The organism is Aurantiacibacter gilvus, assembly GCF_038289935.1.
Taxonomy (GTDB): domain Bacteria; phylum Pseudomonadota; class Alphaproteobacteria; order Sphingomonadales; family Sphingomonadaceae; genus Alteraurantiacibacter; species Alteraurantiacibacter gilvus.
Window position 1 is genome coordinate 838,620 of the sequence record NZ_JBBYHV010000001.1, and the last position, 111,284, is coordinate 949,903.

Annotated in this window: 111 protein-coding genes, 4 tRNA genes and 1 other RNA gene (2 of these 116 cut by a window edge); 64 read left to right on the forward strand and 52 right to left on the reverse strand. The window is 64.3% G+C overall.

Annotated features, from left to right (window positions below; translation table 11 throughout):
- Positions 1-466: the start of a glycosyltransferase family 2 protein gene (locus AAEO60_RS04125; RefSeq protein WP_341672376.1), read on the reverse strand. Its footprint begins 548 nt before the window's first position; 466 of the gene's 1,014 nt are visible here — the first part of the coding sequence; it begins with the start codon at positions 464-466; the stop codon falls past the left edge of the window.
- Positions 467-625: 159 nt separating this feature from the next.
- On the opposite strand from AAEO60_RS04125, the gene AAEO60_RS04130 reads away from it, so the two are divergent.
- Positions 626-1,534, forward strand: coding sequence for a DMT family transporter (locus tag AAEO60_RS04130; protein ID WP_341672377.1), 909 nt, complete (start codon positions 626-628; stop codon positions 1,532-1,534).
- Here the strand turns inward: AAEO60_RS04130 and AAEO60_RS04135 are convergent.
- Positions 1,500-2,972: an ArnT family glycosyltransferase gene (locus AAEO60_RS04135; RefSeq protein WP_341672378.1), complete on the reverse strand. Its 1,473-nt coding sequence runs from the start codon at positions 2,970-2,972 to the stop codon at positions 1,500-1,502. The genes AAEO60_RS04130 and AAEO60_RS04135 overlap by 35 nt on opposite strands.
- 39 nt (positions 2,973-3,011) lie before the next feature.
- Here AAEO60_RS04135 and AAEO60_RS04140 point away from each other — a divergent pair, with 39 nt between their 5' ends.
- On the forward strand, positions 3,012-3,293 hold the full coding sequence (locus tag AAEO60_RS04140) for an HNH endonuclease (RefSeq protein ID WP_341672379.1): 282 nt from the start codon (positions 3,012-3,014) through the stop codon (positions 3,291-3,293).
- Here AAEO60_RS04140 and AAEO60_RS04145 read toward each other — a convergent pair.
- The 7 genes from AAEO60_RS04145 to AAEO60_RS04175 form a co-directional block, all read right to left on the reverse strand.
- On the reverse strand, positions 3,290-3,475 hold the full coding sequence (locus AAEO60_RS04145; RefSeq protein WP_341672380.1) for a hypothetical protein: 186 nt from the start codon (positions 3,473-3,475) through the stop codon (positions 3,290-3,292). The two genes, AAEO60_RS04140 and AAEO60_RS04145, sit on opposite strands and share 4 nt — an antisense overlap.
- Before the next feature lie 18 nt (positions 3,476-3,493).
- On the reverse strand, positions 3,494-3,751 hold the full coding sequence (locus AAEO60_RS04150) for an ATP synthase F1 subunit epsilon (RefSeq protein WP_341672381.1): 258 nt from the start codon (positions 3,749-3,751) through the stop codon (positions 3,494-3,496).
- A 5-nt stretch (positions 3,752-3,756) separates the two neighbouring features.
- On the reverse strand, positions 3,757-5,214 hold the full coding sequence (gene atpD, locus AAEO60_RS04155) for a F0F1 ATP synthase subunit beta (protein WP_341672382.1): 1,458 nt from the start codon (positions 5,212-5,214) through the stop codon (positions 3,757-3,759).
- A 24-nt stretch (positions 5,215-5,238) separates the two neighbouring features.
- A complete protein-coding gene (locus AAEO60_RS04160; RefSeq protein ID WP_341672383.1) occupies positions 5,239-6,108 on the reverse strand; it encodes a F0F1 ATP synthase subunit gamma in 870 nt (289 codons plus the stop codon).
- A 29-nt stretch (positions 6,109-6,137) separates the two neighbouring features.
- Positions 6,138-7,667 (reverse strand): F0F1 ATP synthase subunit alpha, encoded by a 1,530-nt coding sequence (gene atpA / locus AAEO60_RS04165; protein ID WP_341672384.1) that lies wholly within the window; start codon positions 7,665-7,667, stop codon positions 6,138-6,140.
- Positions 7,668-7,696: 29 nt separating this feature from the next.
- Positions 7,697-8,254 (reverse strand): F0F1 ATP synthase subunit delta, encoded by a 558-nt coding sequence (locus AAEO60_RS04170; RefSeq protein WP_341672385.1) that lies wholly within the window; start codon positions 8,252-8,254, stop codon positions 7,697-7,699.
- Positions 8,255-8,415: 161 nt separating this feature from the next.
- Positions 8,416-9,996, reverse strand: coding sequence for a S1 family peptidase (locus tag AAEO60_RS04175; protein WP_341672386.1), 1,581 nt, complete (start codon positions 9,994-9,996; stop codon positions 8,416-8,418).
- Between the two features lie 80 nt (positions 9,997-10,076).
- Between AAEO60_RS04175 and AAEO60_RS04180 the strand changes: the two genes are divergently transcribed.
- Positions 10,077-11,108, forward strand: coding sequence for a bifunctional transcriptional activator/DNA repair enzyme AdaA (locus AAEO60_RS04180; protein ID WP_341672387.1), 1,032 nt, complete (start codon positions 10,077-10,079; stop codon positions 11,106-11,108).
- Between the two features lie 50 nt (positions 11,109-11,158).
- Entirely contained in the window at positions 11,159-12,088 is a 930-nt protein-coding gene (locus AAEO60_RS04185; RefSeq protein WP_341672388.1) for a CPBP family intramembrane glutamic endopeptidase, read from the forward strand.
- On the opposite strand, the gene AAEO60_RS04190 is transcribed toward AAEO60_RS04185, so the two are convergent.
- The 3 genes from AAEO60_RS04190 to AAEO60_RS04200 form a co-directional block, all read right to left on the reverse strand.
- The gene (locus AAEO60_RS04190; protein WP_341672389.1) at positions 12,082-13,677 is read right to left on the reverse strand and encodes a cryptochrome/photolyase family protein; all 1,596 of its coding nucleotides are present in this window, start codon (positions 13,675-13,677) and stop codon (positions 12,082-12,084) included. The genes AAEO60_RS04185 and AAEO60_RS04190 overlap by 7 nt on opposite strands.
- 75 nt (positions 13,678-13,752) lie before the next feature.
- Positions 13,753-15,384 carry a tetratricopeptide repeat protein gene (locus AAEO60_RS04195; RefSeq protein WP_341672390.1) on the reverse strand — a complete coding sequence of 544 codons (1,632 nt, stop codon included), beginning with the start codon at positions 15,382-15,384 and terminating at the stop codon, positions 13,753-13,755.
- A gap of 129 nt (positions 15,385-15,513) precedes the next feature.
- Complete coding sequence (locus AAEO60_RS04200) at positions 15,514-17,685, reverse strand: primosomal protein N' (protein ID WP_341672391.1); 2,172 nt, start codon at positions 17,683-17,685, stop codon at positions 15,514-15,516.
- 53 nt (positions 17,686-17,738) lie between these two features.
- Here AAEO60_RS04200 and AAEO60_RS04205 point away from each other — a divergent pair, with 53 nt between their 5' ends.
- The 9 genes from AAEO60_RS04205 to AAEO60_RS04245 all read left to right on the forward strand — a co-directional run bounded on the left by AAEO60_RS04205 (position 17,739) and on the right by AAEO60_RS04245 (position 28,290).
- Positions 17,739-18,434, forward strand: a complete 696-nt coding sequence (locus AAEO60_RS04205; RefSeq protein WP_341672392.1) for a DUF4197 domain-containing protein — start codon at positions 17,739-17,741, stop codon at positions 18,432-18,434.
- Between the two features lie 42 nt (positions 18,435-18,476).
- Positions 18,477-20,297 carry a cobaltochelatase subunit CobT gene (cobT, locus tag AAEO60_RS04210; RefSeq protein WP_341672393.1) on the forward strand — a complete coding sequence of 607 codons (1,821 nt, stop codon included), beginning with the start codon at positions 18,477-18,479 and terminating at the stop codon, positions 20,295-20,297.
- The gene (locus AAEO60_RS04215; RefSeq protein ID WP_341672394.1) at positions 20,297-20,644 is read left to right on the forward strand and encodes a hypothetical protein; all 348 of its coding nucleotides are present in this window, start codon (positions 20,297-20,299) and stop codon (positions 20,642-20,644) included. Before cobT ends, AAEO60_RS04215 begins: the two co-directional genes overlap by 1 nt.
- Positions 20,641-21,144, forward strand: a complete 504-nt coding sequence (locus AAEO60_RS04220) for a DUF2939 domain-containing protein (protein ID WP_341672395.1) — start codon at positions 20,641-20,643, stop codon at positions 21,142-21,144. Before AAEO60_RS04215 ends, AAEO60_RS04220 begins: the two co-directional genes overlap by 4 nt.
- Before the next feature lie 65 nt (positions 21,145-21,209).
- Entirely contained in the window at positions 21,210-22,367 is a 1,158-nt protein-coding gene (locus AAEO60_RS04225) for a serine hydrolase domain-containing protein (RefSeq protein WP_341672396.1), read from the forward strand.
- 219 nt (positions 22,368-22,586) lie between these two features.
- On the forward strand, positions 22,587-24,071 hold the full coding sequence (cysS, locus tag AAEO60_RS04230; RefSeq protein WP_341672397.1) for a cysteine--tRNA ligase: 1,485 nt from the start codon (positions 22,587-22,589) through the stop codon (positions 24,069-24,071).
- Positions 24,059-25,006 (forward strand): D-2-hydroxyacid dehydrogenase, encoded by a 948-nt coding sequence (locus tag AAEO60_RS04235; RefSeq protein ID WP_341672398.1) that lies wholly within the window; start codon positions 24,059-24,061, stop codon positions 25,004-25,006. Before cysS ends, AAEO60_RS04235 begins: the two co-directional genes overlap by 13 nt.
- A gap of 131 nt (positions 25,007-25,137) precedes the next feature.
- On the forward strand, positions 25,138-26,793 hold the full coding sequence (locus AAEO60_RS04240; RefSeq protein WP_341672399.1) for an acetolactate synthase large subunit: 1,656 nt from the start codon (positions 25,138-25,140) through the stop codon (positions 26,791-26,793).
- A 120-nt stretch (positions 26,794-26,913) separates the two neighbouring features.
- The gene (locus tag AAEO60_RS04245; protein WP_341672400.1) at positions 26,914-28,290 is read left to right on the forward strand and encodes an aldehyde dehydrogenase family protein; all 1,377 of its coding nucleotides are present in this window, start codon (positions 26,914-26,916) and stop codon (positions 28,288-28,290) included.
- Positions 28,291-28,308: 18 nt separating this feature from the next.
- Here AAEO60_RS04245 and AAEO60_RS04250 read toward each other — a convergent pair whose 3' ends face one another.
- A complete protein-coding gene (locus AAEO60_RS04250) occupies positions 28,309-28,620 on the reverse strand; it encodes a hypothetical protein (RefSeq protein WP_341672401.1) in 312 nt (103 codons plus the stop codon).
- Positions 28,621-28,654: 34 nt separating this feature from the next.
- Entirely contained in the window at positions 28,655-28,843 is a 189-nt protein-coding gene (locus tag AAEO60_RS04255) for a hypothetical protein (RefSeq protein WP_341672402.1), read from the reverse strand.
- Between the two features lie 141 nt (positions 28,844-28,984).
- On the opposite strand from AAEO60_RS04255, the gene AAEO60_RS04260 reads away from it, so the two are divergent.
- Positions 28,985-29,617 (forward strand): LexA family transcriptional regulator, encoded by a 633-nt coding sequence (locus AAEO60_RS04260; RefSeq protein ID WP_341673541.1) that lies wholly within the window; start codon positions 28,985-28,987, stop codon positions 29,615-29,617.
- Here AAEO60_RS04260 and AAEO60_RS04265 read toward each other — a convergent pair.
- Positions 29,614-30,072 carry a GNAT family N-acetyltransferase gene (locus tag AAEO60_RS04265; protein WP_341672403.1) on the reverse strand — a complete coding sequence of 153 codons (459 nt, stop codon included), beginning with the start codon at positions 30,070-30,072 and terminating at the stop codon, positions 29,614-29,616. The two genes, AAEO60_RS04260 and AAEO60_RS04265, sit on opposite strands and share 4 nt — an antisense overlap.
- A gap of 41 nt (positions 30,073-30,113) precedes the next feature.
- On the opposite strand from AAEO60_RS04265, the gene AAEO60_RS04270 reads away from it, so the two are divergent.
- A complete protein-coding gene (locus AAEO60_RS04270; RefSeq protein WP_341672404.1) occupies positions 30,114-30,791 on the forward strand; it encodes an MBL fold metallo-hydrolase in 678 nt (225 codons plus the stop codon).
- Here AAEO60_RS04270 and AAEO60_RS04275 read toward each other — a convergent pair.
- Positions 30,788-31,183, reverse strand: coding sequence for an MAPEG family protein (locus tag AAEO60_RS04275; protein WP_341672405.1), 396 nt, complete (start codon positions 31,181-31,183; stop codon positions 30,788-30,790). The two genes, AAEO60_RS04270 and AAEO60_RS04275, sit on opposite strands and share 4 nt — an antisense overlap.
- A gap of 196 nt (positions 31,184-31,379) precedes the next feature.
- Here AAEO60_RS04275 and rpmF point away from each other — a divergent pair, with 196 nt between their 5' ends.
- From rpmF to AAEO60_RS04300, 5 genes are all read left to right on the forward strand, one after another.
- Entirely contained in the window at positions 31,380-31,562 is a 183-nt protein-coding gene (gene rpmF, locus AAEO60_RS04280) for a 50S ribosomal protein L32 (protein WP_341672406.1), read from the forward strand.
- A 30-nt stretch (positions 31,563-31,592) separates the two neighbouring features.
- Positions 31,593-32,675 carry a phosphate acyltransferase PlsX gene (plsX, locus tag AAEO60_RS04285; RefSeq protein WP_341672407.1) on the forward strand — a complete coding sequence of 361 codons (1,083 nt, stop codon included), beginning with the start codon at positions 31,593-31,595 and terminating at the stop codon, positions 32,673-32,675.
- Complete coding sequence (locus AAEO60_RS04290; RefSeq protein WP_341672408.1) at positions 32,672-33,637, forward strand: beta-ketoacyl-ACP synthase III; 966 nt, start codon at positions 32,672-32,674, stop codon at positions 33,635-33,637. Before plsX ends, AAEO60_RS04290 begins: the two co-directional genes overlap by 4 nt.
- A gap of 104 nt (positions 33,638-33,741) precedes the next feature.
- A complete protein-coding gene (locus AAEO60_RS04295; protein ID WP_341673542.1) occupies positions 33,742-34,038 on the forward strand; it encodes an integration host factor subunit alpha in 297 nt (98 codons plus the stop codon).
- On the forward strand, positions 34,038-34,451 hold the full coding sequence (locus AAEO60_RS04300; protein WP_341672409.1) for a MerR family transcriptional regulator: 414 nt from the start codon (positions 34,038-34,040) through the stop codon (positions 34,449-34,451). The genes AAEO60_RS04295 and AAEO60_RS04300 overlap by 1 nt, the downstream gene beginning before the upstream one ends.
- Positions 34,452-34,472: 21 nt before the next feature.
- Here AAEO60_RS04300 and AAEO60_RS04305 read toward each other — a convergent pair whose 3' ends face one another.
- Complete coding sequence (locus AAEO60_RS04305) at positions 34,473-35,006, reverse strand: SixA phosphatase family protein (RefSeq protein WP_341672410.1); 534 nt, start codon at positions 35,004-35,006, stop codon at positions 34,473-34,475.
- Positions 35,003-37,750 carry an ATP-dependent DNA helicase gene (locus tag AAEO60_RS04310; protein ID WP_341672411.1) on the reverse strand — a complete coding sequence of 916 codons (2,748 nt, stop codon included), beginning with the start codon at positions 37,748-37,750 and terminating at the stop codon, positions 35,003-35,005. Before AAEO60_RS04310 ends, AAEO60_RS04305 begins: the two co-directional genes overlap by 4 nt.
- A 122-nt stretch (positions 37,751-37,872) precedes the next feature.
- Here AAEO60_RS04310 and AAEO60_RS04315 point away from each other — a divergent pair, with 122 nt between their 5' ends.
- Entirely contained in the window at positions 37,873-38,286 is a 414-nt protein-coding gene (locus AAEO60_RS04315) for a nuclear transport factor 2 family protein (RefSeq protein WP_341672412.1), read from the forward strand.
- Between the two features lie 168 nt (positions 38,287-38,454).
- On the forward strand, positions 38,455-39,540 hold the full coding sequence (locus tag AAEO60_RS04320; RefSeq protein ID WP_341672413.1) for a hypothetical protein: 1,086 nt from the start codon (positions 38,455-38,457) through the stop codon (positions 39,538-39,540).
- Positions 39,541-39,603: 63 nt separating this feature from the next.
- Here AAEO60_RS04320 and AAEO60_RS04325 read toward each other — a convergent pair whose 3' ends face one another.
- The 4 genes from AAEO60_RS04325 to AAEO60_RS04340 form a co-directional block, all read right to left on the reverse strand.
- Positions 39,604-41,118, reverse strand: coding sequence for a tannase/feruloyl esterase family alpha/beta hydrolase (locus AAEO60_RS04325; RefSeq protein ID WP_341672414.1), 1,515 nt, complete (start codon positions 41,116-41,118; stop codon positions 39,604-39,606).
- 14 nt (positions 41,119-41,132) lie between these two features.
- On the reverse strand, positions 41,133-41,627 hold the full coding sequence (locus AAEO60_RS04330; protein WP_341672415.1) for a hypothetical protein: 495 nt from the start codon (positions 41,625-41,627) through the stop codon (positions 41,133-41,135).
- Entirely contained in the window at positions 41,624-43,351 is a 1,728-nt protein-coding gene (locus AAEO60_RS04335; RefSeq protein ID WP_341672416.1) for a MoaF N-terminal domain-containing protein, read from the reverse strand. Before AAEO60_RS04335 ends, AAEO60_RS04330 begins: the two co-directional genes overlap by 4 nt.
- A 73-nt stretch (positions 43,352-43,424) precedes the next feature.
- Positions 43,425-44,300: a mechanosensitive ion channel family protein gene (locus AAEO60_RS04340; protein WP_341672417.1), complete on the reverse strand. Its 876-nt coding sequence runs from the start codon at positions 44,298-44,300 to the stop codon at positions 43,425-43,427.
- 106 nt (positions 44,301-44,406) lie between these two features.
- Between AAEO60_RS04340 and AAEO60_RS04345 the strand changes: the two genes are divergently transcribed.
- Positions 44,407-46,035, forward strand: coding sequence for a lysine--tRNA ligase (locus AAEO60_RS04345; RefSeq protein ID WP_341672418.1), 1,629 nt, complete (start codon positions 44,407-44,409; stop codon positions 46,033-46,035).
- 4 nt (positions 46,036-46,039) lie between these two features.
- Here AAEO60_RS04345 and AAEO60_RS04350 read toward each other — a convergent pair whose 3' ends face one another.
- Entirely contained in the window at positions 46,040-46,723 is a 684-nt protein-coding gene (locus tag AAEO60_RS04350) for a prolyl hydroxylase family protein (RefSeq protein ID WP_341672419.1), read from the reverse strand.
- A gap of 67 nt (positions 46,724-46,790) precedes the next feature.
- On the opposite strand from AAEO60_RS04350, the gene AAEO60_RS04355 reads away from it, so the two are divergent.
- Positions 46,791-47,351 (forward strand): cytochrome b, encoded by a 561-nt coding sequence (locus AAEO60_RS04355; RefSeq protein ID WP_341672420.1) that lies wholly within the window; start codon positions 46,791-46,793, stop codon positions 47,349-47,351.
- Positions 47,352-47,438: 87 nt separating this feature from the next.
- Here the strand turns inward: AAEO60_RS04355 and AAEO60_RS04360 are convergent, their stop codons facing one another.
- Positions 47,439-48,473, reverse strand: a complete 1,035-nt coding sequence (locus tag AAEO60_RS04360) for an RcnB family protein (protein WP_341672421.1) — start codon at positions 48,471-48,473, stop codon at positions 47,439-47,441.
- A 233-nt stretch (positions 48,474-48,706) separates the two neighbouring features.
- Between AAEO60_RS04360 and mddA the strand changes: the two genes are divergently transcribed.
- Entirely contained in the window at positions 48,707-49,441 is a 735-nt protein-coding gene (gene mddA / locus AAEO60_RS04365; protein ID WP_341672422.1) for a methanethiol S-methyltransferase, read from the forward strand.
- A 217-nt stretch (positions 49,442-49,658) separates the two neighbouring features.
- Here the strand turns inward: mddA and AAEO60_RS04370 are convergent, their stop codons facing one another.
- Positions 49,659-50,036 carry a SpoIIAA family protein gene (locus AAEO60_RS04370; protein WP_341672423.1) on the reverse strand — a complete coding sequence of 126 codons (378 nt, stop codon included), beginning with the start codon at positions 50,034-50,036 and terminating at the stop codon, positions 49,659-49,661.
- A gap of 168 nt (positions 50,037-50,204) precedes the next feature.
- Here AAEO60_RS04370 and AAEO60_RS04375 point away from each other — a divergent pair, with 168 nt between their 5' ends.
- Entirely contained in the window at positions 50,205-50,711 is a 507-nt protein-coding gene (locus AAEO60_RS04375; protein WP_341672424.1) for a hypothetical protein, read from the forward strand.
- A 5-nt stretch (positions 50,712-50,716) separates the two neighbouring features.
- Here AAEO60_RS04375 and AAEO60_RS04380 read toward each other — a convergent pair whose 3' ends face one another.
- The 4 genes from AAEO60_RS04380 to AAEO60_RS04395 form a co-directional block, all read right to left on the reverse strand.
- The gene (locus tag AAEO60_RS04380) at positions 50,717-51,295 is read right to left on the reverse strand and encodes a protein-methionine-sulfoxide reductase heme-binding subunit MsrQ (RefSeq protein WP_341672425.1); all 579 of its coding nucleotides are present in this window, start codon (positions 51,293-51,295) and stop codon (positions 50,717-50,719) included.
- Between the two features lie 64 nt (positions 51,296-51,359).
- Complete coding sequence (locus tag AAEO60_RS04385) at positions 51,360-51,716, reverse strand: response regulator (RefSeq protein ID WP_341672426.1); 357 nt, start codon at positions 51,714-51,716, stop codon at positions 51,360-51,362.
- 9 nt (positions 51,717-51,725) lie between these two features.
- Complete coding sequence (locus tag AAEO60_RS04390) at positions 51,726-52,805, reverse strand: PAS domain-containing protein (RefSeq protein WP_341672427.1); 1,080 nt, start codon at positions 52,803-52,805, stop codon at positions 51,726-51,728.
- Between the two features lie 19 nt (positions 52,806-52,824).
- Positions 52,825-52,947: a hypothetical protein gene (locus AAEO60_RS04395; RefSeq protein WP_341672428.1), complete on the reverse strand. Its 123-nt coding sequence runs from the start codon at positions 52,945-52,947 to the stop codon at positions 52,825-52,827.
- A gap of 109 nt (positions 52,948-53,056) precedes the next feature.
- On the opposite strand from AAEO60_RS04395, the gene AAEO60_RS04400 reads away from it, so the two are divergent.
- Entirely contained in the window at positions 53,057-53,680 is a 624-nt protein-coding gene (locus AAEO60_RS04400) for a class I SAM-dependent DNA methyltransferase (RefSeq protein WP_341672429.1), read from the forward strand.
- A gap of 22 nt (positions 53,681-53,702) precedes the next feature.
- On the opposite strand, the gene AAEO60_RS04405 is transcribed toward AAEO60_RS04400, so the two are convergent.
- Positions 53,703-53,969 (reverse strand): acylphosphatase, encoded by a 267-nt coding sequence (locus tag AAEO60_RS04405; protein ID WP_341672430.1) that lies wholly within the window; start codon positions 53,967-53,969, stop codon positions 53,703-53,705.
- Between the two features lie 40 nt (positions 53,970-54,009).
- A complete protein-coding gene (locus AAEO60_RS04410; protein ID WP_341672431.1) occupies positions 54,010-54,447 on the reverse strand; it encodes an FKBP-type peptidyl-prolyl cis-trans isomerase in 438 nt (145 codons plus the stop codon).
- A gap of 248 nt (positions 54,448-54,695) precedes the next feature.
- On the opposite strand from AAEO60_RS04410, the gene AAEO60_RS04415 reads away from it, so the two are divergent.
- Entirely contained in the window at positions 54,696-55,487 is a 792-nt protein-coding gene (locus AAEO60_RS04415; RefSeq protein ID WP_341672432.1) for a DUF2971 domain-containing protein, read from the forward strand.
- Here the strand turns inward: AAEO60_RS04415 and ettA are convergent.
- On the reverse strand, positions 55,480-57,153 hold the full coding sequence (ettA, locus tag AAEO60_RS04420) for an energy-dependent translational throttle protein EttA (protein ID WP_341672433.1): 1,674 nt from the start codon (positions 57,151-57,153) through the stop codon (positions 55,480-55,482). The genes AAEO60_RS04415 and ettA overlap by 8 nt on opposite strands.
- Positions 57,154-57,268: 115 nt before the next feature.
- On the opposite strand from ettA, the gene AAEO60_RS04425 reads away from it, so the two are divergent.
- The 5 genes from AAEO60_RS04425 (at position 57,269) to AAEO60_RS04445 (ending at position 60,702) form a co-directional block, all read left to right on the forward strand.
- Entirely contained in the window at positions 57,269-57,646 is a 378-nt protein-coding gene (locus tag AAEO60_RS04425; protein ID WP_341672434.1) for a thiol-disulfide oxidoreductase DCC family protein, read from the forward strand.
- Between the two features lie 59 nt (positions 57,647-57,705).
- Complete coding sequence (locus AAEO60_RS04430; protein ID WP_341672435.1) at positions 57,706-59,100, forward strand: M20/M25/M40 family metallo-hydrolase; 1,395 nt, start codon at positions 57,706-57,708, stop codon at positions 59,098-59,100.
- Positions 59,101-59,159: 59 nt separating this feature from the next.
- Positions 59,160-59,236 (forward strand) — tRNA-Ile (locus AAEO60_RS04435).
- A 248-nt stretch (positions 59,237-59,484) separates the two neighbouring features.
- Positions 59,485-59,561 (forward strand) — tRNA-Pro (locus AAEO60_RS04440).
- Positions 59,562-59,622: 61 nt separating this feature from the next.
- Positions 59,623-60,702 carry a hypothetical protein gene (locus AAEO60_RS04445; protein ID WP_341672436.1) on the forward strand — a complete coding sequence of 360 codons (1,080 nt, stop codon included), beginning with the start codon at positions 59,623-59,625 and terminating at the stop codon, positions 60,700-60,702.
- Positions 60,703-60,705: 3 nt separating this feature from the next.
- Here AAEO60_RS04445 and AAEO60_RS04450 read toward each other — a convergent pair whose 3' ends face one another.
- Positions 60,706-61,704, reverse strand: coding sequence for a polysaccharide deacetylase family protein (locus AAEO60_RS04450; RefSeq protein ID WP_341672437.1), 999 nt, complete (start codon positions 61,702-61,704; stop codon positions 60,706-60,708).
- Between the two features lie 19 nt (positions 61,705-61,723).
- Positions 61,724-63,496: a sensor histidine kinase gene (locus tag AAEO60_RS04455; RefSeq protein ID WP_341672438.1), complete on the reverse strand. Its 1,773-nt coding sequence runs from the start codon at positions 63,494-63,496 to the stop codon at positions 61,724-61,726.
- A gap of 205 nt (positions 63,497-63,701) precedes the next feature.
- Here AAEO60_RS04455 and AAEO60_RS04460 point away from each other — a divergent pair, with 205 nt between their 5' ends.
- Both AAEO60_RS04460 and AAEO60_RS04465 read left to right on the forward strand, forming a co-directional pair.
- Positions 63,702-64,166 (forward strand): Lrp/AsnC family transcriptional regulator, encoded by a 465-nt coding sequence (locus AAEO60_RS04460; protein WP_341672439.1) that lies wholly within the window; start codon positions 63,702-63,704, stop codon positions 64,164-64,166.
- Between the two features lie 4 nt (positions 64,167-64,170).
- On the forward strand, positions 64,171-64,599 hold the full coding sequence (locus AAEO60_RS04465) for a GFA family protein (RefSeq protein WP_341672440.1): 429 nt from the start codon (positions 64,171-64,173) through the stop codon (positions 64,597-64,599).
- Here the strand turns inward: AAEO60_RS04465 and AAEO60_RS04470 are convergent.
- The 4 genes from AAEO60_RS04470 to aroQ all read right to left on the reverse strand — a co-directional run bounded on the left by AAEO60_RS04470 (position 64,596) and on the right by aroQ (position 67,991).
- Entirely contained in the window at positions 64,596-65,606 is a 1,011-nt protein-coding gene (locus AAEO60_RS04470) for a calcium/sodium antiporter (protein ID WP_341672441.1), read from the reverse strand. The two genes, AAEO60_RS04465 and AAEO60_RS04470, sit on opposite strands and share 4 nt — an antisense overlap.
- On the reverse strand, positions 65,606-66,970 hold the full coding sequence (gene accC / locus AAEO60_RS04475; RefSeq protein ID WP_341672442.1) for an acetyl-CoA carboxylase biotin carboxylase subunit: 1,365 nt from the start codon (positions 66,968-66,970) through the stop codon (positions 65,606-65,608). Before accC ends, AAEO60_RS04470 begins: the two co-directional genes overlap by 1 nt.
- A 3-nt stretch (positions 66,971-66,973) precedes the next feature.
- A complete protein-coding gene (accB, locus tag AAEO60_RS04480; RefSeq protein ID WP_341672443.1) occupies positions 66,974-67,477 on the reverse strand; it encodes an acetyl-CoA carboxylase biotin carboxyl carrier protein in 504 nt (167 codons plus the stop codon).
- A 79-nt stretch (positions 67,478-67,556) separates the two neighbouring features.
- Positions 67,557-67,991, reverse strand: coding sequence for a type II 3-dehydroquinate dehydratase (gene aroQ / locus AAEO60_RS04485; RefSeq protein WP_341672444.1), 435 nt, complete (start codon positions 67,989-67,991; stop codon positions 67,557-67,559).
- A 161-nt stretch (positions 67,992-68,152) separates the two neighbouring features.
- On the opposite strand from aroQ, the gene AAEO60_RS04490 reads away from it, so the two are divergent.
- Complete coding sequence (locus AAEO60_RS04490; RefSeq protein ID WP_341672445.1) at positions 68,153-68,671, forward strand: hypothetical protein; 519 nt, start codon at positions 68,153-68,155, stop codon at positions 68,669-68,671.
- Between the two features lie 42 nt (positions 68,672-68,713).
- Here AAEO60_RS04490 and AAEO60_RS04495 read toward each other — a convergent pair whose 3' ends face one another.
- Positions 68,714-69,127, reverse strand: coding sequence for a holin family protein (locus AAEO60_RS04495; RefSeq protein ID WP_341672446.1), 414 nt, complete (start codon positions 69,125-69,127; stop codon positions 68,714-68,716).
- 123 nt (positions 69,128-69,250) lie between these two features.
- On the opposite strand from AAEO60_RS04495, the gene AAEO60_RS04500 reads away from it, so the two are divergent.
- The 6 genes from AAEO60_RS04500 to AAEO60_RS04525 all read left to right on the forward strand — a co-directional run bounded on the left by AAEO60_RS04500 (position 69,251) and on the right by AAEO60_RS04525 (position 74,598).
- The gene (locus AAEO60_RS04500; RefSeq protein ID WP_341672447.1) at positions 69,251-70,555 is read left to right on the forward strand and encodes a cytochrome b/b6 domain-containing protein; all 1,305 of its coding nucleotides are present in this window, start codon (positions 69,251-69,253) and stop codon (positions 70,553-70,555) included.
- A 141-nt stretch (positions 70,556-70,696) separates the two neighbouring features.
- Positions 70,697-71,986 (forward strand): O-acetylhomoserine aminocarboxypropyltransferase, encoded by a 1,290-nt coding sequence (locus AAEO60_RS04505; protein ID WP_341672448.1) that lies wholly within the window; start codon positions 70,697-70,699, stop codon positions 71,984-71,986.
- Between the two features lie 149 nt (positions 71,987-72,135).
- Positions 72,136-73,035 (forward strand): hypothetical protein, encoded by a 900-nt coding sequence (locus AAEO60_RS04510; RefSeq protein WP_341672449.1) that lies wholly within the window; start codon positions 72,136-72,138, stop codon positions 73,033-73,035.
- Positions 73,032-73,436, forward strand: coding sequence for a DUF6152 family protein (locus AAEO60_RS04515; protein WP_341672450.1), 405 nt, complete (start codon positions 73,032-73,034; stop codon positions 73,434-73,436). The genes AAEO60_RS04510 and AAEO60_RS04515 overlap by 4 nt, the downstream gene beginning before the upstream one ends.
- A gap of 11 nt (positions 73,437-73,447) precedes the next feature.
- Entirely contained in the window at positions 73,448-73,822 is a 375-nt protein-coding gene (locus tag AAEO60_RS04520; protein ID WP_341672451.1) for a DUF6152 family protein, read from the forward strand.
- Positions 73,819-74,598, forward strand: coding sequence for a hypothetical protein (locus AAEO60_RS04525; protein WP_341672452.1), 780 nt, complete (start codon positions 73,819-73,821; stop codon positions 74,596-74,598). Before AAEO60_RS04520 ends, AAEO60_RS04525 begins: the two co-directional genes overlap by 4 nt.
- A 30-nt stretch (positions 74,599-74,628) precedes the next feature.
- On the opposite strand, the gene AAEO60_RS04530 is transcribed toward AAEO60_RS04525, so the two are convergent.
- Positions 74,629-74,705: transfer RNA gene (locus AAEO60_RS04530), tRNA-Pro, on the reverse strand.
- Between the two features lie 199 nt (positions 74,706-74,904).
- Here AAEO60_RS04530 and yajC point away from each other — a divergent pair.
- From yajC to secF, 3 genes are read left to right on the forward strand one after another with little or no spacing between them, the layout of a single operon-like run.
- Entirely contained in the window at positions 74,905-75,222 is a 318-nt protein-coding gene (yajC, locus tag AAEO60_RS04535; protein ID WP_341672453.1) for a preprotein translocase subunit YajC, read from the forward strand.
- Positions 75,223-75,245: 23 nt separating this feature from the next.
- Complete coding sequence (gene secD / locus AAEO60_RS04540; RefSeq protein ID WP_341672454.1) at positions 75,246-76,847, forward strand: protein translocase subunit SecD; 1,602 nt, start codon at positions 75,246-75,248, stop codon at positions 76,845-76,847.
- Positions 76,848-76,862: 15 nt separating this feature from the next.
- Positions 76,863-77,840, forward strand: coding sequence for a protein translocase subunit SecF (gene secF, locus AAEO60_RS04545; RefSeq protein ID WP_341672455.1), 978 nt, complete (start codon positions 76,863-76,865; stop codon positions 77,838-77,840).
- Here the strand turns inward: secF and AAEO60_RS04550 are convergent.
- Both AAEO60_RS04550 and AAEO60_RS04555 read right to left on the reverse strand, forming a co-directional pair.
- Positions 77,837-79,015, reverse strand: a complete 1,179-nt coding sequence (locus tag AAEO60_RS04550) for a glycosyltransferase (protein WP_341672456.1) — start codon at positions 79,013-79,015, stop codon at positions 77,837-77,839. The genes secF and AAEO60_RS04550 overlap by 4 nt on opposite strands.
- Before the next feature lie 14 nt (positions 79,016-79,029).
- Positions 79,030-79,602: a helix-turn-helix domain-containing protein gene (locus tag AAEO60_RS04555; RefSeq protein ID WP_341672457.1), complete on the reverse strand. Its 573-nt coding sequence runs from the start codon at positions 79,600-79,602 to the stop codon at positions 79,030-79,032.
- A gap of 99 nt (positions 79,603-79,701) precedes the next feature.
- Between AAEO60_RS04555 and AAEO60_RS04560 the strand changes: the two genes are divergently transcribed.
- Positions 79,702-80,178 carry a DUF6456 domain-containing protein gene (locus AAEO60_RS04560; RefSeq protein ID WP_341672458.1) on the forward strand — a complete coding sequence of 159 codons (477 nt, stop codon included), beginning with the start codon at positions 79,702-79,704 and terminating at the stop codon, positions 80,176-80,178.
- A 6-nt stretch (positions 80,179-80,184) separates the two neighbouring features.
- Here AAEO60_RS04560 and AAEO60_RS04565 read toward each other — a convergent pair whose 3' ends face one another.
- Positions 80,185-81,948 carry a hypothetical protein gene (locus AAEO60_RS04565; protein WP_341672459.1) on the reverse strand — a complete coding sequence of 588 codons (1,764 nt, stop codon included), beginning with the start codon at positions 81,946-81,948 and terminating at the stop codon, positions 80,185-80,187.
- A 79-nt stretch (positions 81,949-82,027) separates the two neighbouring features.
- Positions 82,028-83,842 (reverse strand): ABC-F family ATP-binding cassette domain-containing protein, encoded by a 1,815-nt coding sequence (locus AAEO60_RS04570; protein ID WP_341672460.1) that lies wholly within the window; start codon positions 83,840-83,842, stop codon positions 82,028-82,030.
- Positions 83,843-83,977: 135 nt separating this feature from the next.
- On the opposite strand from AAEO60_RS04570, the gene AAEO60_RS04575 reads away from it, so the two are divergent.
- The 5 genes from AAEO60_RS04575 to AAEO60_RS04595 all read left to right on the forward strand — a co-directional run bounded on the left by AAEO60_RS04575 (position 83,978) and on the right by AAEO60_RS04595 (position 87,985).
- The gene (locus AAEO60_RS04575; RefSeq protein ID WP_341672461.1) at positions 83,978-84,691 is read left to right on the forward strand and encodes an SIMPL domain-containing protein; all 714 of its coding nucleotides are present in this window, start codon (positions 83,978-83,980) and stop codon (positions 84,689-84,691) included.
- Between the two features lie 142 nt (positions 84,692-84,833).
- The gene (locus AAEO60_RS04580) at positions 84,834-85,088 is read left to right on the forward strand and encodes a hypothetical protein (protein WP_341672462.1); all 255 of its coding nucleotides are present in this window, start codon (positions 84,834-84,836) and stop codon (positions 85,086-85,088) included.
- A gap of 99 nt (positions 85,089-85,187) precedes the next feature.
- The gene (locus AAEO60_RS04585) at positions 85,188-85,865 is read left to right on the forward strand and encodes a response regulator transcription factor (RefSeq protein WP_341672463.1); all 678 of its coding nucleotides are present in this window, start codon (positions 85,188-85,190) and stop codon (positions 85,863-85,865) included.
- Between the two features lie 133 nt (positions 85,866-85,998).
- Complete coding sequence (locus AAEO60_RS04590) at positions 85,999-87,309, forward strand: sensor histidine kinase (RefSeq protein ID WP_341673543.1); 1,311 nt, start codon at positions 85,999-86,001, stop codon at positions 87,307-87,309.
- 91 nt (positions 87,310-87,400) lie between these two features.
- Positions 87,401-87,985 (forward strand): hypothetical protein, encoded by a 585-nt coding sequence (locus AAEO60_RS04595; protein ID WP_341672464.1) that lies wholly within the window; start codon positions 87,401-87,403, stop codon positions 87,983-87,985.
- A 9-nt stretch (positions 87,986-87,994) separates the two neighbouring features.
- Here AAEO60_RS04595 and AAEO60_RS04600 read toward each other — a convergent pair whose 3' ends face one another.
- On the reverse strand, positions 87,995-88,288 hold the full coding sequence (locus tag AAEO60_RS04600) for a chorismate mutase (protein WP_341672465.1): 294 nt from the start codon (positions 88,286-88,288) through the stop codon (positions 87,995-87,997).
- A 65-nt stretch (positions 88,289-88,353) separates the two neighbouring features.
- Between AAEO60_RS04600 and AAEO60_RS04605 the strand changes: the two genes are divergently transcribed.
- The 3 genes from AAEO60_RS04605 to AAEO60_RS04615 are packed head-to-tail and all read left to right on the forward strand — an operon-like array spanning position 88,354 to position 92,113.
- Complete coding sequence (locus tag AAEO60_RS04605; RefSeq protein ID WP_341672466.1) at positions 88,354-89,376, forward strand: polyprenyl synthetase family protein; 1,023 nt, start codon at positions 88,354-88,356, stop codon at positions 89,374-89,376.
- Positions 89,376-91,820, forward strand: a complete 2,445-nt coding sequence (gene hrpB, locus AAEO60_RS04610; protein ID WP_423970135.1) for an ATP-dependent helicase HrpB — start codon at positions 89,376-89,378, stop codon at positions 91,818-91,820. The genes AAEO60_RS04605 and hrpB overlap by 1 nt, the downstream gene beginning before the upstream one ends.
- A gap of 14 nt (positions 91,821-91,834) precedes the next feature.
- The gene (locus AAEO60_RS04615; protein ID WP_341672468.1) at positions 91,835-92,113 is read left to right on the forward strand and encodes an ETC complex I subunit; all 279 of its coding nucleotides are present in this window, start codon (positions 91,835-91,837) and stop codon (positions 92,111-92,113) included.
- Positions 92,114-92,164: 51 nt separating this feature from the next.
- On the opposite strand, the gene AAEO60_RS04620 is transcribed toward AAEO60_RS04615, so the two are convergent.
- Positions 92,165-92,392, reverse strand: a complete 228-nt coding sequence (locus AAEO60_RS04620; RefSeq protein WP_341672469.1) for a hypothetical protein — start codon at positions 92,390-92,392, stop codon at positions 92,165-92,167.
- 117 nt (positions 92,393-92,509) lie between these two features.
- Here AAEO60_RS04620 and ffs point away from each other — a divergent pair.
- The 6 genes from ffs (at position 92,510) to AAEO60_RS04650 (ending at position 99,001) form a co-directional block, all read left to right on the forward strand.
- An RNA gene (gene ffs / locus AAEO60_RS04625) (signal recognition particle sRNA small type) lies at positions 92,510-92,604 on the forward strand.
- 51 nt (positions 92,605-92,655) lie between these two features.
- Complete coding sequence (locus tag AAEO60_RS04630) at positions 92,656-94,473, forward strand: DNA polymerase III subunit gamma/tau (protein WP_341672470.1); 1,818 nt, start codon at positions 92,656-92,658, stop codon at positions 94,471-94,473.
- Between the two features lie 17 nt (positions 94,474-94,490).
- The gene (locus AAEO60_RS04635) at positions 94,491-94,832 is read left to right on the forward strand and encodes a YbaB/EbfC family nucleoid-associated protein (RefSeq protein ID WP_341672471.1); all 342 of its coding nucleotides are present in this window, start codon (positions 94,491-94,493) and stop codon (positions 94,830-94,832) included.
- Positions 94,833-94,863: 31 nt separating this feature from the next.
- Positions 94,864-95,799: a TonB family protein gene (locus AAEO60_RS04640; protein WP_341672472.1), complete on the forward strand. Its 936-nt coding sequence runs from the start codon at positions 94,864-94,866 to the stop codon at positions 95,797-95,799.
- A 268-nt stretch (positions 95,800-96,067) separates the two neighbouring features.
- Positions 96,068-98,482, forward strand: coding sequence for an endopeptidase La (gene lon, locus AAEO60_RS04645; protein WP_341672473.1), 2,415 nt, complete (start codon positions 96,068-96,070; stop codon positions 98,480-98,482).
- 246 nt (positions 98,483-98,728) lie between these two features.
- Positions 98,729-99,001, forward strand: a complete 273-nt coding sequence (locus tag AAEO60_RS04650) for an HU family DNA-binding protein (RefSeq protein WP_341672474.1) — start codon at positions 98,729-98,731, stop codon at positions 98,999-99,001.
- A gap of 100 nt (positions 99,002-99,101) precedes the next feature.
- Here AAEO60_RS04650 and AAEO60_RS04655 read toward each other — a convergent pair whose 3' ends face one another.
- The gene (locus AAEO60_RS04655) at positions 99,102-99,899 is read right to left on the reverse strand and encodes a TrmH family RNA methyltransferase (RefSeq protein WP_341672475.1); all 798 of its coding nucleotides are present in this window, start codon (positions 99,897-99,899) and stop codon (positions 99,102-99,104) included.
- Positions 99,900-100,051: 152 nt separating this feature from the next.
- Here AAEO60_RS04655 and AAEO60_RS04660 point away from each other — a divergent pair.
- Positions 100,052-100,137, forward strand: a tRNA-Tyr gene (locus AAEO60_RS04660).
- Positions 100,138-100,163: 26 nt separating this feature from the next.
- On the opposite strand, the gene AAEO60_RS04665 is transcribed toward AAEO60_RS04660, so the two are convergent.
- Complete coding sequence (locus AAEO60_RS04665) at positions 100,164-100,850, reverse strand: sigma-54-dependent transcriptional regulator (RefSeq protein WP_341672476.1); 687 nt, start codon at positions 100,848-100,850, stop codon at positions 100,164-100,166.
- Positions 100,851-100,997: 147 nt separating this feature from the next.
- Here AAEO60_RS04665 and AAEO60_RS04670 point away from each other — a divergent pair, with 147 nt between their 5' ends.
- From AAEO60_RS04670 to AAEO60_RS04680, 3 genes are all read left to right on the forward strand, one after another.
- The gene (locus AAEO60_RS04670; protein ID WP_341672477.1) at positions 100,998-101,123 is read left to right on the forward strand and encodes a hypothetical protein; all 126 of its coding nucleotides are present in this window, start codon (positions 100,998-101,000) and stop codon (positions 101,121-101,123) included.
- 65 nt (positions 101,124-101,188) lie between these two features.
- Positions 101,189-102,025: a S1/P1 nuclease gene (locus AAEO60_RS04675; RefSeq protein ID WP_341672478.1), complete on the forward strand. Its 837-nt coding sequence runs from the start codon at positions 101,189-101,191 to the stop codon at positions 102,023-102,025.
- Between the two features lie 95 nt (positions 102,026-102,120).
- Entirely contained in the window at positions 102,121-103,566 is a 1,446-nt protein-coding gene (locus tag AAEO60_RS04680) for an AMP nucleosidase (protein WP_341672479.1), read from the forward strand.
- A 3-nt stretch (positions 103,567-103,569) separates the two neighbouring features.
- Here the strand turns inward: AAEO60_RS04680 and AAEO60_RS04685 are convergent, their stop codons facing one another.
- From AAEO60_RS04685 to AAEO60_RS04700, 4 genes are all read right to left on the reverse strand, one after another.
- On the reverse strand, positions 103,570-105,261 hold the full coding sequence (locus AAEO60_RS04685; protein ID WP_341672480.1) for a bifunctional metallophosphatase/5'-nucleotidase: 1,692 nt from the start codon (positions 105,259-105,261) through the stop codon (positions 103,570-103,572).
- 88 nt (positions 105,262-105,349) lie between these two features.
- Entirely contained in the window at positions 105,350-108,883 is a 3,534-nt protein-coding gene (locus AAEO60_RS04690) for a TonB-dependent receptor (protein ID WP_341672481.1), read from the reverse strand.
- Positions 108,884-109,127: 244 nt separating this feature from the next.
- Entirely contained in the window at positions 109,128-110,042 is a 915-nt protein-coding gene (locus AAEO60_RS04695; protein ID WP_341672482.1) for an isopenicillin N synthase family dioxygenase, read from the reverse strand.
- Positions 110,043-110,052: 10 nt separating this feature from the next.
- On the reverse strand, positions 110,053-111,284 hold the 3' portion of the coding sequence (locus tag AAEO60_RS04700; protein ID WP_341672483.1) for a NupC/NupG family nucleoside CNT transporter. It continues 85 nt past the right edge of the window; the window shows 1,232 of its 1,317 coding nt (coding positions 86-1,317); the start codon falls outside the window, past its right edge — the gene reads right to left on this strand; the stop codon is at positions 110,053-110,055.

Below are 111,284 nucleotides of genomic sequence, written 5' to 3' on the forward strand. Positions count from 1 at the left end.
TGACGGCATCGGAGACATGGGTGCCGGCAAGGCGTTGCACCAGGCTGCTGCCCACGCGCTGCAATAGCCGCTTGAGCGGAGAGAAGTGTGCGTGGTCACCCACGCCGCGGTCGCCGATCACGATGTCGGCCTGACCGTTGACGATCGGCTGCACCAGCGCGGCAATGTCCGCACCTTCGTACTGCCCGTCGCCATCGGTGTTGACCACGATGTCTGCGCCCTCGGCCAGCGCGCGGTCGATGCCCGAGCGGAAGGCGGCGGCGAGGCCGCGGTTGCGACGGTGGGTGACCACGTGGTGCACGCCCCACTGGCGCGCAACCTGCGCGGTGCCGTCACTGCTGCCGTCATCGATCACGAGGAATTCGACCACGTCCACGCCTTCGACACGGCGCGGCAGTGCGGCCAGCGTCGCGGGCAGGGTCTCGGCCTCGTTCAGGCAGGGAATCTGGATAATCAGTTTCGTCATTTTGCCCCCGGGAGGCGCCCAGCGCGGGCACCGGCATAGGGCTTTGTTAAGCATGACCGTTTAACGCGAGGTAAACTTCGCAGCGTTGCCGCACAGGAATTCGTTGCCCGCAGTGCCAGTGCCCCTTAAGGCGCGCATTCCGTCGGGGGAGTGCGCACAATGCAACAATCGGATCGGGCAGGGCTGCTCTTCGCGCTCGCCGGATTCTGCACGCTCTCGCTGGGCGACGCGATCATCAAGGGCATGGCGGGCGAATGGCCTGCACCGGCCATGGCGGCGACGCGTTACATGGTCGGCACCGCGGTGCTGGCCGTGCTGATGGTGCGGCAAGGCGGGATGGCCTCGCTGGCATTGCCGAGGGACGGCCTGCAATGGCTGCGCGGGATTGCGATCAGTACCTCGGCGATATGCATGTTCCTTGCAGTATGGCTCATGCCCCTGGCCGAAGCGACGGCCATTGGCTTCACCCAGCCGATCATCACCGCCGTGCTGGCAATGATCTTCCTCGGCGAGCGGGCGCGACTGACCACCTGGCTGGCAACCGTGGTTGCCTTTGCCGGAGTGTTCATCGTCCTGCGCCCGACCTTCGATACGGCAGGATGGGGCGTGCTCCTGCCGCTGATGGCTGCAACCGGCATGGCCACTGTCATCATCCTCAACCGCAAGGTCCACGGCCGCGCCAGCGTGCTGGCCATGCAGTACTGGATGAGCGTGACGGCGATGGTCTTCCTGTTGGGAGTGACCGCTGCCGGGCATGTGAGCGGCGTCGAGCAGTTCGCAATGCACTGGCCCCACTGGTCGATCGTAGCGCGCTGCGCCTTTATCGGCTGTTCGGCGACGCTGGCGCAGTACCTGATCTACATGGGTACGGCGAAGGCGGGCGCGGGCACCGTGGCTCCGATGACCTATGGCCAGCTGCTGATGGCCGTGGCGCTGGGCGCGATATTCTTCGGCGATTTCCCCGATGCCGTGGCGCTGCTGGGCGCGGCGATCATCATTGGGGCGGGGCTGTTCCTGTGGTGGACCGCGCGGGTCAGGAAGCAGGCGGTTCCCGCACCCAGGCCGTGACATTGCGGCCGTGCATTTCCACCGTGACTGCTTCTGAATAGTTGGCATCAAGTACCTGGAATACCAGCTCCGAAGCGACCGGATTGCGGACCGTCATGCCTTCGTCAGCGGTCACGATCGCTCCCGGTATGGTCGCAAGCACGCGGTTGACCTCACCCACCTGCTCGGTGCCCAAGGCGCCGGTTTCCAGCGCGTTGTTGAGGTGGTCGGGGTAGACGAACTGCGTGGGCACGCAGCTATCCGTCAGGCGGTAGAGCGCGGTCGGTCCGTCCCAGATCCACAGGCAGGTCTCGCCGCCCACATGCGGGGCGATTGCATCGACCAGAGCCTGCGTAGCGGCGCGTTCGTCCTGCGACTGGGCATAGCGGGCGGGAAGATTGAGCAGTGCCAGCATTACCGCTGCCAATGCCACGCCGATCCATGCCTTGGCCGGTCCGCGGCTGTCGAACAAGGGTGCTGCCAGCAGCACGACCGGAGCGGCCATGGCGGCGTAGTAGTAGAGATAGACCGTGCCGGGCAGCAGTACCGTAAGGAGGGTCGCCAGCGCCCATCCGGCGAAGAAGGCCCAGACGCCGAAGCGTTCGGGCCGCGCCATACGGAAGGCAGCGTAGAGCCCGCCAGCAGCCAGCACGGCGACCGGGGCCACGCCGACCCAGTGGCTGGGTGCCCATCGGCCCTGCGGGGCGGCAGCACGTTCGAAGAAGGACAGGAAGTTGGCGAACCAGAAGGCGTCGAAATGACCGATAGCGGCATAGAAGGCCGCCACCAGCAATGTCGGCAGCAGGCCGAGCGCGGCAAAGCCCGCGGCGATTCCTGCCAGTTGCGGCAAGGTGCGGCCTCGCCTCCATTCCACCCACAGTGCCCAGCCGCCGAAAAAGGCGCACTGCATGATGACGGTGTACTTCACCTGCAAGGCGAGACCGCCCAGCAGCATGGCCCACATGGCGCGGCGCGTGAAATCGGGATGCTTCGGATCGACCAGCAGTAGTGCCATGCCCAGCATCAGCGGGGTGAAGAAGACCTCGCTCTGGCCCGAGTAGCTGGCATAGGCCGCCAGCAGCATGGCCATCAGTGCAGCGGCAATGGCTGCGGCCACGCGGTCCACCAGCAGGCGGGCGAGGCGGAATGTCTGCCAGGCGCTGACCATGGTCACTGCGGTCGCCACCAGCTGGTAGGCGAGGGCGGAGGGCCCGAACAGCGCGTGGATCGCGCCGAAAATGGCAAACAGGCCGAAGGGCTTGCGGTCCCACCAGTTGACGAAGGGCAGTTCGCCATACTGCATGCGCCAGCCGATGAAGGAATAGAGCTGCTCGTCGAAATCGGCGACAGGGTTGCCGAACCAGATCGCCCGCGTCGCCAGCACCACCAGCGCGACAAGTGCCAGCCACGGCAGGTCGCCGCGCCAGTCTGTCTTCGCCGGTGCTTCTGTCGCAGTCATATCTGGTCCGCCTTGGCGCAACATGGTTAAGATGCACTTATGAGCGAGGCGAATGGTGACACCTGCTGGCTATGCCAAAGGCCGCTCGGCAGGCGCGTGCAGCAGCACCACACGGTGCCCAGGGCGAAGAAGGGGCGCGACACCGTGCCCGTCCACCCGATCTGTCACCGCACGATCCACGCGCATTTCACCAATGCCCAGCTGGTGCGGCTGGACGGTGCGCGCGACCCGGTCGCCAGTCATGAAGAGGTCGCCAGGTTCCTTGCCTGGATCGCCGACAAGCCGCCCGATTTCCATGCCCCGACGCGGCGCAAGCGTTAGTTCGCCACGGGTTGGCGCGGGAGGCTGCGCATGCCCTTGGTGCGACTGGTCAGGTGATAGTTGCGGCAAAGCTCGCAGCGGTAGGGGCGCAAGGTGACGCGCGCCCGCAAGGCCGCGGCAATTGCCTCGGCCTCGGAGCCGTAACGCCGTTTTCGGTGACAGATGGCAGGGCGGGTCTTCACCGCGTCCCGCCGGCCGGGTCAGTCCTCGACATGCTCCGCCAGCACGGTGAGGCCGTTTTCGCCCACCTCGGCAAAGCCGCCGCGCACTTCGATGCTCTCGGGCGCAGCGCCTTCGGTCTTCCAGACCTGCACCGCGCCGTCGCGGATGGTCGACATGAAGGGCGCGTGGCCCTCCAGCACGCCGAACTCGCCTTCCGCGCCCGGGACGACCACCATGTGGACGTCCTCGGAGCGGACCAGCTTGCTCGGCGTGACCAGTTCGAAGTGGAGTGCCATGGCTCTTAGGCTTCCTCGGCCATCTTCTGGGCCTTGGCCACGGCTTCGTCGATGCCGCCGACCATGTAGAAGGCCGCTTCGGGAAGGTGGTCGTACTCGCCTTCGACAACCGCCTTGAACGAGGCGACGGTGTCTTCCAGCTGCACGAACTTGCCGGGGATGTTGGTGAACACCTCGGCCACGTGGAACGGCTGCGACAGGAAGCGCTGGATCTTGCGGGCGCGGGCCACGGTCAGCTTATCTTCTTCCGACAGCTCGTCCATGCCGAGAATGGCGATGATGTCCTGCAGGCTCTTGTACTTCTGCAGCGTTTCCTGGACCTTACGTGCGGTTTCGTAGTGCTCCTGGCCGACAACGCGCGGTTCGAGAACGCGGCTGGTCGAGTCCAGCGGGTCCACCGCCGGGTAGATGCCGAGTTCCGAAATGGCGCGGTTCAGCGTGGTCGTTGCGTCAAGGTGGGCAAACGAGGTTGCCGGTGCCGGGTCGGTAAGGTCGTCCGCGGGAACGTAGATGGCCTGCACCGAGGTGATCGAGCCCTTGGTGGTCGAGGTAATGCGTTCCTGCAGGTTACCCATGTCGGTCGACAGCGTCGGCTGGTAGCCCACGGCCGAAGGAATACGGCCGAGCAGCGCCGACACTTCCGAACCCGCCTGGGTGAAGCGGAAGATGTTGTCGACGAAGAACAGCACGTCCTGGCCTTCCTCGTCGCGGAAGTATTCGGCCATGGTCAGGCCCGACAGGGCGACGCGGGCACGCGCGCCCGGGGGTTCGTTCATCTGGCCGAACACCAGCGCAACCTTGGAGCCTTCCGAAGTGGCAACGCCGTTCTCGTCCTTCTGGATGACGCCAGCGTCGAGGAATTCGTGGTAGAGGTCGTTGCCCTCGCGGGTACGTTCACCCACGCCGGCGAACACCGACACGCCGCCATGGCCCTTGGCGATGTTGTTGATCAGCTCCTGGATCAGCACGGTCTTGCCCACGCCGGCGCCGCCGAACAGGCCGATCTTGCCGCCCTTGGCGTAAGGTGCCAGCAGGTCGATGACCTTGATGCCGGTGACAAGGATGTCGGCTTCGGTCGACTGGTCGACGAATGCCGGTGCCTCGGCGTGGATCGGCATGGTCTTGTCGGCGCCGATGGGGCCGAGCTCGTCGATCGGTTCACCGATCACGTTCATGATGCGGCCCAGCGTCTTGGGGCCGACCGGAACGGAAATCTGGGCGCCGGTGTTGATGACTTCCTGGCCGCGGACGAGGCCGTCGGTGCCGTCCATGGCGATGGTGCGCACGGTGTTTTCACCAAGGTGCTGCGCCACTTCGAGGACGAGCGTGTTGTCGCCGTTCTTGGTCTCCAGCGCGGAGAGAATGGCGGGCAGTTCACCGGGGAACTGCACGTCGACGACGGCGCCGATGACCTGGCTGATGGTGCCGTTGGTGGTCTGGTTGAGAGCGGGGGCGGTGGCCATTTTCGTTTCCTTGCCTGGTGTCTCTTACAGCGCTTCCGCGCCAGCAATGATTTCAATGAGTTCGGTGGTGATCGCGGCCTGGCGGCTGCGGTTGTACTGGATGGTCAGCTTGTCGATCAGGTCGCCGGCGTTACGCGTGGCGTTGTCCATCGCGGTCATCGAGGCGCCCTGTTCGCTGGCTTCGCGCTCGAGCAGCGAACCGAACAGCTGCGTCTTGACGTAGCGCGGCAGCAGCTCGGCGAGGATCGCTTCCTCGTCGGGCTCGTATTCCACGGCGGCTTCCGAAGCCTCGACATTGTCCGGCGTCGGGACCGGCAGCAGCTGTACCGTGGTCGGATCCTGCGCGAGGGCAGACTTGAATACCGGGTAGACGAGGTGGGCAATGTCGAATTCACCAGCCTCGAACCGCGACACCAGATCCTCGGCAATCGAATCGGCTTCATCGAAGCTGGGATTGCGCATGTCCGAGGTATCGTAGTGGTGGGCGATCTGGCTGGCGTAGTCGCGCTTGATCGGGGCACGGCCCTTCTTGCCGATAAGGTAGAAGGTAACGTCCTTGCCCTCGGCGATCAGCTTGCGGGCCTGCAGCTTGGCCTCTTTCACCACGTTGGCGTTGAGACCGCCGCACAGGCCCTTGTCGGTGTTGACCACCACCAGCAGGTGCCGTTGGTCGTTGCCCGTACCGCGCAGCAGCAGGGGGGCGCTGTCACCGCTCACCTTGCCGGCGAGCGATCCCATGACCGTCGCGAGACGCGAGGCATAGGGGCGCGCGGCCTCGGCAGCGGCCTGCGCCTTGCGCAGCTTCGCCGCGGCGACCATCTGCTTCGCCTTGGTGATCTTCTGCGTCGACTTGACCGATTTGATACGGTCCTTGAGTTCCTTGAGGCTGGCCATTTCGGCTCCCTGTTAGGCTCGGTCCCGGATCAGGCGAACTGCTTTGCGAAAGTATCGAGCGCGGCGACAACCGATGCCTTGGTGTCGTCTTCGAACTTGCCGGTGTCGCGAATGGTCGTGAGCACGTCAGCATGTTCGTTGCGCATGAAGCTGAGCATGGCGGCTTCGTATTCGGTCACGCGGTCCACCGCGACAGCGTCGAGGTAGCCGTTGGTACCCGCGAAGATCGACACGACCTGCTCTTCCACCGGCATCGGCGAGAACTGCGGCTGCTTGAGCAGCTCGGTCAGGCGCGCGCCGCGGTTGAGCAGCTTCTGGGTCGAAGCGTCGAGGTCCGAACCGAACTGCGCGAAGGCAGCCATTTCACGGTACTGGGCCAGCTCCAGCTTGATCGAACCGGCGACCTTCTTCATCGCCTTCGTCTGGGCGGCGCCGCCCACACGCGACACCGACAGGCCGACGTTGATGGCCGGGCGGATGCCCTGGAAGAACAGGTCGGTTTCGAGGAAGATCTGGCCGTCGGTGATCGAGATCACGTTGGTCGGAATATAGGCCGAGACGTCGCCGGCCTGGGTTTCGATGATCGGCAGCGCGGTCAGCGAACCGCCGCCGTTTTCGTCGTTCATCTTGGCGGCGCGTTCCAGCAGGCGGCTGTGCAGGTAGAACACGTCACCCGGATAGGCTTCGCGGCCCGGGGGACGACGCAGCAGCAGCGACATCTGGCGGTAAGCCACGGCCTGCTTGGAGAGGTCGTCGTAAACGATCACGGCGTGCATGCCGTTGTCGCGGAAGAATTCGCCCATGGCCGCGCCGGTGTAGGGGGCCAGGTACTGCAGCGGAGCAGGCTCCGAAGCGGTTGCGGCAACCACGATGGTATATTCCATCGCGCCGTTTTCTTCGAGCTGCTTCACGATCTGCGCGACGGTGGAGCGCTTCTGGCCCACGGCGACGTAGATGCAGTAGAGCTTCTTCTTCTCGTCGTCGCCGGCGTTCACACCCTTCTGGTTGATGAAGGTGTCGATCGCGACGGCGCTCTTGCCGGTCTGGCGGTCACCGATGATCAGCTCGCGCTGGCCGCGGCCGACGGGGACGAGGGCGTCAATGGCCTTGAGGCCCGACTGCACCGGCTCGTTCACCGACTGGCGCGGGATGATGCCCGGAGCCTTCGATTCCACGCGCGCCTGCTTCACGTCAGTGATCGGGCCCTTGCCGTCGATCGGGTTGCCCAGCGCGTCGACCACGCGACCCAGCAGGCCCTTGCCGACCGGCACGTCCACGATGGTGCCGGTACGCTTGACGACGTCGCCTTCCTTGATCTCGGCGTCGGAGCCGAAGATCACGACACCGACGTTGTCGGCTTCGAGGTTCAGCGCCATGCCCTGCACGCCGTTGGCGAAGGCGACCATTTCACCGGCCTGGACCTTGTCGAGGCCGTGGATGCGGGCGATGCCGTCACCCACCGACAGCACGGAGCCGACTTCGCTGACTTCGGCTTCGGTGCCGAAATTGGCGATCTGGTCCTTGATGACCTTGGAGATTTCTGCGGCGCGGATGTCCATTGCAATCAGCCTTCTTCAGATATGGCTGCTCAGGCGCTCTTCATGGCCTGGGCGAGGGAGTTGAGACGGGTACGGATCGAGCTGTCGATGCGCTGCGATCCGATGGTGACGACAAGCCCGCCCAGCAGGTCGGGGTCGACACGCGATTTGAGTTTCACCGTGCGGCCTTCGCGGGCGCGCAGCTTGGTTTCGAGATCGGCGAGCTGCGTGTCGGAAAGGGCATGCGCGCTGGCGACTTCGGCTTGGACTTCACCGCGCTGGGCAGCAGCGATGGTGGCGAAGGCGCGGATCATGCCCGGCAGCTTTGACACGCGGCGGTTTTCCGCCAGCACGCCGAGGAATTTCTTGGTCAGGTCGGACAGCCCAAGGTGATCGCCAATACCGGCCATCACGGCAGCGAGCTGGCCGCGGCTGATTTCCGGGTTGGTGATGAGGGCGGAAAGGTCTTTCGATTCGCGCAGGGCGGCGTCCAACTTGTCGAGATCGCTCTCGACAGCGGTGACGGTGCCTGCCTCGCTGGCGAGGTCGAAAAGGGCACTGGCATAACGGCCTGCCAGGCTTGCCTGAATACCGGCGGAAAGCTCCACGCGCGAAGGTCCTCTTGGGTCCGAGTAACGGAAAATGTGACAACCTGTATAAGGCGTGCGGAATCGCACCCCCGTAAGGCTGGCGCGCGCCTAGCATCGGCCCTGTCAGGATGCAACCCGAGTCGGGCAGGGGCCGGGGAAGCAGCACGACTGTGGCTTTTTTATTCGCCCGCGCTTCCTTCGATATCTCGCTGCGAACAGCGATAGACGAGGCGTTCGTTCGGGCTGTCGGGCAGGGCATTGGTGATGGCGCTCTGGTTGTTGCCCAGCTCGCGCGCGGCTGCCTCGCCGCTGCCACAGGCCGGGGCCTGGTAACTGCCGCGTGTGGTGCGCGCATCGCGCAGGTCATCGAGATCGAGCAGGTAACGTTCCATCACCAGTTCTCCCGCTTCGGGATCGAACTGGTTGATCGTCACCGCCGCTTCGTTGGCGGGGACCAGGACGCGGGTCCATTCACCCTGGTCGAGGCCGTACTGGGTGCGCCCGTTGACGCAGCCATCGCTGTTCCACGAGATGTCGATGTCGGTTTCCGGCGCGCCGATCACGCGGCTGCGGCTGGTGTCGAGCACACAGGTGAACTCGCCGCCATTGGTCGGGGTTGCATCCGGTGTCGGGATCATGCCGGTGGGGCCGTCGGCGGGCGCATCTTCGCGCAAGGCCTCCTCCACGCGTTCCTCGATCTCGGCAAAGCCGGGGCGGGTCATCCAGGCCGCCAGCGCACCGACCAGCGCCAGCCCGGCGACCGAACCGGCAATCGAGCGCAGCCGCATGTCATTCTTCAGGTGGCCGAAGGCCGCCACACCGCCTGCGCCGAGCGAGACCAGCAGTAACAGGAAGGTCAGCCCCATGGCGTTGGCGCGTTCGTCCATGACTTCATAGGTTATGGTGCGGCGTGCTTCGGCGGTCTGCAGGGCCAGCGCCTCTGCCTCGTTGTCGGCTCGCTCGCGTTCCACTTCGGCGCGCATTTCCTGCCGCGCCAGCTCCTCGGCATCGAGATCGGCCAGGCTGCGGCAGGGCAGGGCATTGAGACGCGGCGTCACGTCATTGGCGCGCAGGAAGGGCAGCAGCTCGCGGGTGGAGACGGCGAAGAAGAACTCGGCGTCCGAGCCCGCGCTCTCGGTGCCGAAGGAATTCACGCCCAGCACGCGGCCGCAATCGTCGAGCAGCGGCCCGCCCGAATTGCCCGCGGCGATGGGGGCGGTGTGCAGGATGGTATCGAATTCGCGGCTGGGGCGGCGACCGGAAAGGAAGCCGGTGGCGGTAACGGGTGGCTGGGCGCGGAAGATATCGGCCTGGGCAAGGCCCTGTGCGCGGTCGACGTTCATGGGATAGCCCACGGCGGTCACGCTGCCACTGGTGATCGGGTTACCGGCAATTGTAAGCGGCGGCAGGCCGAGCGGTTCGGTCAGTTCGATCAGGGCAAGGTCGTTGCGCGGGCTGATCGACACCAGCCGGGCATATACCGCTTCGCGGCCCTGGGCAGGCACCACGCCGATCGACAGCCGGTCATCCTCGATCGCTTCCTGCACCACGTGGGCATTGGTAATGATACGTTCCCCTCCGACGGCAAAGCCGGTGCCGTGGGAAATCGGGAAGATCTCGTCCCCGTCGCGCCCGATAATGATGACGCGCACCACCCCGCGTGCGGCAGCCTCGATATCGGCGGAGTCCGCTTGTGCAGGCGGAGGCGCGACCACGAGGGTCACAAGGAGCATGGCGAAGATGATGAAAATGCGACGCATATGGCTGCTTCTCTATATTACCTTGCATTGACCGCAAGCTTCGGGACGCGCAGCTTGGCCGGGCGCGCTAGGTGGATGCCATGGAAAAGACACAGCTCAATGACGACGATCGCTGGCAGATCGCGCTGGCTAAGGACCGGCGGTTCGACGGCGTCTTTGTAACCGGCGTGCATTCGACCGGTATCTATTGTCGCCCCAGCTGCCCTGCGCGTGCCCCCAAGCGCGAGAACGTGAAGTTCTACGCCGGGCCTGCGGCTGCCGAGGCCGCTGGCCTGCGCGCCTGCAAGCGCTGCGCGCCGGACCAGCAGAGCCGCGAGGAGGCGGCCGTCCTGCGGGTGATCGAGATATTGCGCGATGCGGAGAGACCGGTTTCGCTGGAGGCTCTCGGGACTGCCACCGACTATTCGCCGACGCACCTGCAACGCGTGTTCACCCGTGCCGTGGGCCTGTCGCCGGCCGCCTATGCCCGCGCCCTGCGCCGCGAACGGGCGAGTGACGCGCTGGCCAGCGAGGCGCGGGTGACCGATGCCATCTACGAGGCGGGCTATTCTGCCCCGTCGCGGTTTTACGAGGACATGAAGGAGAAGGGTATGTCGCCCTCCGACTGGCGCGACGGCGGGGCCGGGCGCACGATCAACTGGGCCGCGGTGGAAACCACGCTGGGCCCGATGCTGGTGGCCGCGACCGACAGAGGAGTGTGCTGCCTTTCCTTTGGCGAAGGCGAAGAGGAATTGCGCGCGCGCTTCCCCAAGGCTGAACTGGCCGAAGGCGGCGAGGCTTTCCGCGACCTCCTCGATCAGGTCGTGGCGGCGGTGGAGCAGCCCGGCACCGGGCGCGACATCCCGCTCGACGTGAAGGGCACGGCCTTCCAGCAGCGCGTTTGGGAAGAGCTGCGCCGCATCCCGCCGGGCGAGACATGTTCCTATGGCGAACTTGCCGCACGGCTTGGCAAGCCGGGCGCCAGCCGCGCGGTGGGCGGGGCCAACGGGGCGAACAAGATAGCCGTGCTGATCCCCTGCCACCGTGTGATCGCGGCCGACGGATCGCTGGGCGGCTATGCCTATGGCCTGACAATCAAGGAGGAACTGCTCCGCCGCGAAAACAAGGCCTGACGCTTGCCATGCTTCCTGCCGCCGCTAGACAGGCGCAAGGGAGGAAGGCGATGGACGATTCAGGCCCCGTTGAAGCACCTGCCCCAGTTGCCGCACCAACAGAGCGCCCGCTGTGGCTCAAGGTATGGCAATTCCCGCTGGTCGCCATGGTGGTGGCGGTCGCGCTGGTCATAGGGGCCGTATGGCTGACCGGGCAGGTCACCGAAAACCTGATCCAGCCGAATGTGCCCGATCCTCTTGGCCTGATCCTGGCGGTGGGCTTGCTCGTTGCCTTGCTGCTGCTGGTCTACAAGTTGGCGATCCGGCGGCTGGGCACGACCAGGCATGACGACTTGCCGCTGGACGGCAGGGCGCTGCGCGATGTGGCACTGGGCGTGCTTGGCGGTGCTGCCCTGATCAGCACCTGCGTGGGGCTGGCTGCGCTCGCCGGGGTCTACCGGATCGAGAGCGTCGGAGGCTTTTCCGACTGGGCGCGGATAATCTTCATCACCGGCGTCTATGCGGGCTTCTTCGAGGAACTGCTCATGCGCGGCATCCTGCTGCGCTGGGTCGAGGAAGTGGCGGGCAGCTGGATCGCGCTGGCGATCAGTGCGCTGGTGTTCGGCTTCCTTCATTCGACCAACGACAACGCCACCTTCTTCTCCTCGCTCGCCATCGCCATTGAAGCGGGGATCCTGCTGGGCGGGGCCTACATGTTCACCCGCTCGCTGTGGCTCGCCGTGGGACTGCATGCGGGCTGGAACGTGGTGCAGGCCGTTTGGGACGTGCCCGTATCGGGCTACGACCTCGACGGGGCCGTGAATGCCACGCTGGAAGGGCCGAGCCTGCTGGCAGGCGGAGGTTTCGGGCTGGAGGCGACCATCTTCGCGCTGGTCGTGGCGACGAGCGCGGGCGTGTGGATGCTGTGGCGCACGGTCAAGCTGGGGCGGATCGTTCCGCCGATGTGGCGCCGCAAGGGGGCTGCCATCACCGTCTACTGATCGCGGGCCCAGCCTTTCGCGGCGGGTTCCAGCTGGTCGAGAAAGGCCTCGGCGCTGTCGAGGTATTCGCGGCGCTTGTCTTCGCCCATGCGGTCCCAGGTCGCGTAGATGCGTCCGATACGGTGGTTGCCCTCCAGCCGGTCGCGGTGGCGGTGCATGAAGTGCCAGTAGAGCGGGTTGAAGGGGCAGGCGTCCGCGCCGGTCTTCTCGCTGACCTTGTAGCGGCAATCGCGGCAGTAATTGCTCATCTTGTTGATGTAGTTGCCGCTCGCCGCATAGGGCTTCGAGGCCAGCCGCCCGCCGTCGGCATAGAGCACCATGGCCGCGACATTGGGCAATTCCACCCAGTCATAGGCATCGGCGTAGACCACCAGAAACCAGTCCTCCACCTCTTGCGGCCTGATCCCGGCGAGCAAGGCGAAGTTGCCCAGTACCATCAGCCGCTGGATATGGTGAGCATGGGCGTTCTCACGGGTGGAGCGGATAGCGTCGGCGAGGCAGCGCATGTCGGTTTCGCCGGTCCAGTAGAACTCGGGTAGCGGGCGGTCCGCTTCCAGCTCGTTGGCCTCGGCCAGCCCCGGCATTTCGTGCCAGTAGAACCCGCGCACATATTCGCGCCAGCCGACGATCTGGCGGATGAAGCCCTCGACGCTGTTCAGCGGGGCCTTGCCCTCGCGGTAGGCCGCCTCGGCGCGCCGGCACAGGTCGAGCGGATCGAGCAGGCCGAGATTGAGGCTGGTCGACAGCAGCGAGTGGAACAGGTCGTCCTGCCCGTGGACCATGGCGTCCTGGTAAGGACCGAAATCGCAGAGCCGGTCAGCGAAGAAGGCATCTGCCGCTGCTTCTGCCTGCTCGCGGGTAACGGGCCAGCGGAAGCCGTCGATACTGCCGAAGTGATCTGCGAAGCGATCCTCTACCAGCGCGATCACCTCCCGCGTGATTGCATCGGGCTCGAACTTGGGTGGCGCTGGTGCTTCGAGGCCATCCTTGGGGGGCTTGCGGTTCTCGCTGTCGTAGTTCCACTCGCCGCCTGCGGGCTTGTCGCCCTTTCCGTCCTTGGCCATCAAGAGACCGGTCTTGCGGCGCATTTCGCGGTAGAAATATTCCATTCGCAAGGCATCGCGCCCCTCGGCCCAGTCGCGGAACTCGGCCTTGCTGGCCACGAAGCGATCGTCGGGCAGGATATCCACCGTGCAGGCGAACTTGTCGGGCCATTCCTCCAGTGCCTGCTGCACGCGCCATTCGCTTGCTTCTACCACATGCACCGCGCGCGGGTCGTGGCGCTCCACGGCGCGGGCGACTTCGCCGGTAAAGCTGCCCGCATTGTCCGCGTCGTCGAGCCCGACATAGTCGACCCTCCAGCCCGCATCGCGCAATTCGGCAGCGAAGTGGCGCATGGCGGAGAAGACCAGCACGATCTTCTGCTTGTGGTGGCGGACGTAAGTGGCTTCGTCCCAGACCTCCATCATCAGTACGACGGTGTCGTCCTTCGCGCGGCCGCGCAGCGAAGCAAGGTCGCGCGTCAGCTGGTCGCCCAAGATCGGGACCAGGACCGGCCCGTCAGTGTCGGATGTTTTCTCGGAAGCCATGCCCTGCCAACGCTAACGCAGGACGGCGGTGCCGGAACACGGACGAAAGCCCGTGAACCGGCAATCACCTGAGACCTAGTCGACTTCGCAGCCGTATTCTTCGATTTCGGCTTCGACTTCGTCGTTGCGGGCTTCGCGCGCTTCTTCGTCAAGATATTCGCCAGGGTGGTCCGGGCGGACTTCATCGAGCAGGGGCTCTTCGTTGCCGGCGAGGTACTCGTCGAACTTCTTGCGCAGCATGCAGGCATAGCCGCCGTTGCCGGTCAGGTAGCTAGCCCCCACGATACGTGCTTCGTCGGGCCTTCCCTCGGTCAACAACATGTGCACCAACGCCTGCCGCACCGTGCTGTCGAACGGGGCATAGGCGAACGAGGCTTCCAGGGCCTGCTTGGCCGTTACCGGCACTTCGTCACCTTCGTATTCCGGGTCGAACAGGTAAGTGAGGTAGTATCCGTACAGCGGGTAGGCGTGATCGTTTTCCATGCGGTTCGCAGCGGCGAAACGGCGGCGCGCTTCGATGATCTGCGAGGGATCTTCGTAAGTGCGGCGCAGGGCCACATCGGCGAAGTAGATCGCTGCCTCGGTCGATTCCGGGTCGATTTCCAGAACCCGAGAGGCAAGGCTTTCCGCCTCGGCATAGTTGCGCGCATCGAACTCGGCCTCGGTGGCAGCCAGCAGCACGGCCTCGCTCTGCGGGTATTCCGCCACCAAGCTGCGCGCCTCGCTGACCAGGCGTTGCGCTTCGTCCTCGTCGACACCGCGATTGGAGCGGATCATGAGGTTCATGCGGGCAGCTTCGTCGTCCGCCAGCCGGTGGATTTCGACAGCCGGATCGGCATCCACCGCATAGGGGACGCGCAGCAAGCGCGCGCGGCCCTGGCGGAATTCTTCCAGTTCATCGCGCAACACGTCGAGATCGCCGAAAGCACGCCGGGCAGCTTCCATGGGCGAGGCGCCTTGGCCGATTGCGACCATGTATTCGGTCATCTGGCCGCGACGCTCAGGGTTCAGGTTGAGGTGGCTCGCGATCAGCCAGCCGTGGGCATAGGTGTAGCCGGTATCCTCGCGCGTGCGCCGAGCCGGCGGGTCAAAGGTCCGCTCAAGGTCGATCGGCAGGGTCGCCAGCGAGAAGCTGCGTGCCGTAGGCATTTCGCCGATGACGAAGTAATCGTCTTCAAACTCGAGCGTTGCGAACAGCTCTGCAAAGCCTTCGCTATACCACAGCGGGTACGGCGCATCGGCATGCTGGAACATGAAATAGTGAACGTACTCGTGGAACAGGATTCCGCGCGGATCGAGCTGCAGGTCCTCATCAAGGGCCTCGCGCACACTGCGGCCCCGGCGCCGGTTTTGCCGAACCGGTACGAAGGCCACCGAACCGTTTGCCCGGCCAATGAAGAAACCGCCAATACCGGTGTTGCGCCGACCGGCAGCGAGCGCCGACATGTCTCTCGTTTCGCCAAAGCGGAACACGGTAACCTTGGCCGAAGCCGGCAGGCTGCCGTCATCCGCGCTGATGCCGGTGAACAGGCGCAGTACCTCGTCCAGCCGCTCCAGGTCCTGTGCGAACTCGCGCGTCGCGCTTTCATCGTCTTCGGCATAGACGATGAAGTGCTCGGTTTCGGCGCGGAACCAGTCCGCAGCCTGGGCCGCGGGCGCCACGGCCAGGGTAATCAGGGCTGCCAGGGCAACAAAAAAGCGAGTCATCGACAAATCTCCAGTCCTGATCAAAGGCCTATTGTGGTTCGCCGATGATTTCAATTGTCACGATCCCGCAAATGGGCAGGAGCGAGCCATTGGCTCGCCGCCTGTTGCATTCCTGCCGCGCGCTGCGTGTCAGACGAAACTGTAGGGGTCGATATCCACGCCCACACGTACGCCGGGCGGGTGGTCGATCTTGTCGAGCCAGTCGCGGATCACAGCTTGCAGGCTCGCACTGCGACGCGCGACCAGCAGCAGGCGGTAACGGTATCGCCCGCGTAGCAGGGCCAGCGGTGCGGGCGCGGGTCCGAGCACTTGCACGTCGTCCAGTCGAGGCCGGGTGTCGCCCAGTCTTTGGGCGGCCTCTCGTGCCTCCTTCTCGTCCTCGCTGGAAATGATGATTGCCGCCCAGCGCCCGAACGGCGGGGCGCCGGCATAGCGGCGGGCTTCGGTTTCGGCTTCGTAGAACGCATCGCGGTCGCCTGCCTCGAGCGCGGCGATGACGGGCGCTTCCGGATGGCGCGTCTGGATCAGCACTTCGCCCGGTTTCTCGCCGCGACCGGCGCGCCCGGCCACCTGCGCCACCTGCTGGTAGGTGCGCTCGGCGGCGCGCAGATCTCCGCCTTCGAGGCCGAGGTCGGCATCGATCACGCCCACCAGCGTCAGTTCGGGGAAGTGGAAGCCCTTGGTCACCAGCTGGGTGCCGACGATCACGTCGATCAGCTTGTTCTCGACCGCCGCGACGAACTGGGCAGCGGCTTCGGGGGTGCGCAGGGTGTCGGACGTGGCCACGGCCACGCGCGCCTCGGGCAGGATCTCGCGCACCTCGTCGGCAATGCGTTCGACGCCGGGGCCGCAGGCGACGAGACAGTCGGGCTCGCCACATTCGGGGCACTTCTCGGGCGGTTGGGTCTCGTGCCCGCAATGGTGGCAGGCGAGGCGGCGGCTGAGGCGGTGTTCGACCAGCCAGGCGCTGCAATTGGGGCACTTGAAGCGGTATCCGCAGTGGCGGCACAGGGTCAGCGGGGCATAGCCGCGACGGTTGAGGAACAGCAGCGACTGCTCGCCCTTTTCCAGCCGGTCCTGCAATGCGGCGCGCAAGGGCGGGGCGATCCAGGCGCCGGAACCGGGCTTTTCCTCGGTGAGATCGACCAGCTTGATATCGGGTAATTCCGCCCCGCCGAAACGGCTGGGGAGGACGAGCTTCTCGTAAGTGCCGCTGTCGGCCATGTGCAGGCTTTCCAGCGCCGGGGTGGCGCTGGCGAGCACGGCGGGAATCCCCTCGAACCGGGCGCGCATCACGGCGATATCGCGGGCGTTGTAGCGCACGCCGTCTTCCTGCTTGAAGCTGATCTCGTGCGCCTCGTCGACCACGATGAGGCCGAGATTGCGGTAAGGCAGGAACAGCGCCGAGCGCGCGCCGACCACCACTTGTGCCTCCCCGCTGGCAATGGCGCGCCAGGCCCGCCGCCGTTCGGTCGCCTTCATCGAACTGTGCCAGGTGACGGGGGCAGCGCCGAAGCGGCCCTCGAACCGGGTGAGGAAAGCCTCGGTCAGGGCGATTTCGGGCAGCAGCACGAGCACCTGCCGGTCGGCGGCAAGGGCGGCGGCCACGGCTTCGAAATAGGTCTCCGTCTTGCCCGACCCGGTGACCCCGTCGAGCAGGATCGGGGCGAATTTCCGCTCCTCCACCGCTGCCACCAGCCGGTCCGCCACTTCGCGCTGGTCGGCGGAAAGTTGGGGCTGGTCGAAGTCGGCGCGGGCACGGGTGTAGGGGCGGTCGATATCGACCTCCACCGGCTCCATTGCACCCTGGTTCACGAGGCCGCGCAGCACGCCTTCGGAGACGCCCGCGATCCCCGCCAGCTCGCGGATCGTCGCCTGCTCGCCTTCCAGCGCCTCGATGGCGGCTTGCCGCTGCGGGGTCATGCGTTCGGGCATGCCCCCGGTCAGCCGGTATTCGGTCATGGTGGCGGGGCCGCGCAGCGCGCCGCCGCTGGAGATCACCATGCGCGCCACGCTGGCCATGGGGGCGATGTAATAGTCGGAGGTCCACTCGATCAGTCGCCGCAACTCCGCCTGCAAGGGCGGCACGTCGAGCACGTCCAGCAGCGGGCGCAACTTGGAATCGGGCACTTCCGTGCCCGGCAGGCGTTCACTCTCCCAGACGATGCCCGTGACCTGCCTCGGGCCGAGCGGTGCCACCACCACCGATCCGTAGTCCACCGCCATGCCTTCAGGCACGCGGTAGTCGAGCGGACCGAGCGCGGTGTTCATCACGAGGAGGCGGACGCGTTTTGCGGGCATTGCCAGCCATATGGGCAGGGCCTAACCCTGTCTGCAAGCAGAGGAGTCTGATTATGACCGAATTGCCGCTTTCCCGTGCCAGCCGCCGTAGGTTTCTCGCCGGGAGCGCGGCCAGCGCTACCCTGCTGGTGCTGCCGGGGTGCGAGACGCTGGGCGGCTACAGCCTCACCGATGCGATCCGCCGGCTCCTCTTCCTTTCCAGCGAGCGGGCCTTTGCGCGGCTGGTCGCGCCGGGCGGCTATTGGGACGATGCCGTGGGCCAGATCGGGCTGGAAAACCTGCTGGGCGCGCGCGGCAACGTGGTCGCCTCGATCCTCACCTCCAGTCTGTTCAAGAACCGGCTGGAAGATGCCTTTGCCGATGTGGCCATCGAAGGCGCCGAACGCGCCGCGCCCATCGTGGCGGACGCGGTGCGGGTGATCGGCATCGAGAATGCCGTGGCGCTGGTGAACGGCGGGCCGACCGCCGCCACCGCCTTCCTGCGGCAGGACCTGGGCACGACCTTGGTCGAAGCCATGGTGCCCGAACTGGGCCAGGCCATGCGCGTGGCCAGCGAACCGCTGGTGGGCGAACTGCTGGCGGGCCTGACGGGCATCGACGTGGCGGGCGTGGCACGAAATGTCTCCACCAGTGTCGACAATGCCATCTGGACCGAGATGGGCGTCGAGGAAGCCGCCATTCGCGCCAACCCCCAGGCGACCAATGACCCGCTGCTGATCGGCGTCTTTGGCGCAGGATCGCTGCTTTAGCCCCTTGCACTGGACGCGGCAGGCTTTAGGCGAGGCCAGCACATGTCCGACGAATCCCCCCTCGACCGTTTCAAGACCGCGCTGACCGGCACGGCGCGTGCCATTGCGCGCGACCGCGAGGTCGAGATCAACTGGACGGCGGACACGCCCAACCAGCAAGGCAAGCTCGCCCGCGTCCCCATGCCGGGGCGCGACATTCCGGTCGAGGCGGCGCAGGAAGCGCGCGGCTTTGCCGACAGTTTCGCCTTGCGCCTGCGCCACCACAACGATTCCCTGCACAGCAAGATGCGGCCCGAGGATGCCGACGCGCGGGCTTGCTACGATACCATCGAGCGGGTGCGCTACGAGGCCATCGGCGAAAACGAATTCGCCGGGATGCGCAGCAACCTTGCTGCCATGCAGGACCGGCGGCTGGCCGCCGACCCTATCTCCCGCGCCGAGACTGCCGAAGAAGTGCCGCTGCACACCGCGCTGGGCCTGCTGCTGCGCGAACAGCTGACGGGGCAGAAGGTGCCGCTCGCCGCGCGCGAGGGCGTGGAGCTGGTGCGCGAATATATCGAGAGCCGCACCGGCGACGATTTCGAGCGGCTGGGCGACCTGCTGCACGACCAGAAGGCCTTCCAGACCATGGGCCTCGACATGCTGCGCCACCTCGACATGGTCCCCGCCATGCCGGAGGACGCCGAGGGCTTCGAAGAGGAAGAAGGCGACGACAAGGGCGAGGAAGAAACGCCCGAGGATGCCGACGACGACAGTGCCAACCAGTCCGACCAGCCGGAAACCCGCGCCGAAGGTGCCGAGGGCGAGGAAGGCGAGGGCGACCAGAGCGATCAGGCGCCGGGCGAGGATGAACTGGTCGAAGGCGATCCAGGAGAAGACGGCGAGGAAATGCAGCTGCCGCAGCGGCGCAACGCGCCGTGGCAGGACATTCCTTCCACCTTTGATTACAAGGCCTTCACGGATTCTTTTGACGAAGTGGTCGAAGCCACCGACCTGTGCGATTACGAGGAACTCGACCGGCTGCGCGCCTACCTCGACAGCCAGCTGGCGGGCCTCGCGGGCGTGGTGACGCGGCTCGCCAACCGGCTCCAGCGCCGCCTGATGGCGCAGCAGAACCGCTCGTGGGACTTCGACCAGGAAGAGGGCCTGCTCGACGCAGCCCGGCTGGCCCGCGTGGTGGTCAGCCCCGGCCACTCGCTCAGCTACAAGCAGGAGCAGGAGCAGGACTTCAAGGACACCGTCGTCACCCTGCTGATCGACAATTCCGGCTCCATGCGCGGGCGGCCGATCTCCATCGCCGCGATCAGTGCAGACATCCTTGCCCGCACGCTCGAACGTTGCGGCGTGAAGGTGGAGATTCTCGGCTTCACCACCCGCGCCTGGAAGGGCGGGCAGAGCCGCGAGAAGTGGCTCGCCGATGGCCGTCCCGAGAACCCCGGCCGCCTCAACGACCTGCGCCACATCATCTACAAGAAGGCCGACGAACCCATGCGCCGCGCGCGCCGTTCACTGGGCCTGATGATGCGCGAAGGCCTGCTGAAGGAAAATATCGACGGCGAGGCGCTGCTCTGGGCGCACGAACGCCTGCTGGCCCGTCCCGAGGACCGCCGCATCCTGATGGTGATTTCCGACGGCGCGCCGGTGGACGACAGCACCCTCAGCGTGAACTCGGCAGGCTACCTCGAGGCGCACCTGCGCAAGGTGATCGAGTGGATCGAGAAGGTCTCACCCGTCCAGCTGGTCGCCATCGGTATCGGCCACGACGTGACGCGCTATTACAGCAAGGCCGTGACGATCATGGACGTCGAACAGCTCGGCGGCACGATCATCGAGCAGCTGGCGGACCTGTTCGAGATCGAGTGATGGAGACTGTCACTCTCTGGCGACCAACCGGTCCTGAGGAACTCAAGCTGGTTGAGGATTCGGGCTGGACAGCATGGCCCCCGCGATTGCCTGAGCAGCCGATTTTTTATCCGGTCACCAACGAAGAATATGCGGTAAAGATCGCGCGCGACTGGAACGTGCCGAGCAGTGGCTCAGGTTACGTGACACAGTTTAAGGTTCGAAAGGACTTCCTCGACCAGTACGAACGCCAGTTGGCAGGCGGGAAGGCGCATGAGGAATACTGGATTCCTGCCGAGGACCTAGACGCCTTCAATGCTGCTATTGTTGGCAAGATTGAGGTCGTTAGGACGTTTCCTGAAACATGAAAAAGCTCCCCCTCCTCCTTGCCATCCTCTTCCTCACCGCCATCGGCTGGTATTTCGTCTCGCCGTGGCTCGCGATGAAGGGTGTCGCCGATGCCGCCATGGACGGCGACACTGCGACGCTGGAAGAGCGGATCGACTTCGATGCCATGCGTGCGTCAGCTCGCGAGCAGCTTTCCGATGCCGTGGCCGCGGAGCAGGGCCGCGGCGGCTTGCTCGATGTCGTCGGCGGCGTGGTGGCGGAGCGGGTAGGGCGCGAGGCTATCGACCGCGCGATTACGCCCACCGGCGTGGCCAATATCGTGCGCTACGGCGCGCCCGTCGTCCCGCTGGTGCCCGAACGCTATCGCAGCCAGGAGATCAGCTGGGACGTCCAGCGCGAAGGGCTGAACAGCTTCCGCGCCTTCGGCACCTACGAGGATGGCACGCCGGGGCCGAACCTGACCTTCAGCCGCGACGGGCTGGGCTGGACCATGACCGTGTTCGAACTGCCCCAATTCTGACGGGTTGACCCGCTTGATGCCTACTGTATTATAACACCAATACGGTCGGTTTCAGGAGTGAATTCATGCCTTGTCGTCACCTCTCGGTCGCGCTGGCGGCCGGACTTCTTGCCGCCTGTGTGCATGGCCAGGCCGGCTCGTCAGGGCCAGTGGCCGAGGCCGGCCCGGCAACGGATGTCGAGGCCATGCAGTTGCGACAGGTGCTGGATGCAGATGCAGAGGCCATTCTGGCCCGCCACAACGTGCCCAGCCTTGCCGTCGCCTACCTTTCCAGCGGTGAAGTGCAGTGGACGGCCAACTATGGCGAAATGGCACCCGGCGTGCCCGCGCGGGCCGACACCCTCTATAACGTCGCATCGGTCACCAAGGCCGTCGTTGCCGAGAGCCTGATGCGACTTGCCGTGGCCGGGGAGATCGATCTCGATGCCGCCATGGCTGCCGATTTTGTTGATCCCGACCTTGCCGACGATCCGCGTGTCCGCGCACTCACACCCGCACTGGCGCTTACGCATCGCACCGGCTTTGCCGAGAACTGGCGCAGCGACATGCCGGATGGGCAGCTTGCGATCAGCACCGCACCGGGAACGCAAACACACTATTCGGGCGAGAATTTCGACTACCTCGTCCATTTTGCCGAGGCCCGCCTGGCGCAGCCGTTCGGTGAGATTGCCACGCGCACGGTGTTTGACCCTGCCGGAATGCGCGACAGCTGGTTCACGCCGTCGCCGCAATGGGAAGATCGCGTGGCACTGGTGCGTCGCCCTGACGGAACGCTCGACCTTCCCGGCCGCAGCGCCGCGCCGAGCGGTGCCAACAACCTGCACACCACCATTGGCGACATGGCACTGTTCCTGCGGTCTGCCATGCATGGCCAGGGGCTTGACGCGGCAATGCTCGCGCGCCGACAGACGATCGTGGATGACCAGGTGGAGCAGGCCTGCCCGCCGGGGATCATTCCCGAGGATCTTTGTCCGCAGCACACCGGCCACGGTCTCGGCTGGATGGTCTATGACAGCGGCGACAACCTTTTCCTGCTCCACAATGGCAAGAACCGGGGTGAACGTGCGATCATCCTGTTCGAGCCGGACCGCCGGTATGGCGTTGCAGTCCTGACCACCGGTGCCAACGGGCGCGGTGTGATCAGCGAAGTGCTGCAATTGCTGGTGCCCGATGAACGCCTGAACGCGTTGGTAGCGGCAGAGGCCCGTTTCGACCGGCATTGAGGCCGCAATCCTGCCGGGCGCCTTTCCTACAGCCAGCCGCTTCTCGCATGGCTTGCGGCATGTGCATCCCGCCGCCACAAACCGCAGGAATCCGCGCCTTTGCGCCCCATTTCACGCCCCCGGTTTTTTTGTTCCAGGACACTGTCACACCAGTAACACCTTGCCCCTTGCCGGTGGGGTGTTGCCCGCCGCGCCGTGCCGCACTAAGCCGCGCGGCATATGACCAGCCTGAAGCTCTTCAACTCGCTCACGCGCAAGCTCGAACCCTTCGAACCCGTCCATCCGGGCGAGGCGCGCGTCTATACCTGCGGGCCGACGGTCTACAACTACCCGCACGTGGGCAACATGCGCGCCTACGTCTTCGCCGACGTGCTGGGCCGCGTGCTGAGCTGGAAGGGCTACAAGCTCACCCATGTCATCAACATCACCGACGTGGGGCACCTGACCGACGATGCCGACGCGGGCGAGGACAAGATGGAGAAGATGGCTGCCGAACGCGCGCAGTCGATCTGGGACATCGCCAGGCACTATACCGAGGCCTACTGGGCCGACGTGAAGGCGCTCAACATCCGCCAGCCGGCGCACTGGTCGGTCGCCACCGACTACATCGAAGACATGCTGGAGTTCGCGAAGAGCATCGCGGACAAGCACTGCTACGAGCTGGAATCGGGCCTCTACTTCGACGTCTCGACGGTGGAGGACTACGGGCGGCTGGCCCGTGCCGTCACCGAGGAAGGCGAGGGCCGGATCGATGCCGTCGAGGGCAAGCGCAATGCCGCCGACTTCGCCATCTGGCGCAAGACGCCCCCCGGCGAGAAGCGGCAGATGGAATGGGATTCGCCCTGGGGCCGCGGCGCGCCCGGCTGGCACCTCGAATGCTCGGTCATGGGCGGCAAGCTGCTGGGCTTCCCCTTCGACATCCACACCGGCGGGATCGACCACCGCGAGATCCACCACCCCAACGAGATCGCGCAGAACCAGGCCTTCTGCGGCTGCGGCGGTTTGAGCGATGCTGCGAACAGCGGCGCGCGCATGTGGATGCACAACAACTTCCTCGTCGAACGCTCTGGCAAGATGAGCAAATCGTCGGGCGAGTTCCTCCGCCTGCAACTGCTGATCGACAAGGGTTATGCGCCGCTCGCCTATCGCCTGATGTGCCTGCAGGCGCACTATCGCAGCGAGCTGGAGTTCAGCTGGGAAGGTCTCGGCGCGGCGTTGACGCGGCTCAAGCGCATGGTGCTGGCGGTCGAGACCCTGCGCGCGCGGCTCGACGCGCTGCCGGAGACACCGCAAGGCGGTTGGACGCTGGACGAGGCACGCGTCGATGCGGGCGGCACGCTGATGCAGTTTGTGCAGCGGTTTGACGAGGCCGTGTCCGATGACCTCAATACCCCGCAGGCGCTGACCGTGCTGGAAGAGGTGTTGGCGCTGAAGAAGGTCGATCCGGCACACAAGGCGGTGGTCGTCGCGGCGATGGATTCGGTGCTGGGCCTTGGCCTGATGGACCTGTCGCGCGAGGACCTGCGCATTCGTCCCAAGGAAGCCGCCACCACCGAGGCGGAGATCGAAGAAGCGCTCGCCCGCCGCAAGGATGCCCGTGCTGCCAAAGACTTCGCCACCAGCGATGCCCTGCGCGACGAACTCGCCGCGGCAGGCGTCGAGGTGATGGACGGCGATCCGCTCGGCTGGGAGTGGAAGCTATAGTTCGCGCGCTTCTTCCGATCTGGGCGAAGCCCGGCCTCGAAGGCCGCCTGCCCGAATGGCTCGATGTCGACTGGTGGGAAAGCGTCGAGCAGTTGCTCGAGCTTGCTCCCACCGCGCAGATCGGCTGGTTCGACATGCATGCCAAGCCGCCCGCGCTGGAGGCCATCGCCAAAGCGCAGAAGCTCGAATGGCTGTGCAGCGGCTATGCCGGGGTCGACTGGATGCCGCTGGACGACCTTGCCGCGCGCGGAGTCTCTCTGACCTGCGGCGCGGGTCTCGCGGCCAACCAGGTCGCGGAATTCGCGGTCATGGCCATGCTGGCGCAGCGGCGCGGCTACCGCGAGATCGTCCGTGCGCAGGACCGGCACGAGTGGCTGCAGGTCCCGCCGACCACGGTTGAGATGACCGGCACCCGCGCCTTGGTCCTCGGTTTCGGCGCTATCGGGCAGACCATGGCGCGCATGCTTGCAGGCTTTGGCGTAGAGTGTGTGCCCGTGCGCAGCCGTGCGGGGGAGGGCGTGCTCGGCCCTGATGAATGGCGCGCACAGCTAGGTGACTTCGACTGGGTGGTTCTGACGCTGCCTTCCACGCCGGAGACCAACGACATGTTCGGCGCGGACGAACTGGCCGCGATGAAGACCGATGCCGTGCTGGTAAACTATGGCCGCGCCGAAGTGGTCGACCAGGACGCGCTGGTGACCGCGCTGGAGGGCAAGGCCATCGGCGGTGCGATCCTCGACGTGACGCTTCCCGAACCGCTGCCGCCGGAGCACAAGCTGTGGACCTTGGAAAACGCGCACATCACCATGCACTTGTGCGGCATTCCTAACGACGCCAGCCGCCAGCGCGCAATCGACCGCTTCCTCGCCAACTGCGAACGCTTCCGCGCCGGCCAGGCGCTGGAAGCGCAGGTCGATCTCGCGCGCGGCTATTAAGTCGCAATATTAGCCACTGACAGGCCCAGAAAGGTCTGTTACGCCTGTGCCGTTCTGACGGTCTACCGGGGGGTCGGCTGTCGCACGAGAGGCGGGCGCATGGCCCGCCGCAGCAGGGGGGATTTGCTACCGTGTCCGATACCAAGAAAGCGTCCGATCTTTTCATCGAGTGCCTGGAAGAAGAAGGCGTCGAGTACATCTTCGGCGTGCCGGGCGAGGAAAACCTCGATTTCCTCGAAAGCCTGTCCAGTTCAAAGAAGATCAAGCTGATCCTCACCCGCCACGAACAGGGCGCGGGCTTCATGGCGGCGACCTATGGCCGCCACACCGGCAAGACCGGCGTCTGCGTTGCCACGCTTGGACCGGGGGCAACCAACTTCGTGACCGCCGGCGCCTATGCCCAGCTGGGCGGCATGCCGATGATGATGATCACCGGCCAGAAGCCGATCAAGAAGTCCAAGCAGGGCCGTTTCCAGATTCTCGACGTCGTCGACATGATGGGCCCGATCACCAAGTTCGCCCACCAGCTTGCCGCGGGGGACAACATTCCCAGCCGGATTCGCGAGGCCTTCCGCCTTGCCGAGGAGGAAAAGCCGGGTGCGGTGCACCTTGAATTCCCCGAAGACATTGCCGAAGAGCAGACCGACAGCCGTCCGATTCCGCGGTCTATTGCCCGCCGTCCCTCGGCCGAGCCCAAGGCCGTGCGCATGGCGGTCAACGCGCTCGAATCCGCCAAGTGTCCGGTGCTGGTGATCGGTGCCGGTGCCAATCGCAAGATGACCGGTCGCATGCTGCACCAGTTCATCGAGAAGACCGGCATCCCCTTCGTCACCACCCAGATGGGCAAGGGCGTGATTGACGAGCGGCATCCGCTGTTCCTCGGCTGCGCTGCACTGTCGGCAGGCGACTTCGTCCACCGCGCGATCGAGGATTCGGATTGCATCGTGAACATCGGTCACGACGTGATTGAAAAGCCGCCGTTCTTCATGAAGCCGAACGGCCCGACGGTGATCCACGTATCCACCAAGACGGCAGAGGTTGACCCGGTCTACTTCCCGCAGATCGAGGTGATCGGCGACATCGCCAATGCCATCTGGCAGATCAAGGAAGACGTGGTGCCGCAAGGCAAGTGGAACTTCGACCACATGCTGGCCTACCGCACTGCCGAGGTGGAGCACACCACCCCGCTGTCGCAGGACAACCGCTTCCCGATCTTCCCGCCGCACCTGGTGCAGGCAACCCGCGACGCGATGCCGGAGGACGGCATCATCTGCCTCGACAACGGCGTCTACAAGATCTGGTTTGCGCGCAACTATACCGCTTACCTGCCCAACACCGTGCTGCTCGACAACGCACTCGCCACCATGGGTGCAGGTCTGCCCAGCGCCATGATGAGCGCCATGCTCTATCCCGGGCGCAAGGTGATGGCGATCTGCGGTGACGGCGGGTTCATGATGAACAGCCAGGAGATGGAAACCGCCGTCCGCCTGGGCCTCAACATGACCGTCCTGATCCTGCGCGACGATGCCTATGGCATGATCCGCTGGAAGCAGGCGAACATGGGCTTCAAGGACTGGGGCCTGACCTACGGCAACCCGGACTTCGTCAAGTACGCCGAAAGCTACGGGGCCAATGGTCACCGCGTCGAGAGCGCCGATCACCTCAAGGAAGTGCTCGACCACTGCCTGTCGACCGATGGTGTCCACCTGATCGATTGTCCTGTCGACTACTCCGAGAACGACCAGATCCTGAACCACGACATCAAGGAACTGTCGAAGAAGTTGTGATCTGCTCGTCCCCCTCCCGCAGGCGGGAGGGGCCAGGGTGGGCGCGTCAGCGTGATGTGCCCACCGCACAAGGCCAACCCCCGACCCCTCCCGCATGCGAGAGGGGAGTGAGGAAGAACCATGCACGAAGTCGTCAATCCGTTCGATCTGCAGCCGATCGGCAGCGTACCAACCGCCGATTGGGAGACCGTCGACGGCTATCTCGCCAAGGCCTACGCGCTGTACCGGGATCGTTCGCAGTGGAAGAAGCCGCACGAACGCGCCGCTATCCTCCACCGCGCGATGGAGATCATGAAGGAACGGCGTGACCATCTCGCCTTCCAGGTCGCCAACGAAGGCGGCAAGCCGCTGGTCGACGCGCGGGTCGAAGTCGACCGGGCGATCAATGGCATGGAACTGTGCATCCACGAAATCGGTGCGCTCAAGGGGACGGAAATCCCCATGGGGCTGACCGCCGCGGGTGATGGCCGCACGGCGTGGACCACGCGCGAGCCGATTGGCGTGGTGGTGGCGGTGTCCGCCTTCAACCACCCGCTCAATCTCATCGTCCACCAGGTGGCACCCGCCGTGGCAACCGGCTGTCCGGTGCTGGTGAAACCTGCCAGCGATACGCCGTTGTCGTGCTTCGAATTCATCTCGATCCTGCACGAGGCTGGCCTCGAAGAGGATTGGGCGAGGGCTGTCGCGCCGCCGCGCGACGCTTCGGAGAAGATGGTGACCGATCCGCGCGTCGCCTTCTTCAGCTTCATCGGTTCGGCGGGCGTGGGCTGGGGCCTGCGATCCAAGCTGGCACCGGGCGCGCGCTGTGCGCTGGAGCACGGCGGGGTCGCTCCGGTAATCGTCGATGCCACCGCCGATCTCGACAAGGCGGTGCCGAGCCTGACCAAGGGCGGCTTCTACCATTCGGGGCAGGTTTGCGTTTCGGTGCAGCGGGTGTTTGCGCACAGCTCCATCGTCGATGACCTCGCCGCCGGAATGACCGAGGCTGCCAAGGCGCTCAAGGTGGGCAATGCGATCCACGAAGATACCGAATGCGGCCCCCTGATCCGCCCCAAGGAGGTCGACCGCGTGGCCGAATGGATCGAGGAGGCCCGCAGCGGCGGGGCGCAGATCCTGTGCGGCGGCGAAAAGCTCTCCGACACGACCTATGCCCCCACCGTGCTGCTCAACCCGGCACCCGATGCGACGATCTCGCGCAACGAGGTGTTCGGTCCGGCAGTGTGCATCTATTCATACGACGATGTCGACGCGGCCATCGCGCAGGCCAATTCGCTGGACGTCGCCTTCCAGGCGGCGGTCTTCACCAACGACCTGGGCGGGGCGATGCACGCCTATCGCAATCTCGATGCTTCGGCGGTGATGGTGAACGACCACACCGCCTTCCGCACCGACTGGATGCCCTTCGCGGGCCTCAAGACCTCGGGTCACGGCGTGGGCGGCATTCCCTACACCATGCACGAGATGACCATCGAGAAGATGATCGTCATCAAGGCCTAGTTTGCTGGCTGGAGGAGCCTAGCTCTCCTCCAGCAGCAGGATTTCGCAGGTCACCGTCAGTTTCGGCGGGGCTGCCACGCTTTCAACCTCGACCACCGCCGCGTCGGCCACCAACTGGCCGCGGATGGTGAATTCGTGCTCGGGCAGGAAGACGATGAAGCACTCGCCCGCCTCGACTGCTTCGGCGCCTTCGAACGCCAGTTCCACCCGATGACGCGATCCGGCGAAGGTGATGCTGGCCCAGCTCTTCTCCTCGTGGCGCACGATACGCGCCGGGCCATCGGCAAGGGCAAGCTGGGCATCTGCCAGCAGTTCGCGCGGGCCGCGCATGGTGCGCCTTTTTGCGGGAGGGGAGACGACCGGATCAGTATGCACCGGTCGTCTCCCGGTATTCGTTCATGAAATGTTCCACACGTCTTTCCGTTGCGGGGCGCGGCATGCGGCCGTTGCGCAGGTCGAGCACGAATCGCGGATCGCTGGCGGCGAGGCGGCCGAACTTTGTGGGCGGCATGCGCGTGTGGCGCAGGAATACTTCGATCTTGCGGATGAGCATGGTGCGAACCTCTATCCTGTTTCCGTTCCTTCCGAGGCACTTGGGCGACTCGATGGCCCAGATGTTGCCGCCCAAATCCTACTTGTCTAGGAAAAATACCTTGTGTAGGAAGCATTTCGCAATCGCAGTAGGAAGGGCGTGATGGACCCGCGAGAAAGACTGGGCGAACTGGCCAAGGGGAAGGGCGTCAGCCTAGCTGCGTTGTCGCGCATGCTGAATCGTAATCCTACATATCTTCAACAGTATATTACCAAGGGCAGCCCGAAGAAGCTGGAGGAGGGGGACCGCCGCGTGCTGGCGCAGTTCCTCGGTGTGGATGAGCACGAGCTGGGTGGCCCCAAGGAAAAATCCTATGCGTCAAGAGCGGATCGTGACTGGGTCGAAGTGCCACGTCTCGACGTTGATGCGGCGGCAGGTCCAGGTGCGGCTGGCGCAGGCGAAGAGGTGTTCGACGCCTTCCGCTTTTCGCGCCGCTGGCTGGCCGAACAGGGACTCGATGGCGCGCAATTGTCCGCCATCCGCGTGGTCGGCGACTCGATGGAGCCGCTGCTGCGCGAAGGCGACGAAGTCCTTGTCGACCGCCGCGACGCGCCTTTCCGTGACGGCGTTCACGTGGTGCGGCTGGACGAGATGCTGCTGGTGAAGCGCGTGGCGAGCAAGGGCGGCGGACGCTTTTCGCTGCTCAGCCAGAACCTCGCCTACCCGCCTATCGATGTCCAGGCGGACGACTTCGCGGTGATAGGCCGCGTGGTTTGGAAGAGTGGGCGGGTCTAGAGCCGCAGCTTGAACCCAGCGTGGCTCGCCACGAATCCGAGCCGTTCGTAGAACCGGTGCGCCGCCTCGCGCCGCGTATCGCTGGTTAGCTGGACGACGCCGCAGCCCTTCGCCTCGCACCGCGCGATCGCCCAGCGCATCATCGCTTCGCCCACCCCCTTGCCGCGTAGCTCGGGCATCACCCGTACGCTCTCGATCTGACCGCGCCAGGCGCCCTTGCGCGAGACGCCAGGCAGGTAGCTGAGCTGGAAACTCGCCACGAGGGCGCCGTCCAGGTCGACGATCCACAGCTCGTGGTTCGGGTCGGCGGCGATGGCGCGCATGGCCTCTAGCTGCTGCGCGGCATTGTCAGGCTGCACCGGATCGCGCGCCGCCGCCACCTCGTCAGAGGCGATCAGCGCGTCGAGGAAGGGCAAGTCGGCCTCCACGGCCTCGCGGTAGGTCAGGGCGTGCATGAGGCCGCTCTACGCTTGCAACGCGCGCCCGTCACCGCCAGATGGCAAACATCATGCAAGAAGCCCCGATCCGCGCTGCCATCATCCCCGTCACCGCTTTCCAGCAGAACTGTTCGCTGGTCTGGTGCAGCAAGACCATGCGCGGCGTGCTGGTCGATCCGGGAGGAGACCTCGACAAACTCAAGGCGGCGGTGGCGCAGGCGGGAGTGACGCTGGAGAAGATCCTGCTGACCCACGGCCATGCCGATCATTGCGGGCAGGCGGGTATGCTGGCCAAGGAACTGGGCCTGCCGATCGAAGGTCCGCATGAGGACGACATCTTCTGGATCAGCCGCCTCGAAGACGATGGTCCGCGCTTCCAGATGCAGTGCGAAGTTTTCACGCCCGACCGTTGGCTGAAGGACGGCGACACCGTCACCTTCGGCGAGGTCGAGATGGAAGTGATCCATTGTCCGGGCCATACGCCCGGCCACGTGGTGTTCTTCCACCGCCCGACCAATTTCGCCTTCGTCGGGGACGTGCTGTTCCAGGGCTCCATCGGGCGCACCGATTTCCCCATGGGCAACCACCAGGACCTGCTCGATGCGATCACCCAGAAGCTCTGGCCACTGGGCGACGGGGTGACATTCGTGCCCGGCCACGGCGCCACCAGCACCTTTGGCCAGGAACGGCAGACCAACCCTTACGTCAGTGACGCCGCGATCGCGCGCGGTCGTTAGACGACCTGGAACACCACCAGCACGACCCAGACGATCCAGATCGCATAGGGCACCAGCGTCGTCAGCATGCCGACCATGCGCGGCATGCTCGGCTTGTCAGCCTGCATCCCGATGGCGTGCAGCACGCGCCCGACGAGGAAAACCGTAGCTGTCAGGGCCAGCAGCCAGCCGACCTGATCGTTCATGTCGAGCACCAGGATCAGCAGCAGGGCGATCGGCGTATATTCGACGAAGTTGGCATGGGCCCGCATATGGCGATGCAGGGCGGTGTCGCCGCCGTCACCGTGCATTACCTTGGCCTTGCCGCGCGCGGTTCCGCAGCGCCACGACAGCCAGATGTTGATGAGTGCGGCAATGGCTATGCTCAGCATGCCGATATGGTGGTCGATCATCGAATGGTTCCTCCCGTGTCCCGTCATTGAGCTATAGCGGACCACGCATGCTTGCAACTGCGGGAAAAGTAGGTATAGCGCGCGCCTTCGCCGCATCCTTGGATGGCCTTTCCGGCGCGCTTGCGCAGCGGATGGGCTTGCCCTAGGGCGGCACCCGAACAAGACATATTGATGATTTCAAGGAACAGGTGCCGAGATGGCTGTCCCTAAAAGAAAAGTTTCGCCGCATCGCCGGGGCAATCGCCGGTCGCATGATTCGCTGAAGGTCGAAGCATTCCACGAATGCTCGAACTGCGGCGAACTGAAGCGTCCGCACAACCTCTGCACTGCTTGCGGCCATTACAATGGCCGCCAGGTCGTTGAGCCCAAGGGCCTCTAAGACCCTTAACGGAACCAGGAGCGTACGCCCATGAGTCTGCCCCGTATCGCGGTTGATGCGATGGGCGGAGATCATGGCGCGCGCGTTATGGTCGAAGGCGCCGCTTTGGCGCGCCGCCGCCATGACAAGTTCAAGTTCCTGCTGGTGGGTGACGAGACGGCAATCAAGGCCGCTCTCGACGATCACCCGGGCATGCGGGAAGCGAGCGAAATCCTGCATTGTGACGATGTCGTGGCGGGCGATGAGAAGCCCAGCCGCGCCATTCGCCGTGCCAAGACCACGAGCATGGGCCTCGCCATCCAGGCGGTGAAGGACGGCAACGCCGGCGCCGCGGTAAGCGCGGGCAATACCGGCGCGCTGATGGCCATGGGCAAGATCGCCCTGCGCACCATGCCCGGCATCGACCGTCCCGCTCTCGCCGGGCTGATGCCCACGCTGGAAGAGCACGACGTCATCATGCTCGACCTTGGCGCCAATACCGAGGCAGATGCCCGCAACCTTGTGCAATATGCCATCATGGGCGCGGCCTATGCGCGTATTGCGCTGGGTGTAGAGCAACCGCGTGTGCGGCTGCTCAACATCGGCACCGAAGACATCAAGGGCACCGATGCCCTGCGCGATGCTGCCGCTGCCTTGCAGGCCGCCAGCAGCCTCGACATGAGATTCGACGGCTTCATCGAAAGCGACAAGATCAACCGCGGTCAAACGCACGTCGTGGTGACTGACGGTTTCTCCGGAAATATCGCTCTGAAAGCGATCGAAGGCACCGCGCGGTTCGTGACCGACCTGCTGAAAACGGCCTTCACCTCCTCGCTGCGCTCCAAGTTCGGTTTCCTTGTCTCGCGCCCGGCGACCGAACTGCTCAAGCACCACCTCGACCCCAACAACCACAATGGCGGCGTCTTCCTTGGCCTCAACGGCGTGCTCGTGAAGTCGCATGGCAGCGCCAATGCCCAGGGTGTCGCCAACGCTGTTGCCGTTACCGCCCGACTGCTGGAGGCAGACATTACCCGTCGTATCACTGCGGACCTTGCCGAACTGGGCGAAGATGCCCTGCGTGACCGTGCAAACGGCAATGGCAATTCGACTGACGGGACGGCGGCTGCAAAGTGATCCGTTCAGTTATTAGAGGAACGGGTTCTGCCCTGCCGAAGGACTGCGTCAGCAACGACGAACTGGCCGCTCGAGTCGATACCAGTGACGAATGGATCCGCGAGCGTACGGGCATTACCCAGCGCTATATCGCGGGCGAGGGCGAGACGACCGGTACACTGGCCACTGCAGCCGCCCGGGCCGCGCTGGACGATGCCGGGCTGACGATCGCCGATATCGACCTGATTGTGCTGGCAACTGCCACGCCCGACAATACCTTTCCCGCTACGGCCACACAGGTGCAGAGCCGCCTTGGCGGCGCAGGGTTCCCCGCCTTTGACGTGGCGGCAGTATGCTCCGGCTTCCTCTACGCCCTCACCACCGCCGACGCGATGCTGCGGACCGGCATGGCCAAGCGGGCGATCGTGATTGGCGCAGAAACCTTCAGCCGCATCCTCGACTGGGAAGATCGCACCACCTGCGTACTGTTCGGTGACGGTGCGGGTGCCATGGTGATCGAAGCGCAGGACGTGACCGAAGACGGCCCCGGTATCATCGCCAGCCGCCTGCATGCCGAAGGCGAGCATTGCGAAATGCTCTATGTCGACGGCGGTCCCTCGACCACGGGTACCGTGGGCCATGTGCGCATGAAGGGCCGTGAAGTTTTCCGCCATGCCGTGGTCAACCTGGCCGGCGTACTGGGTGAAGTCCTGGCCGAGGCCGGCTGCGAGGCCAGCGATATCGACTGGGTCGTGCCGCACCAGGCCAACCTGCGGATCCTCGATGCCACTGCGCGCAAACTGGGCCTGCCGATGGAGCGGGTTGTGGTGACGGTGGACCAGCATGCCAACACGTCGGCGGCCTCGGTTCCGCTTGCCTTCGACGTGGCGAAAAAGGACGGACGCATTCAGCCGGGTGACCTGGTGATGCTTGAAGCCATGGGCGGCGGCTTCACCTGGGGCGCCAGCCTGCTTCGGGTATAGGATTTTTCCCCCGTAATTTGTCCGATGCCTTGCTATCCAGCGCTATTTCCTACATGAATGCCTCAGGGTCGCTGAGTGAATAGGAGATGGAGCGCATGAGTGTAATGCGATCCGTTGGCACGCTAACGCGGGCCGATCTGGCGGAAACAATAAATCATAAAATGGGATTTTCCCGCGCCGAGAGCCTTGAGCTGGTGGAAGCTATTCTGGGCAAGATGGGCAATGCCCTAGAGAATGGCGAAAACGTCAAGATTTCCGGTTTCGGAAGTTTCGTCCTGCGCGACAAGAACGAGCGCATTGGCCGCAATCCCAAAACCGGTGTCGAAGTGCCGATTACCCCACGCAGGGTGATGACCTTCCGGGCCAGCCAAAAGCTGAAAGACCGGATCGCCGATAGCTGATGAGCGAGACCTCGCCTGGCGGTGCGCGTTTCAACGACGGCAAGGCACCCGATGCCATGCGCACCATTGGCGAGGTTTCAGCTGCGTTCGATATCAAGCCGCACGTCCTGCGATATTGGGAACAGCAGTTCCCGATGTTGCAGCCACTCAAGCGCAGTGGTGGACGGCGGCTTTATCGCGCGGCGGACATTGCGCTGGTCGAGCAGATCGACCGGCTGGTGAACCGCGAAGGCTATACGCTCAAGGGAGCGTGCAAGGCGATCAAGGAAGGGGTGGGGCAATCGGTCGCTGCCACTTCGGCCGCGTCGGCACCAGTCGCCGCCCCCGGGCAGTCAGGTGATGCCGTGTCGGCAGAGGCCTTGCAGCAGCTGCGCGGGATCCGTGATCGGCTGGCAGCTGCGCTCGACAGCTGATTTCCTGGCTGTAACAGGCAGTTAGCCGACCCGGACCGGTCCAAGCTCGGGGTCGAGATCGCGCGGGCGGGCGAAATGCACCAGCTTGCCGCAGCCTTCGGCAAGGTCCGCCCAGTGGGCGATGTCCAATTCCAGCACGGCGAAAGCCGCAGTCGGGAATTTCTGCATCACGGCGTTGAACAGGTCGTTCTCGTTCGGGGGCGCGACCAGGTCCAGCGCGAGTTCCTGCAATCCGGGATTGTGGCCCATCAGCAGGACCGCGTCGGCCTCGTCATCGCACGAGTTCAGCAGGCGGATAAGCGTGGTTGCATCCGCGAGGTATGCCGTCTCCTCGAACCGCGCGGGAAGGTCGAGGCCGCTGGCTTCCAGCGTGCGCTTCACCCGCTCGGCGGGGCTGGCGAGCACCATGTCCCACTTGCCGCCCTGTTGCAGGATGTGCTCCCCCATCAGCGCCGCGCCCCTGCGTCCGCGCGCATTCAGCCCGCGATCGAAATCGCGCAGGCTCATGTCGTCCCAGTCGGACTTGGCATGACGCAGGAGGCCAAGGCGCTTCAATCGATGACGTCCTCATTGCTGGTGGAGGATTCGCAGGAAACACCGGCAGCCACACGTTGTAAAGCTTCGTCCAGTGTCAGCCGGGTGACGTTCACGCCTTGAGGAAAGGCGCTGAGCAATCGCGAGGGGAAGGCGGAGGACAGGACAATGAAGTGGCCGGAGTCCGTGCCGGAGCGGATCAGCCGACCGAAGGCCTGTGCCAATCTGCCGCGAATGATCTGGTCATCATAGGCGCTGCCGCCGTTCGCCGCACGGCGGGCGCGGTGGAGGATAGAGGGCTTGGGCCAAGGCACCTGTTCCAGCACAACGCAGCGCAGCGAGTCACCCGGAACGTCGACACCGTCGCGCAAGGCGTCGGTGCCCAGCAGACTGGCGCGCGGATCATCGCGAAAGATATCCACCAGCGTGCCGGTGTCGATCGGGTCCACGTGTTGCGCGTAGAGTGGCAACCCTTCGCGGGCGAGACGGTCGGCAATGCGACCGTGCACGGCGCGCAGGCGGCGAATGGCAGTGAACAGCCCGAGCACGCCGCCGCCGCTGGCCTCGATAATGCGGGCATAAGCTCCGGCGAGGCCGGCCAGATCGCCCTTCTTCACGTCGGTGACGATCAGCACTTCGGCACGCGCGGCATAGTCGAAGGGGCTGGCAGCGTCGGCCAGTCTTGGCTGGACCTCGATGTGTTCGGCACCGGAACGGGCAATGGCGTTGGGCCAGTCGGGCCCGTCCGCGTTGCGGCCGGTCAGTGTGGCGCTGGTCAGCATGACGCCGTGCGAGGGCGCGAGGACGACGCGGGCGAATGGCTTCATGGGATCGAGGAAGTGCCGGTGCAGGCCGATATCGAATTCGCGGGTGTCATTGCGGTCGACCGCCAGCCAATCGACGAACTCGGGATCTCCCGGACCGCCGAGACGCAGCAGCAGGGCTTCCCAAGCCGCCAGCGTGTCGATCCGCCATGTCAGCGAGAAGCGAGCACCTTCGATCCGTGCACGGCCTTGGGCGTCAAGCCAGTCGGGGGCTTCCTCCAACATGGCTTCTAGCCGTAAACCAAGCTTTATCAGCGGCTTGCGGATTGCCTCAAGAGCGGCAGCAGCGGCTTGTGCGCGTTCGACGAAGTCGCCCTCGAGACCGGCAGCCTCGGTTTCGATCCCGTAGCCGGCGTCCACCGCACCGCTCTCGTCGCGGGCATAGGTGGCGGCGCGGACTGCCGCGAGCACGGCTTCTATTTCGCCTGAAGGTTCGCCGTCTGCCAGCCGTTGCAACCAGCCTTCGCCAGGCAGGGCCTGCGCGGCCTCGCAAGCGGCTTCGATGGCTTCGCCACCGGCCTCGTCATAGCTGGCGACGTCTGCCAGTCGTGCCGCCAATCCGCGGCGGCGTCCCTTGGACCCGCGCTCCGGCCCGAGGATCCAGCGCTTGAGTTCGATCACCTCCTGACCTGTCAGCGCCGCAGAAAAGGTGCTGTCGGCGGCATCGAAGACGTGGTGGCCCTCGTCGAAGATAACGCGGGTGGGGCGCTGGGCATGGTCGCGTCCGCGCGCGGCATTGACCATCACCAGTGCGTGGTTGGCGATCACGAGATCTGCCTGTGCCGACTCGCGCGCCGAGCGTTCGATGAAGCACTTCCGGTAATGCGGGCAGCCGGCATAGACGCATTCGCCGCGCTGGTCGGTCAGCGAGCGGATCGCGCGGCTGCGGAACAGCGTGCCCAGCCAGCCGGGCAAGTCGCCGCCGATCATGTCGCCGTCTTGCGAATAGGCGGCCCAACGCGCGACCAATTGCGCCAGCACCGCTGCGCGCCCACCGAAACCGCCTTGCAGCGCGTCCTCGAGGTTGAGCAGGCAGAGGTAGTTTTCCCGCCCCTTGCGCACGACCACGGGTCGCGAGCCATCGGCGCGCCGCTCGGGCCATGCACGCGTCGCCTCGCCGCGTAACTGGCGTTGCAGGTTCTTGGTATAGGTGGAGACCCAGACTGTGCCGCCCGATTGCTCCGACCACAGCGATGCCGGGGCGAGGTAGCCCAATGTCTTGCCGATCCCGGTGCCAGCCTGCGCCAGCAGGACATGCGGTTTCTCGCGCCGCTCGCGCGGGGCGAAGATGCTGCCCACTTCCCGCGAATAGGCGCGTTGGCCCTCGCGTCGCTCGGCATCCGCACCGGTTAGGTTTTCCAGCTGGTTCAGGATCGCCGCATCTCCCAGCGTCACTTGCGCGGGCTGGGGGCGTTCGGGGTTCTCCTCCCACTCGGGCAGGCGCGAGAACAGCCACTTCTCCGCCTTCTGCGGCTGGCGGACATGCGGCTCGAGCACCGGCGCCCACGGCCAGCGCAGTCGGCCGAGCGCATGCAGCACGCTCCATGCGCCTTCGCGCTCGGCCCAGTCATCGCTCTCGCAATGTGCCAGCAGCACGGCGGCGGCCCGCTGCAACAGCCGCGGCACCTGCGCGCCGTCTTCGGGCTCGGGCAGGCCGAGCGCGTGGGCGAGGCCCTTGGGCGTGGGGACGCAGAAACGGGCCGGGTGGATGAAAGCGAACAGCTCGAGCAGGTCGAGGCCCGACAGGTCCGGATAACCGAGCCGCGTCGCCACCAGTGGGGCGTTGAGGATCAGGTGCGGCGTGTCTGCCGCTGCCATGACGGCCTCGCCCTTGGAAACCCCGCGCGTGACTCCTTCCGCGCTGCCAATCCAGCTGCCCGCGTGGCTGGCGTGAAGTGCGGGCAGGGCCAGGGCAGGTCTTGGGGTATCCGGGGCAGACATTACCGCGGCAGTAACCCTGATGAGAACGAAATGTAAACGATAGCGCGTGGGGCAGCGTTAACTCCTCCACGATAAGCCTGAGCGGTAGTCTTATGGACTCGAGACGATTGGGGAGATTGACCATGAACCGCTGGGCTTTCACATCCGCCACTTGCGTCGCACTCGCTGCCACCGCTGCCGTTCCGGTTGGTGCGCAGGACGCACGCGATGTCATAAACGAGCACAATGCCGCCTATAGTGCAGGCGATTTCGAAACCTTTATCAATACCTTCGCGGAAGACGCGGTGGTGGTTGTCGAAGGCTACGAATATCGCGGGCGCGAGCAGATCGCGCAAAGCTATGCCCCCAATTTCGGCCCCGGCGCCCCGCGCGCCAGCGTCGAACGTCTGGGCCGCGCTTCGGGTGGCGGCGTCGTGCAGCGCGAGAGCTACGTCTACGAAGATGGCACCGAAGTGTGCTGCACGGTTACCGCGATCTACGTCGAGGACGGGCAAATCACCCGCATCCTGGTCGATACGAACGGCCTCGGCGGCTGACTCTCAAGGGGCGGTTTCCGGGCTGACGACGGATCATTTCATCGCGTTTTGCATTCGGGCCGCCTCGCTTTGCCAGACTGAAAAACACGTTAATACAAAGAGATAGCATACTGCCTGAATATCCGTTCAGGAAACAAGGCAGGAATGTGGCGGGTTGTATTGCTCGCTATGACAAATACGCTCCCCAGACTTCGCTCCGCCGGTTCCGCGATTGCCGTGGCCCTGGCATTGGCTTCCACCCCGGTGTTGGCGCAGGAGGCTCCACCTGCCCCTGAACCTGCGCCGCAGGTCAACGCGCAGCCTGCACCCACGGTGCAGCCGGACCCGGTGCTGATCAATCCGGTCCTGCCGCCAGCTCCGCCAACGACGACCACCGCGCCACCGGTTGTCGAGCCGGTGATCGAAACTGCACCGGTGCCGCAAATGCGCAGCAACCCGGTGGTCCAGACTGTGCCTGAACCTGCTCCGGTTGAAGAGACGGCTGACCTGGCTCCTGCTGAACAGGTGACCGCACCGCCTGAAGCTGCCCCTGCACCGCGCGCTGCGCCTGCGGCTACCGCTGACACCACCGATGCCGACGCTGATGCCGCGCCTGGCGCACCTGCAACTGCATCTGTTGACGAGACTGTCGCCCCTGCCGCAGGCTATGAAGAATCGTCTGCCAGCGGTGAACCGGCTATCGCACCGGTCGACCCGCAAAGCGAGACTTCCTACGAACTTGCATGGCTCTTCAGCGCCCTGGCCGTAGCTGGCCTTGCGCTGCTGGCCCTGATGTTCTTCCGCATTCGTCGCAGTCCTCCGCCGCCTGCACGGATCAAGCCCTACAAGCCGTCGCCGACCGAGCAGAAGGCTCCGCTGGCACCGAAGACCACCGCTGCAGACGACGGTTTCGTCACGACGCGCATTCGTGGCGAAGAGCCCGCACAGGTTACACCCATCGGCCACAAGCCGGTGCCGGCCCAGGCCCACGCCCACGCGCGTCCTGAAGGTCTCGCCGCGGCTGGCGCTTCGGTCGCCCTCCCGCGCAGCAAGCCGAAGACGGTCGAGGAACGCTCGGCGCTGATTGACCGCCTTGCTGCTGCCAAGCCTGACCGTGCCAACCCGTTCACGTCGCCCAAGGCGCGTCGTCGCCGGGCTCGCCTGATCGTCCAGTCGCTGGATCGTGAATTCCGGAACGGCTCGCGGATCGACCTCAGCCAGTATCCGGCCAACTGGCCGCACCTGGCGCGTCGCACGGACTCGGTCGTCGCCTAGGAAAGCCGGGCTTCTCCCGCGAAGGGGCGGTGTCTGCGGACGCCGCCCCTTTTGCTTGCGCGATCAGGTGCGCGGCACGCAGGTCCAGTTGTCGGGATCGTTGGCGTCGCCTTCACCGTCAAAGCGCGCCACCGAAGGCCATGCACAGTGGGGACGGGTGAGCGATCCGTCGGCCTTTCCGCCGATCAGGCGGTCGGGTGCCGAACCGCTGTCCATCCAGCCTTCCATTGCGCCGATATAGTCGATCTGGTCCGCGCCAGGGCCACCGGCGCAGTGCCCCATGCCGGGAACAGTGTAGTAGCTGAACTGGGCGGACGCCTCGGGGTTCTGCGCCATCACCGCGCGGGCATAGTCTTCCGACAGGACGGGGCTGGGGCCGGCATCGCTTTCACCATGCCACAGCATCAGCCGGCCGCCGTGCCCGAAGAAAGCGGAGAGGTCGGGGCTGTCTGCCTCGTACATATCGGCAAAGTCCGAATTGCGCACCGTGAGGTAGTTGGCGTCGGTGAAATTGGTCCAGTCGACCGGACGCGCGCCGAAGATCACCGGCTGCAGGCCCATCAGGCCGCCGCCGCGCGTCGGGTCGGCATTCTGACCGCCGCCATTGGCCACGACGAAGAAAGCCCAGGATGCTTCACCGCCCCGGCGCATCGGATGCATGGCCCAAGAGCCGTCCGAAGCGCGGATGCCGTTGTAGATGGTGTTGAGGGTATCGACCTGCTGCGGGCTGAGGCAGCCCTCGCTCTCGCCGGGCGAACATTGCAGGGTGCGCGGCTGCCAGGTGCACTGGTCCGGCGCATTGATGATGCCGTCGACGAGGCCGTCGTTGCCGTCGCAGGCAGCCAGCGAGGCGTCCTGCACCATCTGCAGTTCGGCAGGAGTGAAGCCGCCGCCGGGCTGCGCGAAAGTCTGGTTGCGGAATACCGAGCTGGTCTGCACCTGCAAGGTATAGACCGGCGCACCGACGATGATGGCGTCGTAGTCGGTCGGATACCGCTGTGCTTCCATCAGGCCCATACGGCCTCCGGTGGAGCAGCCCGAATAGACCGCCGTATCGTGTTGCTGGCCGTAGAAGATTTCGGCCACGACCTTGCCGGTGTCCGTCATCGTGTGGATCGCGCGGTGGCTAAAGTCGGCCGCCTGCACCGGGTTGATCGTCCACTCGTTGCCCCAGGCCTCGGTGCTCAGGTGCCCGCCGTTGGTCTGCATGGCGGCATAGCCCTTGCGCAGGCCGTCGCTGGCCGCTTGCAGGCTGGTGTTGCCCAGCCATGCACCGCCACCGATGCCGAGCACGTCGCCGTTCCAGTTCTCGGGCAAACGATAGACCACGCCAATGTTGGAGCCATCGACCGGGTGCATGGTTGCGGTAATCTCGCAATAGGCAGGCAAGCCGTCTGCTGCGGGAATCCATTGGCCATCGACATCGCTTCCGCCAAAGTCGCTCTGCACAACACCCAGACAGGCGTCGGGACCGGCCGACATCATGGCTCCTTCGGAGTGGCCGCCGGGGGTGGTCGAATCGGTGGTACATGCACTCAGGGCAAGGGCAGCGAGGCTGGCGGTGGCAAGCAGGCGCATAGGTTTCTCCGGTATCAGGCGAGGGCGAGGCGGGTGATGGTCCAGCCATCACCGGTACGAGCGAATTCGGCTTCGATCTTGCGGCTGGCGCGCGAGGAGGCGCTGCCCTGGCCCTGGAACCGGGTCATCTTCTCCAGCGTGGAATCGCCTTCGAAATGGGTCAGCAGTTCGACTTCTGCGCGCGACTGCCATGCGGCTGTGCGGCCATCATCGGCAAAGACCAGCTGCGGGTCGCGGCTGCGATCCTCGGCGATCGAGCAAACCTGCGGATCGATCAGGATCGCGCCGGAGCTGGCGACGAATTCGCTGCAATCACCGTCGCCGTTAAAGCGGCGGACGAAGCCGGTCACCAGTCCTGCAATGGCGCGTTCGTCTTCGAGCCGCGCGAGTCTTGCAGCGCTGTCATCGGATGCCATGGCGGCAGCCGGGGCGAGGGCTACCATCGGCGTTGCCGCCAGCGCACCAAGCTTCACGAAGTTGCGACGATCGGTCTTGCTGAACTCGCTCATGCGTCTCTCTCCCATGCATCGGGACCGAAGAAGCGGTCGACGTCGATCTTGCCCGCGTGGCGCGCAGGTGCGCCCACGTTGCTGAGGCTGAGGCCCCGTTCCGCCCCCATGTGATAGCCGATCCCGGCATCGTGCATGGTGCGCATGTTGATGAGGATCGTGCCCAGCGTGCCGTTGCAGGCCTCTTCCTGCCAGCGCGCGAAGTAGAGCTGGTCGCGGATCTTCACGAAGTCGCCGCTGCCGCTCCACTGGGTGGCGAAATGGCCGCTCGGCGTGGGGATGATCCAGCTGGTGGTGTTGGGCGTCGAATAGAGGTGCATCGAGTTCAGCCCGGGCGAATATTCCCAGGTGAAGGCGCGGCCCAGCAAGTCGCGCGTGCGTTCGTGCCGCCGGGTGCCCGGATCGGGAATTCCGTCGCCCACCAGCTTGCCGAACAGCGTCTCCGCGCCCGCTTCGTTGGCGAAGTAGGGGGTGTTGAGGAAGCCGTGGAAGTTGGTCGCAAGGCCAGCATCGAAATCGGCGACGACAATGTGGCAGTCATGGTCGGGCAAGCCTTCCAGCAGGTGCCCGAAGATGAAGGCGCCGGGCATGACTTCCCAGGCGTTGTAGCGCGCTTCAGTGAAGCCGCCGCGCCCGTCCATCCGCCATTCGAGCGTTTCGGGGCCGGTCACACGGTATTCCATGCGCGAGCCGTTGTCGTAGTGCACGGCGAAGGTCTTGCCCGCCATTGCTCCGCTCTTTTCGGTGCCGTTCCCGGCCATGGGGCTGTCCCGGTCGAACACGTGGATATTGCCTGCGGCGATTACCTCGGCGACCTCTTCGGGCGTCATCTTGTCCATGGTCTCGAGCGGACGGTAGATGCGGCGTTCGCCCTTGGCGCCGTCAGGCATGGCGAGCGGGGTGGCGCTGAAATCGCCGAGCGCTTCGAACCGGGCGTTCTGGCCGAGCCATTCTGCGCTGCCATGGAACATGTAGTATTCCAGCTCGTCCGCGCCGTTGAAACCCAGTCGCAGACCGACCGATTCCAACCGGTTGGCATCCATCACGTAAAGGTGGAGCATGCCGGAGAACTCGGCCTCGACGCGGGAGAAGAGGTAGAGGTCCTCGGTCAGGAAGACGTAGTCTGCGGGGGCAGAATAGCCGCGACTGTCGCTGAGGCGGTCAAGCTCGACCCAGTGTGTGTAGGTGACTGAGCAATAGTATTCGAGCGTGCGGTTGCCGGTGTCTTCGGTCCAGGCCAGTGCGCGGCCTTCGCAGCGCAGGGTTGGGTGGTGCGGTTCGCCAGTGGGAGGCTCGTCGCCCTCGATATGGCCGTGCCAAACGGCGCGGTTGATCTCGCGGGCGCGGGGGGCCGGGCCATTGCCGAACCAGAACTCGAACAGGGTCGCCTGGTTCGTGTGACGGTCCCAGGCGAGGGCATAGCCGCTGGCCGCGCGCGGGATCAGCAGCGAGACGAGCGTCACATCGCCCAAGGCGAGCGCGTGATAGGCGGTTTCGGCACCGCCAACTTCCACCCGCTGTTCGGGGCTGAAGTGGAAATCCAGGTCCGGCCCGTCCTCGCTGCGGAAGTGCAGCACCTGGTTCGCAAGGTCTTGCGAAGCCTCCAGCGATTGCGGTCCCGACAGGGCCGGCGCATTCAGGCGGCGCGTGACCTCTTCCAGCGATAAATCCGTGTATTCATACCGGAACAGCGGAATGTCCGGATAGGCCTGGAGTTCCTCCACGTGCCTCTCTCCCCTCGCTCAACGGGAGGGAAGATGGCACACGACCGAGGCCCTGCCAATCGCTTTCGTTGACTTAGTCCGCAATCTGGTTCGACGCGACTTGTTCGATCCGCAAGGCTTCCGGGAAGTAGTTGGTCTGGATCGGGAAGGGGATGTCGATGCCTGCCGCGTCGAGGCCCTTCTTGATCGCCTTGATTGCTTCGCTCTTGGTCTGCCGCAGGTCGCGCGAGGCGGACTGGGCATACCATTGCACGAGGAAGTCGATCGAGCTGCCGCCGAATTCCTGCGCATAGACCACGATCGGGCGGTCCTTCACGATGGCGTCGACGGTTTCCATCGCTTCGAGGATTACCTTCTGCGCCAATTCGAGGTCGGTATCGTAGGCGACGCCCACGACCACGTCGTTGCGCCGTACGGTGTCATCGGTGAGGATCTGCACCGCGTTCTTGAACAGCATCGAATTGGGCATGATCGTCAGCTCGTTGGATAGCTGCCGGACATAGGTCTCGCGCAGGGTAATCCGTTCCACCTTGCCGAGTACCCCTTCGCATTCGATCAGGTCGCCGATACGCATCTTTTCGCGCAGCATGATGAGGACCCCTGCGAGGAAGTTCTCGAAGATATCCTGAAAGGCGAAACCGATGGCGAGGGCGCCGATACCGAGGCCGGCAATCAGGCCCGCAGGCGTGAAGCCGGGGATCGCAATGATCAGGGCGAGGACGAAGCCGGTCAGCCAGATGGCAAGGCGCACGAGCGTTTCCATCAACTGCTGCAGGTCTTCGCGCATGCTCGACTTGCCGGTAATCCTCTTGGCAATCCGCACGGCAAAGCGCGCGAGGATCCAGGTGAACAGCAGGACGAGCAGGGCGATGGCAAGATTTGGCAGGATCGAAACCAGGCCCTCCCACATCGATGTGACCTGGTTTTCGAGTATTGCGACGTAATCCAAGGGAACCCCCGTTGTGCTTGTTTGCTAGTCCAATGGCCTTCGGCCTCTGCGGTTCCGAAACGTTTCGCACTTGCGAAAGCGGCTGCGTTCGGCAAAAGCCCCCGCCATGTTCAGCACCGACCTCATCGAAGCCGCCCGTGTGTCCAAGGCCTGGCCCTTTCAGGAAGCCCAGCGTCTAGCGAAGCGGTACCCGGGCGGTAAACCCGGCGGAAAGCCCGTGCTGTTCGAAACCGGCTACGGCCCGTCGGGGCTGCCGCACATCGGCACTTTCCAGGAAGTTCTGCGCACGACGCTGGTCCGCAAGGCCTATGAAATCGTCGCCGCCGACGATGACGGCACGCCTGCGCCCACGCGGCTGGTCGCCTTCAGCGATGACATGGATGGCCTGCGCAAGGTGCCAGACAACGTGCCCAACAAGGACATGCTGGCCGAGCACCTGCACAAGCCGTTGAGCCGCATTCCAGACCCGTTCGAAAAGTACGAGAGCTTCGCCGCGCACAACAATGCCATGTTGCGCGAGTTCCTCGATCGCTTCGGTTTCGAGTACGAATTCATCGCTGCCTCGAGCCAGTACAACACCGGTGCGTTCGACGATGCGCTGCGCGGCGTGCTGCGCAACAACCAGGCGATCCTCGACATCATGCTGCCGACGCTGCGCGCCGAGCGCGCCGCAACCTACTCGCCGATCATGCCGATCTCGCCTGCCACCGGCCACGTGCTGCAGGTGCCGGTCGAAGTTGTCGATGCGGACGAGGGTATCGTGCGCTTCACCGACGAAGACGGCTCGGTGATCGAACAGTCTGCACTCGGCGGCATGGCCAAGCTGCAGTGGAAGGTCGACTTCGCCATGCGCTGGGTGGCGCTGGGCGTCGACTACGAGATGTACGGCAAGGACCTGACCGATACCGGCGTGCAGTCGGGCAAGATCGCCAAGGTGCTCGGCGGCCGCAAGCCGGAAGGCCTGATCTACGAGCTTTTCCTCGACGCCAACGGCGAGAAGATTTCCAAGTCCAAGGGCAATGGCCTGACGATCGAGGAATGGCTGACCTACGGCAGCGAAGAGAGCCTGGGCTTCTACATCTTCCCCAATCCCAAGAGCGCCAAGCAACTGCACGTGGGCGTGATCCCGCGCGCGGTGGACGATTACTGGCAGTTCCGCGAGCGCATCCTGGAACAGGATATCGACAAGCAACTGGGCAACCCGGTGTGGAACCTGCTGCGGGTGAAGGATTCCAGCGGCTCGCAACCGCCCATCGGTGCAGGTGACAGCCTGCCGGTGACCTATGGCCTGCTGCTCAACCTCGTCGGCGTGCTGGGCGCGACGGCGACGCACGAGCAGGTGTGGTCCTACCTCGGCAACTACATGCATGATACCGATCCGGACGATCATCCGGACTTGTTCCGGCTGGTCGAGAAAGCGCTGGCCTACAATCGCGACTTCATCGCGCCGACGCTGGTCAAGCGCGCGCCGGAGCCGAACGAGGCCGCTGCGCTCAAGGCGCTCGACGCACGATTGGCCGAAGTGGCTGCCGATACGCCTGCCGAAGACCTGCAGACCATCGTCTACGAAGTGGGCAAGGAAGAGGCTTTCGGGTTCGAGAACCTGCGCGACTGGTTCAAGGCGCTCTACGAGACCCTGCTCGGCTCCTCGCAGGGGCCACGCATGGGCAGCTTCATCGCACTCTACGGCGTGGAGAATTCGCGCAAGCTGATCGCCGAGGCGCTGGCGCGCTGAGCCGTCAGCGCCACTCGCGGGCGCGGTACCACTTGGTGAAGATGTACTTGGAACCGGCGGTGACCGGGCGGCCTGCGTGCATGGTCTTCAGATTGGTGATCCCGTCCGGGCGGGCGTTGTTCCAGATCAGCAGGACGCCGGGCTTCGGCTCCAGCGCGATGCCCAGCTCGGTGAAATCGGTCGTGCCGCCACCTTCGACCTCGTTGAGGAAGGCCATGGTCGTGAAACTGCGCTGTCCGCCGCGCGACATCTCGTAGTCCCAATAGCTGGTGCCCGGATGGAACCAGTCGTGGTGCGGCTGGAATTCCTGGCCCGGCATGTAGCGCTGACCCTGGATCGTCTCGCCGAAGCGCGGATCGATGCCGAGCAGGTCGTCCACCCGGCGGCCGATCTTCTTCACGAAGGGATCGTAGGGATCGACATCACCCGAATAGCTGGTGCGGTAGCCGCTGGAATAGTCGACGTCGAAGACCTTGCTCGGTTTGGCCGTGGCGTCGATCAGCTCGATCATCTTGGCGCACTCGGCAGGCGTCATGAAGTCGCCCACGGCGAACAGCTCCACCTCGTCGCTCGGTACCTTGTAGACGGCGGGATTGGCCGCCAGCCGCTCACGTACCTGCGCGCCCAGCTTCTTGAGCAGGGCCTGGTCGGCATTGTCCGGATACTTGCTCTTGGTCTTGGTCGTCATGCTGCCCCTGCTTTTCCATTGCTTGCGGGTGCTGGCAAGTGCAGGCTTGCACTGTCGAGGCTTTGGAGTGAGTCAATTGACCGCAAATCAGAGATATTCGGGCGTCTCTATGCTGCTGCACTGGCTGATCGCAGTGGCGGTGATCGTGAACTGGCGCCTGATCGAGGCGGCAGAACATGCCGAGGTGCGGGCCGACGCTTTCGCCTTTGTCATGAACCACAAGTCGCTTGGCATCACGATCCTGGCGTTGACCTTGCTGCGCCTTGGCTGGCGCCTCATCAATCGCCCGCCGCCGCTGCGGGCAGGCATGGCAGCATGGGAGAAGGCACTCGCCCGGACGCTGCACATCGTATTCTATGTCCTGCTGGTTGGCCTTCCCATGCTCGGCTGGCTGTCCGAATCCTTCGAGGGTGAAGGGATCGAGGTCTGGGGCATGTTCACGCTGCCAGGCCTGCCGGTAGGCGTGAATGAGCAACTGGCAGAAACGATGGGCGAGCTGCACGGCACTGGCGGCGAGATCATGATCTACCTGATCGGCCTGCACGTGCTGGGCATGCTGAAGCACATGCTGATCGACAAGGACGGCAACCTCTGGCGCATGCTGCCTTTCGGCACGCCCAAGGCCTGATCCCCGCACAGCAAAAAACCCCCCGCCCGCTAGGGGCAGGGGGTCCATCGCCGGCCACTCGCTCCGGCCATGTTGCGGGTCCTGGGGTTACCAGAAGAAGTCGTAGATCACGTCGACCACTTCGCCGGTGTAGATGTCGACCAGCAGCACGTCGTCGTAGTAGCGCACCCAGCGATAGGGGCCGTAGACCTCGGGCAGGCGGTACTGCCACGGGTCGTTGATCCAGTAGCGACTGCCGAAGAACAGGCTGTCGAGATAGAAGCCGATGTTCAGGCGGCGGTAGCTGTAGTTCCGGTAGGGCGAGTAGTAGACACCAAGGTGGAACACGTTCCGGTTGCGCTGGCGGTAATGGTTCCAGTTGTAGCGGTTGTCGCGCCGCCATGACTGGCGGTTCCACCGGCGATAGTCGCGGCGCGCATCGCGGTAGCCGTCACGGTACGAACCGTTGCGATCCCGGTAGCGACGCTGGTCGCGGTTGCGATCGTTGTAGCGGCGGTCCCGGTCGCGATACTGGCGCTGGTCACGGTTGCGATCGTTATAGCTGCGATTGCGGTCGCTGTAGCGGCGCTGGTCACGGTTGCGATCAGTATAGCCGCGGTTGCGGTTGCCGTCGCGATAGGTCCGGTTGCGGTCGCTGGCCTGCCGGTCACCGCCACGCCGGATATTGTCCGCGCGGCGGTCACCACGCCGTTCAATCCGATCCGCGCGGCGTTCCGAGCGGCGGTCGATGCGGCGGGCCTCGCGGTTGTCACCGGCACGGCGCGCGTCACGGGCAGCACGATCTCCCCGGCGCTCGACACGGTCGGCGCGGCGTTCGCTGCGATTGTCTGCTTGGCGCGCTTCTGCCGCGCGAGCCCGCGATTCAGCCAGGGCCGGCCGTTCGCGCGGGGCGCGGGTGGTGTTTTCAACGCCGCGCCTGGGGTTAGAACGGCGTGCATCGCGATCGCCACGGCGGCCTTCGCCACGGGCACGCTCGCCGCGATCGCGCTGCTGCTCTACCGACACCTCGGTACTGGCGGTATTGTCTGTGGCTGCAACAGCCGTCGCAGGCAGCAGCGGCACTGCCATGGAGGCGGCGAGCGCGGCAAGGCCGCAGGATTTCAAAAGGTCTGCGAGTTGCATTGCAACATCTCCTGTATGTTGACCAATGCCGCCCGAGTGCTGCGGCGCTTGTAAGTCAGTTGATGGGGCAATTTCTATCGAGTCACGATGAGCGTTAACTGAACCGCCTTGGCTGCCTAATGTTCAGGTTTCTGGTCTCTTTCCTGAATGTCGTCGGCAGTCTTGTTTGGCGATCCGTGCGGCGTCGTGGTAACTGTCGGGCAGGGTCGTCGCTCTTGGGGAAGGGGGCAACTGTGCCTATTCTGCGCTTCAGTTTCGCCGTGGCAGTCTACCTGCTGTTTTTCGCGACATTTCTTTATCTCATCGCTTTCGTCGGAGGGGTCTTCGTCCCCAAGACGATCGACTCGGGCACCGCGGGCGATCCATCGTTGTCGGCTATCGTCAACCTTGCATTGATCGCGCTCTTCGGGGTGCAACACTCGGTGATGGCGCGCCCGGGCTTCAAGGCCTGGATAACCTCCATCATCCATCCCGCGATCGAGCGGACAGTCTACGTCCTGATGACCTTGCTGGTCTTGTGGGCCCTGTTCTCGCTCTGGCAACCCATGCCCACGGTCGTGTGGTCCGTGGAAGCGGACTGGGCAGTCTATGCGCTCTGGGGACTGTTCCTGGTCGGCTGGACCATCGCCTTCATCAGTACGTGGTTGGTCAACCACTTCGAGCTGTTCGGCCTGCAACAGGTGTGGCTGGACTTCACAGGCAAGGACCCGGTGGCGCAGAAGTTCCGCGATCCGCTGTTCTACAAGGTTTCACGCCACCCGCTGTACCTGGGCATGCTGATCGGCATCTGGGCGACACCGACGATGACCATGGGCCATCTGCTGTTCGCAGCCGGCATGTCGATCTATGTCCTGATTGCCATCCGCTATGAGGAGCGTGACCTGACCACCTACCTTGGCGCCCAGTACACCGAGTACCGCACGCGGGTGGGAATGTTGGTACCGGGAATCGGCAAGTCGAAACATTGAGCGGGTGGCGGACTAGGCCTTCGATTCTGCCAGTTTTGGCCCTGCCAGCTTGCCCTGCAGCGCGCTCATTTCCAGGTTGGAATCGAGCAGGACGCATTCGCCCTAGGCAACGATAGTGTCCTGCGACATGGCGCTGCCCTTCGTCTGAGCCGCCATGCGGGCGCCGATGGTATGGGTGCCGGGTCGTGCGGTATGGAACTGCGCTTCCTGCCGGCCGTCAAGCAGCGACGTCCTTCAGGGCATCGGCCAGCCAGGCCTTGGCTTCCTTGATGTCGAGGAAGACTCCCAGCTTCTTTGAATGGACGATGCGCTCCGCCTGCATCTTGTTGAGCAAGGATGCCACGACGATGGCACTGGCCATGACCTTTGCGCCCGAGCCACTGCCCAGCTTGGCAAAGCGGTCTGCCACTTCCTGCGTCTGCACATGGAAATCGCGCGAATCGCTCAGGACGGCGATGCTTTTTCCACCCAGCGAATGCGCGCGCAACGCCTCGACATAGGCCTTTTCGAACTTCTCGAAATCTTCCTCGCTCCAGCGACCTTCCAGCTTCATCTCGAGGATGCGCGTTTCCGGCGAATAATGGATCGAATACATCTCATTCCCTCCCATCTCTCTTGCGAGCCGAAACCCTAGATTGTGACGATTAATTTCGGGTCACTTTCAGTCGTCCTCGCCACAGCTTGCGACCATGCGATACACTTTGGGGGTTCGCAGCGGGGCACGGGCTGGCTACATCGGCGCCTCAAACCGAGAGGAGTTTCCATGCGCAAGATCCTGATTGCTACTGCCGTTTCTGTTTCTGTCCTGGCCCTGTCCGCCTGTGGCGAGACTGCCGACATCGAGGCCGACACCACGCAAACCGAAACCACGGATGCAGCTGACGCGGGTGATACCGCCGAAGCGGTCGGCGTGCTCGATGCCAGCACCGCGACAGCCGAGGAGTTGGCCGCCGCCGGGGTGTCCGATGAACTGGCCGCCGCCATCGTCGCTGGCCAGCCTTATGACAGCGTGGTCGACCTGAACGCCGTGTTGCTGGCCAATGGTACCCCCGAAGAAGCCAGCGCCACGCTGGTAAACGTGTTCGTGCCGATCAACCTCAACACCTTCACCGACGAGGAAGTCGCGCTGGTGCCCGGCATGGACGATCGCATGGCGCACGAATTCGACGAGTACCGTCCCTACGAGGACATGGCCGAATTCGACCGCGAAATCGGCAAGTATGTCGACGAGGAAGAAGTCGCGCGCTTCCGCCAGTACGTGACGCTCTAACGGCGCTACCTTTTGGCTTTCTGGCGCGCCTGTAGCGCCACCCTAACGATCTCGATCGCGGCCAGTATCCCGATGTGGATATAGGCCGTGGTCGGATCGAAGGCCGTCAGCGCCCAGTGCGCGAAGGTCAGCACCGCCGCGGGATAGACCAGCCGGTGCAGTTTCTTCCACGCCCGCTTCAGCCGCCGCATGGACACGTCGTTGGATGTCATTGCCAGCGGCAGGAAGATGAGCAGCGCGAGCCAACCGGTTAGCAGCGGCAGGTCCGTCGCGTCGGCGATGATCTCGGCCAGCGCAGGCCGATCCCACAGGTAGATGACCGCATGCCCGGTGGCGTAGGCGAAGCTGGCAACGCCCAGGTCCCGTCGCCGCTTGAGCAGCCAATTGGTTGCCGGACGCGGGCCGAACAGCAGCCGGACAGGCGTGACGGCGAGGGTGGCGAGCAGCAGCCAAGCCGCCCAGTCGCCGCTGTCCGCGACCGCGTGGCCGTAGCCGTAAGTGTCGGGCACGAAGGCCCAGCTGCCGAGAATGTATGCGGCGGGCAGGGCCAGGATCAGCCAGATCAGGGGGCGGGGAAGTGTCATGAGGCGAATCCCCTAGCATCGCAGGACGAATTGCAAAGCGCTTGTCGCCCCGGCGCGTCCGCGGTCAGGTTTTCTCGCGCATCTGGTCGACCAGCCGGTTTGCCACCACATCGGAAGGGGAGGGCTTGGGCATGATCGGGGCACCGATGGCGCGCAGCGTCTCGCCCACGCGGTCGAGGTCGCCCGTGTGCAGGATAAACGGGATCGCGCGCGCGTGCAGCTCGGAGGCGGTGGGTTCGCAGGTCTTGCCGGCTCCCAGACTGACGTCGAGGATCGCGCCGTCTACCTCGCGGCCCTCGATCGCCGCCAGCGCCTCGTCATTGTCGATCGCGGCGAGCACCTCGAAGCCGAGATCCTCCACCGCATAGCGCAGGTCCATCGCGATCAGCGGCTCGTCTTCGAGCACGAGTATGGTCTTCATTGTGCGGGTCTACCTGTTGGCGATGGGAAGGATGATTCGGGCATGCAGGCCCTCGGGGGTCCAGTCGGTCTCGAGCACCCCGCGCGAATGCGAGAGCAGCGTTTCGGCAATGTTGAAGCCGGTGCCGGTGCGTTCCGGCGGGCCATCGATGCGGGGGCCGCCGGTCTCCCTCCAGTCGATCTCGATGGTCGTGCGACCGACCTTGTCGCGGGCGTGTTCCCAGGCAAGTTCGACCTGGCCGGTGTCGTTCGACAAGGCGCCGTACTTCGTCGCGTTGGTGGCCAGTTCGTGCAGCGTCAGGCCGATGGCCGAGATTGCGTTGGGCTCCGTGCGGATACCGTTCCCGCGGTACTTCACCCGGTTGCCTTCGGGGTCGTAGGGCGCCAGCACGGCGCGGATCGCCTGTCCCACGCCGATAGTGCCGAGCGCGGCCTCGTCCAGCGTGGGCTCATATGACCGGCCCAGTGCCTGCACGCGTTCGTTGATGCGCTTTGCCACTGCCCGTGCGTCCATCGAACGGCCGGTGATGTTGACGATGCCGCCGATCACCGAGAACACGTTCTTGAGCCGGTGCGATACCTCGCGTGCCATGGCCTTGGCGTGGTGCTCTTCGGCGCGCGACTGGTGGATATCGGTGACGTCCCATTGGCTGCCGAAAAAGTACTTCAGCGTGCCGTTCTCGTCGTAGATCGGTCCCAAGTGCAACGTGTTCCAGAACCGCGTGCCGTCCTTGCGGTAGTTGAGGATCTCGACCACCACCACGTCCTCTTCGCGGATTGCCTGGCGGATCTTCTCGACCTGTTCCTGGTCGGTATCGGCCCCTTGCAGGAAGCGGCAATTGCGCCCGACAATCTCGCTCGCCTCGTAGCCGGTCAGGTCCTGGAAGGCCTGGTTGCAGAAGACGATGGGATCGTCCGGCAGGTTCGGGTCGGTCAGCACCACCGCCATGCGCGTCTGCGCCATGGCCTGTTCGAAAAGGAGCTTGGAGGCGCCGTCGAAGGGTGCTGCGGGAGAACCATCCGACTTGTTGGCCCGGTGAGCCTGGTTGAATGGTTGCAGGTAGGTGGGATCGTGCTTGTCGTCGGCCATCGCTGGCTGTGGGTTTCCGTTACTGTGCAGTTGGATCGATAACGGCGGATAGCGGCTGCGGTTCCATCGGCTTGGCGGTCCTGTCGAGGTCTGTGGCGCGGCGGCGAAGCGGTTCGTCGGCGACGAAATGACGGATTTCCAAGGATGTAGGGACGCGAAAGCTGTCCCGGCGCGGTGGCAAAGGTTGACCCTGATGCATCCGTTACCGTAGTCGTCTGGAACCATTGGAGCAGCAGACAAAGAGGGCTCAAATGGGAAATTCCAAACTCGACAAGGTCTACACCGCATCGGGCGATGCCGAGATGCGACAGGCTTACGACAACTGGGCCGCAGAATACGACCGCGACGTCGTATCGCAGGGCTACATTACCCCGACCCGCGTTGCCGAGGCGCTGGCCAGCTTCGTGTCTCCCGGCGGGCAGCCGGTGATGGACTATGGTTGCGGCACGGGCCTGTCGGGGATCGCCTTGAAGCAAGCCGGCTTCGAGCAGATCGATGGCGTCGACCTGTCGGAGAAGATGCTGGACGTTGCCCGCGAGCGGGACATCTACCGCAACCTGCACGTCGTCGAGCCCGAGGAGTCCCTCTCCGACGGGCTAGGCAAATACGAGGCGATCGCTGCGGCGGGCGTGATCAGCAAGGGGGCGGCACCGCCGTCGCTGTACACGGAGATGCTGCACGCCATGCAGCCGAAGGCCAAGCTGGCCTTCTCGCTGAACGACCTCAGTCTTGCCGATCCCGAATATGCCGACATTGTGAAAGACAGCAAAGATGCCGGGCTGGTCGACGTATTGTTCGAGGAGCACGGACCGCACCTTGCAGAATATGGCCACAACAGCGGCTCAACGGTCTACGTGGTGGAGCGACTGGGCTGAGGGGCGGCAGGCGCTGCTTGCGCTAGCGTCGTTCGAAGTCGTCCAGTCCTTGCGGCTCCACTTCGCGCTGGTCGATCCGGTCGACCCGCGCGGCGGGCGGGCCGTCATGCATGCGCGCTATCATGGTAGCGACGGCGTCGGCGTCACCCTCCAGCAGCGCCTCGACCGTGCGGTCGGGCAGGTTTCTGACCCACCCCGCCAAGCCGAGCTGGCGCGCGGTATTCACCGTACAGTCGCGGTAGAACACGCCCTGCACGCGGCCGTGGATGATGAGGTGGCGGGCAGTCATCGGGATTATTGCCTCACAGACCGCCCGCCATTTCGGTTTATCAGGCCGCTTGCTGGATATCGCGCAGCGTCACGTCGAAGGTCACGTCTTCGCCCGCCAGCGGATGGTTGGCGTCCGCCTTGACCGTTTCTTCGCCGACCTCGACGATGTGCAGCACCATCGGCTGGCCGTCCTGGCCCTGCGCCTGCAACTGCATGCCAGGTTCGGGGGCTGGCTCGGGCGGCAGGTTGGCGCGCGGGATGTCGATCACCAATTCATCCTGGCGCGGGCCGAAAGCGCTTTCGCAGGGGATGGCCACCGATTGCTCGTCACCAACTGTCATGTCGGTCAGCGCAGCTTCGACCTGCGGGAAGATCTGGTTGGCACCAAGCTTCACCTCCTGGGGACCGGTCTGCTCGGTATTGCCGACGATGGTGCCGTCGGCCTTCTTGACGATGTAGTCGATAATTACGGTGTCACCGCTATTTGGAGTGGTCATGGAATTCCTTTGGATTTCGTGTTCGCGGCGCAGAACGCGCCGACTGGTACACGCGCCCGCGTGCCGGACGCCTTGACGTCGATGTGGGGACGGGGGCGGAGTGAGTCAAATTGAGCGAGTTGTCGGCAAAATTCCGAAGGCAAGTTTCCCAAACTTGACTAGCGGTTGGAAAAGAAGTTCAATTTCCCGTTGTGTGCTAGTTCTTTTGGAACAGATTGAAAATATTGGCTTAACTACCACCTTATCGCATGATGACGCTTTACCCATCAGACTATCCGGCTACGATATTCAAGTATCGTGCTTTGTCCGGTGAATACGGCAGAGATGCCATCGAAAATGCAGTCTTGCACCACAGGCTTTATTGGCAATCACCCTTGGCTTTTAATGATCCCCTCGACTGCAATCCTGTATACTACTTTGGGGACAACCCGAAAGAGCGGCGAGAGTATATCAAGGGAGCGGTTGGAAGGCATCTAAAAGGTGTACCGCGACACTTTCGGACCAAGAGAAGGAGAGAAATTCTCACAACTGATCCAGAGGTTTTTGCTCGTCGTCAGAAGGACAGTTGGCAAGAGTTCATGATTGAGTCTGCGGTTACGTGCTTTTCTCAAACATCAACCAACGAGCTAATGTGGGCGCACTACGCAGACAGCCATAGAGGCGTATGCCTTGAGTTTGATAACTCGGAGATCGGAGAAGGCTGGTGCCCATTTCCGGTCCGCTACTCTGAAGAACGTCCGAGGATAAACCTCACCAACATAAATGAAACAGAAACTTTCCAGCAGTCGGTACTCCTGAAGAGCGATGCTTGGGCATATGAACAGGAGTATCGGCTTATCGAATGGCGCAGGCCGCCGGGCTGGAGGGAGTTTGATGAAAGCCGGTTGAAAGCGATAATCTTAGGCGCTCGGGTCAATGAGGATGACCGCAACTTCGTACGCGACCTGGTTGCCCGCAAGACGAATATCGTGTTGCGGGAAATCCAGATTGACGAAGGTCACTTCCGTCTGAATGTCGTAGATTTGGATTCTACTACCTAGTCAGCTTTTTGTACTGCAACTTCGTAGGCCGATCCGCAGCATCACCAAGGCGCCGGCGCTTGTCCTCTTCGTAGGCTTCGAAGTTGCCCTCGAACCACTCAACGTGAGAATTACCCTCAAACGCAAGGATATGCGTGGCTAGGCGGTCGAGGAAGAAGCGGTCGTGCGAGATCACCACGGCGCAGCCGGCGAAGTTCTCGATGGCGTCTTCCAGCGCGGACAGCGTTTCCACGTCGAGGTCATTGGTCGGTTCGTCCAGCAGCAGCACGTTGCCGCCTTCTTTCAGCATCTTGGCCATGTGCACGCGGTTGCGCTCACCGCCCGACAGCTTGCCGACGTTCTTCTGCTGGTCCGGCCCCTTGAAGTTGAAGGCGCCGACATAGGCGCGGGTCGACATGTCGTGACCGTTGACCTTCATGTAGTCGAGCCCGTCGGAGATTTCCTCCCAGACGTTCTTCTTGGGGTCGAGGTGGTCACGGCTCTGGTCGACATAGCCTAGGCGCACGGTCTCGCCGATCTCGATAGTGCCGGTGTCGGGTTCTTCCTTGCCGGTGATGATCTTGAACAGCGTGGACTTGCCTGCGCCGTTGGGGCCGATCACGCCGACGATGCCGCCCGGGGGAAGCATGAAGGACAGGTCTTCGAACAACAGCTTGTCGCCGTAGGCCTTGGAGATGTTCTTGGCCTCGATCACCTTGCCGCCGAGGCGTTCAGGGACCTGGATGATGATCTGGGCCTTGCCCGGCTTGCGGTTGCCCATCTCGTCCTGCAGCTGGTCGAACTTGCGGATACGCGCCTTGGACTTGGTCTGGCGCGCGGCGGGCGTCTGCCGCATCCATTCGAGCTCGCGCTGCAGCGCCTTCTGCTTGCCGGATTCCTCGCGGCTTTCCTGCTCCAGGCGCTTGGCCTTCTTCTCGAGGTAGGTCGAGTAGTTGCCTTCGTAGGGGTAGTACGAACCGCGGTCGAGTTCGAGGATCCATTCCACCACGTTATCGAGGAAGTAGCGGTCGTGGGTGATCATCAGCACGGCGCCGGCATAATCCTTGAGGTGGTTTTCCAGCCACAGCACGCTCTCCGCGTCGAGGTGGTTGGTCGGTTCGTCCAGCAGCAGGATGTCCGGCTTCTGGATCAGCAGGCGGGTCAGCGCGACGCGGCGCTTTTCACCGCCCGACAGCGTTTCCACGCCCATGTCCGACGGCGGGCAGCGCAGGGCTTCCATGGCGATCTCGAGCTGGTTGTCGAGCGTCCAGCCGTCGACGGCGTCGATCTCGGCCTGCAGTTCGGCCATGCGGTCGCCCAGGGCTTCGAAGTCGGCGTCAGGCTCGGCCATCTGCGCCGCGATGGCGTTGTATTCGTCCACCTTGTCGGCAATGTCGCGCGCGCCGTCCTTGACGTTTTCGAGCACGGTCTTGGATGCGTCCAGCTCCGGCTCCTGCTCGAGGTAGCCGACGGTGATGTTCTCGCCCGGCCAGGCTTCGCCGGAGATATCCGTGTCGATACCGGCCATGATCTTGATCAGGGTCGACTTGCCCGCGCCGTTGGGGCCGACGATGCCGATCTTCGCCCCGCGGTAGAACTGCAGGTTGATGTTCGACAGCACCGGCTTCTGTGCGCCGGGGAAAGTCTTGGTCATGTCCTTCATGACATATGCGTACTGGGCGGCCATGGTCGTCCTTATCGGGTAAGCTGGAAAAGGTTGGAATTTGCAGGCGCAGATAGGCGAGGGGGGCCGCGCCCGCAAGGCGTGTTGCAATCGTCGTGTCCGTGCTCACATTGACACAATGCAGGATGCGGCTTCTTCAGCGACGGGGCTTACGGTCTGGTTTGACGGAGCCTGTCCGCTGTGCCGCCGCGAGATTGCTATGCTGCGGCGGCTGGATCGCCGCGCTGCGATCGACTTTGTCGACGTGAGTGAAGGCCAACCCGAAAGCTGTCCGGTGTCACGCGAGGACCTGCTCGCGCGCTTCCATGCGCGCGAAGGTGATCGCGTGCTTTCCGGCGCGGCGGCCTTTGCTGCCATGTATCGCCGCATTCCCGTTTTGCGCCCCATCGGCGAACTGGCACGCCTGCCGCTGCTCGACCGGCTGTTTGAAGGGTTTTACCGTCTCTTCCTCCGCTTCCGCCCGCATTTGCAGAAATGGGCTGGCGGCAAGGACTGAACTGGTAGGTCGACGCAACCGCTTGGCAGGGCAAGGCACATCGTTTAGCCAACCCGGCCATGAACAAGACCCTGCTCGCGCCAACGATGGCCATCGCCGCGCTTTCACTCACCATTCCTGCCAGCCTTTCCGCCCAGCGTTACGACAGCCGTTACGGGCTCGAACCCGGCGCGCATGACGAGATCGCCTGGGACTTCCTCGAAGGGATCACCACCGAAGTCGGGCCGCGCCTGGCCGGTACAGAAGACGAGGCACGCGGCCGTGCCTGGGCAATGGAATGGCTGGAGGCACGCGGCTTCCGGAATGTCGTAGACGAACCCTTCATGCACAACACCTGGGTACGCGGCGAAGAGCGCGCGCGCGTGCTCGGTGAATTTGCCCAGCCACTGGTGCTGACTGCGCTTGGATACAGTGGCGCGACGCCCGCCGCGGGAATTACTGCGGAAATCGTCCACTTTGCCTCCATGGCAGAACTGAACGCGGCTGAGCCGGAAAGCGTGGCGGGAAAGATCGTCTATCTCGGCCATTCGATGCGCGCGACGCAGGATGGATCGCATTACGGCTATTTCGGGTCGCCGCGCCGCCAGGGTCCCTCGATTGCTGCGCAGAAGGGTGCTGCCGCCGTGGTGATCCGTTCGATCGGGTCGGACAATGACCGGCTGCCGCATACCGGCGCGACCACCTGGGCGGAGGGCGTGAGCCCGATCCCGGCTGCCGCGCTCAGCAATCCCGATGCCGACAACCTCGAACGCATGCTCGAGCGCAGCGAGACGGTGACCATGGAACTGGTGCTCACTCCGCAGCACCTGGGCATGACGCAGAGCGGCAATGTCACCGGCGAAATCGTCGGGCGTGACCCGACACTGCCCCCGGTGCTGCTCGCCTGTCACCTCGACAGCTGGGACACGGGTACCGGCGCGATCGACGATGCTTCCGGCTGCGCGATTGCCGCAGCCGCCGCGCTGCGGGTGCAGGAGCAGGGCCAGCCGCTGCGCACGATCCGCGTCTTGTTCGCCGGCGCCGAGGAAACCGGCCTGTGGGGTTCCGCCGCCTATTCCGAAGCCCATGCCGATGAGGAAATCGGTGTCGGCCTGGAAAGCGATTTCGGTGCGGGCCTGATCTGGCGGTTCGAAACCAATTTCTCCCGCAGCAACCCGCTGCTGTTCGCGCAGCTGGCGGCGGCAGTAGAGGGCTACGGCGTCCTGCCGGCATCCGGCATTGTTGCCAGCGGCGGTGCCGACCTCAACATCCTGCGCGACCAGGGCGGGGCGATCATCGACCTGCAGCAGGACGGCAGCCGCTATTTCGACCTGCACCACACGGCGAATGACACGCTCGACAAGGTGAGCCCGATGGAATTGGCGCAGAACGTCGCCGTGTGGACGGCGGTGACGCAGGTGCTGGCCAACCACGATGGATCGTTTCTGGGTGCAGAACCGATCGTTGGTGAGTAAGCATGCTTGCGGGTCAATCTGCCTCGGTTTAGGGGCACGCCCGCACGAAGGTTTGGTTGGGGCCTGTAGCTCAGTTGGTTAGAGCTGGCCGCTCATAACGGCTAGGTCGCGGGTTCGAGTCCTGCCGGGCCCACCATCCTTCGTCACTATCCTGCAGGCAGTCCTCCTGATCGGGGCCGGGCAATAGGCAGCCACGAGCTCGTCATTGTCCCAGCCGCACGCTGGTCAGGTTCGCGCAGGTTGGGCCGCCATGATCGCGCGCATGCCTCTTCGAAACGCCAATTCAGTCCAGAGGAAAATACGGAGCGAAAGCCGTTCACTGCCAATCGGAACGGCTTTCGTGCTTGCGCCGATATCGTGCAATCTCTAGGGGCCTCGTCGGCTCGGGGAGTGGCGCAGCCTGGTAGCGCATCTGTTTTGGGAACAGAGGGTCGCAGGTTCGAATCCTGTCTCCCCGACCATTCTTGCCAGCATTGGCCCTTGTCCCGGATCGCGCTACTATTGCGTCCGGGAGAAGAAGCCATGCGTTACCTTGCCATTCCAATTGCCCTGCTCATCGCCGCCCCCGCGTTGGCACAGGAAGACCTGTCGCCGCGCGAGATGGCCGTCCTGGCCGGGGCGCAGGTTGCCGGGGAGAGCTGGGAAGCCCCGCGCACCTCTTGGGGTGATCCGGACTTGCGCGGTATCTGGCCGCTCGATGCCGTAGGCCGAACGCCTGTCGCCCGGCCCGAAGCCTTGGGCGAACAAGCCTATCTCACGGACGAGGAATATGCCGAGGCGCTTGCCGCTGCCGAGGCTGCGGCGGAAGGCTACGAACGCGAGGATGCCGAGGGCGAGATCGGCGCGGGGCACTGGTTCGAATGGGGACAGCCGCTGCGCCAGACCTCGCTGATCATGGAACCTGCCAACGGCCGCCATCCGGAACTTACCGAAGAAGGCGAGCGGCGCTCTGCCAACATGCTCTCCAGCTGGTCGCACGACGTGTTCGAGGGGATCGAGGATTTCAACTCGCTCGACCTGTGCATTTCGCGCGGGCTGCCGAGTTCGATGACGCCGTTCCCCTACAACAACGGCGTGCGCGTGTTCCAGTCGCCCGGGTTCGTGGTGCTGCAGCTCGAACTGGTGCACGAGACGCGCATCATCCCCATCGGCGATACGCCGCGCCTGCCGGACCAGATCCGCCCGTGGCTGGGCCAGTCGCGCGGGTTTTGGGACGGTGATTCCCTGATTATCGTGACCACCAACCTGACCGGCGAAACCCCGCTCAACATCGTCGGCCCCGGCAACAAGCCGCTGCCTACCAGCGACCAGCAGCGCATGGTGGAACGGATCACCCCGGTCGGCCCCGACACGTTGTTCTACGAGGCTTGGATCGACGATCCGGTGGTGCTGACCGAACCCTTCAAGCTGGCTTTCCCGTGGTCGCGCAATGACGACTACGAGATGTTCGAATATGCCTGCCACGAGGGCAACACCATCGTGCGCAACTACATCACCGCCACCAGTCCGCGCTTCAATCCCGATGCGGGCGAAGCCATGGGCGCGGCGGAATGGGTGGGGCGCACCGTCACCGGCACGGTCGACGAAGACGAAGAAGAATAGCCTTCAGCGCTGCACGCTTGCCATCACGTCCTTGACGCTGCTGGCCTTCACTCCGCGCTGAGCGAGGTAGGCGAATATCCGCCGCCACCAGTCGTAAAGCGCGTCGAGGTCTTGATCGTCGCGCACGTAGGGGGTGGAGCCGGGCCGCAGCGAGGGACTGTGGAAGCTGAACACCAGCATCGGCAGGCCATCGTCGAGCGCGATGTCGATCCCCCGGATAGCCTCTTCGACGCTGACGCCTTCGGGCGTCAGCGGAACGCGTTCGAGCAGGCCCAGCTTGGCCAGCACGCCGCGCATGGAGGGCGCCCGCCACAGACGTGGGTAGATCAGGTTTCCCTGCCGCCGCAGCATGCCCCAGTAGCTGGTAGTGAGCGGCAGCTCGAGCAGGGTATGTTCGTCGTTGACCCAGTAGGGATGCAGCGGATGGCCGCGATAATCCGGCCCGCCAGCGCTGGAATAGTCGAACAGGGGGCGGACCGAAGTGTCGATGGCAATGCCCTGATTCACCAGGATTTCTGCCGTGTTCTGTCCCACGCCATAGCGCCCCGCGCGGTAGATCAGCGGGGCAGTTCCGAAGCGCTTCTCGATCATGTCGCGCAGTTGGGTGAACTTGCCGCGCTCCAGCCGCCGGTGCAGGTTGCCGGAGAAGGAGTTGAACTGGTTGACCTCTTCCTCGAACGGAGGGTTCACCCAGGGATGAAGCTGGACGCCGATCTCGGCCTTTCCTGCCGCCACCGGCCCGGTGAGTATTTGCGCCGCATAGTCCGAATTGGCGATTGGCCAGTCGACGAGGTAGATCGGCACGACACCCTCGTTCTCGCAGAACTCCTGGAACTTGGCGAGGCGGGGCACGTGCTCGATGCCGTGGCTGTCGCGCGACAGCGGCTGGTTCCAGTCGAAGTCTTCCTCGGTATCGACGGTCAGCAGGAAACGCGGGGTATCATCGGCAAAGCGCGCACGAGCGCTTGCCGTTGGCGGTTCGAGCAGATTGCCCGTGGCCAAGAATTGGTCTCCCCGGTTTTCAGGCTGAACCGTCGTCAGCCCGCGTCTCGGGATCCCCTATCGCATCTGCGGCGTCAACGGATGGTAAACGCAATTCAACCTTATTTCCTGCACATTTCAGCGATCCACCAGCAGCCCGCGCTTCGGCCTCGATAAGCCGGAAGGTGAAAGCCGGACCGAACATTCCGGCACTCACGACCTTGCGGCGCTGGCCCTCACGGCTGGTGTCGGGAGCGGCATTGCGGAGGGTTTCGGGCACCTCGAGCTGCAAGCAGAGCTCCTCACCGTCGCTCGACAGGTCAAGCTGGGCGGTTTCCCCCGGTCCCAACGCGGCTGCCGCGGTGGCGAGCAGCCGCCAGGACAGCAGCATGGCTTCATCGCGAGCGATGGGGACGGTGAACGGCGAGCCGGTAACGTCCAGTGCAAACCCGGCATTGCGGGGGCGGAGGACGCCTTCGAGGCGGCGGATGGTCTCGGCAAGGGCGGCGCGGAAGTCGGCCTGCCCCTCTTCCAGGTCCATTGCGTGGCTTTCCAGCTTTACCAGCCGGTCAACCTCGTCGAAGCCAGCCAGCAGCTTGGCGGCATCCACTGCGATGGCAGCGGCATGGGCGCGGTATTCGTGCGGGACTGCGCCGAACAGCTGCTGCTGGATGATCTCGGCAAAGCCCTGAATCGCATTCACCGGCGTGCGCAGTTCGTGCAGCACCTGGCGCATGGCGTCGCCGGGACTGTCCTGGCTCTCCTCATGGGCAGGGAGGTTGGGCCGGTAAAGTCGTGCAGCATAGCCTGTGAAGCTGCCGGTGGCCGGGTTGAACAACGGCACGGCATCCATTCGCCAGTTGCCGCTGATCTCCGGCGCGGCGTCCAGTGTCAGCGCGGCCTGGCGCAGCGGCTGGCGGCGTAGCAGCTGCAGGCGTGTCGCTTCGCTCAGCTCGACCAGTGCACCGGGATGGGCCGAGGCCAGCACCAGTCCCACCAGCATGGGGGCGCTGCGACCCTCGGCATGGGTCACCACGCCTTCGGCATCGGTCGCGAGGTCGATCATCTGCTCCGGCGTGCTATCGCGAAGGTGCGCCGCATCGCCCAGCGGTAGGCGCGGGTGCTGGCTGGCGGCCGTGCGGTTCTGCTGGAACGCCTCGATCCGTGCGCGCAGGTCGGCGATGGCAGGATCGCGCAAGGGCGCTGTTTCAGCCAGTGGCTGGGGTCTGGGCGGCGCGGCGGCGGGAACTTCTGCCACCTCGCCGAGATCGATCGCGCCGGGCAGCACCAGATCGCGCACGCCCAGCTTTCCCAGCAGCTCCTTGACGCCTTGCGGCAGGTCGCGGCGATGGCGCAGGAAGCCGCGTGCGGTAACGGGCAGTTGCGGGATGAGGTCCAACCACTGTTCCTCGGTCAGCCGGGCTGTCGCCATTGCCGCAGCGGCGGGTTTGGGATCGCCCTCGGCGAGGAAGGCGACCATGGCCGGGTTGCGCAGGCGCAGTCCCGGTTCGCGCAGGATGGCTGACTGCGCGTCCTGCGGAATATTCCGCTGCAGTTCGTCAAGCCGCACGAAGCCGGCGATGGTGCCCATGCGCGGATTTCCCGACCTCAGCGTCGGCTTCACCAGAAGGCGTTCGACCTCGGCGGCGGTCAGGAGGCGCGCCGCGCCGGCGAGTCGTGCCAGAGCAGGGCCCGAAAGACGCGTTGGGCGGGTGCCCAGAAGGTCCAGCAACTGCCTGAATTGCGTACGCAATCCCGCCTCGCTACTGGCGCGTTTGCGCAGCACAGTGGCAAGGCGATCATCGAACAGCATCGGGCTCCGGCGTCAAACAGGTTTAAGAATTTGCGATGCTGCCAATAGCCGGGTCCCGCGACGCAAACATGGTTAAGGCTCGACGCGTTGCAAAAGGGGACAATTGCGTTATTAAAGAACATTATTCCGCGAATGAGAGGGATGGCATGACGGATATTACCCGAATCATGCGTCAATAAGCGGATTCCAGAAGGGGGCCTTGGCAATGTCCACACTCGACAAGATTGACCGCCGGCTGCTGGCCGAATTGCAGGCTGAGGGGCGGGTGACCAATGTCGACCTTGCACGTCGGGTGGGGCTGACCGCACCACCATGCCTGCGCCGTGTCCGCGCGCTGGAGGAAGATGGCGTTATCCGCGGCTATCACGCTTATCTCGACGCGAGCAAGCTGGGCTTTGCCATTACGGTCTTTGCCATGGTCAGCCTGCGCAGCCAGGCGGAGGAAGACCTCAAGGCTTTCGAGGACCACATCAAGCAGCTGCCCGAAGTCCGCGAGTGCCACATGCTCAACGGCGAAATCGACTTCATCCTGAAGATCGTGAGCCGCGACCTGCAGAGCTTCCAGGAATTTCTCACCAGCAAGCTGACGCCGGCACCGAACGTGGCCAGCGTGAAGACCTCGTTGACGATCCGCACCAGCAAGCACGAACCCGGGGTTCCGCTGGAGTAGGGCCATGGCTGGCACCATAAAGGGCCACTGCTTGTGCGGAGCTGTGTCGATCTCTGTTTCGCAGCCCAAGCAATCCGTTGAGATCTGCCAGTGCGACATGTGTCGCCGCTGGGGCGGTTCATTCTATGCCGCGCTGACGGGCGAGAGCTTCGAGATTGCCGGTGAGGTGGCGATCACCGTCTACAGGTCGAGCGACTGGGCCGAGCGCGCGTTCTGCGGCACCTGCGGCTCCAACCTGTGGTACAAGTTCCTTCCGACCGGCAACCGCAGCTTCCTCGCGGGTTTGTTTGATGATGCGGCCAAGTATTCGATCGAAAAGGAGATTTTCAGTGACGAGGCACCGGCTTGGTGCCAACTCGCTGGCACGCACAGTCGCCAGACCGGCGAAGAAGTGCTCGCCGAGGCCAAGGCCGCGGGCTTCACCTTCGACTAGATCAATCCGGAGGTAAACGCGGTGTAGGCGAGGTAGGCAGCGAACAGCAGGCCGCCCTCGCGGCGATTGATGTGCCCGCCAGTATAGGCGAAAATCATAACCACCAGTGCAGCGAGGGTCGCCAGCGGCAAGTCGAACTGGACAATTTTCTCGGGCACGGGGCCGGGCGCGACCATGCCGGTGACGCCGCCAATAAACAGCAGATTGTAGATGTTGGAGCCGAGCACGTTGCCCAGCGCGATCTCGCTCTGCTTGCGCGCGGCGGCGATGATCGATGTCACCAGTTCGGGCGCCGAGGTGCCGAAGGCGACGATGGTCAGGCCGATGATTTCTTCACTGACGCCCATGGCTGAAGCGATGGCCACCGCGCCGTCCACCAGCAGCGTTCCGCCGCCGACGATGATGGCGAGGCCGACAAAGAACAGCAGGATTGCCCCGGCAAGGCTGCCGGTAGGCGTTGCGTGCGGTGCCAGTTCGGGGTCGAATTCGCGGGCTGCCTCGGCGCGGTCGAAGGCGGCGGTGTGGTCATGGCTCGGCGGATGGTCTGGCGGGACCAGCTTCTCCGTACGGTAGGCCCAGTAGATGTAGGCGGCGAGCGCCACGAGGAAGGCCATGGCGACCAGCCGGTCCAGCCCTAGCGTGAACGAAGCGGCCACCAGCGCCAGGGCTGCCACCAGGCCGACACCGCCGTCGCGCCACAGGGCGTTCCGCTCCACCAGCATGGGCGCGATCAGCGCAGAGGTGCCCAGCACCAGCAGCAGGTTGGCGATGTTGGAGCCGACGATGTTGCCGAGCGCAATCCCGGGTGATTCGGCTATCGCAGCCTGGACGCTGGCAGCCAGTTCAGGCGTGGAGGTACCGAGCCCGACGATCACCAGCCCGATCAGCATGGGCGAGAGGCCCAACCGCTCTGCCAGCCGCACGGCGCCGCGCACCAGCAGGTCGCCGCCCAGCATAAGCAGCAGCAGGCCGCCGATCAGGGCACCGAGATCGTAAAGCTGGGGCACTAGCCCTCCGCGTCAGCGCTGTCGCGGGTTGCGAGCCACTCCTCGAGCCACTTGATGGTGTAATCGCCGCTAAGCACGTCGGGCTGCTTGAGCAGTTCCTGGTGCAGCGGGATCGAGGTCTTCACGCCCGAGATCACCATTTCCTCCAGCGCGCGGCGCAGGCGCATCAGGCAGCCTTCGCGGGTGCGGCCGTAGACGATCAGCTTGGCGATCATCGAATCGTAATATGGCGGGATCGTGTAGCCGGCGTAGAGCCCGCTATCGACGCGCACATGCATGCCGCCGGCCTGGTGGTAGTAGTCGATCTTGCCGGGGCTGGGTGCGAAGGTGAAGGGGTCCTCCGCATTGATACGGCATTCGATGGCGTGGCCCGAAAAGACCAGCTCTTCCTGCTTCACCGACAAGTCCTTGCCGTCGGCAATGCGGATCTGTTCGCGCACCAGGTCGACGCCGGTAATGGCCTCGGTCACCGGGTGTTCCACCTGCAGGCGGGTGTTCATCTCGATGAAGTAGAACTCGCCGTCTTCCCACAGGAACTCGATCGTGCCCGCGCCGCGATAGGCCATGTCGGCCATGGCCTTGGCGACGATGCCGCCCATGCGTTCGCGCTCTTCGGGCGTGATGACGGGCGAGGGCGCTTCCTCGAACACCTTCTGGTGGCGGCGCTGCAGCGAGCAGTCGCGTTCACCCAGGTGGATGGCATTGCCGCGGCCGTCGCCGAACACCTGGAATTCTATGTGCCGAGGATTGCCGAGGTATTTCTCGAGGTACATGGTGTCGTCGCCGAAGGCGGCCTTGGCCTCGTTCATGGCGCGCTTGACCAGCGGTTCCATCGATTCCGCATCGGGAATGACCTGCATGCCGCGACCGCCACCGCCAGCGGCGGCCTTGGCGATCACCGGATAGCCGATCTCGTCAGCGACCCTGCGCATTTCGTCGAAATCGGAAATGGCCCCGTCGCTGCCCGGAACCAGCGGCAGGCCCAGTGCGCCTGCGGTAAGCTTGGCCTGCACCTTGTCGCCCATCGTGCGGATATGTTCGGGCTTGGGCCCGATCCACTTGATGTCGTGGGCTTCGACGATGTCGGCGAACTTGGCGTTCTCCGACAGGAAGCCATAGCCCGGATGGATCGCATCCGCGCCGGTGATTTCGGCGGCGGAGATGATGGCGGCGTGGTTGAGGTAGCTCTCCGTGGCCGAGGGCGGGCCGATGCACACGGCATGGTCGGCCAGACGCACATGCATGGCCTCGGCATCGGCGGTGGAGTGCACCGCGACCGTCTCGATCCCCATTTCATGTGCCGCGCGGTGGATTCGCAGCGCGATTTCGCCGCGGTTGGCAATCAGGATGCGCGAAATGCCCATGTCTTAGGCCACGACCACCAGCGGCTGGTCGAATTCCACGGGCGCGCCGTTGTCGACCAGGATCGCCTTCACCGTGCCGTCCGCCGGGGCGGTAATAGGGTTCATCACCTTCATCGCCTCGACGATCAGCAGGGTCGCGCCTTTCTTCACGCTGTCACCGACAGCAACGAAGTTGGGCGAGCCCGGATCGGACGCGAGGTAGGCCGTACCGACCATCGGCGACTTGACCGCATTGGCGAGGTCAACGGCTTCACCCGCGGGTTCGGCCGGTGCCGCAGCCGGATCGGCGGGAGCCGCTGCCGGTGCCGCAGCCGGCGCTGCCGGTGCGGCGACAGCCGCCGGAGCCGCAGCCACGCTGGCGCGCGACACGCGGATCTTGCGATCGTCGTCCTCGACTTCGATTTCGGTCAGGCCGGTTTCGGCCAGGATGTCGGCCAACTCGCGCACCAGCGCGGTGTCGACTTCTAGACCACCCTTGCGAGCGGTTTTGCCCTTCGTCTCAGGCATGCATTCCCCATTCTGCGACCATTGTCTGGAAGCCTGCGGCTAGAGACCTTCTTGCCGCAAGGCAAGGGCTGGCGCGCTGTCAGAGCTTGGCTGCAGCGTCCAGCGCCAGCTCGTAGCCGTAGGCGCCAAACCCCGAAATCGTCCCAAGCGCAGCCATGCCGACGTAGCTCTTGTGGCGATAGGCTTCGCGCGCGGCGGGATTCGAGATGTGCACCTCGATCACCGGCGTCTTGATGGAACGGATGGCGTCATACAGCGCGAGCGACGTGTGGGTGAGGGCACCTGCGTTGAGGATCACCGCCTTGGCACCCTCAGCCTGCGCCTCGTGCAGCCAGTCGCACAGGTGGCCTTCGTGATTCGATTGGCGCATCTCGATTTCGAGGCCTAGTGCCTGGCCGCGATCTTCGAGGCGTCCAGCGATATCGTCGAGCGAATCCGCGCCGTAGACTTCCGGCTCGCGCACGCCGAGCAGGTTGAGGTTGGGGCCGTTGAGTACGAAAACAGTATCAGTCATGCGCGCTGCTTAGCTTGATGCATCACGATTAGAAAGTGCCGCGCCTGATTTGCCGCTAGGTGGTCGACCTGTCGGCTGATAGGTCGCGATGGGGAAACTTGGGGGGATCGATGGTCGGACTAACATTGCTTGCTGTCCTTGCAGCAGCACAATCACCGGCAGTGGGAAATTTGCCGCTTGAAAGCGCGACACTTCCGCTGCCCACTGCGCTGCGCGATGATGCCACGATTGTCTCGTTGGACGAAGATGCGGCTGTCCGTGTACTGCGCGAAGGCGACGGAATAATGGTTTGCATGGCCGATCCGCCGGGCGACGACAGGTTCGACGCTCGCTGCTATCACCGCGAGTTCATCACCTACATCTACCGTCTCCGGCAGCTTCGCGCACTGGGCGTTGAGCGGTCTGCCATCGATCTGCAGATCGCCGAAGAGATGGAAGCGGGAACACTCCACGTGACGATGGCACCCACAGCGGGCTATCGCATGATTGGCCCTTTGACCTCCCTAACCGAGGACGCAACGGCCTGGACGGACGAGATGGACCGCTGGCAATCCCTGCACATTCCGCGGGCAATTGCGGAGAATATGGGCGTGATTACCGAATCCGAAGGTAACATGCCTTACGTCATGGCCAGCGGCGAACTGTGGTCTCACGTCATGATAGTGCACGACGGCGAGTAAGGTGCGCCTGCGCATCTTGCGCTGCGCTTCGATGGCGTCCGCCTAGCGCTCCACGCCCTTGATCTTCCCCCATTGCCGCGCGGCGGTGTAGCCGAGGTAGCCGGTGCCGAAGAGCGCGTAGAGTGGTTCGGGCAGGCCGGAGAGATAGTCGTTCATGCCGGTGGCAATGTCCTGCGCGGTGGCGGGCGAAAAGGCCGACAGCAGCCCCATCGGCAGGGCCGTCAGCAGCAGCACGTAGATCACGTAGAGGAAACTGGGGCGGGCGCGGCTGGTCCAGGGATCGGTGGAATTGGCTTCGGCGACGATGGCGGAAAGGCGCGCCTCGATCAGCTGCATCTCCTGCGTGCCTTCCAGCTTGAGCAGTTCCAGCTTGGCGCGATCGCGCGCTTCCTTGTCGGGGATCACCTTGTCGATGATCGAGGTTATCGGGCCGATGAGCGTTTCGAGGAGGGACATTGGGGGGCTCCACACTGTTGGATTCGCAGCATGGTGTGTTGCAGCGGCAAATGTGTAGGAAAGGCCGAACTTGCTTCGCAGCCTCTGCGGCAATAGCGATGCCCGCCGAAAGGGAGACTGGGTTTGAGCACCACGCAACGTTACTCGACCGGAGCCATCGTACTGCATTGGCTGATTGCGCTGGCCCTGGCGGGCGAGATCGCCCTCGGCTTTGCCATGCCGAAGGACGCCAGCGGCTTTGCATTGTACCAGCTGCACAAGTCGATCGGCATCACCATTCTGGTACTCAGCTTGGCACGACTCGGCTGGCGCCTCACACACAAGCCGCCTGCGCCGCTGGAGGGAGGCTGGGAAGGCAAGCTCGCCAGCCTGGTGCACGTGCTTTTCTACCTGTTCATGATTGGCACGCCGCTGGCGGGCTGGGCGATTGTCTCATCCGACCCCATCAACGTGCCGACCGTGCTGTTCGGCGTTATCCCGCTGCCGCATCTGCCGATTGGCGAGGCGTGGAATGAACTGGCCGGGGAAACGCACGAAATCCTTGCCTTTGTCGGCATCGGGCTGTTCGTCCTGCACGTTGCGGGCGCACTGCGGCATCATTTCCTGCTCAAGGACGGGCTGCTCGCGCGCATGAGCTTTGACAAAGGGGGCATGGCGCTGGGCATGCTGGGTGCCGTGCTGCTGCTGGCGGGTGGCGTTTTCTTCGGACTGGGCGGTCCGCAGCAAGAAGAGCACGATCACGCCACCGACCATGCACCCGGCGAGACTGATGATCACGCGCACGAGGATGGGGTCACGGAGGACCACCACACCGACGACGCAGCGGAAGAGGGCGAGCTCGCCGACGACGGCCACGACCATGTCCATGGTGATGAGGCTGAAGGGACCGATGACGTTGCGGAAGAAGAAGAGGTGGCTGCTGCCCCTGCACCCGCCGGTCCGCCGCCGAGCTGGACCATCCAGCCGGGCGGTTCGCTGCGCTTCAGCGTCACCAACTCAGGCGCGGCGTTGAACGGCCGCTTCGCCAGCTGGAACGGCGACATCACCATGGACCCCGCCGCGCCGGAAAGTGCGACGATTAGCATCCGCGTCGACCTTGCCAGCGCCACGCTGGGCGATGCCACGCAGGATTCGATGCTCGGCGGGGCCGACTTCTTCAACACCAGTTCCTTCCCGCAGGCGACCTGGCGCAGCACCGCGGTGCGGCGCGTGTCGGGCAACCGCTACGAGGCGGACGGGACGCTCACCCTCAAAGGCGTCAGCCGTCCGCAGCGCATCACCTTCACGCTTAGCGGCAGCGGCAACAGCCGCTCGGTCTCGGGCTCGGCGACGGTTGACCGCAACGCCTTCAGTGTGGGCGTGGGAGACAGCGCGGCGAACCTGGGTGGCAATGTGACGGTGAACTTCGCCTTCGACGCGCGCTCCTGACCAGGGACAAGTGCGCGGCACATTCTGGATCGAACAGCGCCCCGAGTACGGTCGCTTTCGAATCCAACATCGGGAAGGCGAGTGCATGGAGGCGGCAGAGGAAGCCGCGCAATCAGTCGACGGACACGGAAGGGAACAATCATGACGAGCCAGAAGATCGAAACGCTCACCATCCACGCGGGACAGCAGCCTGACCCCACCACCAATGCGCGGATCACGCCGATCTACCAGACGGCGAGCTACGTCTTCAACGATGCCGAGCATGCCGCGAACCTCTTCGCGCTCAAGGAATTCGGCAACATCTACAGTCGCATCATGAACCCCACCAACGATGCGCTGGAGCAGAAGATCGCCGCGCTCGAAGGCGGTGTCGGCGCGCTGGGCGTGGCGAGCGGGCACGCCGCGCAGCTGATCGCCTTCCACACCTTGATGGAGCCCGGCTGCAATATCGTCGCGGCGAAGAAGCTCTATGGGGGTTCACTCAACCAGATGGGCGAGAGTTTCCGCAAGTTCGGCTGGGAGACGCGCTTTGTCGACACCGACGATGTCGAGAACGTGCGCGCGGCCATCGACGACAAGACGCGCTGTGTCTTCATCGAAAGCCTCGCCAATCCGGGCGGCGTCGTCACCGATATCCAGGCCATTGCCGATATCGCGCACGCAGGCGGCGTTCCGCTGATCGTGGACAACACCATGGCCAGCCCGGCACTGTGCCGCCCGTTCGAACACGGTGCGGATATCGTCACCCATTCGACCACCAAGTTCCTCAACGGTCACGGCAATTCCATCGGCGGGGTGATCGTGGATTCGGGCAAGTTCGACTGGAAGGCGCAGGGCGACAAGTTCCCCAGCCTGACCCAGCCCAACGGCTCCTACCACGGCGCAGTGCTGGTCGACGCGCTGGAGCCGGTCGGTCCCATCGCCTTCATCATCGCCTGCCGCGTGCTGGGCCTGCGCGACCTTGGCCCGGCCCTGGCGCCGCAGAATGCCTGGCTGGCGCTGACCGGCATGGAAACGCTCGCCCTGCGCATGGAACGCCACTGCGACAATGCGCTGGCGGTGGCCAAGTGGCTGCAGGACCATCCGAAGATCGACTGGGTCAGCTATGCCGGATTGGAGGGCAATCCCTACAAGCCACTGGCGGACAAGTACCTTGGCGGCAAGGGCGGGGCGGTGTTCACCTTCGGGGTAAAGGGCGGCTACGAGGCGGGCGTGAAGCTGGTGCAGGGCGTCGAACTGTTCAGCCACCTCGCCAATATCGGCGACACGCGTTCGCTCATCATCCACCCGGCGAGCACCACCCACAGCCAGCTTGAAGGCGATGCACTGGTCGCTGCCGGAGCCGGTCCGGACGTGGTGCGCATCTCCGTGGGCATCGAGCACGTCGACGATATCATCGCCGATCTGGAGCAGGCGCTGGCGGAAATCTGAGCGAGAATGGGAGGCCTGTTGGTCGCCGCTTCGGCCCCGAGCTCAGGCTCTCTTCCGGCAGTCCGGTGCATTCTTGGCCTGGTTCTCTCTGGTGCTTGCGGTCCCTCTCCCCATCCGGCAGATTGCTTGCCGGAGAGGAGAGGGACGCAATGCACTCACGCTATTGTTTTGCGGTGATTCTGGCGGGCGCGGCTCTAGCTGCGCCAGCCGCCGCGCAGGATGCACCTTTGGAACAGCCGGAGGTGGAGCGGGTCTATACCCCGATCCCGCCCGAACGGCTGGAGGAGATGGTCCCCAAGCATCCGGGCTATCTCGGCGCATTGGCACCAGCCAACCTCAATGCCGAGCGGCCGCCTGCTCCCATCGATATTACCGGCACCTGGTTTGTCGACCTGAGCGAGGGGTTCGCGCACTACCTGTTCGGCCCGCCGTACCCGCGCTTCGGCCCCGAAGGTGTCGAAGCGCTGATCGACAGCGCCGCTGCCCAGGCCGAGGGACGGACCTATCGCGATTCCATCGGCCAGTGTTACCCGCCGGGCATGCCGATGATCATGACGCGCGTCTGGCCGCATGCCTTCATCCAGCTGCCCACGGCGATCTACATGATTTCCGGCTTCAACAACTCGGTGCGGACCATCTTCCTCGACGGGCGCGAGTTTTCCGATCCGGACCTCGTCGTTCCCAGCTACAACGGCGAGAGTGTGGGCCATTGGGAAGGCGACACGCTGGTGGTCGAGAGCAGGTACTTCGAGACGGACAACCACTGGATCGACCACGGCATCCCGATCAGCGACGAGTTCGAGATCACCGAGCGCATCACCCTGTCGGGCGACGACAACGAGGTGATGACGATCGAATACATCATGACCGATCCGCAGATGTGGGAAGGCGAGTGGCGTTCCACCAAGAGCTTCAACCGCGCCGACTACACCGACATCAACGAAGCGAACTGCATCCTCGCCTACAATGCCAACCTGCCGGGTACGGACCTTGGCAGCGAGGCGGCGGAAGAGCGCGGGGTGAGCGAGATCGAAGGGGTAAGCGAATGAAACGGATGGTCCTTGCCCTGTTCGCGGTCGCGCTTGCCCTGAGCGGCGGCGCTTCGGCGCACCACAGCTTTGCCATGTTCAACCAGCGGGAGATCATGACGCTGGAAGGCACGGTAACCGAATTCCAGTGGACCAACCCGCACGCCTTCATCGAACTGGACGTGCCGCAGCAGGGCAGGGTGGTGCACTGGTCGATCGAACTGAACAGCCCCAACAACCTGCGCCGGCAGGGCTGGCGGCGGACGTCGCTGCGTCCGGGCGAAGAGGTGGTGCTGCGGATGAACCCGCTGCGCGACGGGCGCCACGGCGGGCTGTTCCTCTACCTGACCAAGGAAGACGGGACCGAACTCGATTCCGGGCTGCCGCGCAACGGCAGCCCCGTCAACGTGCCGAACTTGTGAGGAGGACAGAGATGAAAATCACCAGGATCGCAGCTGTCGTTCTCGCACTCGCCGTGCTCGCCCCGATGCCCGGATCGGCGCACCATTCCTACTCGATGTTCGACATGCAGCGCACCGTCGTGCTGGATGCCACGGTCACGCAGTTCCGCTGGTCGAACCCGCATGCCTTCATCCGCGCCGACGTGCGGTCGGGCGGCGAGACCGAGCACTGGTCCATCGAGATGACCAGCCCCAACAACCTGGTGCAGGAAGGCTGGACGCGCCGCACCCTGCGCAATGGCGACCGGGTGCGCATCTGGGTCCACCCGCTGCGCAGCGGTGCGCAGGGCGGCAGCTATGTCGGCGTCGAGCTGGCAGATGGTACGACGCTGGGGGACGTTGAATGAAGCGGGCCATCCTGACGCTGGCCCTGCTGACGGGGGCCGTGGCGGTGCAGGCGCAGGTATCCTCGCCGGTGCCCGAAGGCCTCGCGGCGGCAGAGGACAGCGCCGGATTCCCGCAAGGCCGTTATGCCGAACTCGATGCACTGCCCGACTGGGGCGGGATATGGTTCGTCCAGCGGAGCCGCGATGCAGCGCCGTCGCAGCCGCAGTTGCAGGGCGAATACCTGGCCATGCTGGAACAGTGGCGCGAGGAAGTGCGCGCGAACAACGGCGTCGAAATGCGTCCACGCGGCAATTGCTCGCCGCCGGGCCTGCCGCGGATCATGATGCTGCCGCAGTACCCCTACGAATTCCTGTTTACGCCGGGGCGCGTCACCATCAACCAGGAAGCCTGGATGCAGACGCGTACCGTCTGGACCGATGGACGCGAGCATCCGCATCCCGACGATATCGACCCAAGCTATCACGGCCATTCCATCGGCCATTGGGAAGGGGACACGCTGGTGATCGACACGGTCGGCATTTCCGCCGATCTCGAGATCGACGACGGTGCGCGGCACTCTGACCAGTTCCGCCTGGTGGAGCGAATCCACCTCGATCCCGACAATCCGGACGTGCTGGTGAACGAAATGCGCATGACCGACCCCGAAGCTTTCGCTGAACCGTGGGAAGTCACCATGCGCTATGCGCGGGACCGGCACGGCAGCCTGATCGAATTCCAGTGCTCGGAAAACAATCGCAATCCCGTAGACGAGAACGGCGAGACGCAGTTCCTCTAGCTGAAGGCATGGTTAGGAGGGGAATTCCACTGGTCGGGACGACTGGATTCGAACCAGCGACCCCTACACCCCCAGTATAGTGCGCTACCAGACTGCGCCACGTCCCGATACCAGTGGAGAGCGCGCCTATAGTAGCGGCTTTCGGGTCTGGCAACCATCGGATTGTCCCAACCAAAGTGAGGCTCGATTGCCACACATGGCCATTGCTGCTAGGCGCGCGCCTCACGTGCCGGGGAGGGTGCGACTTGAACCTCGCCGCGGCCACCCCACTCTAATGTTTCCTTTGATCGAGACGGACCCCGTTTGATGCTAGATTACCTTGCTGCCGGAGCTTCACCTGCTGGTGCTGGCCTGATGAGCTTCCTGCCGATCATCGGCATGATCCTGATTTTCTGGTTCCTGCTGTTCCGCCCGCAGATGAAGCAGGCCAAGCAGCACCGCGAAAAGGTCGCTTCGGTAAAGCGCAACGACCAGGTCCTTACCTCCGGCGGTATTGTCGGCAAGGTGACCAAGGTTGATGACGAATACCTCGAAGTCGAGATCGCCAAGGATACGCGGGTGAAGATCGTCAAGTCGACCATCAGCGATATCATCCAGCCCGGCGGCAAGCCCGCCAACGACTGACGCAGGCTTCGGGACAGTAATTCATGCTCGATTTTCCTCTCTGGAAGCGTTTGTCGCTCTGGGTTGTAACTCTGGTGCTGGCCCTGGCCGCGCTGCCTTCGATCCTCGCCCTTACCGGCGCATCGGTGCCCGAATGGGCTGAAGACCCGCAGATCAACCTCGGGCTTGACCTTGCCGGTGGCAGCCACATCCTGCTGGAAGCGGACCCTGCCGACGTGGAACGCCAACGGCTCGAATCGATGGAAGATTCGGTTCGGCAGACGCTTTCCGATGCGGAACCCGAAATCGGTGTGATCGAAACTTCGAGCGCGGACGGGCGGCTGGAGGTCACCCTGCGCGACTCGAGCGAGATCGACCGCGCGCGAGAAGTATTGCTGCCACAGATCAACGGTACCGGCGTGGTGCGCGAATGGGATCTGCAAGTGCTGGACGGCAACAAGCTGGTCCTGACGCAGACCAGCCAGGGGCTCGACCAGGCAGTAGACAATGCGATGGACGCCGCGACCGACGTGGTGCGTCGCCGTATTGACGGTCTCGGTACGCGTGAGCCGACCATCATCCGCCAGGGTGACAACCGGATCGTGGTGCAGGTGCCCGGCCTCGAAGATCCCGAAGCCTTGAAGGAACTGCTGGGACAGACCGCACAGCTCGAATTCAAGCTGGTCGATCCCAATGCGCTGCCCAGCGACGTGCAGCAGGGGGTTGCCACCAATCCCGGTACCGAGATTGTGCCCTATGCCGCCGACAGCGAACTGGCGGGCCAGTATGAAGCGGTCTTCCGCCTCGGCGGCCTGCGCGGCGACAGCCTTACCAATGCCCAGGCTGGCAAGGACCCGCAGACGAACGAAGACGTGGTCTCCATCACCTTCGACAGCCAGGGCGGTGCGATCTTCGCGCGGCTGAGCACCGAGAATGTCGGTCGGCGCTTTGCCATCATCCTCGATGACGAGGTGATCTCCGCGCCGCGCTTCAACGAGCCCATCCTGAGCGGCCAGGCGCAGATTTCGGGCAGCTTCACTGCCGACAGTGCGAACCAGCTGGCCATCCAGCTTAACTCCGGCGCGCTGCCGGTCGAGTTGACCATCATCGAGGAACGCACCGTCGGGCCCGACCTTGGCGAAGCTTCGATTCGCGCGGGCGCGATCGCCATGGGCGTGGGCTCGCTGCTGGTCGTGGTGATAATGATCGCCACCTATGGTCGCTTCGGCGTCTACGCCACGGTCGCGCTGGTGTTCAACGTGCTGATGATCATGGGCATCATGGCCTTCATGAACACCACACTGACCTTGCCCGGTATCGCCGGCTTCGTGCTGACCATCGGTGCGGCGGTCGACGCCAACGTGCTGATCAACGAACGTATCCGCGAGGAACGACGACGCGGGCGCCGCGTCGTGGCGGCAGTGGAGACCGGCTACAAGGAAGCGAGCCGTGCCATCTATGACGCCAATGTCACCAACTTCATCGCCGGTGTGCTGCTGTTCCTGTTCGGCAGCGGCCCGGTCCGCGGCTTTGCCGTGGTCCTGATCATCGGCCTGTTCACCTCGGTCTTCACCGCGGTGACGCTCACCCGCATGTGGGTCGCCCGCTGGCTGAAAGCCAAGCGTCCGGCCGAAATTCACGTGTAAGGGGAGGGACCAACCATGCGACTGCTCAAACTCGTCCCTGACAACACCAACATCAAGTTCCTTCGCTGGCGCTTGCCGTTCTATGTCATCAGCTGCCTGCTGATCGCAGCCAGCTGGGCACTGGTGCTGACCAAGGGCCTCAATTACGGCGTGGATTTCGCCGGTGGCCAGGAAATCACCGGTACCTTCACCGAAGAAACCGAAGCCCCGGTGGGTGAACTGCGCGAGACGCTCAGCACCCTTGGCTTGGGCGAACCGGTGATCCAGCGTTTCGGTGAAGCCAACCAAGTGTCGATCCGCGTCCGCTTGCCGGAAAGCGCCGAGGGCGACGCTGCCGCGGCCAACCGCATTGCCGACGAGATCATCACGGCGGTGACGGCAGAGCACGAAGACTTCCGCGTGGACTCGAACGACACCGTGTCGGGCAAGGTCTCGAGCGAATTCCGTGCCACGGCACTGGAGGCGCTGATCTTCGCCATGCTGGCAATTGCCGCCTACATCTGGATTCGCTTCGAATGGCAATTCGGCGTGGGTGCGCTGTTTGCGCTGTTCCACGACGTGTCGCTTACGCTGGGCATGTTCGCACTGTTCCAGCTGGAATTCAGCCTGCAGATCATTGCCGCCATCCTGGCCATCATCGGTTACTCGCTCAACGATACCATCGTCGTCTACGACCGTATCCGCGAGAACCTGAAGAAGTACCGCAAGATGGAGCTGCCAGAATTGCTCGACCTGTCGGTGAACGAGACGCTGGCGCGTACGGTGATGACCAGCTTGACGCTGCTCGTCGCACTGCTGCCGCTACTGCTGTTTGGCCCGGCCAGCCTGTTCGGCCTTACCGCCGCGATTACGCTGGGTATCTTCGTCGGTACCTACAGCTCGGTCTACATGGCCGCACCGATCCTGGTGTGGCTGGGCGTGACCAGCAACAGCTTCGTGCCGGAAGAGACCGTTGCCGAACGGCAGGACAAGAAGGCGCGCGGCGAGATCTAGGTGATCAGGCGGGTGTAATAGTCCGCCAGCGCCGCCGCGTTGGCTTCCCAGCTGAAGCTTTCGACAGTCCTTGCCACGTCAGCGGGCGCATAGCCCGCTGCCAGCACCTCGCGCACGCCTTCGGCAATGGCGTGGGCTTGCCGCGCGACGATGCGGCCTGCCTCCGGGGCTTTCACCAGCTCCTTCGCGCCGCCCGCGTCGGTAATCACCAGCGGCGTGCCGCAGGCCAGCGCTTCGACCCAAGCATTGGCGAGGCCTTCGCTCGCCGCCGGCAGCACCATGATATCGGCGGCTGACAGCACGACCGGCAAGGCGCCATGGTCGAGGCTGCCGAGGAAGTGCACGCGGTGCGATACGTCACATTGGTAAGCCAGCTCGCGCAGCGACGCTTCGTCGTCGCCCTTGCCCACCAGCACGAGATGCGCCTCGGGCAGGTCCGGCAAGGCGCGGATCACGAACTGCTGACCCTTGCGCGGAATGAGGGCCCCGACGCTGGCAAGCAGGGTCTCGCCTTCGTGCAGCTGGACATTGAAATCGTCTGCCAACCGCTTGCGGCTCTGCGCCTTGTCGAGTGGACGGAAGAGTTCCCTGTCGAGCCCGGTATAGTGAATGGTGATCTTGTCGCGGGGCAGGCCGATCGCGACCATGTCCTCCTTCAGCGCCTCGCTCACCGCCAGCAGGCCGCTCGCCTGGTCGGCCGCCCGCAGCATCTTCTTGAGTGCATAGCCCTTATGTCCCCAGAACTGGATGTCCGCACCGCGTGCCTTGATGGAGAGCGGCAGGCCAAGCTCCAGGGCGATGCGCGCAGCCGCCGGACCGTCGGGATAGAAGAATTGCGCGTCTACCAGGTCGAACGGTTCCCGCGCATGCAGGCGCTGCGCCAGAGGCAGCACGGCCTTGGCAATCATCGCGGGATTAAACGGTCCGCCAATGGCAGGGATCAGCGTGAAGCGCGGGCGGCGCACGTCGACGCCGCCTTCCTCGCGCGAGATCGCGGCATCGGCCAGCGCCTTGTACCGGCCCATCGGCACCGGCGGCAGGCCGATGGGGTTGATGACGGTCACGTCCCAGTCGCCGCGCGCGGCAAGTGCCTCCATCTGCCGCGCGACAAAGGTGCCGAAACGCGGAACGTGGGAGTTCGGGTAGAGCGTGGCGATAGAGAGGACGCGGGGCATCGTGCGGGCCTCGACTAGAGCTTCCTCACCAGCATTTCGGCAACGGCGAGCCACGGCGGGTTGTCGATGACGATCTGGCGCTGGCCGATACCGGGGGGCAGCAGCCCTACGAGCGTGCCCTGCCGGTCAATCAGCCGCCCGAAGGCGAAACGTCCGCCGGAGCGGGGGGCCAGCACGTCGCGGTTGATCAGGTTGCCGGCGTCTTCCGGCGCGACTTGCCGCATCCACAGCTGGTCACCGCCGCGATATTCGCCCTGGCTGGTCTCGATGCTCAGGCAGACAAGGGCGGAGCCATCGACCAGTTCGGTCGGCAGGATGGCATCGCGCGGACTGGAAAGGCTTTCCGCCCCGCTTTCGGTGAGCTTGGCGATCACCTGTGGCGGCTGGACATCGTCGCTTTTCACCAGCGTCTCCGGATCGACCCCCAGCGCGGCACCGATTCGGTTCATCCACGCCAGCGACAGGTTGCGCGTGCCGGTTTCCAGCCGCCCGATTGTCTGTGCGGTGGTCGACGGATTGCAGGCGAGCGCCACTTCGGCGAGCGTCATGCCCTTCTGCTTGCGTATGTCACGGATGCGATTGATCACTCTGGCGGCTCCGAAATAACCGATCTGGTTGCAAAAACCGCTTTCCTACAACCGATTCGCTTTTGCAAGGCGCGAGCCTGCCAAAAGAGGGGAACAGGCATGCAGCAGCGCAAGCTCGTCGAACGTGAAATGACCGAGGAAGGTCCGCGCCGCCGCGGAGGAGCATCGCGCCATCGGCGCAGCGTAACGGTCAACGTGGCGGAAAGCCCGCTGGCCTGGCTCTACGCGCACGGCCACCTCGAAGATCGCCTGTTCGACGCGGGCGAGCGGCTGCGGGCCGATTACGAACGCGCCAACCTTGGCCCGCATGTCACCATGCGCTGGGACCCGGTGAGGGTGAAGGGCGGGGCGGACCCGGACCTGACGCCCGGAGAGCGGCAGATCGCCGCGCGCCAGCGGTTCGGCGCGGCGCTTGGCGAAGCGGGCAAGGGGCTGGAGGATATCCTGTGGCGGGTGGTCTGCGCAGGCGAGACCCTGCCGGTGGCCGAAAAGGCGCTGCAATGGCCGGCGCGCAGCGGCAAGCTGGTGCTGAAGCTGGCGCTGGAACGGGTGGCGGACTTCTACCGGATCAGGTGATCCGGGTCAGCCGAACAGGCCGCGCAGCCAGTTCCAGAAACGCATGACAATCGAACGGCTGGCAGCTGCACGTTCGGCCTCCGCCTGCAATTCCCCGCGCTCGCGAATGAGGCGCGCCCGCAGGCTGTTGGCTTCGCCCGGAGCAGCAACCCGGATTGCGCGGCCGCGCGGACTGCTGGCCTGCATGAAGGCATAACCGTCGACCGGCTCGTCCTCGATCAAGGTGTAGTTGCCGCTTGCCTCGTCGTGTTCGTCGAAGTTCTCTTCTTCCGGATCGAAGCCTGTCTCGGGCGCTTCGGCCATTTCCGGCATTTCCTCGACGGGCTGAGCGACGTCTTGCGGAGCGTCGTAGCTCTCGGGCTGCCAGCGCGGACCGTCGTCGGCGACGAAGGGGCGCGGCGGCTCGATCTGTTCCGGCTTTTCCAGCGGTACTTCGGCTTGCGGCGGCTCGATCTGTTCCGGCTCTCCCAGCGGTGCTTCGGCTTGCGGCGGCTCGGCTGCTTCCTGTACCACAGGTGGCAGCTCATCGCGCTCTTCCGGAGCGGATTGCGCAGGAGGAAGCGGGGCCGCTTCAAAGCCGGGAACGGGGGCCGGCTCTTCGCTCATCGGTTCGTGCTCTTCAACATGCCTTTCGGCACGCTGGTGTTCGAACGGTCCGACATGCCGGCTGGCCGGCAGGTCTTCCGGAGCGTTTTCGATACGCGGATTTTCGATACGCGGAGTCGGTTCGAAGGCGACCGTGGTTTCCGGCTTCGTTTCGGGCTCCGGATCGAGTTCCGGCGCAGCCTGCTCTTCCGGCTCGGCGGCAGGCAGCGGGGCAACGTCTTCCGGAACCGGGGCAGTTTCGTTGCTCCACGGATCACTTTCGAGCTGCTCGGGCAACGGCTCGGGTTCCGGCGTTGGTGCCGGCTCTGGCACTGGTTCGGGTTCTGCTGCCGCTTCGGACGCGGGCAGCGGTTCCGGCCATGCCTCGGGCGCGGGTGCTTCCGCTGCCTCGACCGCTTCCGGCGGGCGGATGGGGGTCTTGCGACGGATCTGCGGCGAAAGCGCGGCGAAGCGATTGCTGGTCTCCGCTTCCCCTTCCTCTTCCTCGTCTTCGTGCCCGGTTTCTCCAACGGAAAGCGGTGACAGCTTGAACGACGGCTCCCCGGGCGGTGGGTTCCCCGATGCGGGATTGTAGGCAGCCTCGACTGGCACACCCGGCAGTTCGGTTTCCGGCAACTCTGCGGTGTCGTCCGCGGGCGTTTGAAAACTTCCAAGGTCCGCCGCTTCTTCGTAGGCGATTTCCTCTGCCGGCAATACCGGCAGGGTGGGGAAGATACGATGCTCCTCGTCGAAGCCCTCTTCCAATGCCCGCATGGCGTATTCTTGCTCTTCCTCGTCCTCGACCCGGCGGGAAGAGGTCATCTTCAGCAGGTCTTCTGCCGAGGGGATCGCCTCGTCGTCGCCGCCATCCTGGTCGTCGTCGGAAAGGCCCATGTCTTCTGGCGTGGAGTCGCGATCGTTCATGGGAGCGAGACCCAGCGCCGGGGCAGGGGGCTTGGGTGCGCGTTCCGCTTCCTCGCCCAGCAGTTCTGCAGAGGCTTCCTGGAACAGCATGTGAGCGCGCTCCAGCTCCTCGGGATCGAGGACGAGCACGGGTTTCTTCTTGAACTTCTTGGGTCCGCCGAGGCCGGTCAGGCTGCCAAAGCCATCGCCGCCCGAACCTGAAAGTGCAGCAGCATTCGGCGCATTGTCTGCGCGAAGAGCGGAAGATGCGGGTGTGCCCATATGACTGCGTTCTGCAGCTCTTTGGTGCAAACGACATGAGTGAACATGGTTAACGGCACATTAGGGACTGAAAACGGCTCTAACCTTCGACCAGTGCAGCCAGATCGAGCCAGCGTTCCTCCGCCTCGTCTTTCTCTTTGCGGGCCAGTTCCAACGACTTGTTAATCCGGTGAAAACGATCGGGATCCTTGCTGTAAAGCTCCGGATCGGCGAGCGCGGTTTCGCCCTTCGCTATCAGGCCTTCCAGTTCTTCGATGCGGCTAGGCAGCCGCTCGTAATCGCGCTGGTCCTTGTAGCTGAGCTTGGCCGGGTCCTTCGGCGGCGGGGGAGGGGGCGCAGGGGACTTTGCGCCCTTTTCAGTGCCGCCTGAAGCCTTCTTGGTCGGGCGAGCCTTGCGCTGTTTCTGCCAGTCTTCGTAGCCACCCGCGACAATGTCCACGGTGCCGCTGCCGTCGAGGCCGAGCGTTACCGTTACCGTGCGATCAAGAAAGTCACGGTCGTGGCTGACGATGAGGACAGTGCCTTCGTAGTCGGCGATCACTTCCTGCAGCAGGTCGAGCGTTTCGAGGTCGAGGTCGTTGGTTGGCTCGTCCAGCACCAGCAGGTTGGAGGTGCGCGAAAACTCGCGGGCCAGCAGCAGGCGGCTGCGCTCCCCACCGGAAAAGGTGCCGATCTTGGCGTCGATCAGCGAGGGATCGAACAGGAAGTCCTTGAGGTAGGCCTGTACATGTTTGCGGTGTCCGCGCACGTCCAGCCAGTCACCGCCTTCGGCGAGCACCTGTCGCACGGTCAGCTCCGGCTGGAGCAGGACGCGTTGCTGGTCGATCATGACGCCGGAGAGCGTCTTGGCATGAGTGACCGTGCCGGTGTCCGGCTCGATTTCCTTGGTCAGCAGCTTGAGCAGGGTGGTCTTGCCCGCGCCGTTGGCGCCGACGATACCGATCCGGTCGCCGCGCTGGATCCGCAGGGAGAACGGCTGGATCACCTCGCGCCCGTCGTAGGTCTTGGAGATATTCTCGGCGACGATGACGGACTTGGACTTGAACTCCTCGTCGCTCGACAGCTTTAGTTTCGCGGTGCCTGCGGGGTTGATCATCGCGGCGCGTGCGGCGCGCATATCCCACAGCTTTTCGAGGCGGCCCATGTTGCGCTTGCGCCGGGCGGTGACGCCGCGTTCCAGCCAGTGCGCCTCGATCTTCAGCTTGGCGTCGAGCTTTTCCGCAGCGCGGGCTTCCTCGGCATAGACCTGCTCTTCCCAGGCTTCGTAGCCGCCAAAGCCGACTTCCTTTCGGCGCAAGGCTCCACGGTCGAGCCACAAGGTCGAGCGGGTCAGGCGCTTCAGGAAGGTCCGGTCGTGGCTGATGACGATGAAGGCGCCGCGATACCGGGTCAGCCAGTCTTCAAGCCAGTCGATCGCAGCAAGGTCCAGGTGGTTCGTCGGCTCGTCGAGCAGCAGGAGGTCGGGATCGAGCGCCAGCGCGCGGGCAATGGCTGCGCGGCGCCTCTCGCCGCCGCTGGCCGTCGCGGTATCGGTGGTCATGTCGATGCCCAACTGCCCGGCGATCGACTCGACCTTGTGTTCGGCCGGCGGGTGCTCACCCGACAGTGCAAAGTCCATCAGCGTTGCGAAGCCGGAGAAATCGGGCTCCTGCTCCAGCCACACGATTTGCGTGTGCGGCTTCACCTTGCGCAAGCCGCGATCGGCTTCGATCTCGCCGGTGATCAGCTTCAGCAGCGTGGTCTTGCCGACGCCATTGCGACCAATCAGTGCCAGGCTGTCACGCGGGCCGATATGGAGGTCGAGGCCGTCCCCCTGCGCCGGGTCGCCGAACAGCCAGCGCCCGCCCTGTTGCAGGCCTAGTCCTTCCCAGGAGAGGATCGGTGGTTCCGCCATGGTGCGGGGCACCTAGGCGCGCGCCGTGCCGGTGGCAAGCCGGGGAGTCGGGAACGCTCGTCAGGAACAGGCACGTTCAGTCAGGCGTAATCGTGGCAGCAACAATTGCCGCACGAATGACCAAGGAGTCGCATCATGATCCGTTACGCCCTTCCGCTTGCCAGCCTCGCCATCGTCGCTCAGCCGGCCGTGGCTGCCGAAATCCAGATCACCGCCGAGAATCCGGTCATCGAACTGTCGGTCACCGAAAGTGTGACAGCCGATCCGGATGTGGCCGATCTCAGCGCCGGGGTTACGACTTCGGCTGCGACTGCGGTCGAGGCCCTGCGCCAGAATTCGGAGCAGATGGAGCGCTTGATCACACGGATCGAGGCGCTGGGAATCGATCGCGACGATATCCAGACCAGCGGGTTCAACCTCACAGCCGAATACGATTGGGACGATACGACCCGCCAGCAGCGTTTCCGCGGATACCGCGTAGCCAACCGCGTTACCGTTCGCCTGCGCGATGTTGACCGCACCGGGCGCGTGCTCGATGCGCTGGTGGAGGCGGGAGCGACCGACCTTGGCGGTATCAGCTGGTCGATCGACAATCCCGTTCCGGCGCAGGACCAGGCGCGCGAAGCTGCCTTTGCAACCAGTCGCGCACGGGCGCTGAACTATGCGCACATGTCGGGGTACTCGGAGGTGCGGCTGCTGGAGGTGTCTGAAGCTTTCTCGCAATCGGGTCCGCCGCAGCCGATGTTCCGCCAATTCGCGTCCGAGGCGGCCGATAGTTCCGTTCCCGTTCGCCCCGGACGGGTGGAAACGGCTGTCACGCTGACGGTGAAGTACGAGATGGTGCGTTAAGGTTACACCGAACCTTTCTGAATGGTGGCGGGTAAATTCACATCTTGTTCAATGCCCCGGCATTAGGCAGACACCCATTATGCGAAAGCTTACCGCCTTCCTTGCTGTTCCCCTCCTCGCTCTGTCTCTGGCGTTGCCCGTAGTGTCCGCGCCTGCGGAGGCCCAGACGCGCAATGACCAGCAGACCGCGCGGGCCGAAATGCAGGCCGGTCGCAACATGTCGATCCGCGATATCGAGCGCCGCATCATCCCCCGGATGGAAGAAGGCGACGACTACATCGGCTGGGAATACGATTCGACGGCGCAGGCCTATCGTCTGAAGTTCATTCGCAACGGCCGGATGATCTGGGTCGATGTCGACGCGCAGACCGCCCGCATCCTGCGCATTTCGCGCTAGAAATCTCCACAGTAACCAGCTTGCGGAAACCCGCAGCTCGCTTGACGCGTTTATGCCAAGAGCCCACGGTTGATGGGCGAGATTGCAGGGGAAAAACGAATGCGTATCCTGATTGTCGAGGATGAACCGACCCTCGGCCAGCAGCTGAAGTCCACGCTGGAACAGAACGGCTATGCCGTCGACCTGTCCACCGATGGTGAAGACGGCCACTTCCTGGGGTCCACCGAAGAATACGATGCCGTCGTGCTCGACCTCGGCTTGCCGGAGATCGACGGGCTCACCGTGCTTGGCATGTGGCGCAAGGAAGGGCGGATGTTCCCCGTGCTGGTGCTGACCGCGCGCGACAGCTGGTCGGACAAGGTGGCGGGTCTCGATGCCGGTGCGGACGATTACCTCGCCAAGCCGTTCCAGACCGAGGAACTTATCGCCCGCCTGCGCGCGCTTATTCGTCGTGCTTCGGGCAATGCATCCAGCGAACTGACTGCCGGCAAGGTGCGTCTCGACACGCGCTCGGGTCGCGTCACATTGGCGGGCGAGCCGGTCAAGCTGACCGCGCAGGAATACAAGCTGCTGTCCTACCTGATGCACCACAAGGGCAAGGTGGTCAGCCGCACCGAACTCATCGAACATATCTACGATCAGGATTTCGACCGCGATTCGAACACGATCGAAGTCTTCGTCACCCGCATCCGCAAGAAACTCGGCGCAGAAGTAATCACCACCATCCGTGGTCTCGGTTATAGCCTCGACGACCCCGACGACGCGCCGCGCGAATAGCGCGCCCGACGCCGGAGAAGCTCCCCGCGCTGGCGGGCCGGCGACCGTGACGGACGCTGCCAAAAGCGCTGCCGCCAGCCCCGCTGACATCGCGCCCGCCAAGGTGCCGCACACCGGCAGCCTGTCGCGCCGCATGATGCTGATCGCGGGCGTGTGGATCCTCGCCCTGCTGACCATCGGCGGCGTCGCACTGGACCGGGTGCTGACCAACCAGTTGCAGGCGGAATTCGACAGCCGGCTGGTGATCCCGCTCAACGCCATGCTGCGTTCGGCCGAAGTCGATCCCTTCGGTGAGGTTCGCTTCAATTCGATCCTGGGCGACCAGCGCTACCTGGAACCCGGCAGCGGCGCTTATTGGCAGATCAGTGGCGAGGGGGTTGAGCCCTATCCTTCGCGCAACCTGTGGGACGACGAGCTCGAGGTGCGCGACGTCAACGCCGTCGAGCCGATCTTTTATGATTCCTATCAGTTCCCTGACGAGCCCCTCCGCATTGCCCAGCGAACGATCATGCTGCCGGGCAGCGACGTGCGGTGGCAGTTCGTTGTGGCGCAGCGCCTGTCCGACCGCGAATCGCAGGTGGCGCAGGTGCGCTCCACGCTGGTCTGGGCCTTCGCCGTCCTCGGCGTGGGCCTGTTCCTGATGGCGGCGGCGCAAAGCTGGTACGGCCTTGGCCCGTTGCGCCGTATCCGGCAGGCGATCGCCAAGATCCGCACAACCGGCACGGCCCGCGTGGTCGACCCGCTACCGCTGGAAGTCCAGCCGATGGTGGAGGAACTCAACGCGCTTCTCGAACACACCGAGCGACAGGCCGAGGAAGCGCGGCGTCATGCGGGCAACCTTGCCCATGCGCTGAAGACCCCGCTGACGGTGCTCAACAATGCCGCGCACGCCCATGCCCCGGACCTCGACGAGACCGTGCTGCGTGAAGCCGCAGTGATGCGGCGGCAGGTGGACCACCACCTGGCGCGCGCCCGCGCTGTCGGACGCCGCGCCATTGGCCTGTCGCGCGCCAACGTCATGGACAGTGCCACTGCGGTGGAGGGGGCCGTCGCACGGCTCTACACCGATGTGCGCTTCGACCTCGACGGGTCAGCCGATGCCGAAGTGGCGGTGGAGCGGCAGGACCTGGACGAACTGCTCGGCAACCTGATTGAGAACGCCGCCAAGTACGGCGGCGGGAGCGTCTTCGTGACGGTCGACGCGGAACCGGAAGACGCGCTCTGCGCGATCCATATCGAGGACGACGGCACCGGCATACCCGAAGCCAAGCGCGAGGACATTTTCGGGCGCGGCGCGCGGCTGGATACCGAAAAACCCGGCACCGGCCTCGGCCTCGCCATCGTGCGCGACGTGGCGGAGATCTATGGCGGCACGGTGGAACTGGATGAGAGCGAAGACCTCGGCGGCCTGCTGGTGAAACTCAAGTTGCCGCGGGCCGGATAGCCACGGCGTAACCTGACAATTGCATTCAGGAATGGTCTAGGCCGCACCTGCCATAACGATGCCTCGACGAAATCAATACTGAGAGGTTGCCATGTCCCCCCGTTTGCTCGGAGCTACGCTGGCTGCCGTCGCCTCACTGGGGCTCGGAGCTTGTACCACCTATGACGATTACGGCTATCCGACGAGCCGCGTATCGGTCGGCATCGGTTACGGTGCACCCTATTACGGCTGGTACGACGGGTTCTATTATCCCGGCACCGGCTATTACATCTACGACCGTCGCGGCACGCGCCATCGCTGGTCGCATCGCTATCGCGACTACTGGCTAGCCCGGCGTCCGCGCGATCACCGCTATTACGACAACTGGGGCGGCTACAACGCTCCTCACCGCTATAGCGGCCAGCCGCGCTATCGTGACCAACGCCGCGCCTACCGCGACGACCGGCGCGAGGATCGCTATGACCGCGACCGTCGCCAGGCGCGTGACGACAGGCGTGACCAGCGCGGCGATGCCCGTCGCGACCGCCGCGAGGATCGCTACGACCGCGATCGACGCCGTACCCGCGACGACCGACGCGCCCGCAGCCGTGACGATCGTGGCACCAGGCGCGACCGCCGTGACCGGCGCGAGCGTGGCGACAGGCGGCGGGACCGCCAGCCGGACGCTGTCGAATAGCAGGTTAGGCTAATCCCCCCGCGCAATGCGGTGGTGGCGGATCACTTCGTCGATCACGAAGCGGATGAACTTTTCGCTGAACTCGGGATCAAGGTCAGCCTCCACCGCCAGCTTGCGCAGGCGTTCGATCTGGTTCGCCTCGCGACCCGGATCTGCAGGCGGCAGCTGGTTCTTCGCCTTGTACTCTCCCACCGCCTGCGTGATGCGAAATCGTTCCGCCAGCATGTGAATCAGCGCAGCATCGATATTGTCGATACTCTTGCGAAAGCCTGCGAGAACGGGATCGGGTTGTTGTTCAGCCATAAGCCTCGTCTGTGCGGTACAAATCCCGCCTTGCCAATAGGTCTCGGTTTCCCCAAGGAAGCCGCATGAGCGACAACGTCGTCCCGATAAAGCGCGGAGCAGGTTCCGCAACCCCCACGCTGACTCCGATCCTGTCGCTGACGGCGACGCCGATGAACGCGGTGAACGCCATCATCCTTGACCGGATGCAGAGCGAAATCCCGCTGATTCCGGCGCTCGCAGGCCACCTGATCGCCGGCGGCGGCAAGCGCATGCGGCCCATGCTGACGCTCGCCGGGGCAGAGCTGGTGGGCTACCAGGGCACGCGCCACCACAAGCTGGCGGCGGCCGTCGAATTCATCCATACCGCCACCTTGCTGCACGACGATGTCGTGGACGGCAGCGAGATGCGGCGCGGCAAGTCTGCCGCCAATATCGTCTTCGGCAATCCCGCCACCGTGCTGGTGGGGGACTTCCTGTTCTCCCGCGCTTTCGAGCTGATGGTAGAGGACGGCAGCCTGAGGGTGCTCAAGATCCTCTCCGGCGCCAGCGCCATCATCGCGCAGGGCGAGGTCGACCAGCTGACCGCCCAACGCAAGATCGAAACCAGCGAGGAACGCTACCTCGACATCATCGGCGCGAAGACCGCTGCCTTGTTTGCCGCTGCCAGCCGCATTTCCGCCGTGGTGGCGGAATGCAGCGAGGAGCAGGAACTGGCGCTCGACGCCTATGGCCGCAATCTGGGCGTGGCCTTCCAGCTGGTGGACGATGCCATCGACTACGACTCCGATGCCGCTGAAATGGGCAAGGATCGCGGCGACGACTTCCGCGAAGGCAAGATGACCCTGCCGGTCATCCTCGCCTATGCGCGGGGTGACGAGACCGAGCGGCGCTTCTGGCAGGATGCCATTGCCGGTTTCGCAACCGAAGACGAAGACCTCGCCCACGCGGTTGAACTGATCCGCAAGCACGATTGCGTTGCCGCCACTCGTGATCGCGCGCGGCACTATGCCCAGCGCGCCTGCGATGCGCTGTCGATCTTCCCCGACAGCCGCGCCAAGGCAGCCATGGTCGAAGCGGCGCAGTTCGCGGTCGCTCGCGGGTATTGATCCGCAGCGCGGTGGCGCACGACCTTCCCATCCATGCCGTATTACCAGACCTGCTTGCCGCATTGCGCGGCAGCAGCGGCGCCGTGCTGGTCGCGCCGCCCGGCGCTGGCAAGACGACGGCCGTGGCACCTGCCTTGCTGGACGAGGACTGGTGCACCGGGCAGGTCATCATTACCTCGCCGCGCCGGGTGGCCGCACGCGCGGCAGCAGAGCGCATGGCGGAACTGCTGGGTGAGAAAGTGGGCGAGCGCGTCGGCTACACGACGCGCCTGGACAGCAAGACCAGCAAGGCGACGCGCGTACTGGTGGTGACCGAGGCGATCCTCGTGAACCGCCTGCTTCGAGACCAGGAGCTGGAGGGCGTCTCCGCCATCCTGTTCGACGAGGCGCACGAGCGGCACCTCGACAGCGACCTTGGTCTCGCACTGGCGCTGGAGACGCAATCCGTGCTTCGCGAGGACCTGCGCATCTGCGTCATGTCCGCCACCATCGATGGCGCGCGCTTTGCCAGCCTGATGGGCGCTGGCACGCCGGTTATCGAAAGCGAGGGCAAGGCGTTTCCCTTGCGGATCGAATGGCTTGGTGCGCGTCCTGAACAGCGGATCGAGGACGCGATGACCTCCGCCGTGCTGCAAGCCTGGCGCGAGGAGGAGGGCGACGTGCTCGCCTTCCTGCCGGGCGTAGGCGAGATCGAGCGCACGCGCGAGCGGCTGGTCGAGCGCCTGCCGAACACGCCGATCCTGCCGCTGCACGGACAAGTCCAGCCGCAGGACCAGCGTATGGCGATCCGCCGCGATCCGCAGGGACGTCGCCGGATCGTTCTGGCGACCGCCATAGCCGAGACCTCGCTGACGCTCGACGGTGTTTCGGTGGTGGTCGATTCCGGCTTCGCCCGCAGCGCCGAGTTCGACCGTGCGGCTGGCACCACGCACCTTGTCACCCGGCGCGCCAGCCGGGCGGCAGCGGCACAGCGCGCTGGTCGAGCTGCGCGACAGGGTCCGGGCGTTGCCTATCGCCTGTGGGAAGAAGCCGCGCACGCCGGCCGACCCGAATTCGACACGCCGGAAATGCTCAAGGCCGACCTCGCCTCGCTCGTGCTGAGCCTCAAGCGCTGGGGCGTCGCCGATCCGGCCAGCCTGCGCTGGATCGATGCACCGCCCGGAGCCTCGCTCGATGCCGCGCAGACGCTGCTGTCGGCCATGGGTGCGCTCGATGCGGCGGGCAGGATCACGCCTTGGGGCGAGAAGATCGCCTGGATGCCGATGGACCCGGTCGCCGGTGCCGCCGTGCTCTTCGCGGCACAATCGGGGCAGGCGTTCGACGCGGCCAAGCTGGTGCTGCTGGTGCAGGAGCGCGGACTCGGCGGGCGCGGGGAAGACCTGCTCGCCCGGTTGCACCGCTGGGACGGTGATCGCGGCAAGCGCGCCGATGCCTCGCGCAAGCTGGCACAGGGCTGGGCGAGGGCAGCCGAGAAGCTGGTTGGCAGCAGCGGTGAACCGGCGCGCGATCCGGCGCTGTTCCTCGCGCTCGCGCGGCCTGAGATGGTCGCCAGGCGCCGCGATGCCAGCGGCGAACAATGGCTTTCCGCAGGCGGCCGCGGTTTCCAGCTCGACCCGGCATCGCCGCTCGCCCGGGCGGAGTGGCTTGTGATTGCTGACGCGCAGGGGCAAGCCAAGGGCGCACGGATCACGGCGGCCGCCGAACTGGCGCGCGCTGACGTCGAGAAATTCCTTCAAGACCAGATCGAAGAACGCACCGTTGCCCGCTGGAATTCCAGCGAAAACCGGGTCGAGGCGCGGCGCGAGAAGCGGCTGGGCGCGATTAACCTGTCGTCCGGCCCGGACCCCGATCCGGACCCGCAGGCAATTGTGGACATCCTTGTGGAAAAGTCCGTGGAGCAATTGGGGACATTGCTACCGCCCGCCCTGCTGGCGCGGGCGCGGTTCGTCGGGATTCCGGCCTTGTCCGAAGAGAGCCTGACAGCCCGCGCCGACGAATGGCTGGCACCGCTGCTACAGGGCCGCCGCGATCTCGACCTGCCGCCATCGCGCTATGCCGAAGCGGCCTTGAACCTGCTCTCCTGGGACGAGCGACAGCAGCTCGACAAGGCCGCCCCGCGCGAGTTCACCAGCCCGGCAGGAACCTCGCACAAGATCGACTATGCAGGTGACGATGCCCCCTCGGTAGAGGTGCGCGTGCAGGCGCTGTTCGGGCTCGATCGTCATCCGATGATCGGCAACACTCCGCTGTTGCTCAAGCTCACCGATCCGGGGGGCAAGCCGATGCAGGCAACGCGCAACTTGCCGGGGTTTTGGCAAGGATCGTGGTGCGACGTGCAGAAAGACGGCAAGGGCCGCTACCCTAAGCACCGCTGGCCGGACGAGCCGTGGGCGGAAAAGCCAAGCCTCAAGACGAAAAACGCCTTCAAAAACTCCGGCGACTGAATTAGGGGACGCGCATGGACGCTCGCATCTACAAACGCCCCAAGAATGCCATGCAGTCGGGCAAGGCCCTGACTGACCAGTGGATCCTCGACTTCGTGCCGGCAGAGGCGAAGAAGCCCGATCCCCTGATGGGCTGGGCGGGCAGCGGCGATACGCGGCAGCAGGTGCAGCTGAAGTTCGACAGCTGCGAAGCGGCGCAGGCCTATGCCGAAAAGCACGGGATCGCGGCGCGGGTGCATACCGTTCCGCCCAAGACCCTCAAGATCCAGGCCTACGCCGACAATTTCCGCTGATTGCCGCCCTCCCGCCCCGGGGAGGACAGCAATCGCAAATTTCGCAAAAGGCTACTTGGGCTGGATAGAGCCGCTTTCGACGAGCATCTGGCAGTCAGACGCGTCGTGGCCCGAATCCTGTTCCAGCAGAACGGCAGCCATGCCGCGGCCATCCGAACCGGGAGCATTCTCGAAGCGCGGATCGTCGCACTCGCCGTCGTTGGCCCAGGTGCTGCTGTCATCACCATAGTCGATGCCGGCGCCGGGCAGCATGTCGCAGCCAGCGACGGAAAAGGCCATGCCCGCGGCCAAAGACAGAAGTGCAATCTTACGCATTGAATTTCCTCCCTGGAAAAATGGCACATTGCCAAGGTTCTGGCGGCTTGCAAAGCCATCAATATGCCACCATATGGCGCATCGGGAGTCGGGTGGACGTTCGCGTTTGCTCACCGGGTCAGGTCCGGAAGGAAGCAGCCCAGGTAAATGGCAGCGGGTCGCTCGGCTCCTTTTTCCACAACATTGCTGCGATGACATCGCGCGCGTGACCGCCTAGGTTCGTGCGCATGAGTGATTCCCCCGAAGATCCGGACACCCCGCCCTGGGCGGATGAGGAGCAGGAGGCCGACGAAGCGCCTTCGGCTGCCGAGCTGGAAGCGGCGGGTCAGAACTCCATGTTCGGCGAATCGCCCGCTCCACCGCCTGCGCCGGAACCGTTGGTTGCAGCGGCGCCTGCAGCGACACCCGCGAAAGCATCCACATCGGCGCAGCCTTATCGCGTGCTGGCGCGCAAGTACCGGCCGCAGACCTTCTCGGAGCTGATCGGGCAGGAACCGATGGTCCGCACGCTGGGCAATGCCATCGAGCGGGACCGACTGGCCCATGCCTTCCTGATGACCGGCGTGCGCGGGGTAGGCAAGACCTCCACCGCGCGCCTGATTGCCAAGGCGCTCAACTGTACCGGCCCGGACGGGCAGGGCGGTCCGACGATCGATCCCTGCGGTGTCTGCGACGCCTGCGTGGGCATCGCCGAGGGGCGCCACATCGACGTGATCGAGATGGATGCTGCCAGCCATACCGGCATCGACGACATTCGCGAGATAATCGAGGCGGTGCGCTATGCTGCCGTATCGGCGCGATACAAGATCTACATCATCGACGAAGTGCACATGCTGTCGAAAGCGGCCTTCAACGGGCTGCTGAAGACGCTCGAAGAACCACCCGCGCATGTGAAGTTCCTCTTCGCCACCACCGAGGTCGAAAAACTGCCGGTGACGGTGCTCAGCCGCACCCAGCGTTTCGACCTGCGGCGCATCCCGCGCGAGATGCTGCAGCAGCACTTCGCCTCCATTTGCGAGAAGGAGGGCGTCGAGGCGGAAGAAGAGGCGCTGGCGATGATCGCGGCGGCGGCCGAGGGTTCGGTGCGTGATGGCCTGTCGATCCTCGACCAGGCGATCGCCCATGCCGACATGGATTCGAGCGATCACGGCACCATGGTCCGCGCGCAGAAGGTGCGCGACATGCTGGGGTTGGCGGACAAGGGAGCACAGCGGCGGCTGTTCCAGCACATTCTCGAAGGCGATCCGCAAGCGCTGTTGGCGGCGATCGACCAGCAGTATTCGCTCGGGGTCGAGCCGCTGGCACTGGTGCGGGCGCTGATGGAATTCACCCACCGCATTGCCGTGACACAAGTGGCCGGCGGCGAAGCCGATGCGCCGACCGAAGAAGAGCGCGAAGTGCTGGGCGATTGGGCTGCGCGCCTTTCGCCCGGACAGGTGCACCGCTTGTGGCAGTTGCTGCTGAAGGGTCACGACGAGGTGCGCACTGCGCCCGATCCTCTGGTAGCGGCGCAGATGGCGTTGCTGCGCCTGCTCCACGCCGCCGACATGCCCGATCCGGGCAAGCTGGCGAAGGAACTGAAGGACCTCGCCATGTCGGGCGGTGGCGGTGGAGCCACCGCTGGCGGAAGTGCGGGCGGCGGGCCGCAGGCGATCAAGTGGACCGACCTAGTAGAACGCGTGGACACATCGGCGCTGCCCAATGCCATGTCGCTGTCGACCAAGCTGCGGTTGCAGGTGCGGGTGATCGAACTGGAGCCGGGCAAGCTGGTCTATACCCAGCCCGAAGGCTTCGACGACGATATCACTCCGGAAATTCGGCAGGCGTTGCTGGAGTTGACGGGTCAGCGCTGGGATATCCAGCGCGGAGAGGGCGAGGGTACCCCGACGCTGGTGGAGCAGGACGAAGCCCGGCGCCGCGCCGAGAAGGAAGCGCTGGAAGCGCACCCGATGATGCAGGCCGTACGCGCGCATTTCCCCGATGCGCAGCTGGTCGAAGAAGTAGAACCGCCGCGCGGCCGCCAAGACTGGTCGCGCCGCGCCTGAGAACGAAGGATCCCCCGATGGAAAGCATGGAAGAAATGATGAAGGCCGCGCAGGAAGCGGCACAGAAGATCCAGCAGCAGATGAACGATGCGCAGGTGAAGCTGGACCAGATCGAGGTCGAAGGCTCGGCTGGTGGCGGCCTGGTGAAGGTCCGCGCCTCTGCCCGTGGTCGCATCATTGGTGTGAACATCGACGACAGCCTGATGGTGGCCGAGGAAAAGACCATCCTCGAGGACCTCGTCACCGCCGCCTTCAACGACGCCCGTGACAAGGCTGATCGTGCGGCGAGCGAGCAGATGAGCGAGATGCAGCAGGGCCTAGGCCTGCCGCCGGGTTTCAACCTGCCGGGGATGGGTTGACACTGGAACACCTAAGTGGCTGAAATGGCGCATGGTCATGTTGCGACGCGCCTCCAGTTTGATAGTTTGCACGGCGATGTTGGCTGCTTCTTCGCCAGCGGCCGCGCAGGACGATGACTGGCTGCAACTGGCACCTGCCACCAGCTGGGTCCTGGACTATGCTGAGGATAGCTGCGCGCTCAGGAGGGCTTTTGGCGACGAAGGCCAGCAGGTTCTATTGGAACTGAGACAGTATTCGCCCGGCGACTCGATGCAGGTCATCGTGACGAGCGACGACATTCGCCGGAACGATAGTGGGTTCAGATTTCGGTCCAGCCGAGGTGTCACGGCAAACTTTATTCCGGATACCGAGCCTCACAACATTGGCCGCCCATTGGGGATCGACAACGGCGATTGGGGCGAAGGTTTCGTTGCCAGCCTTGGCATTTTTCCGGCGCGTGAACGTGCGCTCGCAGCGCGTCTAGCCAGCGAACAGAATGTCACCCTGCAAATTTCCGACGAGCGCCGTGCTGAACGGGAGAACGAGATAACAGGGTTCGCTGTGGGGGACGGCTTCCGGGAGGATTTCGTCTTGCTGACGGGCAGCATGCGACCGCCGATGAATGCCATGCGCGAATGCCTCGACGAACTGCTGCTGCATTGGGGTATCGATGCGGAGGCTCATCGGAGCCTGCTCCGGCCTGCACGCCCGCTTCGAATGGAGGTCTGGTCGCGAGAGCTGCAAGAGAGATATCCCACCGACATGCTGAGAGCGGGTGAGCAGGCAATCGTCAACGTGCGGCTGACCGTCAACGAGGAGGGGCGTGCTTCAGACTGTTCTGTACAGAACTCGCTTAACGAGCCGACTTTCGACGAACTGGCTTGCGAACTGCTGCTAGAACACAGCCGTTTCGAACCGGCGCTGGACGGTAACGGCGATCCCATCACCAGCTATTGGGTTACCCGCGTTATCTATACAATGGGCTGACGTGCCGCTTTCCTACAGCAACGCCGCTGCGCCAGACCCGGCTCCATGCACCCCGAAGCCACGTCACAACCGAACAGCGCGAATTTCCGGCACCGACTGTCAACTTCGCCTATGGCCGGAGAACCGCGCAAAACTGCCGATTTCGGGTGTCCGGCGGCATCGTGACGATGTCAGTTTCGTCAGTTTCGCGGGGTCGGCGGGAGCTATCCACCCCTAAGCCAATGTGCAGCATTGCAGCATCGGGGCCCCGCACCCATATTCGCCTTGCATGACTACAGAAACCCCCACCTCCGCCTATCCTCTCCTCCCCCTGCGCGACATCGTCGTCTTTCCCGGCATGGTCGTCCCGCTCTTCGTCGGGCGCGACAAGTCGGTGGCGGCGCTGGAAGCGGCGATGGAGAACGGCAAGGACATCTTCCTTGTCGCCCAGCTCGATCCGTCCTGTGACGATCCCGAGGCCGACGATCTCTACGATCTCGGCGTGGTCGCGCAGGTCCTGCAGATGCTCAAGCTGCCCGACGGCACCGTGCGCGTTCTTGTCGAGGGCACGGCGCGCGCCAAGATGACCGAGATGCGCGTGGCCGACGGCTTTGTCATGGCGCAGACCGAGGAAGTGGTCGAGACAACTGCCAGCGGCAATGAAGTCGCGGCGATGATGCGCAGTGCCCTGGGCCAGTTCAACGAATATGCCAAGTCGAACAAGAAGGGCTCTGACGAGCTCGAGGACGAACTTGGCGGAATCGACGATGCCGGCCGCCTGGCCGATGCCATCGCCGCCAACCTTGCCGCCAACGTCGACACCAAGCAGCAGCTGCTGGCCGAAAGCGACGCGCTGAAGCGGCTCGAGATGGTCTACTCGGTGATGGAGGGCGAGCTTTCCGTCCTGCAGGTCGAAAAGAAGATCCGTGGCCGCGTGAAGCGCCAGATGGAGAAGACCCAGCGCGAGTATTATCTCAACGAACAGCTCAAAGCGATCCAGACCGAGCTGGGTGGTGACGACGGCGAAGGCGGCGACGAACTGGCCGAGCTGGCCAAGAAGATCGAGGAAACCAAGCTCTCCAAGGAAGCCAAGGCCAAGGCCGAGAGCGAGCTGAAGAAGCTGCGTTCGATGCAGCCGATGAGCGCCGAGGCAACCGTTGTGCGCAACTACCTCGACGTGTTGCTGGGCTTGCCCTGGGGCAAGAAGAGCAAGATCAAGAGGGACATCAAGAAGGCGCAGGAGGTCCTCGACGCGGATCACTACGCGCTGGAGAAGGTCAAGGACCGGATCATCGAATACCTCGCCGTACAGGCGCGCACCAACAAGCTGAAGGGGCCGATCCTGTGCCTTGTCGGTCCTCCCGGTGTGGGCAAGACCAGTCTCGGCAAGTCGATCGCCAAGGCGACCGGGCGCGAGTTCATCCGCCAGTCGCTGGGCGGTGTGCGCGACGAGGCCGAGATCCGGGGCCACCGCCGTACCTATATCGGCTCGCTGCCGGGCAAGATCGTGTCGAACCTGAAGAAGGCCGGCACCAGCAATCCGCTGTTCCTGCTCGACGAGATCGACAAGCTCGGCCAGGATTTCCGCGGCGATCCGGCATCGGCGCTGCTCGAGGTGCTGGACCCCGAACAGAACAACAAGTTCCAGGACCACTACCTGGAGCTGGATATCGACCTGTCGGACATCATGTTCGTCACCACGGCGAACAGCCTCAACCTGCCGCAGCCGCTGCTGGACCGGATGGAGATCATCCGGCTGGAAGGTTATACCGAGGACGAGAAGGTCGAAATCGCCCAGCGTCACCTTGTCGCCAAGCAGGTGAGCGACCACGGGCTGAAGGAAGACGAGTTCACGCTGACCGAAGAGGGCCTGCGCGACCTGATCCGCTACTACACCCGCGAGGCAGGTGTGCGTACACTGGAACGCGAGATCGCGCGCCTGTGCCGCAAGAGCCTGCGCAAGATCCTCGAGAAGGAATGCGAGAGCGTCACGATCACGCCGGACAACCTTGGTGACTTCGCCGGGGTGCGCAAGTTCAAGCATGGCATGTCCGAAGAAGAACCGCAGGTGGGTGCCGTTACCGGTCTCGCGTGGACGTCGGTCGGCGGTGAGCTGCTGACCATCGAAAGCGTCACCACGCCGGGCAAGGGTGAGGTGAAGACCACCGGCAAGCTGGGCGAAGTGATGAACGAATCCATCGCCGCGGCCTTCAGCTTCGTGAAGGCGCGGGCGCCGCACTACGGTATCAAGCCCTCGATCTTCCAGCGCAAGAACGTGCACATCCACCTGCCCGAAGGCGCCGTCCCCAAGGATGGCCCCTCGGCGGGTATCGGCATGGTCACCTCGATCATCTCGACGCTGACCGGCGTTGCCGTGCGTCCTGACGTGGCCATGACGGGCGAAGTGACCCTGCGCGGCCGGGTGCTGCCGATTGGCGGCCTGAAGGAAAAACTGCTGGCGGCGCTGCGTGGCGGGATCAAGACCGTGCTCATTCCCGAAGAGAACGAGAAGGACCTCGCCGAGATTCCCGACAACGTGAAGGAAGGGCTGGAGATCATCCCGGTCAGCCATGTCGACCGCGTGCTCGAAGTGGCGCTTACCGCGGTGCCTGCACCGATCGAGTGGACCGAGGCCGATGACCTGGCCAGCCAGCCGCAGGGCCCCGGCGCGGGCGACCCGCCGTCGTCAACGACGGCGCATTAGCATCGCATCAGGCCAGATCGTTGGCAGACTTGGTTTTGTAAATTTTCGCCAAGAGGCCGGTCTTTACGGATAAATACGAAACAAAAGTGTCCGATTGCGAGATAAACCATCGTCCCGCCCCAAAAATCCCGGCGGCTGGGCGGCTTTGCCTTTGACAGCGCCCGGAAAACTCGCTCAATTCGCGGAATCGCTCGGCGAGTCACAAACAACGTCGCAGGCAAACCATGTGAGGGGGTTCACACCACAATGAACAAGAACGAATTGATCGGCGCCGTCGCGGACTCCAGCGGCCTCTCCCGCAACGATGCTACCAAGGCTGTGGAAGCGGTCTTCGATACGATCACCGCAACGCTGTCGAAGGGCGACGAAGTGCGCCTGGTCGGCTTCGGCACTTTCGCGGTAGCCAAGCGCAAGGCGTCGATGGGCCGGAATCCGCGTACCGGAGAACCGATGCCGATCAAGGCATCCACCCAGCCCAAGTTCAAGGCCGGCAAGGGCCTGAAGGACGCGGTCAACTGAGATCAGTACCATCCCCCGATGGATCGCGGGGGATTGGAGAACCAGGGCCGCCCTCATCGGGGCGGCCCTTTTTCGTGACTGCCGCTTTTCCTAACCGCCGTCAGTCTGCCGGCTTGCGGGTCGCCACGGCGTAGAGCGCGATGGCTCCGGCGTTGGAGACGTTGAGGCTTTCCATCGCTTGGCTGATCGGGAGTTTGCACAGGGCATCGCAGTGCTGCGCGACATTGTGGCGCATCCCTTCGCCTTCCGCGCCCAGCACCAATGCCACCGGGCCAGCGGGCAGGGCTTCGTCTAGCGTTGCCTCCGCTTCGCCGGTGAGGCCGAGGCGCCAGTAACCGGCTTCTGCCATGTCTTCCAGCGCGCGTGACAGGTTTACCACGCGCACCCATGGCACCACTTCCAGTGCGCCCGATGCGGACTTGCCGATCACGCCGCCTTCAGGTGGGGCATGGCGGTCCTGCGTCACGATGGCAGCGGCGTTGAAGGCCGCGGCCGAGCGCAGCAGCGCGCCGACATTGTGTGGATCGGTGACCTGGTCGAGCACGACGATAGGGCGTGCCGGATCGCCGTCGAGCACGTCGGCCAGGTGCATGTCCTCCAGTGGTTCGCATTCGAGCACCAGGCCCTGGTGCGGGGCATCCTTGGCTACCAGTCGGGCGAGGTCGGCAACTTCGGCATATTCCAGAGGGAAGTCCGGCGGAAGATCGCCATCCAGCGATTCGATGCCTTCGCGCGTCGCCCACAGCTTGCGGTGCTGCCGCCGCGGGTTCATCAACGCGGCTTCGACCGCGTGACGACCCCATAGGCGGACATTGCCCTTGGTAGCACGTCCGGAGCCGCGTCCGCCCTGCATGCGTCCTGCGCGACCGCGCAGTCTCTTTTCCTTGCCTTTGGCCATTTTGCCTCGTCATTGTGAAAGTTTGCAGCCTCCTGCCAGCAGGCCCATTGACAGGCAAGCAGTGCTTCGCCATTGGGGCGCCTCTCGGCTGGAAGGTGCCCCGTGTGGGCGCCAACCAAATGCAGGCAATAGCCTGCCTCCGGCAACGGTGTGGACAGGTGGCCGAGTGGTTAAAGGCAGCAGACTGTAAATCTGCCCGCGCAAGCGTACGCTGGTTCGAATCCAGCCCTGTCCACCACCGCCGCTCTCTCCATCTTCGGACAGCTACTGGCGAAATTCCGCCGGCTTGATCCCGTAGCGCGCCAGCTTGTCGTACAGCGTCTTGCGAGGCAGATCGAGGTGCTGCTGGACCTGCGCGACGCTGCCGCCGGCCTGGCGCAGGGCATCTTCCAGCACCGATTTCTCGTAACCGGCCAGCAGGTCGCGCAGGCTGGGATGTTCCTCCACTGTCGGGCCCGAAGTGGCAATCTGGGTCAGGCCGAGGACGAAGTTCTGCGCATACATCTGCAATTCGCGCAGGTTGCCCGGCCAATCGTGTGTCAGCAGGTGCCGCATCTGCGCTTCGTTGAGTTCGTCGGCCTCGCGCTCAAGCTCACGTTCGTAATGGCGCAGGAACTCACGGAAGAATACGGGCACGTCCTGCTGGCGTTCGACCAGTGTGGGCAGGGTGATCGTCACGCCGCTCAGGCGGCTGCGCAAGGCGCTGGCAATGGAAGAGCCGGTATCTTCGCCGTCCGTATCGAGCGATGTCGCGATCACGCGGATGTCTACCGCTTGCGGTCGTTCCGCACCGAGGGTGTAGAAGCTGCGATTGTCGAGCAGGCTTACCAGCCGGGCGAGGGCGTGTTCGGGAATCTGCTCGATGGACTCCAGCACCAGCGTGCCGCCGTTGGCCCGTTCGACCAGGCCGGAACGAGAGCGCGCCGATGACGGCGCGCGGCCGTATAGCAAGAGGCCACTCCGGCACAGGAGGAGTTCCTGACGGATTGGCTGGTCCCCGCGACTGATGCCTATCCAGGCTATGCGTTCACGATCGAGCGGCGCAACGCCAACCCGGGTTCGGGCACGTCGAAGAACTGGTTCAACGCGGCCTATGGCGTGCCTGCCTACACCTACGAAGCCGCCGATGAAGTGGACCGCGATGCGGCCCGGGCCGCAGCGCTCCAATTGGCCGATACCTTCGTTGCCAGCCTGGTAGCGCTGGTAGCCAATTCCACCCACTGATCCGGCACGCCGCGAGCTTTCCAAAATTTCATCTTGGTGCCACATCTGGCGGCCAAGGAGATCGCATGAAGAAGTTTGCTGCCATCGCGCTGGCCACTAGCGCACTTTGTCTCGCAACGCCGTCACAGGCATGGGGCCCGATTGGCCACCGAGTTACGGCGGAGATTGCCGAACACAATATCAGCGGTCGCACCCGGGCGGAGATCGCCGAGATCCTTGGCCAAGAGGGGCTGCCCGAAGCCAGTACCTGGCCGGACGAGGAGCGCTCCAACCCCGATCTGTTCTGGCAGGAAACAGCCTCGCCCTTCCACTATGTCACCCTGCCGCACGGCGTGGCGGCGGAAGACCTGCAGCACCCGCCGGAAGGTGATGCGGCCACGGCGCTGGAGCAGTTCACCGCCGTCCTGCGCGACGACAATGCCACCCGCGAGGACAAGGCGCTGGCCCTGCGATTCATCGTCCATCTGGTGGCAGACCTCCATCAGCCGCTGCACGCCGGCAACGGCACAGACCGTGGCGGCAACGACGTCATCGTCGACTGGTTCGACACCCAGACCAACCTGCACTGGGTGTGGGACGAGGGGATGATCCTGCGCCAGCAGCTCTCCTACTCCGAATATGCCGCCCGCATCGAGCCGCGTATCTCGCCCGAGGAAGTCATCGCATGGTGGGATGCCGACCCGGCCACCTGGATCACCGAAAGCACCGAACTGCGCGATCGCATCTATCCTGCCACGGGGCCGGAGGCAGGCATGGGGACACAGGAGTCGCCGGTGTTCATTCGCTACCGCTACCACTGGGACTGGATCGCGACCGTCGAGCACCGCATGGCCCAGTCCGGAGTGCGGCTGGCAGCCTATCTCGATTGGGTCTTCGCGGACGGCCAGTCCGCCGAGGACTGAGGGCCACAGTCTCCGGTTTTTGACGGCGTGCCACTCCCCGTATCCGCAAAATTCGGCTAGGGGCGGGCATGAAAAACAACAAGAACGGAGTATACATGGCGACAGGCGCAGACGAGATTGATGGCATCCTCGACCAGTTGGAGACCATCGCGGAGAAATCCCGAGACAACCTGATCGCTGCCCTGAAGACCTTTGCCGATAGTCGTACTCCACCTGACCTGGAGGCCCGAAAAGCCGGGCTGTTTGCCTACCCCGAACTGATCGTCAGCTATTCCAGCGAGATGCCGACCGAACATCCCGCACGCGCCTATGCGCGGCTGAACCAGCCTGGCGTCTATCGCAGTTCGATCGCCGATCCGGCGCTGTTCCGGCCTTACCTGCGGGAACAGCTACAGCATCTGGTGCAGGACTACCCGGTCGAGATCACGGTCGGCATTTCCGGGGACGAGATCCCCTACCAGTATGTGCTCGACGGCTCCTTGCAGGGGATCGGCAGCGCCGAGCTGACGCGGCATTTCCCATCGACGGACCTCGTCAACATCGGTGACGAGGTGGCAGACGGCACCTGGGCCGGAGCTGCAGACGGCAGCCGTCCACTGGCCCTGTTCGATGCCCGTCGCACCGACTTCAGCCTGGCCCGTCTGCGGCACTATTCGGGTACGCCGTCAGGACATTTCCAGCGCTACGTGCTGTTCACCAACTATATCCGTTACGTCGAAGAGTTCATCGACGTCTCGCTCGAAGCCGTGGCCGATCCGCATAGCGGCTATACTGGCTTTTCAGCCCCGGGCGTGGTGATCGAACCGGGTGACCTCGAAGGTGCGCGTGACCGGATCGTCAGCGGTACCTGGCGGAAGCACCAGATGCCCGCCTATCACCTGATGGCAGGCGAAAACTGCGGCATCACGCTGGTGAACATCGGCGTTGGACCGTCCAACGCCAAGACCATCTGCGATCATATCGCCGTGCTGCGGCCCGAGGTGTGGCTTATGATCGGCCACTGCGGCGGCCTGCGTCCCAGCCAGACCATCGGCGACTACGTGCTCGCCCACGCCTACCTGCGCGATGACAACGTGCTCGATTCCGTCCTGCCGCCGGAAATACCGATTCCGGCCATCGCCGAGGTGCAGGCGGCCATGTTCGATGCCGCGCGCAATGTCTCGGGCGAGACGGCCGCCATGCTCAAGCGCCGCCTGCGCACCGGAACTGTGGTGACGACAGACGACCGCAACTGGGAACTGCGCTTCACCCATTCCGCCCTGCGCTTCAACCAGAGCCGGGCGGTGGGGATCGACATGGAATCGGCCACTGTCGCCGCGCAGGGTTATCGCTTTCGCGTGCCCTACGGCACATTGCTATGCGTCTCGGACAAGCCCTTGCACGGCGAGATCAAGCTGCCAGGCCAGGCCAATGCCTTCTACGAACGCTCGATCAGCCAGCACCTGCGCATCGGGATCGAGACCATCGCCCTGCTGCGCGAGCAGGGCGACAGCCTGCACAGCCGCAAGCTGCGCAGTTTCGACGAGCCGCCGCTTCGCTAGGCGTCAGTCCTGCGGCGGGAGGTTGAGCACCCGCCCGCAGACCGGGACCGTGTGTTCGGCCGAGGCGACATAGGCTTCCAGCGCGTCGATATCGAAGCCGACATTGGCCACCACGGGCATCTCCGTGAGAAGGCTGAAGCCGTCTCCGCCGCCAACGAGGAAGCTGTTGGTCACCACGCGATAGGTTTGCTGCGGGTCGAGCGGTGCGCCGTCCAATGTCAGGCTGGTGATCCGCTGCTGCGGCGGGCGCTGCATGTCGCCGGAATAGATCACGCCGTCGGACGGGATCAGCAGGGAATCGCAGATTGTCGTTTGACCTACGTCACAAAACTGCTGTTCCAGCAGGGCGGCGATCTGCGAGCCGGTCATTTCCAGCACCAGAACGCCATTGCCGAACGGGGCCATGGCGTAGAGCTCGCCGTAGTCCAGCATGCCATCGTCCGCACCGGCAAGGTCGGTACGCACGCCGCCCGTGTTCACGAAGGCGATGTCCGCCCCGCCTTCGAGCGCGGTCTCCGCTGCGTAGAGATAGGCATCGGCGACAAGCAACTGCGCCGGTCGGTCGCCGCAATTCTCGCCTTCCTCGCCGGTGTCGTGGATCGGGCCGACCATGCGGTTGGCAACCGGGCCGACAGCTTCGGAATAAGTCTCCACCACGGCGGCGATGGCGCTGTCGCTGCCCATGCTGCCGTCGATCGGAACGTTGTCGCCGCGCAAGGACACCACCGTGTCGGTCGCCGGATCGACGACCATGGTGATATCGGTGACAAAGCCGCCATAGCGCCCGGCGGAAGTAAGCAGCACTTCGTTGCCGGACAGGGTCTCCAACCCGCAGACATAGGCCTGGTGCGTGTGGCCGGAGACCACAACGGAGATCGCCGGTTCGAGCTGTTCGATGATCTGCACGATGGGGCCGGAGAGGCTGGGGCAGCCCGCCAGACTGTAGAGCGGATCGACGTCTGCGCCTTCATGGATCAGCAACACGACCGTGTCTGCGCCGTCCTCCATCAGGTCTTGCGCGATGCGGTTGGCCGTCTCTGCCTCGTCGAGGATGCGGTAGCCTGCGGTTGCCTGGGCGGCGACGAGGTTGGCCGTGCCTTCCAGCGTCATGCCGATGAAGCCGATGCGTGCGCCGCCGATTTCGCGAACCTCGCTGCCCGGGAAGATAGTCTCGCCGCTATCGTCGACCACGTTGGCGGCTAGGTAGGTGAAGTCGGCACCGTCGAACTGCTCGACGCTGCACGGTTCGCGGCGGGTGAACTGTTCGCAGCCGCCGTCCTGCATGCGCCGCAATTCGCCGGTCCCGCGGTCGAATTCGTGGTTGCCGACCGAGGCCAGGTCGAGGCCCATCTGCGACAGCACCTTGATCGTCGGCTCATCGAGGAAGAGCGAGGAGATTAACGGGCTGGCACCGATCAAGTCACCCGCGGCAACGGTAATCGAATTGTCTTCGCGCAGACCTGCCAGCGTGGCCGCCAAGCGCGCGGCGCCGCCCAGTCGCTCGCTCTGCACCGTTTCGCCAGCATGATAGCTGGTTGGTCGCGCGTGCGGTTCCAGGTTGCCGTGAAAATCGTTGAGCGCGAGGATCTGCAGGGTCACCGGCTCGCTACGGGTGGCTGCCGTTTCGACCTGCGGCGTGGCGCAGGCGGACAGGGCGATCCCGGCGAGCAGGGCGGGGAAGTAGCGGGTCTTCATGCGGCTATCCTTACGCGGCAAGGTGACAAAAGAAAGGCGGCGGCGCCCTTTCGAACGCCGCCGCCATGTGTTCGGTATTCCGGCAGGATCAGAACTCGTAACGAGCACCAATCTGGATGCGCCAGATCGACGAGGTCGTGCCGACGAAGTTCTGGTCGTCCGGGTTGAAGCCGCCCATGATGTAACGGCCCATGCTATCGATGCCCGAGACCGTGATCGTATCGCCCGGGCCACCGTCCGGATCGGCAACGGTGATCGAATTGTCGACTAGGTCGACAAAGTCGCCGCGAGCGCGGAAGACGTTCCAGCTATCATCGAAGAAGTTCAGGAAGTTATCAAAGTCCATGAACAGTTCGATGCGGTCATCCGCGATGCCGGCGAAGTGAGCCGGACCCGGGATTTCCTGGCTGAAGCGCAGATCGAGGTCGAAGAACCAGTCATTGCGGCAGCTGTTGCGCGTAACCGAAGTACCGGCTTCGTAGTCACAACCCGATGCATCGGCGTAGTTCAGCACCGAAGTGGCTGCCGCATCCTGCCCAGCCTGCAGAGCAGCAATCTGCGTCGCGCTGAAGCCCATGCCGCTGAAGTCGGTGAGGTTGGGGTCACCAGCGCCTGTCGGGATGTACAGCAGCGCATTGTCGGTGCCGGACGAGCTGTCGTTGAACACGCTGCCACCGTCGAAGGTCAGCGAGTACGGACGACCCGAGCGAGCGACGAAGATGAAGCCCAACTGGGTGTCGTAGTCTTCGATGAACTGCTCACGCACATTCACGGCCAGTGTGAAGTTATGCTGCGTTTCGTAGTTCGAAGTCGACACTGACGGGTTCTGGCGATCGAAGGCGGCCGTAACGTCGTAGCTGGACGTTGCCGTCGAGCTGCCGTTGTTCCGGTTGTTGTTCGATTCCGTGAAGGCGTAACCCATGTTGACGTTGACGCTGCCGCCCGAGGTGAACAGGCCGCCCTGGAACTGCTTGGACAGCAGCAGCGAGATCACGTGGCTGTCATAGCTCGGACCGTTGGTCAGCTGGATTTCGTCGTCGCGACCGATGCGGTTGAAGCATTCGGGCGAGAGGTTGGTCCAAGTCGGCGGCGTGCCGCCGGTGCCCTGCAGGCTGGCCGAGCAGCCGGCGGCATCGGGATCGGTGGGGTCGATGGCGTCGAAGATCGGACGACCGTCGACGGTGTAGCCACCGATGCCGACGAACGGGTTCACCGTCTGCGCCAGGTCGACGAAGTTCAGTGTGTCGACAAAGCGGCTGTAGATGTAGTCGACGTTCAGCGACCAGTCGCTGAAGAAACCGCCCTGCGTGCCAAACTGCGTGGCGATGCCCAGGTTGCCGCGCCACACGCTTGGGAGCGTGAAGTTCGGATCGGTCGACTGGGTGTCGGCGAGGCCGGCTGCTGCGCGATTCTGGGCAGCCTGCAGCGCACAAGCCGGGATGCCGGTAAAGGAACCGCCCGACAGCACGTTGAAGTTGCCGTTGGCATCCAGCAGACCTGCGCACAAGTTGCTGAAGGTGTCGCCATCGGCATAGCTGAAGCCGTTGTTCGAAAAGGCGTTCGAGAAGTACACGACCGGGTCACCGCCCGAGAAGCGACCTACGCCACCGGTGAAGCGGGTGTTGTGGAAGAAGCCGTCGTTGTCGAACTCGTAGTTGAAGCCGAAGCGCGGCAGCCACAGCGGATCGAGATCGCTGAAGGCGACCGAGTTGCTGAAGCCATAACGGCTGGCGAACTGCGGGTTCTCGCGCGGAGCGGAGCCACTGTACCACTGGACGCGCAGGCCGCCGGTCAGCGATAGGTTGTCGTTGGCCTGCCAGGTGTCTTGGGCATAAAGCGAGAAGATCCGGCGGTTGAAGGTCGCCGCCGTCTCGTTGATGTCGCCGCTCGGGGTCTGGGCGATGGTTGCACCGCCGAGGCCGCCGCCCACGAGGTCGTCAGCCGAACCGAAGACGCTGGAGAAACCGCCGCTGGCGACCACGCCGTTCTCGAAATCGTCGAGGTTGCGGAAGAAGATCGTGCCCGTCGCGTTGATGGCGAACAGGTTGTAGACTTCCAGGTCGTTGACTTCGACACCGATCTTGAACTCGTGGTCGTTCGGCGTCCAGTTCAGCTGGAACTTGGCCTGGTCGGTGTTGGTCTCGAGCGCGTTGGCCGAACGGAAGATGCCGGGACCAGTCGACAGGATGCCGTTCTGGCCACCGGGGATCAGGCCGTTGGTTTCGTTGTCGACACCGACAGCAAGGCGGATGGTCGGAGCGTCCGACTGGGCTTCGCCGAAGCCGACCGGGCCCTGGACATCGGAGACGTCGGCGCGGCTCAGGCGCAGCTCGGTGCTGATCTCGTCGGACCATTGCGAGTACAGGCGGACCGAGTAGTAATCGGACACGGTACCTTCGTCTTCGAAGCTGTTGTAGCCGGTCAGGTTCGCGTCACCGGTGTCGCTTTCGACATTGGTTTCCTCGAGACGCTGGTAGGTGGCTTCCAGACGGTGGTCTTCGGTGATGATCGCATCGAGACGACCGAAATAGCGCACCGAGCTTTCCGGCAGGGTGGTCGGATAGCCGCCAACGTCCTGGCCGTAGACGCTAGAGGCGATCTGCGCGAAGCGATCGAACTGTGCCTGGGTAACGAAGTTGGCTTCGTTGGCAAAGCCCGAGCCGAAGGGACCGAAATCGTTGGCCGAGCCAAGATCGGTTTCTTCGTAGGCGGCCGAGAAGAACAGGCGATCAGGGATGATCGGGCCCGACAGCGTGGCGCCCCAGCGCTTTTCCTCAAAATCATCGACGTTATTCGGCGTACCGTCGATCGAGTCGCCGCGCAGGTCAGCATTGCGGAAGGCGTAGAACGCGCTGCCGTGGAACTGGTTCTGGCCCGACTTGGTAACGACGTTCACCAGGCAGCCGGTGAATTCCGAATACTCGACGTCGAACGGAGCGAACTCGACCGAGGTCTCGCCGATGGCGTCGAACGGGATCGGCAGCGAGTTGCGCGCAGCGAACGGCGTGCCATTCAGGCCGAAGACGTCAGCCTGCACGATACCGTCAACGGTGAAGGTGTTCGAACGGTCGTTGCCACCGAGGCAGGAGATGCGATCCACTTCATTGGCACGGTCAAGGCTGACGCGCGGGTCGATGCGGATGATGTCGCGAATGTCGCGGGTGATCGACGGGAAGCCTTCCAGCGTGTCGATGCCCAGGGCCAGGCCCGGACCAACCGCCAGCTGCTGCGCACCGGCGCGCGCGGCGGTGACCACGATGGTGTTGGCCGAAGCGCCCGAGGCCAGGGCGAAGGTGTAGGCCGTGTTACCCGAGATGTTCAGGTACTGCTCTTCGACCGTCTGGCCTTCGTAGCCGGTGGCGGTGACGGTGACGGTGTAGGGACCGCCCGAGGTCAGCGAACCGAAGCGGAAGTCGCCGTTGTCGCCAGTCACCTGCGAGCGGGTTGCGCCGGTACGGGTGTCGGTGACGGTAACGGTCGCGCCGTCCAGCGGCATGCCGTCGGCGTCGGTAACGGTGCCCTGGATACCCGAGGTAATCTGCTGGGCATATGCCGCCTGCGGCAAAGCGGTGGCAGCGGCAACACTCACAAGGCTAGCCGCAACGAGATATTTGATTTTCATGATTCTGATGTCCTCTTGGAAGGCGCACTTCCCGCCCCATGGGAAAGCGATCACTGCGATAGGTATCTAGCAGGACAATCGCATTTCAGCTTTATGACAGAGGGCCAAATCCGGGACATATTGTGGACTTCTGCAGGCACGGATGTTGGTTTCCAATGCAACCGTTGCTGCAGTGCAACACAGTTTAGAGGCAATTGCGGCTGTAGAATTACTTGGGCCACTACTTTGCCGCGATTGCGGCGAATCAGGCGAGGCCGATTTCCCGGAGTCGCTGCAGCAGGAATTCGTGTGCCGTGATCGGTTCCTCGCCAGTGCCCGGGCAGCTGTCGAGCGGGTCGATCAGGAAGTCCGGACGGAAGTGCAGGAAGTACGGCATCGAATAGCGTGACCGCTTGGCCGCTTCGCCGCTGGGGTTGACAACGCGGTGGGTGGTCGAGCGCAGGTGTCCCTTGGTCAGCCGGTGCAGCATGTCGCCGATGTTTACCGCCAGCGCCCCTTTGGGCGGCGAGACGGGCACCCATTCGCCCTGCTTGTTGAGCAATTCGAGACCGGCCTCTTCCGCGCCCAGCAGCAAGGTGATGGTATTGATGTCGCCGTGCGCTGCTGCGCGGATGGCTCCTTCGGGAGCACTTTCCGGCAGGGGCGGGTAGTGCAGCAGCCGCATCACCGAATTGCCGTCCTTTACCGTGTCGACGAAATAATCGGGCGCGAGACCGAGATCGATAGCAATGGCGCGCAGGATGCGGTCGCCAGCCTTCTCGAACTCGCTGAACAGGGTGGTGAAGGTTTCGCGAAATTGCGGCAGTTCGGCGGGCCAGATGTTAGGTGCCATCAGGTCCGCATAGGGATGGCCTTCGGGCAGGCTGCGGCCGATGTGCCAGAATTCCTTGAGGTCGTGGACCTCGGCATCCTTGGCGATCTCCGTGCCGAATGGCGTGTAGCCGCGCGCACCGCCGCCGCCGGGGATATGGTAGGACTTCTTGGTTTCCTCCGGCAGGGCGAAGAATGCCTTGGCCAGCTCCTCTGCCCTGTCGATCAGGTCCTGCGGGATGCCGTGATCGCAGACGATGGCAAAGCCGAATTCGGAAAAGCTCTTGCCCAGGTCCTCGGCAATGTCTTCCAGCGGGCGGGCGAGCGAGACGGTGGTGACGCAATTCATCTGGTGGCCTTTAGAGGGTGAGGGGCAGGAACAGGCCAGCCAGAGCGGCGCTCATCAGGTTGCTGAGCGAGCCTGCGGCCAGCGCCTTCAATCCCAGCTTGGCGATGACAGGTCTTTGATTGGGCGCAAGGCCGCCGGTCACCGCCATCTGGATGGCAATGGAGCTGAAATTGGCAAAGCCGCACAGCGAGAAGGTGACGATGGCCGCCGCGCGCGGGGTCAGGCCCTCTTCGGTCAAGGCCCCAAGGTCGATGAAGGCGACGAATTCGTTGAGCACGATCTTGGTGCCGAACAGGCCGCCAGCGGTGATTGCCTGGTCCCACTCGATGCCGAGCAGGAACATGATCGGGGCGAAAACAAAGCCGAGGATCTGCTGGAACGAGAGGTCCGGCGCGCCGAACCAGCTGCCAATGCCGCCGAGGATGCCGTTTGCGAGCGCGATAAGCGCGACGAAGGTGAGCACCATGGCACCGACGGCAACAGCCAGCTTGAGGCCGGTCTGCGCGCCCTGGGCGGCGGCTTCGATGATATTGGCGGCGCGGCCGCTCTCGTCGAAGTGGGCGGCGACTTCCACTTCGTGCGGCACTTCGCCGCCTTCGGTGATTGCGGCAGGCCCTTCGCCACTAACGCGGCCCCTGGGCAGGGTGATCTCACCCTCGGCTTCGGGTGCCGGCTCTTCGGTGTCGGGCATGATGATCTTGGCCATCAGGATGCCGCCGGGGGCGGACATGAAGGCCGCGGCCAGCAGGATGGGCAGGTATTCGGGGCCGAGCAGCCCGGCATAGGCTGCCAGGATCGTGCCCGCGACGCCGGCCATGCCGACGGTCATCAGGGTGAACAGGCGGGAAGGGGACAAGGCAGCAAGGTAAGGTCGCACGACCAGCGGGCTTTCCGACTGGCCGACGAAGATGTTCGCCGCCGCGCCCAGCGATTCGACCTTGGAGATGCCCGTGACCCAGCCGATCGCTCCGCCCAGCCAGCGCACGATCCGCTGCATCACGCCAACGTGGTAGAGGATCGACACCAGCGAGGCGAAGAAGACGATCACCGGCAGCGCGCCGAGTGCGAATGTGCCGGAGAGCGGGTTGCTTTCGCTGGCCCCGAACAGGAATTCGGTGCCTTCATTGGCATAGGAAAGGAGGGCGGCGACCCCGTTTGCCATCCACTGGATCACGGCCGCGCCCCAGTCCGTGCGCAAGACAAGGGCGGCGATGCCTGCTTGGAGGGCAAAGGCCGCACCGA

Coding starts and splice junctions, on each gene's coding strand:
- AAEO60_RS04515 (WP_341672450.1), top strand. CDS start 73,032: ATGAAACGGATGGTCCTTGCCCTGTTCGCGGTCGCGCTTGCCCTGAGC.
- AAEO60_RS04655 (WP_341672475.1), bottom strand. CDS start 99,899: ATGGCCAAAGGCAAGGAAAAGAGACTGCGCGGTCGCGCAGGACGCATG.
- AAEO60_RS04510 (WP_341672449.1), top strand. CDS start 72,136: ATGCACTCACGCTATTGTTTTGCGGTGATTCTGGCGGGCGCGGCTCTA.
- AAEO60_RS04695 (WP_341672482.1), bottom strand. CDS start 110,042: ATGAATTGCGTCACCACCGTCTCGCTCGCCCGCCCGCTGGAAGACATT.
- AAEO60_RS04140 (WP_341672379.1), top strand. CDS start 3,012: ATGAGCGAGGCGAATGGTGACACCTGCTGGCTATGCCAAAGGCCGCTC.
- AAEO60_RS04615 (WP_341672468.1), top strand. CDS start 91,835: ATGGACGCTCGCATCTACAAACGCCCCAAGAATGCCATGCAGTCGGGC.
- AAEO60_RS04185 (WP_341672388.1), top strand. CDS start 11,159: ATGGACGATTCAGGCCCCGTTGAAGCACCTGCCCCAGTTGCCGCACCA.
- plsX (WP_341672407.1), top strand. CDS start 31,593: ATGAGTCTGCCCCGTATCGCGGTTGATGCGATGGGCGGAGATCATGGC.
- AAEO60_RS04225 (WP_341672396.1), top strand. CDS start 21,210: ATGCCTTGTCGTCACCTCTCGGTCGCGCTGGCGGCCGGACTTCTTGCC.
- lon (WP_341672473.1), top strand. CDS start 96,068: ATGACTACAGAAACCCCCACCTCCGCCTATCCTCTCCTCCCCCTGCGC.
- AAEO60_RS04600 (WP_341672465.1), bottom strand. CDS start 88,288: ATGGCTGAACAACAACCCGATCCCGTTCTCGCAGGCTTTCGCAAGAGT.
- AAEO60_RS04250 (WP_341672401.1), bottom strand. CDS start 28,620: ATGCGCGGCCCGCGCGAACTGCTGGCAGATGCCCAGCTTGCCCTTGCC.
- secF (WP_341672455.1), top strand. CDS start 76,863: ATGCGACTGCTCAAACTCGTCCCTGACAACACCAACATCAAGTTCCTT.
- cobT (WP_341672393.1), top strand. CDS start 18,477: ATGTCCGACGAATCCCCCCTCGACCGTTTCAAGACCGCGCTGACCGGC.
- AAEO60_RS04630 (WP_341672470.1), top strand. CDS start 92,656: ATGAGTGATTCCCCCGAAGATCCGGACACCCCGCCCTGGGCGGATGAG.
- AAEO60_RS04330 (WP_341672415.1), bottom strand. CDS start 41,627: ATGAGCGAGTTCAGCAAGACCGATCGTCGCAACTTCGTGAAGCTTGGT.
- AAEO60_RS04175 (WP_341672386.1), bottom strand. CDS start 9,996: ATGCGTCGCATTTTCATCATCTTCGCCATGCTCCTTGTGACCCTCGTG.
- AAEO60_RS04150 (WP_341672381.1), bottom strand. CDS start 3,751: ATGGCACTCCACTTCGAACTGGTCACGCCGAGCAAGCTGGTCCGCTCC.
- secD (WP_341672454.1), top strand. CDS start 75,246: ATGCTCGATTTTCCTCTCTGGAAGCGTTTGTCGCTCTGGGTTGTAACT.
- AAEO60_RS04640 (WP_341672472.1), top strand. CDS start 94,864: ATGGTCATGTTGCGACGCGCCTCCAGTTTGATAGTTTGCACGGCGATG.
- AAEO60_RS04465 (WP_341672440.1), top strand. CDS start 64,171: ATGGCTGGCACCATAAAGGGCCACTGCTTGTGCGGAGCTGTGTCGATC.
- AAEO60_RS04495 (WP_341672446.1), bottom strand. CDS start 69,127: ATGTCCCTCCTCGAAACGCTCATCGGCCCGATAACCTCGATCATCGAC.
- AAEO60_RS04195 (WP_341672390.1), bottom strand. CDS start 15,384: ATGACTCGCTTTTTTGTTGCCCTGGCAGCCCTGATTACCCTGGCCGTG.
- AAEO60_RS04570 (WP_341672460.1), bottom strand. CDS start 83,842: ATGGCGGAACCACCGATCCTCTCCTGGGAAGGACTAGGCCTGCAACAG.
- AAEO60_RS04525 (WP_341672452.1), top strand. CDS start 73,819: ATGAAGCGGGCCATCCTGACGCTGGCCCTGCTGACGGGGGCCGTGGCG.
- AAEO60_RS04245 (WP_341672400.1), top strand. CDS start 26,914: ATGCACGAAGTCGTCAATCCGTTCGATCTGCAGCCGATCGGCAGCGTA.
- AAEO60_RS04275 (WP_341672405.1), bottom strand. CDS start 31,183: ATGATCGACCACCATATCGGCATGCTGAGCATAGCCATTGCCGCACTC.
- AAEO60_RS04295 (WP_341673542.1), top strand. CDS start 33,742: ATGCGATCCGTTGGCACGCTAACGCGGGCCGATCTGGCGGAAACAATA.
- AAEO60_RS04390 (WP_341672427.1), bottom strand. CDS start 52,805: ATGGCCGACGACAAGCACGATCCCACCTACCTGCAACCATTCAACCAG.
- rpmF (WP_341672406.1), top strand. CDS start 31,380: ATGGCTGTCCCTAAAAGAAAAGTTTCGCCGCATCGCCGGGGCAATCGC.
- AAEO60_RS04565 (WP_341672459.1), bottom strand. CDS start 81,948: ATGGGCACACCCGCATCTTCCGCTCTTCGCGCAGACAATGCGCCGAAT.
- AAEO60_RS04300 (WP_341672409.1), top strand. CDS start 34,038: ATGAGCGAGACCTCGCCTGGCGGTGCGCGTTTCAACGACGGCAAGGCA.
- AAEO60_RS04180 (WP_341672387.1), top strand. CDS start 10,077: ATGGAAAAGACACAGCTCAATGACGACGATCGCTGGCAGATCGCGCTG.
- AAEO60_RS04135 (WP_341672378.1), bottom strand. CDS start 2,972: ATGACTGCGACAGAAGCACCGGCGAAGACAGACTGGCGCGGCGACCTG.
- AAEO60_RS04685 (WP_341672480.1), bottom strand. CDS start 105,261: ATGAAGACCCGCTACTTCCCCGCCCTGCTCGCCGGGATCGCCCTGTCC.
- yajC (WP_341672453.1), top strand. CDS start 74,905: ATGCTAGATTACCTTGCTGCCGGAGCTTCACCTGCTGGTGCTGGCCTG.
- AAEO60_RS04270 (WP_341672404.1), top strand. CDS start 30,114: ATGGCAAACATCATGCAAGAAGCCCCGATCCGCGCTGCCATCATCCCC.
- AAEO60_RS04410 (WP_341672431.1), bottom strand. CDS start 54,447: ATGACCACTCCAAATAGCGGTGACACCGTAATTATCGACTACATCGTC.
- AAEO60_RS04260 (WP_341673541.1), top strand. CDS start 28,985: ATGGACCCGCGAGAAAGACTGGGCGAACTGGCCAAGGGGAAGGGCGTC.
- aroQ (WP_341672444.1), bottom strand. CDS start 67,991: ATGACTGATACTGTTTTCGTACTCAACGGCCCCAACCTCAACCTGCTC.
- AAEO60_RS04430 (WP_341672435.1), top strand. CDS start 57,706: ATGAACAAGACCCTGCTCGCGCCAACGATGGCCATCGCCGCGCTTTCA.
- AAEO60_RS04550 (WP_341672456.1), bottom strand. CDS start 79,015: ATGCCCCGCGTCCTCTCTATCGCCACGCTCTACCCGAACTCCCACGTT.
- AAEO60_RS04605 (WP_341672466.1), top strand. CDS start 88,354: ATGAGCGACAACGTCGTCCCGATAAAGCGCGGAGCAGGTTCCGCAACC.
- AAEO60_RS04585 (WP_341672463.1), top strand. CDS start 85,188: ATGCGTATCCTGATTGTCGAGGATGAACCGACCCTCGGCCAGCAGCTG.
- AAEO60_RS04265 (WP_341672403.1), bottom strand. CDS start 30,072: ATGCACGCCCTGACCTACCGCGAGGCCGTGGAGGCCGACTTGCCCTTC.
- AAEO60_RS04675 (WP_341672478.1), top strand. CDS start 101,189: ATGAAGAAGTTTGCTGCCATCGCGCTGGCCACTAGCGCACTTTGTCTC.
- AAEO60_RS04680 (WP_341672479.1), top strand. CDS start 102,121: ATGGCGACAGGCGCAGACGAGATTGATGGCATCCTCGACCAGTTGGAG.
- AAEO60_RS04360 (WP_341672421.1), bottom strand. CDS start 48,473: ATGCAACTCGCAGACCTTTTGAAATCCTGCGGCCTTGCCGCGCTCGCC.
- cysS (WP_341672397.1), top strand. CDS start 22,587: ATGACCAGCCTGAAGCTCTTCAACTCGCTCACGCGCAAGCTCGAACCC.
- AAEO60_RS04460 (WP_341672439.1), top strand. CDS start 63,702: ATGTCCACACTCGACAAGATTGACCGCCGGCTGCTGGCCGAATTGCAG.
- AAEO60_RS04310 (WP_341672411.1), bottom strand. CDS start 37,750: ATGTCTGCCCCGGATACCCCAAGACCTGCCCTGGCCCTGCCCGCACTT.
- AAEO60_RS04620 (WP_341672469.1), bottom strand. CDS start 92,392: ATGGCCTTTTCCGTCGCTGGCTGCGACATGCTGCCCGGCGCCGGCATC.
- AAEO60_RS04200 (WP_341672391.1), bottom strand. CDS start 17,685: ATGCCCGCAAAACGCGTCCGCCTCCTCGTGATGAACACCGCGCTCGGT.
- accC (WP_341672442.1), bottom strand. CDS start 66,970: ATGGGCATTTCGCGCATCCTGATTGCCAACCGCGGCGAAATCGCGCTG.
- AAEO60_RS04375 (WP_341672424.1), top strand. CDS start 50,205: ATGCGCAAGATCCTGATTGCTACTGCCGTTTCTGTTTCTGTCCTGGCC.
- ettA (WP_341672433.1), bottom strand. CDS start 57,153: ATGGCCGCCCAGTACGCATATGTCATGAAGGACATGACCAAGACTTTC.
- atpD (WP_341672382.1), bottom strand. CDS start 5,214: ATGGCCACCGCCCCCGCTCTCAACCAGACCACCAACGGCACCATCAGC.
- AAEO60_RS04455 (WP_341672438.1), bottom strand. CDS start 63,496: ATGCTGTTCGATGATCGCCTTGCCACTGTGCTGCGCAAACGCGCCAGT.
- AAEO60_RS04320 (WP_341672413.1), top strand. CDS start 38,455: ATGACAAATACGCTCCCCAGACTTCGCTCCGCCGGTTCCGCGATTGCC.
- accB (WP_341672443.1), bottom strand. CDS start 67,477: ATGCCTGAGACGAAGGGCAAAACCGCTCGCAAGGGTGGTCTAGAAGTC.
- AAEO60_RS04590 (WP_341673543.1), top strand. CDS start 85,999: ATGATGCTGATCGCGGGCGTGTGGATCCTCGCCCTGCTGACCATCGGC.
- AAEO60_RS04425 (WP_341672434.1), top strand. CDS start 57,269: ATGCAGGATGCGGCTTCTTCAGCGACGGGGCTTACGGTCTGGTTTGAC.
- AAEO60_RS04370 (WP_341672423.1), bottom strand. CDS start 50,036: ATGTATTCGATCCATTATTCGCCGGAAACGCGCATCCTCGAGATGAAG.
- AAEO60_RS04385 (WP_341672426.1), bottom strand. CDS start 51,716: ATGAAGACCATACTCGTGCTCGAAGACGAGCCGCTGATCGCGATGGAC.
- AAEO60_RS04220 (WP_341672395.1), top strand. CDS start 20,641: ATGAAAAAGCTCCCCCTCCTCCTTGCCATCCTCTTCCTCACCGCCATC.
- AAEO60_RS04325 (WP_341672414.1), bottom strand. CDS start 41,118: ATGCGCCTGCTTGCCACCGCCAGCCTCGCTGCCCTTGCCCTGAGTGCA.
- AAEO60_RS04205 (WP_341672392.1), top strand. CDS start 17,739: ATGACCGAATTGCCGCTTTCCCGTGCCAGCCGCCGTAGGTTTCTCGCC.
- AAEO60_RS04345 (WP_341672418.1), top strand. CDS start 44,407: ATGTTCAGCACCGACCTCATCGAAGCCGCCCGTGTGTCCAAGGCCTGG.
- AAEO60_RS04190 (WP_341672389.1), bottom strand. CDS start 13,677: ATGGCTTCCGAGAAAACATCCGACACTGACGGGCCGGTCCTGGTCCCG.
- AAEO60_RS04595 (WP_341672464.1), top strand. CDS start 87,401: ATGTCCCCCCGTTTGCTCGGAGCTACGCTGGCTGCCGTCGCCTCACTG.
- atpA (WP_341672384.1), bottom strand. CDS start 7,667: ATGGACATCCGCGCCGCAGAAATCTCCAAGGTCATCAAGGACCAGATC.
- AAEO60_RS04255 (WP_341672402.1), bottom strand. CDS start 28,843: ATGCTCATCCGCAAGATCGAAGTATTCCTGCGCCACACGCGCATGCCG.
- AAEO60_RS04635 (WP_341672471.1), top strand. CDS start 94,491: ATGGAAAGCATGGAAGAAATGATGAAGGCCGCGCAGGAAGCGGCACAG.
- AAEO60_RS04505 (WP_341672448.1), top strand. CDS start 70,697: ATGACGAGCCAGAAGATCGAAACGCTCACCATCCACGCGGGACAGCAG.
- AAEO60_RS04405 (WP_341672430.1), bottom strand. CDS start 53,969: ATGACTGCCCGCCACCTCATCATCCACGGCCGCGTGCAGGGCGTGTTC.
- AAEO60_RS04215 (WP_341672394.1), top strand. CDS start 20,297: ATGGAGACTGTCACTCTCTGGCGACCAACCGGTCCTGAGGAACTCAAG.
- AAEO60_RS04560 (WP_341672458.1), top strand. CDS start 79,702: ATGCAGCAGCGCAAGCTCGTCGAACGTGAAATGACCGAGGAAGGTCCG.
- AAEO60_RS04400 (WP_341672429.1), top strand. CDS start 53,057: ATGGGAAATTCCAAACTCGACAAGGTCTACACCGCATCGGGCGATGCC.
- AAEO60_RS04415 (WP_341672432.1), top strand. CDS start 54,696: ATGATGACGCTTTACCCATCAGACTATCCGGCTACGATATTCAAGTAT.
- AAEO60_RS04520 (WP_341672451.1), top strand. CDS start 73,448: ATGAAAATCACCAGGATCGCAGCTGTCGTTCTCGCACTCGCCGTGCTC.
- AAEO60_RS04575 (WP_341672461.1), top strand. CDS start 83,978: ATGATCCGTTACGCCCTTCCGCTTGCCAGCCTCGCCATCGTCGCTCAG.
- AAEO60_RS04160 (WP_341672383.1), bottom strand. CDS start 6,108: ATGGCCAGCCTCAAGGAACTCAAGGACCGTATCAAATCGGTCAAGTCG.
- AAEO60_RS04315 (WP_341672412.1), top strand. CDS start 37,873: ATGAACCGCTGGGCTTTCACATCCGCCACTTGCGTCGCACTCGCTGCC.
- AAEO60_RS04445 (WP_341672436.1), top strand. CDS start 59,623: ATGCGTTACCTTGCCATTCCAATTGCCCTGCTCATCGCCGCCCCCGCG.
- AAEO60_RS04350 (WP_341672419.1), bottom strand. CDS start 46,723: ATGACGACCAAGACCAAGAGCAAGTATCCGGACAATGCCGACCAGGCC.
- AAEO60_RS04650 (WP_341672474.1), top strand. CDS start 98,729: ATGAACAAGAACGAATTGATCGGCGCCGTCGCGGACTCCAGCGGCCTC.
- AAEO60_RS04690 (WP_341672481.1), bottom strand. CDS start 108,883: ATGAAAATCAAATATCTCGTTGCGGCTAGCCTTGTGAGTGTTGCCGCT.
- AAEO60_RS04380 (WP_341672425.1), bottom strand. CDS start 51,295: ATGACACTTCCCCGCCCCCTGATCTGGCTGATCCTGGCCCTGCCCGCC.
- AAEO60_RS04130 (WP_341672377.1), top strand. CDS start 626: ATGCAACAATCGGATCGGGCAGGGCTGCTCTTCGCGCTCGCCGGATTC.